The following is a 114,806-nucleotide window of genomic DNA, read 5'->3' as shown; positions in this document are numbered from 1 at the left end:
CGTCAAACTGCTACAAGCGAGGCGCGACGACTACTATGCGATCGCGACCGCGAACTCGGGCACCACGCGCAATGATTCGGCGGTCGACATCGACGGTGGAATCTTCACGCTGTCGTACTACGCGAAACTCGGCGCGACGCTCGGCGACGTGCATGCGCTGCGCGACGGCAACGTCGCATCGTTGAGTAAAGACCAATCGTTCAGCGTGCAGCACGTACTCACACCGACACGCGGTGTCGCGCTCTTCATCAACGCGTTCAATTTCCCGTCGTGGGGCTTGTGGGAGAAAGCAGCGCCCGCCTTGCTATCCGGCGTGCCCGTCATCATCAAGCCCGCCACGGCGACGGCATGGCTCACGCAACGCATGGTTGCCGATGTGGTCGACTCAGGCATTCTGCCGCCCGGCGCGTTATCCGTCATCTGCGGCAGTTCTGCGGGTCTGCTCGATCAGATTCAGGCATTTGACGTGGTGTCGTTCACCGGCTCCGCGCAAACCGCCGCAACATTGCGCGCGCATCCGGCTTTCGTCGAACGCGGCGCGCGTCTGAATGTCGAAGCCGACAGTCTCAACAGCGCAATTCTCTGTGCCGATGCGACACCCGATACGCCCGCTTTTGAACTGTTCATCAAGGAGGTGGTGCGGGAAATGACCGTGAAGTCCGGTCAGAAATGCACGGCGATCCGGCGCGCATTCGTGCCGGAAGCATCGCTCGAAGCGGTGCTGGATGCACTCAAAGCCAAGCTCGCGAAAATAACCGTCGGCAATCCGCGCAACGAGGCCGTGCGGATGGGTTCGCTCGTGAACCGCGAGCAGTACGAGAACGTGCTGGCCGGCATCGCCGCGTTGCGCGAGGAAGCCGTGCTCGCGTACGACGGCTCGGCCGTACCGCTTATCGATGCGGACACAACGATTGCGGCTTGCGTTGCGCCGCATCTGTTCGTGAACAACGATCCCGATAGCGCAACGCTGCTGCACGACGTCGAAGTGTTTGGACCGGTGGCAACCGTGGCGCCGTATCGCGTCGCCGCTCCAGCAAACGGCACCCTTCCCGAAGCGCACGCAATCGCACTCGCGCGATGCGGCCAAGGCTCGCTCGTCGCGTCGATCTATTCGAACGACGACGCGCATCTCGGCAAGCTCGCACTGGAACTCGCCGATTCGCATGGACGTGTTCACGCGATCTCGCCTTCAGTCCAGCAGAGCCAAACCGGCCACGGCAACGTGATGCCGATGTCGCTGCATGGTGGACCAGGCCGCGCAGGTGGCGGAGAAGAACTCGGCGGCCTGCGTGCCCTGGGTTTCTATCACAGGCGCTCGGCCGTTCAGGCATCGAGCGCTGCAATCGACGCGTTGACGCAAACCACGCATTTGCCCGCAGCGTAGCGGCACGAGACAAGCATCGAGCGGATCATGAGCACATAACCGCCGGACCGCCCCCACCCGATGGAGGAGACATATGGAAGCCCTGCTGGAACCGGCTGCGAGTCAGCCCGCAGCGAAGGTCGAACCGCCGCCCGCGGTATTTAATTTCGCGGCCTACCTGTTTCGACTGAATGAATCGCGCGCGGCCAAGACCGCTTATATCGACGACACCGGCACCACCACTTACGGCGAACTCGAAGATCGGGCCCGGCGCTTCGCGAGCGCATTGCGCACACTCGGCGTTCATCCGGAAGAACGCGTGCTGCTGGTGATGCACGACACTGTGGAACTGCCGATTGCCTTTCTCGGTGCGCTCTATGCGGGCGTCGTGCCGGTCGTCGCGAACACGCTGCTCACCGCTGCCGACTACGTGTACATGCTGACGCACAGCCACGCGCGCGCGGTGATCGCCTCGGGCGCATTGCTACCGAATGTCACTCAGGCGATGGATACTGCCGAACACGACGGATGCCAGTTGATCGTCTCGCAGCCACTCGAAAGCGACGAAAGCGAGCCTTTAACCGCGCCGCGACTCAACGATCTGATCAACGTGGCCACACCGGCTATCAAAGCATGCACGACCGGTTGCGACGATATCGCGTTCTGGCTGTATTCGTCGGGTTCGACCGGCAAACCGAAAGGCACGGTCCACACACACGCGAATCTGTACTGGACTGCCGAGTTGTACGCGAAGCCGATTCTCGGCATCGTCGAAAGCGATGTGGTTTTCTCGGCGGCCAAATTGTTCTTTGCGTATGGTCTGGGTAATGGTCTGACGTTCCCACTTTCGGTGGGCGCCACGGCCGTATTGATGGCCGAGCGTCCCACCGCCGACGCCATTTTCACGCGCCTCGTGCGGCATCGCCCAACCATTTTCTACGGCGTGCCGACGCTCTACGCGGGCATGCTCGTCTCGCCCAACCTGCCACCACGCGCCGACGTCGCAATGCGCATATGCACGTCGGCGGGCGAAGCGCTGCCGCGCGAAATTGGCGAGCGCTTTACAGCGCACTTCGGCTGCGAGATTCTTGACGGTATCGGCTCGACCGAGATGCTGCATATCTTCCTGTCGAATCGCGCGGGCGAGGTCGAATACGGCACCACGGGGCGCCCCGTACGCGGCTATGAAGTCGAGCTGCGTGACGAAGCCGGTCATGCGGTGCCCGACGACGAAGTCGGTGATCTGTATATCAAAGGACCGAGCGCGGCGCTCATGTACTGGAGCAATCGCGAGAAATCGCGCGCGACGTTCCTCGGCGAGTGGATCCGCAGCGGAGACAAATATCGCCGTCTCACGAACGGCTGCTACGTGTATGCGGGCCGCAGCGACGACATGCTGAAAGTGAGCGGTCAGTACGTCTCGCCCGTCGAAGTGGAAATGGTCCTGGTGCAGCACGAAGCGGTGCTGGAAGCCGCGGTGGTTGGCATCGATCACGGCGGCCTCGTCAAGACCCGCGCGTTCGTGGTGTTGAAGCGTGAATTCGCGCCGTCTGAGATACTCGCGGATGAGCTGAAGGCTTTCGTCAAGGATCGGCTCGCGCCGCATAAGTATCCGCGCGACATCCTGTTCGTCGACGATTTGCCGAAAACCGCTACCGGCAAGATTCAACGCTTCAAACTGCGCGAACAGTCATAAGGTGAGCCATGCAGAACCCCGTAAACACGGCCTTTGTTAGCGACTTCGCGGAACTGCCCGCCACGACATCGCATGGGCAGTTGCGCATCGAATATCGTTGGCTGAATGAAGTGGCGGGCAATGCACCGATCGCCGTATTCCTGCATGAAGGACTCGGATCGATTGCGATGTGGCGCGATTGGCCACAAGCCTTGTGCGAACGTCTCGGCATGCGTGGCCTCGTCTATTCGCGGCCCGGTTATGGACTGTCCACACCGCGTGCGCACGACGTCAAATGGCCGGTCGATTTCATGACAGCACAAGCGCGCGATATCCTTCCCGCTCTGTTCGACGCACTCGATATCGGCATGCAGGAGCGCAAGCGCATGTGGGTTATCGGCCATAGCGACGGCGGCTCGATCACGCTGCTCTACGCAGCAATGCATCCAGATGAATTGGCCGGCGCGGTCGCAATCGCACCACATGTATTCGTCGAAGATATCTCGGTGGAAAGCATCGCGCAGACCAAGCAGCTCTATGAGACCACGGATCTGCGCAGCAAACTCAGCCGCTATCATGCCGACGTCGATTCCGCGTTCTATGGCTGGAACGATATCTGGTTAAATCCGGCGTTCAGGGAATGGCGCATCGTCGATGAACTGGCCACCATCAAGCAACCTCTGCTTGCACTGCAAGGCCACGACGACAACTACGGCACCATGGCTCAGATCGATGCTATCGGCGAGCACGTGCCGCATGCGCAATTGGTCAAACTCGACGCGTGTGGGCACTCGCCGCATCGCGATGCGCCGGATGCGTTGAACGAGGCGATTGCTGCGTTCATCTCTCGGCAGCGTTGAACGTCGTCAAGGCCACCCTCTCCCACTTACGCGCCCAGGTTATCGCGCCTTCCATAGCCGGCAGATCGCAGCAATAGTCGCGCGAATGGACGCGCAATGCAAAATCGCGGCGCGTCCTCAAGACACGCCGCGACAAAGCCTCCCCGCTCAAATCACGATCGAAAGCCCCAACGTCAACACCAGCGCCGTCACCGAAATAATCGTTTCGCAGACGGTCCACGTTTTGAAGGTTTGCGGCACGGTCATGCCGAAGTACTCCTTCACCAGCCAGAAGCCTCCGTCGTTCACGTGCGACAGGATCAGCGAACCCGCACCGGTGGCCAGCACCAGCAACTCGGGCCGCACACCACCCACCGTGCCCGCCGCCGCTGCAGCGATCGGCGCGATGATGCCGGCCGCCGTCGCCATCGCTACCGTCGCCGAACCGGTTGCCACGCGAATCAACGCCGCCACCAGCCACGCGAGAATCAACAGAGGCACATGCGCGCCCGTCGCGACATCGACGATCGCCTTCGACGCGCCGCTATCGATCAGAATGCGCCCGAAGCCCGCGCCCGCTCCCACCACCAGCGTGATACTCGCAGTCGGTGCAAGACACTCGTTGGTGAACTTGAGGATCTGCTCGCGGTTAAAGCCACGCGACTTGCCGAACGTGCAGAAGCTCAACAGCACGGCCAGCAACAAAGCCATGTCCGGATGGCCAATCAGGCGCAGCGCGTTATTCAGCGACGTTTTGGCCGGCACGATCACATCGGCCCAACTGCCGACCAGCATCAACAGCACCGGCAAGAGCACCGTCAGCAACGTGATGCCGAAGCCCGGCAATTCCTGATGCGAGCGCTGCGCATCCTGTTCAATGAATTGCTGCGCCATCGGATTGAAACCGTCGAGCACGACAAAGCGCGCGATCAGCTTGGAGAACAGCGGACCAGCAACGGCCGCAGTAGGAATGCCGACAATCAACGCGTAGAAAATCGTATGACCGATATCCGCGTTATACGCAGTGACTGCGAGCAACGCAGCCGGGTGTGGCGGAATCAGACCGTGCACGACAGACAAACCCGCCACCATCGGAATGCCGACACGAATCATCGACGTACCGGTCCGCTGAGCGACGTTGAACGCGATCGGAATCAGCAGCACGAAACCGACTTCAAAAAACACCGGCAAGCCGACGAGGAACGCGATGCACATCATCGCCCAATGCACGTTCTTCGGCCCGAACAGGTCGATCAGCGTACGCGCGATACGTTCCGCACCGCCCGACTCGGCCATCATCTTGCCGAGCATCGTACCGAGGCCGACCACGATGGCAATGTGGCCGAGCGTGCCGCCCACGCCGGTTTCGAACGACTTGAGAATCGACGTCGCCGGCATGCCGACGGCGAGCGCCAACGCCACCGACACCATCATCAACGTGATAAACGGATTCATCTTGAAGCGCGCGATCAACACGACCAGCGCGATGATGGCGATCAATGCATAGACGAGTAACAGACTTCCTTGAACGGTCGCCATAGGTGCTCCTGAAGGGAAAGATCCGCGCCGCGGTTTCCGTTGAGCGGAATGTTGTATGAGCAGCGGCGCGGGCGGCGTACTTAGAACTTGTGGCGGATGCCGGCGACGGTCACGAACTGGCCGTTGTTGCTCGACGGATTCGAAATGCCTTCGACCCATGCGTGCGAACCGGATGCATGCTGGTAGATACCGTTCAGGTAGAGGTCGGTGGTCTTCGACAGGAAGTACTCGCCGCCCAGGCTCAACTGGTTGTAGTGAGCACTGGTGGCCGTGGTGCCGCTGGTGTTCTGCGTCGTGTAGATGTAGCCGAGCGCGAGCAGCGTAGCCGGCGTAAGTTGATACTTCACGCTGGCTTCATAGTTGGCAAAGCGCAGGCTGCCGCCGCTGAACAACTGGAATTGCGAGTTCGTGTACAGCAGCAGGACGGTTGCCGGGCCGAACACGTACGAACCGCCTGCGCCCCACACCTGGTTGCGCTTCACGCCGCTGATGATCGACGAGCTGGTGCTGTAGTAGTTGTCAGACGGCGCCGCGCCAGTGGTGTTGGTAGCCGGCTGATTGACCAGCGAATAGGCCGCGTCAAGGTGCAGCGGACCGTTCACGTAATCCGCGCCGACGCTCCATGCGCGATTGTTGGCGAACGCGCCCGCGGTGTTCGAGAACGCGTACATCGCATTTGCGGTGAGCCCTGCATACGTCGGCGTGGTGTACTTGACCGCGTTGTCGGTGCGGTACGTGTTGTTGATATCGTCGTTGTCGTAGATCGCGTTGCCGTACTGGCTCATTGCGCCGACGCCATTGATCTGCATGTTCGACAGATAGTCCTGCACGCTGTTGTACTGACGGCCGAGCGTGATCGTGCCCGCCTTGTTGTTTGAAAGCGCAACCCATGCGCTGCGGCCGAACATGCGGCCGCCCTGACCGGATGCACCACTCTCCAGGCTGAAGCCGTTTTCGAGCTTGAACAGGACCTTGTTGCCGCCGCCCAGATCTTCGCTGCCGAGCAGGCCCCAGCGCGAACCCTGCACATTGCCTTGCGTCGCCTGATACGCCTTCTCACCCTTCTGGTTATTGGTGAAGGTAAAGCCGGCATCGGCGATGCCGTATAGCGTCACGCTGCTTTGCGCGTGGGCGGCCTGCGCGGCGAGTCCGGCGGCCGCGAACGCGATGGCCGTACGAAGAATCTGCTTGTGCTTCATGGTTTCCTCAAGTCGAAAGAGAGACAAACGCCGGTTACACGGTTATGTTCCGGCGATATAAGTAGTACTAAGCGGGCAAGTCAAAGCGGCACCGGAACGGAGTCCGGTGCTAGGGTCAAACAACGGTCATCGATGAATCGATATGAACCGGGAGAGAATCAATCAGGCCAATTCCGGCGCGCGGCAATGCGGCGCGCGTCGCGCTGGTAGAACGGCGTTACGACGGGTTCGGGCGACTGTCGCGCGCGCTCGAGTTCGGCCGTGAGCCGTGCCAGTACGATCTGTTCTTCGCCCGGATGCAGATTGCACGGGTCGAGGAAAAAGAAATGCAGTTCCGCTTCATGATCGCGCACGATCACCGGCGCTTCGCCTTCGGGCGGCCGCGCGAGCGCATCGGCGAGATCCCACGCAGTGATGCGAGCCTGCCTGGGATCGATATGCAGTTTCAGACGGTCAAGCGGATTGCCGGTCGGGTCGGCGTCGATCTCCGCCCATACGCCGTCGCAACGATTCAAGGTTTCGCGCCACAGCGTGAGGTGGCCGCGTTCACGGGCGCGAACCGCGACATGGTCGCGCTGCTGCCATTGTTCGAACGCGGCGATCGCGCCAACAATGCCTTCCTTGCCGACTTTCATGCCGCGGCCAATGCCGCCATTCTGGAAATACGCGGCACGTACCAGCGCTTTCTTACCCGCGACAATGCCGGCGGTCAGCCCGCCGAGAAATTTGTGCGCCGAGTAGAGCACGAGATCGGCGCCGGCTGCGATAAAGCGTTTGAGGTCATATTCGGAAGCCGCATCGACGATCACCGGCACGCCCTTCGCATGCGCGACCGCAATGAATTCTTCGAGCGGGATCATGCCGAATTGCACCGTATGATGCGAAACCACGTAAAGCGCCGCGGCGGTGCGTTCGGTGATGGCAGTATTCAGTTGGTAGCCGTGCGCTTCGGTCGCCGCGCCCACGGGCACGACGCGCGCACCGGACAACCGGATCGCCTGGTCCACCGGGGCGCCATAATTGACGAGGTGGCCGGTTTGAATCACGACTTCGTTGCGCTGCATGGCGCTCGTGTCGGGTAGCCGTTCGATCAGGCCGTGGTCGTCGCCCGTCATGGTGGCGGCGATGGAAAGCGTGATCGCCGCCGAGCACGACGCGGTGATATACCCGGTTTCGCTGCCGCACGCTTGGGCAATCGCCGCCGAAGCGCGGCGTTGCAGATCGTCGATCTCGACGAATTGCGGCAGCACTTGCGCCACCGCGTCGATCACCGGTGCGCTAACACTGGACGCGCCCAGACTCGTCATCGTGCCCGAAGCATTGATGACAGGGCGTAAGCCAAAGCGAGAGCGAATGTCCATGAAGCGCCTCCAACCTCGTATTTCTTAATTATGGAATATATGTTGTAATTGCGGATCAGTCTAGCATACAATCACCCTGCGTCAACTGGACAAAAACATCCCACGTCAGAGGAGCACGATGGCTCGCACGTCCCGACCTTCCGCGTCCGAAGCAGTACCCGCCGCGGCATCTGCCGGCGCCGAAACCCAGGCAAAAAGTCGGGAGGAAGGCGCCGCGCCACGCACACGCACCAGCGCGATCGATCGCGCTGTGCAGATTCTCGACGCGCTCCAGCAAGCGAACCGTCCCGCCACCGCGTATGAAGTCGCGCGCATGGTCGGCGCGCCGCTGTCCACCGTGTATTCGATCATCAACGATCTGGTCGAAAAGAACCTGTTGGCGCGGCGTATGGATGGCACGATCTGGCTCGGCTCGCGTCTGTATGGATACGGTTTGACGTACGCGAGCTCGCTCGACTACCTCGCGGTCGCTCATGAAGAAATGCAGCGGCTCTCGGCGGAAGTCGAAGAGACCGTGCAGGTCTGCGGACTCGAAGACGGCATGATGGTCGTGCAGCAAATGGCTGAAGGCCCCGGGCACTTTCGTGTGACCTCGCGAGTCGGCAGCCGCGTGCCGCTCAACTGGACCGCGTCCGGCCGTTTGCTCGTCGGGCACCTGCCGGATGCCGAACGGGTCGCGTTCTTCGCGCAGCACGCGCAAAGCTCGCCGACCGGTCGCGCGGAAACTCGGCCGCAAGTGCTCGCGCAGATCGCCCGCGAAGCGTTGGAGGCGCGGCTGTCGATTCAGATCGGCGAATCGGATGCGTCCGTGGCGTGCCTCGCGGCGCCCGTGCTCGATAACACCGGCGCGTGCGTCTTCACGATTTCGATCGTGATGCCCGAGGCGAAAGCCGTGCTCGGCACCGAGCGTTTCGCCCAAGCCGTACAGGCGGTGGCCGCCCGTATCGAAGCGCGCCTCGGCTGGCGGCATCGCGACCAGGAGCCGGCGGCGTGACGCCGCCTTAAGTCCAAAGCCCAGAGCACATTGTCCGAAGCACGAAACCTGAAGTCCCCCCGGCGCGCGCAACGCTGACTCCTTAAAGACCGCTCACCATCACTTCCCCATCGATGAACTGCTACGACCGGCTGCACACGCGCGGCCTCAAGCTCCCGAAAGTGCCGACGCCGATCGGCAATTTCATGCACTGCACACGCGAGGGGAATCTGCTGTTTCTGTCCGGCCAGGGTCCGCTCGACGAAACCGGCTCGCTGATGACCGGCAAGGTCGGCGCCACCGTCAGCGCGGACGAAGCGTACTGGCACGCGCAAATGGTCGGCCTGAATCTGCTCGCCGTACTGCATAACGAACTGGGCGATTTGCGGCGCGTGAAGCGCGTCGTCAAGCTGCTGGGTATGGTCAACGCGGCGCCGGATTTTACTGAGCACCCGCGCGTGATCAACGGCTGCTCGGATCTGTTGGTCGATGTATTCGGCGATGCCGGTCGGCATTCGCGCTCGGCGGTCGGTGTGGGTTCCCTGCCGGGCAATATTACCGTCGAGATCGAGGCCATCGTCGCGATCCAGGATTGACGGCCGCCCAATTCTCAACAAATACCCAAATTTCCACATCTTCACAAAAGTTACACAGGTAAGCGACTATTCTTGCGCATCGCTCACCTGGGCACATGGATGCCCTGGCGCATCTTCCCCGTGCCGGAGACATTGCCATGTCTGTTGTGTCGAAGCCGTCCATTGCCTTCTATCGCAAACGTTTGGCGAGCGCACTGGCCGCCGTGTCGCTCTGCATGCTGCTCGGCGCTTGCGGCAACGACGATGACAAAACCCCCGACACGCGCGCGGTTAGTTCTACCGCAAGTGCCGCCGGCGACAGCAACACCGCCGCGGTTCTGTCGGCGAATCCGTCCTCCGTTGCACCCGCGCCCGCCGCAGTCACGATTCAAACCCCTGCACTACCTGCATCAAGCGCCGACCCGGCATTGTCTGCCGCCGCGTCGACGCCGCTCGCCACACCTGTCATTCACACCGTCGACTGAGTTTCGCGCGTCACGCTTCGCGCGGGCGAGGCTCGCGTGTTGCGTGCATCGTTCCTTCACCGAAGATCGAAAGCCAATACCATGACCTCAAAAAATCGCCGTGATTTTCTACGCTCCGCCGCGCATGCAGCCGGTTCCGCCACCGCGTTGAGCATGCTGCCGCTGGGCATTCGCAACGCACTCGCCATTCCCGCCAACAACAAGACCGGCACGATCCGCGACGTCGAACACATCGTCGTGCTGATGCAGGAAAACCGCTCGTTCGACCACTACTTCGGCACGCTCAAGGGCGTACGCGGTTTCGGCGACACGCGCGCGATCAACCTGCCCAACGGCAAGCCGGTCTGGTACCAGCCGCTCGCCGCGGATGTCGGCTATGTGTTGCCGTTCCGCCCCACCGCGCCGAACCTCGGCCTGCAATTCCTGCAAGACCTCGCGCATGACTGGACCAGCACGCACGCGGCATGGAACGGCGGCCGCTACGATCAATGGGTGCCGTCCAAGGGCACCACGACGATGGCCTACCTCACGCGCGACGACATTCCGTTTCACTATCAACTCGCCGACGCCTTCACGATCTGCGACGCGTACCACTGCTCGCTGATGGGCCCGACCGACCCGAACCGTTACTACATGTGGAGCGGCTGGGTCGGCAACGACGGCAACGGCGGCGGCCCGGTGATCGACAACTCGGAGCTCGGCTACGGCTGGTCCACCTATCCGGAAGTGCTGCAGAACGCCGGCATCACCTGGAAGATCTATCAGGACATCGGTACAGGACTCAACGCAAGCGGCTCGTGGGGCTGGACGCAGAACGCGTACATCGGCAACTACGGCGACAACTCGCTGCTCTACTTCAACCAGTACCGCAACGCGCAGCCGGGCAACCCGCTGTACGACAACGCCCGCACGGGCACGAACGCGGCCAACGGCGACGGCTACTTCGACATCCTCAAGCGCGACGTGCAGAACAATGCCCTGCCGCAGGTCTCGTGGATCGTCGCGCCGGAAGCGTATTCCGAGCACCCGAACTGGCCGTCGAACTACGGTGCGTGGTACATCGATCAGGTCTTGCAGATTCTCACGTCCAATCCCGAGGTGTGGAGCAAGACCGTGCTGCTGATCAATTACGACGAGAACGATGGCTTCTTCGATCACATGGCGCCGCCGTTCGCGCCGGCGTCGAGCGCAAACGGTTTGTCGACCGTCGACACCAGCAATGAAAACTATCCGGGCAATGGCAAAACGCCGGCGGGTCCGTACGGACTCGGCCCGCGGGTGCCGATGCTGGTGGTTTCGCCGTGGTCGAAAGGCGGCTATGTGTGCTCGGAACTGTTCGACCATACGTCAGTGATCCGCTTTATCGAAAAGCGCTTCGGCCAGCAGCACAATCTCGGCGAATCGAACATTACGCCGTGGCGCCGCGCGGTGTGCGGCGATCTGATGTCGGCGTTCAACTTCAGCACCCCGAACGACGCATTCCCGACGCTGCCAAGCACGAGCGGCTACGTGCCGCCCGATCAGAATCGGCATCCGGACTATGTGCCGCTGCCGCCGCTCCTGCAGGCCGTACCGAAGCAGGAACCCGGCGCACGCCCGGCTCGCGCGCTGCCGTACGAACTGTTCGTGCGCGTCCACGGTGAAGGCTCGGCGAACAAGCTGACGATGCGTTTCGTCAATTCGGGCCGCACGGGCGCCGTGTTTCTCGTCTATGCCGCGAATGGTCTCGCTGCGCCGCTTACGTATACGGTTGAAGCCGGCAAGCGGCTGCAGGATCAGTTGCCGTTGAATGTCGACGGCACCTACGATTACACGGTCTACGGCCCGAACGGTTTCCTGCGCCGCTTCGCGGGCAAGCCGGTCGCGAGAAGCTGGTGGAACGGCTCCGACATCGCGCGGCCGGAAGTCGCCGAAGGCTATGACGTCGCCAACGGCAACCTGCAATTGCGGCTGGAAAACGTGGGCAGCGCGCACTGCCAGTTCACTATCGTCAATGCCTATGACGCGAACAACGTGGTCAAGCATTCGGTGCGCGGCGGGGATACCGAACAGCTGTATCTCGATCTGCGCAACGCCTATGGCTGGTACGACCTGGCGATTACCGTCGACACGGACCCGTCGTTCGCGCGACGCTTCGCCGGACACGTGGAAACCGGCAAGAGCAGCATGAGCGATCCGGCACTGGGGAGCTGAGTTTCAATTCAGTCCGTACCAAAAGAAGCGGCCGCTGCGATAAAAAAGCAGCGGCCGTTTTTTCATGCATTCGCGTCAAGGCGCATAAGCCATAGGCTCAAGCTGCCACAGCCGCCCTCACCGACGCACGCTCGTGCACCTTCTCACGAATCGCCTGCACGACAAACTCCGCATCTCGCGCGACGCCTGAGAAGCGTCCCGAACCCCATGTATGCAGCCACGGCAGGCCGACAAAATACAAACCGTCGATGGGTGTGATGCCGCGGGTATGTGCCGGATAACCACGCCCATTGAAAACCGGCGCGTCGAGCCAGCTAAAGTCCGGCGTGAAGCCGATGCACCAGACAATTGCAGAAATGCCGCTAGTGTGAAGATCGAGCGTCGTACGTTCATCGGCCGGCCGCCAGACGGGTTCGTAGACCTCACCCGCTGGCGCGTCGATGCCATGCTTGTCAATGAAGCGGTCGATGCTCGCGTTGATCCGGTTATACGTATCGTCCGCGGCGTCGAGATTGGCGGCAAGTGTCGGCTCAAAATGGAATTGTCCGTCGCGCAGATCGTCGAGCCTACCGTACAGCTCCATGCCTTCGGCGGCGAACTTGCGCAGGTCGATGTCGCGGCCGCCATCGCGCCCGGTCACATAGTGATTGGTGTTGTCGCGCACGCCTTCGCGCAACGGATGCTTTTCGACCGGCATGTCGTAGTACTGCATGTCGGCGAGCCAATCGACCACGTCGCGCCCCCGGTAGAAACGCGCACAGCGTGGCGCCTCGCCGACCGCGAGGACCACCCTGCGCCCGGCCAGATGCAAGTCCTCCGCGATCTGAGCGCCTGATTGCCCCGTGCCGACCACCATGATCGCGCCTTCGGGCAAGGCCTGGGGATTCCGATACGCCGACGATTGCAATTGCACGATGCTTGCGGGCAAACGCTCGGCAAGACGCGGCACGATCGGCGTGTGATACCCCCCAGAGGCGACCACCACCTGATCCGCGGTCAAATCGCCTTGCGTGGTCGCAATCGTATAGACGCCATCGTCGCGCTGCTTCACGCGTTTGACTTCCGTATGCTCGATCACCGGCGCATCGACATGCGCGATGAAACCGTCGAGATAATCGATGATCTCGCCCTTCCTCATGAACCCGTGCGGGTCGTCGCCAAGGTACGGGTAGCCGGGCAATGCGCACTGCCAGTTCGGCGTCACGAGGCAGAACGCGTCCCAGCGTTGCTGGCGCCACGTATGCGTCACCGTGTTCTTTTCCACAACCAGATGGTCGATGCCCGCCTGCTTTAGGTAATAGCTGACCGACAGACCCGCCTGCCCGCCGCCGACGACGAGCACACTGTAATGCCCGTCAGCACGTGCGTGATGTGCTGGATTCGACATGATGCTTCCTCTGCAAAATAAGCGCCTAGCTGAATTCGATAACCTTGACGGTCGCCTCTGGGTGATCGCGAAAGCGCTCGGCGTCGCGTTCGATCTGCGCGAGCTGATCCATGGCCGCGGAGCAGGCAAAGCCGTACTTCTTGCGCACGCGCTCCGACGCAATATCTAGCGCCTGCCGCGAACGTTCCACGAAATCGTCCAGCGCATACGCCTCGCCAGGTTTGAAAAAATCGCCAATGACGAGCGACGGCGAATAACAGTTCGCTTCATCGCCATCAGGCCATTGAATCCGAAAGTGCATGACAGGCATCGCAAATCCTCAATCGATCAATGAATGGCCAACGCGCGGGTTGCAAGCAATTGGCTGTATACGTCGACGTGACGCCGCGCGGGTTGACCGAATGCGTCAGCAACGCGATACGCAGCGTGTTCATCGCGGACCGTCCTTCGCCACCATGAACGGTTCGCGATCGAAATCCCACAACACCGCAGCCTCATCGTGCTGACGCAATACCACTTCGGACGTCGCATCGACCGAACCGATCACGGCGCATGCGAGCGAACGCGAATCGAACTGGGCCTGCACTGCGTCCACCTGCTCTTCCCGAACCGATAGCAGATAACCGAAGCTCGGAAATGCGGTGACCCAACGCTCCAACGAAACGCCAGCAGGCTTCGGAATACGATCGAGATCGATCCGTGCCCCCACCCGCGAGCACTCGAGCAACATCAGCGCCGTGCCGAGTGTGCCGGCCATGCTGATGTCTTTCGCCGCGTCGCACAGGCCAGTTTCCGCTAACTGCGCAAGCAGTTCGAGATCTGCTCTCAAACGGTCAGGCGGCGCATCCACCGAGGCATTCCAGAACGGATACGGTTCCTCGAAGCGGCCGCGCAAATCGACGGCCATCATCAACCGGTCACCGGGTTTCGCATTGAAACTCGACAGCAGCGCTTTCGCGCGCCCCACAATCGACACTGCCAGTTGCGCCGCATCACTGCGCGTATTCGTATGACCGCCTACGATCGGCACGCCATAAGCGACGGAAGCCGCCGCCATGCCTGCGAGCACGTCCTCTGCCGCGCCGATTCCTCGACTCCATAACGCATCGACCACCGCCAGCGGCCGTCCACCCATCGCGCAGATATCGCTGACGTTGACCATCACGCTGCTGTAGCCGGCGAACCATGGCATCGCGCTCACGAAATCGCTGACCATGCCTTCGATTGCGAACAGCAGGTAGCCATCGCCATCGGCAATGGCCGCGCAGTCGTCGCCAAGCGCGACGGCCTGCGCGAGATCGCGCGTGCCGCCAGGCAGACGCCGTGCGAGCGAGCCGACCACATCGACGATATCCGTCTTGTGCCGAAATCCGCGACTCTCGCGCAAGCTCGCAACGAGATCGGCCACGCTCATGCCGCGCTCCGTGCAGAAGCCAGGCCGTGCGGTTGCGTGTGAGTTACGAAGCCGCCATACGGCGTCACACACGGCGGATACCAGTCCAGTTGGGACTGCATCAGATGATGCGGTCGCCCCAACAACATTTCTTCGGCGAGCACATCCCAATGCATCGCGCGGAAAAGCGGCACGTTCTGGCTCTGCACATGCGCGAGGAAAGTCTCGCAGCCGAGCGCATGGGCGCTGCTCACCGCGAGACGAATTAGCGTCGCGCCGATCTTGCCGTGGCGGCGAAATGCGGCATGCACGGCCAGGCGCGAACCGAACCACACGTTGCCCTCGTCGCGATGAATCCGCACCGTACCGACCACCTGCTCCGGCATGCCGGCCACACAGCTCACTGCAACGAGTTGCTGCGCGTGGCTGTCGATATCGTCTCGATCGTCTCCGACGAAAATGCCCTGCTCGATGCAAAACACCGCGCGCCGCAGCCTGTACGCTCCGTCGGCCTCCCAATCGAGCGTCGTCCACTTGATGCGGAATTCGCTCGGCGCATAGGGCGCAAACCCCACTTCGCCATCCAGCGCTTCGCCTGCAATCGCTTCGCCGAACATGATCACTCCTCGTACGATGACAGCGACGAACACGCGCCGCATTTGCCACAACCCGCCTTGATATCGATGGAGCGCATCGCGGCAGCATTCAGCATTGCACCGAGCGGTTGCAGAACCGACTTCATGAATTCAGGCGTGGGCGCCGGATGATCTTCGAGCGGCGTACCGCTGATGGGCACGAAGGGCACGACGAACGGATAGACGCCGAGTTCGATCAATTCGCGCGACGTCGCCAGAATCGCCTCCGCACTATCGCCGAGACCGGCGAGTATGTACGTACTCACCTGGCCGCGCCCAAACACGGCAACCGCCGCTTTGAAGGCCGCCATGTAGCGCGCCAGCGGCACACTCGCTTTGCCCGGCATGATGCGTTCCCGCAATGCAGGCGTCACCACTTCGAGATGCATGCCGAGCGTATCGATGCCGCTCGCTTTCATGCGCGCGAACCAGTGGTCGTCGTCGGGCGGCTCGCATTGCGCCTGGATCGGCAGATCGACCGCCGCTTTGATGGCGAATGCGCTTTCGCACAGAATCTGCGCGCCGCGATCGGATGTGGGCGGCGTGCCGGTGGTCAGCACCATATGCTTGACGCCGTCGAGCAACACGGCTGCGCGCGCCACTTCGGCCAATTGCTCCGGCGTTTTGCGCGCAATCGTGCGGCCTGCCGCGAGCGACTGCCCAATCGCGCAGAACTTGCAACTCTTGCGACGGCTCTCGTAGCGGATGCAGGTTTGCAGCACCGTCGTGGCCAGCACGTCCGCACTGTGCAACGCGGCAATGTGCGAGTAAGGCACACCGTCGAGCGTCTGCATGCCGTAAAAGCGCGGTGCTTTGGGAAAGCTGATATTGGCAATCGGAATCGTGCCGCGCAGCAACGCGCTCGATCCATTTGCATTCGGCGTCTGCGCGACGAACGGCGAGTGCCATGCGGTGCTCGTATGCACCGGCACCATGATCGTCACGCCGTCGACCGTGACCGCCTTGTGGTCCGAGGGCCCCGCGCCGCCACGCCGGCTCGCGGCGCCCGCATCCGGAGACACGAGCCGCAAGCCGGCCGACTGCAATTCAGTCATCAATTGCCGGCTCGCTGCCGACAGTGTCTCGCTGGAGTTCATCGCACCATCCCTCGTTTGAATTAAAGCCGGTGCTCGAAGCACTGGACCAGGCCGGCATCGGCGCGACGGTTTCCGCCGGCCGCCGGTTGATCGCAAGACTGAGCAATTCAGGCCGCGCGTAGTGGCCGACCGAATCCATCATGCGTTTGCGCTTGGTGATCAGGCTCATGTCGAGACCGGCAATCACCATGCCCTCGCCCTCACGCAGCGGTTGGGCCAGATGCTGTCCTTCAGGCGACACGATTGCGGTATTGCAGCCGCCGCGCAGCGCCTTCTGCAAATTCGTATCGGACGTAACGGACGCAATCTGCGCTTCGCTCAGCCAGCCCGTTGCATTGACCACGAAACAGCCCGACTCCAGCGCGTGATGCCGGATCGTCACCTCGATCTGCTCGGCGAAGACCGGCCCCACCAGCGAGCCGGGAAACTGGCTGCAATGAATCTCTTCGTGCTGCGTCATCAATGCATAGCGCGCGAGCGGGTTGTAATGCTCCCAGCAGGCGAGCGCACCGACGCGCGCCACCGCCGTTTGCGCGACTTTCAAACCGGCCGCGTCGCCCTGCCCCCAGATCATCCGTTCATGAAACGTCGGCGTGATCTTGCGGCGCTTGAGCAGCAGTTGGCCGTCCACGTCGAAGATCAACTGCGTGTTGTAGAGGCTGCCGTGATCGCGCTCGTTGACGCCGAGCACCACCACCATCCGATGCAAACGCGCCCGTTCGGCCACCGCTTGCGTCACCGGGCCCGGCACGATCACGGCTTCCTCATAGAGCTTCATGTGATCGGCGCCGGAAGCAACCGGCGGACGCACGAAAGAAAAGTATGGGTAGTACGGCACGAAGGTCTCTGGGAACACGATCAGCTGCACGCCTTCACGCGCCGCTTTCTCAATGGCCTCGCATACCTTCTCGAGGGTGCCGCCGCTGCGTTCGAAGTCCGGTGAGATCTGGACTGCGGCCGCACGCACGATGCGTTTGTCGGACATAGTGGTCACCCGCCTCTCGTCAAACCGTCCACGTGTGGATGATCAGCGCGTTGTCCTTGCGATGAAGCAGCTGGATATCAAGCACGTCGAGCGGACTGATCGGGCGAATGCCTTCGATCAGCGATGCCTCGCCGTGCCCGTACAAGGCTTGCAAGGCGAAGCGGCAGGCGTACACCTTGCCGCCCTCTTCCATGAACTTCATCAGTTGCTTGTTGAAATTCAGATGGCCGGGGAACGCTTCGTCGCCGAGCGTTGGAAAGCCGCGTTGCAGACCGAGCGTGACACCTGGTCCATAAAGCAGTACCGACGTTTCGAAGCCTTTGCGTTGCAAACGCGTGGCCTGCAACATATTGACGAAGCCGATCGAACCTTCGAACGCGACCGTGTGAAAAGTGACGAGCGCCTTCTCGCCAGGTTCGGCCTTCACGTCTTCAAAGACTTTCTCTTCGTAGTCGACAAGGTAGTCACCTTTCTGATGCAACGGTTTGTTGACGGCTGGCATGACACTCTCCGATCAGGTTTGCTAATTAAAAGATGGCGCGTTCAATGTGTGCGCGCTTCTCTTAACGCAACGGCCGTGCCATTGATCGGCTACGCAAATGCGATCAATCAGCAATCAATTCGGCCTCGATTCGACATGCGACGCGAAAATTTCTTTGGCGCGAAGGTTGCATACAGCCGAGGCGTCGCGAGCAACCGCCCTCAACCCCGCGATATCGCACCAGCCGGGTGCGGTTTGCCGATAAGGACGTGTCGGCGTGGTGCACTCATTCACCACGGACGATCAATCCGATCATTGATCGCATTCAAATCCGATCAATGCTCACCACCTCCATCCGAAGCCCAACGCAATGAGCAGCCCGACACATCACTGGATCAAACGCCTCGCCGACATCCGCAAGCCGGCCTACCTCGCGATTCCCGATCTGATCGAAGAAGATCTCGCCACCGGCCGCCTGCGTCCGCGCGACCGCTTGCCGGGACTGCGCGATCTGGCCGAAGCACTCGCGCTGAACTACACGACGGTGGCACGCGCGTATGCGGAAGCGCGCAAACGCGGCCTGCTCGATTCGCGCGCCGGTCAGCGGCACCTTCGTGCGCGGCCGCACAGCGACCTTGCCGCTGACCGGCGGCAGCAGCATCGAGATGTCGATGAACACGCCACCCGAGCCGCCCGACTACGCTGCTCGTCTGCGCGATTCGGCGGCCCGCCTGATGAGCGACAGCGATCCCTATCAGTTGCTGCGTTATCAAGACTTCGGCGGCTCCGCCGCCGACAAGGACGCGGGCGCCGAATGGCTGAAGCGGCGCGTACCGAATTGCGCCGCGCAGAACGTGCTGGTGTGCCCCGGCATCCATAGCGCGCTGGTGGCGCTCGTCTCGCAGTTGGCGCGGCCCGGCGGCACGATCTGTCTCGACGCGCTGGCTTACCCCGGCATCAAGGCGATTGCCGCGCAACTCGGCGTGCGTCTGCAAGCCCTGCCGCGCGACGACGAAGGCCCGCTCGCCCACGCATTCGAAGCGCTCTGCAAGACCGACAAGCCGAGCGCGTTCTATTGCAATCCGACGCTGCAAAACCCGAGCACGCTGACGCTCACGCACAAACGGCGCGAGGCGCTCGCCGACGTCGCGTTGCGCTACAGCGTCCCGATCATCGAAGACGATGCGTACGCGATGTTGCCGCAAAGTGCGCCCGATGCGCTCGCGAGCCTCGCGCCCGAACTGACTTACTACGTGACGGGTTTATCGAAGAGCCTCGGTGCGGGTCTGCGGGTCGCGCATCTGCACGCGCCGACTGCCAGACAAACACAACGTCTCGCCGGCGCATTGCGCGCGACGACGGTGATGGCGAGTCCGTTCACGGTCACGCTTGCGACACAATGGATCGTCGACGGCACCGCGCTCGATATGCTCAACGCAATCCGCAATGAATCACGCGCACGCCAGGCGATTGCATCGCGCATGCTCGAAGCGTGGCCTTACGAAGCGCATCCGGACGGCTTTCATCTGTGGTTGCCGGTGCCGGTGGAAAGCGGCTGGAGTACTTCCGAACTCGCATTGCAACTGCGCAACCAGGGCATCGCCGCGGTTGCGGGGGCGGCGTTTTCCACCGACGGCAATCCGCCGAACGCAATGCGCGTGTGCCTCGGTGGCTCAAAGACGCGCGACGAATGCGAAGAGGCGCTGCGCATCGTGGGCGAGACGCTCGATCACCCACATCATCTGCATTCTCCGGTGATGTGAAATCATCCGCCTGCATCGGTACATAGCGTCACATAGCGTCATACCCACCATTATCGTCATACGAATACGGCGCCCCGCAACCATTGCCAAGGCGCTGTTTCGGCATCCATTGAAAACCCCGCATCGCGCGAGAAAGTGTGTAGCATCGCGGCGCGCCGCCACAAGCGGCGTTGCCGGCCGCCGTCAGAAACTGAAAGCATTACCCGCTCAAGTCCCCACTGCCCAGGCCGTATACCGCGTATGAGGCCCCCGCCTCACCGACAACGGTTCACTGCTTACTCCGAAAGACTCCCGACATGTTCTCCTCCATTCGCGCGCGCATCGTCGCCCTGTGCGTCGCCATCGTTGTGGTCGCGCTCGCTGCTAACGCTGTTCTCAACTATGTCGTCGCCAACTCGTATAACGCCGATGCAATCGAAAGCAGTTTGAACGCTGTCGAAAGCGGTCGTGCAGACGGTATCGAAGACTGGATCGCCTCCAATAGTCAGATGATCAACTCGCTGCAGGACGCCGTGCTACAACCCGATCCGTCCGCCGCGTTGAAGCAGATCGCCGCGGCCGGCAAGTTCACCAACGTGTACGTCGGCTACGCGGACAAGACGGCGAAGTTCTCCGATCCGACCGGCATCCCGCCTGACTACGATCCGACCGGCCGCCCCTGGTACAAGCAGGCCGCCGCAGCCGGCAAACCGGTGGTGACGCCGCCGTATGTGGACGTGGGCACGGGCAAGCTGGTGGTCGCATTCGCCGCGCCCGTGGTGCGCGATGGCGCGGTGAAAGGCGTGGTGTCCGGCGACGTCGCGATGGACAGTGTGATTGCCAACGTCAAGGCGATTCATCCGACACCCGCGAGCTTCGGCATGTTGATCGACGCGAGCGGCCATATCGTCGCGCACCCGGACGCCAAGCTAACCTTGAAGCCGGCGTCGGACCTCGCACCTGCTCTCATCGGCGACAAGCTCGCCGCGCTCTTCAGCACCGAGCACCCTGTCGAAGTCGACGTAAACGGCAGCACGAAGCTGCTGCGCGCCGAGGCCATTCCCGGCACCGACTGGTACGCGGTCGTCGCGCTCGACAAATCGGAAGCGACCGCGGGCATGCGATCGCTGTTGACCGCCTCGGTCATCGCCTTGATCGTGATTGCCGCTATTGCCGCCGCAATCGTGGCCGCGGTCACCGCCGTGTCGTTCCAGCGTCTCTCGAAAGTACGCGACGCGATGGACGCGATCGGCTCGGGCGAAGGCGATCTGACACAACGTCTGCCGGCCGCCGGCAACGACGAAGTCGCGCAGATCGCGCGCTCGTTCAATACCTTCATCGACAAACTCAGCCACGTGATGCGCCAGATTCGCGACGCCAGCGAATCGGTGCGCGTGGCCGCGAATGAAATCGCCGCGGGTAACGTCGATCTGTCGGGCCGCACCGAATCCGCTGCGGCCAGCCTGCAACAGACCGCTGCGTCGATGGAAGAAATCACCTCGACGGTCACGCAGTCGGCCAGCGCCGCGAAGCAGGCCGACGATACCGCCGTGTCCGCATCGCAGGTCGCTTCGCGTGGCGGCGTGGTGATCTCCGACGTGATTACGACGATGGGCGAGATCGAACAGGCGTCGGTGAAGATCTCCGACATCATCGGCGTGATCGACGGCATTGCGTTCCAGACCAACATCCTCGCGTTGAACGCGGCGGTTGAAGCGGCGCGTGCCGGCGAACAGGGCCGCGGTTTCGCGGTGGTGGCCGGCGAGGTGCGCAGCCTCGCGCAACGCAGCGCGCAGGCCGCGAAGGAAATCAAGGCGCTGATCGAAGCGACCGTGGCGAGCGTGACCTCCGGCTCGGGCCAGGTCCGCCAGGCCGGTGAGACGATGACGGAGATCGTCAACAACGTCGCCAACGTGACAACCATCATTTCCGAAATCACCCAGGCAGCCAACGAGCAAACGCGCGGGATTCAGGAAGTCAACCGCGCGGTCAGCCAACTGGATGAAATGGTTCAGCAGAACGCCGCACTGGTCGAGGAATCCACGGCGGCGGCCGCCGCGTTGCAAAGCCAGGCCGTGAGTCTTGCCACTGCCGTCACGCAATTCAAGCTGGACTAAGGTACGCCAAAGGAAATCGCAGTGACGTTCTATAGAAATCTGAAGATCGCTGTTAAGTTGGCGCTGCTCGGCGCGGTGCTGCTTGCCGCGACGATGGTGGTGGGTCTGGAAGGCTGGCACGCACTGTCGAATACCCATGCGTTGCAAATCCAGTCCGCGCAAACGCTCAGCCAGTATGCGCAAGCTGCCGACACGGCACGCGTCGCGCAGGTCGAATTCAAGAAGCAGGTTCAGGAATGGAAAGACCTGCTGCTGCGCGGGGCTGATCCGGCTGCGTTCGCCAAGTACCGTGACGCCTTCAGCAAAGAAAGCGGCACGACGCACTCTGCCTTGCTGCGACTGAAGGATCAACTGAGTGCATTGGGCGCTAACGTCGACGGTGTCGACAAGGCGCTCGCCACGCACGCCTCGCTGCAGGACAGCTACCTCGGCGCGCTCAGCCACTATGACGCGGCCGATCCGAATACGGCACACGTTGTCGACGGTTTGGTCAAAGGTATCGACCGCGCGCCGACCGCCGCTATCGACGGTATTGTCGCCGCGGTGATGCAGCAGGCGCAAGACTCCAACGTGCGCACGGGCGATGCCGCAGAACGCGCGTACACGCTCGCCTGCGTGCTGCTTCTATCGGTCGTGATCTGCTCGCTGGGCGTGGGCACGTTCGCAATCTGGTTCCTGAGCCATAGCATCACAGTGCCGGTCAGGCAATCGGTCGGTGTCGCGCAAGCGGTTGCGGCAGGCGATCTGCGCGCCGACGTCGCCGTGGTGAGCCGCGACGAAACCGGCCAGTTGCTGGTCGCGCTCAACGAAATGAATCAGCGCTTGCGGCATATCGTCAGCGAGATTCGTGAAGGCGCGAACACGATTTCGTCAGCGACGCAGGAGATCGCCGCGGGCAACCTCGATCTGTCGGCACGCACCGAACAACAGGCCGCGTCGCTCGAAGAAACCGCCGCCTCGATGCAGCATTTCACCGACTCGGTTCAGCGCAACGCCAGCAACGCACGCGAGGCCACCACGCTCGCGCAAACCGCGGCGCAAGCGGCACGCGACGGCGGCGTCGTGATGACCGATGCGGTGCGCACAATGGGCCAGATCGACGCGGCGTCCAAGCGTATCGTCGATATCATCGCGGTGGTCGAAGCGATTGCCGCGCAGACCAATATTCTGGCGCTCAACGCGGCTGTTGAAGCGGCGCGTGCCGGCACGCAAGGGCGCGGCTTCGCGGTGGTCGCGAGCGAAGTGCGCAGTCTGGCTCAACGCTCGGCCGATGCCGCGCATGAGATCAAGGCGCTGATTCACGAGTCGGTCGCCACGATCGACGCCGGCACGCAGTTGATCAACCATGCAAGCAATACGATGGACGGCGTGGTGCAAAGCGCGGGCAGCGTGACGCGCATCGTCGAGGCGATCGCGACGGCCAGCGTCGATCAGGCAGCGGGCATTGCGGAAGTGAACGATGCGGTCACGCAGATGGATCAGGTGACGCAGAGCAACGCGGCTTTGGTCGAGCAGGCGGCTGCGGCTGCCGATGCGGTGCAGAGCAAGGCATCGGGTTTGGTGCAAAGTGTGAGTTTCTTTCGGATCGGTGCGGCGGCGTCTTAAGAGCCGAAATCGAGGCCGCCGATCAATACCACCGGCTCGGCCTGGGTGTGCGAGAGAAAATCCAGTTCGCGTACGTGGCGCCAGGCTTGGAGCTTGCGCGGCAATGCAGCCAGATAGCTGGTGAAGCGCGCTGGGCCTTCTGTGCCCATTAGACGTTCGATTTCGTCGCTGTCCCAGGTGAGGAACAGATTCAAGGGGTATGGGTAGTGGCCCAGGCCTTCGAGCGGTGCTGCGTGGATCCGTACGCGGGTGGGGTGGCCGTGGCCGCCGTAAGGCAGTACTTCGGTGTGGACAGTGGTGGCGAAGCATGCGGCGATTGCCTCGGCGATGCGGGGCGCAAACTGGTCATCGAAACGGGCGGCACTCTCTGGGCTCATCTATGTCTCCGACGTTTTTCGCAACGAGCGAAGCATCGTAGCATGCGGGACTGGCCGCGTTCGCTGATGAGGCGGGGTGTGTGTATACCGTTCGGCAGGATTCTGTGCATCTTGCGCGAGTTGCGAATCCTTGATCTGGATTTCTTGGCCTTTCCTTGAATTCTTATTGGTTTATTAGCGTCGCCCCTGTGCGGGGCAGGCACTTACTTTCTTTGCCGCCGCAAAGAAAGTAAGCAAAGAAAGCGGCTTCCCACCGCTAATTCTTAAGCGGGTCCCCCGCGCAGTTGCGGTAGTGGTACATCTGGAATCCGTGCCCTCGCACATTCGACGTTAGTGACAAAGGATTCATCAGCTCCCACTCCGCACTGCGTGCGTCGCGGATGGGTTTGCCACGGAAACCAGCGGGGTGGGTCAGCACGGTGGGCACGGGCGGTCGCCGTCACCGGCATAGTCGGCACGAGCGAATGCAAGGCGTGCGTGCTCACCCCGCGCGTTTGTTTCGTTGCGCGCGATTTGCGCGCCAGCGAATCAAGAAGCTGATCAGTACGGCGAAGCCCGCGGTGGCCGCGTAGCCGGCGAGGCGAATGGCTTCCTCGCCCGGAAGACGCGAGACCAACACAATGACAATGGCGATTGCAAGCAGAGCGAGAAATGCGATTGTCCATTTCATTTCCGTCTCCCCTGAAGTTTGATGTGCTACCAGGCGCACGGCTATCTCGCCGTTTTGTTAAGCATACCCGTGAGTGAGGCAACGGTGCTGGTGCTGCTTTCTTCTGCACGCCAACGCGGTGAGTCCATCCTTGCTCCGTTCCCCTGCCGCGCACAGACCATCAGCGCGCCGAAGAAAAATTGCTTCATTGCAGCTCAAGCTGCGACCCCTCTTCCACTTCCGCGCGCCTGTTCCAGAATGAACTCGATAAAACTCGCCGCCGCCCGCGTGTGATGGCGATTCGGCATATAGAGCATGTACATATTCGTACCGAAGATGCTTAAGCGCCATTCATCGAGCGCCGTCACCACATCCCCACGACGTAGGTCGTCCTGCACCACGTAATCGGGCACCAGACCGACGCCCAGGCCGGCCAGCACCGCCTGGCGCAAGAACAGAAAGTTCTCGGAAATAATCGTCGGCTCCAGCAGCACTTCGTGGCGCTCGTCGCGCAGATAAGCCGCCAAGCGCAACTGCCTGCCGACCACCGCCGACGTAATCAACGGTGCCGTGCGCAGATCATCGAGCCGCACTGGCATACCACGGTTTTCGGCAAACTCCGGCGAAGCGCAGGCAACGTATCGCACCGGCCCCATGTCGCGCGCGACGAGATTCTGCGGCGGTTCGGACATCACCCGCACCGCAATGTCGACCTCGTCGCGCATCAGATCCTCAACGCGATTCTCGAACATCACATCCAGCACGATGCCCGGGTAAAGACGCTTGAACGCGATCAGCCAATCTGACATCACCAGCTGCCCGTAGCCGCTCGGCACACTCAATCTCACCCGCCCCTGCAAGCTCTGCCCAAGCGTGGTGACCGACTCGCGCGCGGCCAGCAGCGCGTTCTGGATCGTGCGGCCATGCTCGTATAACTGCAGACCGATTTCGGTCGGCTCGACCCGGCGCGTGGTGCGCCTCACCAGTTGCAGCCCGATCGAGCGCTCCAGCTGGTTCAAGTGGTAACTCACGTTCGCACGGCTCATTTTCAGCCGGCGCGCGGCTTCGCTCAGGTTGCCCGCATCAAGGATATCAACCAGCAGGGTCAGCGAATTGACGTCCATAACATGGCCTTTGTCAAAATAATTTTGACAGTCTGTCAATGGACTATGCAATTGTCAATAAACCTTGACCAACCGACAATCGGAGAATTCGCCAGACCCGATGTGCCTTGATCTGCCCCGATTTGGCCCGGTAACAAACAGTCAGGAGACGACACGATGACCCTCACCCCTTCCGCCGACGTTGTCATGCGCGAATTGCGCGGCAAAGTCCTGCTAGTCACGATCGACCACGCGCCAGTCAACGCCTTGTCCGCCGACGTGCGGCGCGGCCTGCTCGCCGCCATTGAAGCCGCGGATGCCGACAAGGCCGTCGAAGCGGTGCTGATCGTAGGCGCGGGGCGAAACTTCATCGCGGGTGCGGACATTCGCGAGTTCGGCAAGCCGCCGGTGCCGCCGTCGCTGCCGGACGTGTGTGACCGCATCGAGGCGTGTGCGAAGCCGGTGGTGGCGGCCATTCACGGCGCCGCGCTCGGTGGCGGTCTGGAAGTGGCCCTCGCGGCGCACTACCGGCTCGCGGTGGATGGCGCGAAGCTCGGTTTGCCCGAAGTGCAACTCGGCCTGCTGCCGGGCGCAGGCGGCACGCAGCGTACGCCGCGCCTGATCGGCGCGCAGGCCGCCCTCGACCTGATCCTGAGCGGCCGCCACGCCGGCGCGAAAGAAGCGCTCGCGCTCGGCCTCATCGACCGGCTCGGCAGCAGCGACGATATCCTCGCTGAAGGACTCGCCTATGTGCACGAACTGCTGGCCGCTCACGCGCCCGTGCGGCGCGCTCGCGATGCCGCAGCGCTGAGCGACCGCGCCGCGAGCCTCGCCGCCGTCGCCGCGGCTCGCGCGGAAACGGCGAAGAAATCGCGCGGTCTGTTCTCCCCGCTCAAAATCGTCGATGCCGTAGAAGCCGCCGTAGAACAGCCTTTTGAAGACGGCCTGCGGCTCGAACGCAAACTGTTCCTGGAATGCATCGACAGCCCGCAGCGTGCCGGGTTGATTCACGCGTTCTTTGCCGAACGCGAAGTGCTCAAAGCGCCCGAAACACGCAGTGCAAAACCACGCGCGCTGAACAAGATCGGCGTGGTGGGCGGCGGCACGATGGGCGCGGGTATCGCCGTCGCGGTGCTCGATGCAGGCTTGCCGGTGACGATGATCGAACGCGACGACGCGTCGCTCGCACGCGGCCGCGCGCACATCGAAAAAGTCTACGACGGCCTGATCGCCAAAGGCCGCATGAGTGCGCAGAAGAAAGCCGACGTGATGACGCGCTGGCATGGCAGCACCTCGTACGACGCACTCGCCGACGCCGATCTGGTGATCGAAGCCGTATTTGAAGACCTGTCGGTGAAAAAGGCCGTGTTCGCCGAACTCGATCGTGTCTGCAAAGCCGGCGCGGTGCTGGCCACCAACACGTCGTATCTCGACATCGACGCGATTGCGGCCAGCATTTCACGCCCCGCGGACGTGATCGGCCTGCACTTCTTCTCCCCCGCCAACATCATGAAGCTGCTGGAAGTGGTGGTGCCGAAGCAGGTCAGCGCGGACGTGGTCGCCACTGCGTTCGAACTCGCGAAGAAGCTGCGCAAAACGCCGGTGCGTGCCGGCGTGTGCGACGGTTTCATCGGCAATCGCGTGCTGGCGGTGTATCGCAGCGCGGCGGACGCGATGATGGAAGACGGCGCGTCGCCCTATCAGATCGATGCGGCAGTGCGTGCGTTCGGCTTCCCGATGGGTCCATTCCAGGTGGTCGATCTGGCGGGCGGCGACATTGGCTGGGCGACGCGCAAGCGGCGCGCCGCCACGCGAAACCCCGAAGCACGCTACGTGCAGATCGCCGACCGTCTTTGCGAACGCGGCTGGTTCGGCCAGAAGACCGGCTGTGGTTTTTATCTGTACCCCGAAGGTTCGCGCACCGGCACGCCGGACCCCAAGGTCGAGGCCATCATCGAAGCCGAGCGTGAACGCGCCGGTGTCACGCCACGCACTTTCACCGACGAAGAAATCATGCGCCGCTACATGGCCGCGATGATCAACGAAGGCGCCAACGTCGTGCATGAAGGCATCGCACTTCGGCCGCTCGATGTCGACGTGACCTTCCTCTATGGCTACGGCTTTCCGCGTTATCGCGGCGGTCCGATGAAATACGCCGATACGGTGGGCCTCGCCACGGTTCTCGCGGACATCCGCGAGTTCGCCAAAGAAGACCCGCTGTTCTGGCAAGCGTCGCCGCTGCTGGTCGAACTGGTTGAGCGCGGTGCCGATTTCGCGAGCCTCAATCAGTCAGCTTGAGACGGCACGTCATTTGGAGCATTCTCGGCCGATGGCGGCCTGATCGCCCGTCGGTCCACCGGTTCGCTGACCCATTGAATATCGAGGAAAGAACCCGCTATGGATCTGAACTTCACACCTGAAGAAGAGGCTTTTCGCACCGAGGTGCAGCGTTTTTTGCGCGACAAGCTCCCGCAGCGTCTCGCCGACAAAGTACACGGCGGCCGCCGCCTCACGCGCGACGACATGGCCGAGTGGCACGCGATTCTCAACGCGCAAGGCTGGCTCGCCAATCATTGGCCGACTGAGTACGGCGGCCCGGGCTGGAACGCTGTGCAGAAATTTATCTTCGAGAATGAATGCGCATTGGCGGGCGCACCGCGTGTCGTGCCGTTCGGCGTCAACATGCTCGGCCCGGTGCTAATCAAATACGGCAACGAGGCGCAAAAACACCACTGGTTACCGCGCATTCTCGATGGCTCGGACTGGTGGTGCCAAGGCTACTCGGAACCGGGCGCGGGCTCGGACCTCGCCTCGGTCAAGACCACCGCGGTACGCGGCAGCGACGCGCAAGGCGAGCACTACATCGTCAACGGCCAGAAGACGTGGACCACGCTCGGCCACTACGCGAACATGATCTTCTGCCTCGTGCGCAGCGCCACCGACGTGCGCAAGCAGGAAGGCATCAGCTTCCTGCTGATCGACATGAATACGCCAGGCGTCGAAGTGCGCCCGATCATCACGCTCGATGGCGAGCACGAAGTCAACGAAGTGTTTTTCACGGACGTACGCGTGCCCGTCGAGAACATCGTGGGCGAAGAGAACAAGGGCTGGACCTACGCCAAATACCTGCTCACGTATGAACGCACCAATATCGCGGGCGTCGGCTTCTCGGTGGCCGCGTTTAATCGGCTGCGCAAGATCGCCGCGAAACAGCAGCGCAACGGCCGGCCACTGGCGGATGATCCTTCGTTTGCCGCACGCATGGCGCGCGTCGAGATCGATCTGGAGAACATGAAGACCACCAACCTGCGCGTGATCGCGGCGGTGGCCGGCGGCGGCGTGCCGGGCGCAGAGAGTTCGATGCTGAAGATTCGCGGCACTGAGATCCGCCAGGAAATCTCCTCGCTCACACGCCGCGCGATGGGGCCGTATGCGCAGCCGTTCGTCGAGGAAGCCTTGTACGATGGTTTCGAAGGCACACCAGTCGGCCCCGACGAAGCGGCGAGCGCCGCCTCGCTTTACTTCAACAACCGCAAGCTGTCGATCTTCGGCGGCTCCAACGAAATCCAGAAGAACATCATTTCCAAAATGATCCTGGGACTGTAAGGGGCACACGCCATGAATTTTCAGCATACCGAAGACCGCCGCATGCTGGCGGATACGCTCAACCGTTTTGTCACTGAGCAATACGGCTTCGAAACGCGCGACCGGATTGCACGCTCGGCGGAAGGCTTCAGCGCCGACCTTTGGAATCGATTCGCAGAACTCGGCATTATCGGCGCGTTGTTCGACGAAACGGAGGGTGGCTTTGGCGGCGGCGGCTTCGATATCGCGGTCGTCTTCGAGAGTCTGGGTCGCGGGCTCGTGGTCGAGCCGTTTCTCGATACGCTAGTCGTCGGCCAGGCGATCACGCGTGGCGGCAATGAAACGCAAAAGGCTGCGCTTGCCGATTTGATCGACGGATCCCGGATCGTTGCGCTCGCGCACGGCGAGCCGGAAGGCCACTACGAACTATCACGCGTGACGACTCGCGCAGAACGCAACGGCGGCGAGTGGAAGCTGAATGGCGCGAAAGCGGTCGTTCAGCAAGGCGAGAACGCTTCGCTCTTTCTCGTCTCCGCGCGCACGGACGGTGCCGACGATGAAGAAGCCGGCATCACGCTCTTTCTCGTGCCTCGCGACGCCGCGGGTGTCAGCGTGCGCGGCTATCGCAAGATCGACGGCGGCCGCGCGGCCGAGGTCTCATTCGACAACGTCACACTGGCCGACGACGCATTGCTCGGCACGGCCGGCGAAGGTTTTGCGACGCTCGAATACGCGATCAGTTGCGGCGTGCTTGCCTTGTGCTCCGAAGCGGTCGGCGCGATGGACGTCGCGAAAGACTACACGCTTGAATACTTGCGCACACGCAAGCAGTTCGGCGTGCCGATCGGCAGCTTCCAGGCATTGCAACATCGGATGGCAGACCTGCTGCTTGAGATCGAGCAGGCGCGATCGGCGGTGATCAACGCGGCTGCCGCGCTTGGGGCTGAGCGCACCGTGCGGGAACGGGCGGTTTCGGCGGCGAAATACAGTATTGGCAGGATTGGGGCACTAGTCGCCGAGGAATGTATTCAGTTGCATGGCGGTATCGGCATGACGTGGGAGTTGCCGCTGGCTCACTATGCGAAGCGGCTCGTGATGATCGACCATCAACTGGGGGATGAGGATCATCACCTCGAGCGGTATATCGCGCTCGGCAGAGGTTGAAACCTGGTTTCCAGCCTTTCTCCGAATCAGCGCCGCTATGGCGGTTTGCCAGCGGCGCTGCCCTCGCCCGTTTCAACATCCGGTTCGGCGGCTCTGGGCGAAGAAGACGATCACCTCGGCGTGTTCAAGACAGTCTTCCGTCCTTCTTCCTTGACGTCACATCTCGTGGGTGCGCAGCCAGTCGGCGTACTCCGCAATCGCGCGCTCCATGGAATATCTCGGCGCATAGCCAAGTTCGTGGCCGATGCGCGAAATGTCCATGTAGAAGTTGCCCATGCTCACCTCGCGGCCCGGACCGACCTCCGACGGCTGCGCCGCGGGTCGCAGCCGGATCTCGAAGCCGGGAATCGCCTTCTCCACGGCGCGCGCAATCTCCCCATAGCTCGTTGCACGTCCGCTCCCGAGGTTGTAGATATGGTGCTGCAATGTCGGCGCTCGAACAATGAGGCCCATGCCGTATGCGATATCTTTCACGTACGTCTGGTCGTAACCGTCGCTCTCCACAGGCACCCCGCCGCCCTTTGAAAAATCAGGCGTGGCTCCAGAAAGGCCCGCCTTGATGAGGCGACTGGGCAGGTTGAGGAACGTGCGATAGGCGGGTCCGAACATGCCGCTGCATCGCACGGTCACGATGTTCAGACCTTCCTGGCGCCGGTACAAATTGGCGACGACCTCGAGCGTCTTTTTGGCCCACGACTGCACGATGAAGTTGTCGTCGTCTTCCTGCAGGGGCACCGGCATGTCCTCCTTCAAAGGCATGCATTCGGGGCCAAGCCCCCAATAGGCATCCGACGAACTGGTGAGCACGACCCGCTCGACGCCGTTCAGCTTCGCTGCCTCGAGCAGGTTCAGCTCCGCAGTGACACGCGCTCGTACTTCAGCCGAAGGCGCCAGCAGCTTTGGCGCATATCCCGAAGTGTCGACGACGACCTTGGGTTTGTACTTCGCCACCACGCCCATCACCGCGTAGGGGTCCGTAAGATCGAGATACTCGACGAACGCCTGCTTGCGCTCAACGGCGTCCGCCATGAGCAGCGGTGCGTGTCGCCGCATGCCTGTGACGACCACACGCTCGCCGTTCTCGATAAGATCGAGGGCCGTGTGCTGTCCGAGCATACCGGTGCCGCCGAATACGATGATCATAGCTACCACTCTTCCTATAGATTGGGTTACCGCCGCGAGTCGAACGGCGACATGTCGACGAAAGGACGCGCTTCGAACTCCTGCGGGCGACGGTTCGAGCGCAGAAGACGCGACTTCATCGATAGAATCAACATGCGGGTCAAGCGGAGACGCCAAGAAGGCGGTCCATCAGCCGCGGGTTGCCGAGTAGTTCGCTACTCAACCCGCTGTGCACGACGCTGCCGTGATCGATCACGGCGCAGCGCTCCGAGTGGGCAAGTGCGAGGTCGAACTTCTGCTCGACCAGCACGATCGTCATATCGCTTTGGAGCTGCATACGATCGATGGCAGTGAGCATCTCCTGCACGATCAGAGGGGCGAGCCCTTCAACAGGCTCGTCGAGCAGGAGCAGTGACGGGTTGGTCATCAGGGCCCGTCCGAGCGCGAGCATTTGCTGTTCGCCGCCGGAAAGCTGGTTGCCGTAGTTGCGTCGACGCTCCTCGAGCCGGGGAAACAGGCTGTAGACGCGCTCAGTGTCCCACGTACCCTCGCGGTGCACGACGGTCAGGTTTTCCTCGACGGTCAGCGATGAAAAAATCTCTCGCTGCTGCGGCACCCAAGCGATGCCGTGGCGATTGCGCAGATGCGCAGGCAGGCCGTCGATGCGCTTGCCATCGAACCAGATCTCGCCCGCATGGTGTGTCGTGAGGCCGATAATCGATTCGATCAGCGTGGTCTTGCCGACGCCGTTGCGGCCGATCACGACCAGCGTTTCCCCACGGTGCACCGAGAGGTCCAGGTCGTGCAGCACGCGGGCGGGCCCATAACCTGCGCACAGCCCGCGCAACTCAAGTAGCGCCCGCTTCGATGCCGCGGGCTCGTACCTCTCCATGCCGGGCGCGCTCGCATTCGCACTCGCGCTGGCGCCTGTCGCGGCATCGGGCGAGACGGTCATATCCTTAGCTTCCAAGGTAAGCTTTCCTCACGCGTTCATCCGCACGCACTTCGTCGGGCGTTCCCTGAGCGATCATGTCGCCACCTGCGAACACCGAAACGCGATCGGCATAACGAAACACAAGGTGCATGTCGTGCTCGATGAAGAGGACCGTCGTCTCGCCCGCCAGGTTCGACAACTGGTCGAAGAGTGCCACGCCCTGAGCAGTGGACAAACCGGCGGCCGGTTCGTCGAGCAACAGCACGCGCGGCCGCATGGCGAAGGCGAGCACAACCTCGAGCACGCGCTGCTCACCGTACGACAGCGTCTGAGTAGGGGTGAGCGCGGCGTCAAGCAGGCCGAAGCGATTGAGTAGCGCAGACGCTTCATCGATCTGGCTCGTCATGCGGCTGACAGGACGCCACGATGGGCGCGCGAGTCCTTGGCGTTGACACAGCGCCAGCACCACGGACTCCAAAGGGTTCAGTGCGGGGAACAGTGTATTGATCTGAAACGTACGCACGAGACCGTACCGCACGCGCTGATGCGGCGTGGTATCCGTTACGTCGCGGCCGTCGAGCAGTAGATGCCCCGCCGTTGGCTTGAGCAAGCCTGTCACCAGGTTCACGAAAGTGCTCTTACCCGCGCCGTTCGGCCCGATGATCGCGTGGCGCTCGCCGCGCCGCATCGAAAAATTCAGCCGGTCGAAGATTTTCAGCCCGCCGAACGCCATCTTCAGGTCTCTCGTCTGCAGCACAATATCGGCGCTCATGCCCGCCTCCCTCGCAATTGCTCCACACGGCCGACAAGCGTGGGAAGCACGCCCTTGCGGAACGTCGCTACGATCAGCACCAGCAACAGCCCGATCCAGAAGTACCAGTAGATCGGGTTGAACGCCGATAGCAGGTCGCGCAGCAAGATGAACACCGTCGCACCGATGAAGCCGCCGTACAGGATGCCGGTACCGCCTATCACAAGCATCACCAGCACGTCGGCCGAACGCGTAAACGCCAACGCTTCGGGCGACACGAACTGGCCGGCCTGGGTTAGCAGCGCACCCGCAATCCCAGCTAGCATGGCCGACAGGCCGAATACGACGGTGACGTCGTGCTCGATCGGCGTGCCCAACATGATCATCCGGCGCGGGTTCTCTCGCGCGCCGAGCAGGGACAGTCCGAAGGATGATTTCACGAGGGCGCGTACCCCCAGGAAGCACAGCAGCACAACGAAGAATATGTACAGGTAGGCGGTGCGGCCGATCATGTCGAAGCGGAACAGGCCGAGTACGGGGGCGATCTCGATGCCTTGCAACCCGTCATCCCCGCCGGTGAGGCCCGTGGAGCGATCCACGAAGTCGAACAGGATCATGTTGAGGCCGAGCGTGACCATCAGCAGGCCGACGCCATGCAACTTGCGCACGATGCGACCGGTCACGAGCCCCGTAAGCCCCGCTGTCAAGCCCGCTATCAACAAGCCACTGATCGGCTCGGTCCAGCCGTGCTGGCCGAGAAGGCCGGCCGTATACGCGCCGATCCCGAAGAAGGCCGCGTGACCGAGCGACGGGATGCCCCGGTAGCCGAGCAGCAGATCCAGCGAGAGCGCAAATAGGCCCCAGGCCAGGATCTGCGACAGCAGCACCAGGTTGCAGCCCGGAATAAAGAAAAGGCCGAGCCAGGCGGCCCAGAATACGAGTTCCCAACGGCTCACGCGGGAGCGCGACCGGAAGTAGCCAGCGATGTCAGGACGAGTCATGTTAGACCTTCTTGCCGAGCAGGCCCTGCGGTCGCCACAACATGACGAGCACCGTCAGGACATAGATGGACAGGCCGGCGGCCTCGGGCAGGTAGTACTTGCCCACGACGTCGGCCACGCCGATAAGCACCGCTGCGAGCAGCGTGCCGAAGATGTTGCCCGTGCCGCCAACCGAGACGACGATCAGCACGTAGACCAGATAGCGCAGCGGGAAGTTGGGATCCAGGCTCAGCAGGTTCGCCGATAACGCGCCGCCGAGGCCAGCCAACCCGCCACCCAACGCAAAGGTCAACGAGAAGACCGCCCCAGTGTTCATTCCGCAACCGGATGCGGCGCGGCGGTTGTCGACGCATGCCCGCACCTTGGCGCCGAACCGTGTGCTCTCGATCCCCAGCACCATTGCCATCGCGATGAGCACGCCCGCGACAATCAGGAAGATGCGGTAGCGCTCGAGGTCGAGCCCGAACACGTGCGCTTGCCCACTGAGCCAGGCCGGCACCGAGACCGGCCGGAATGATGGCCCCCAGATGAAGGCCACCGACGAGATCGACATAAAGACCAGGCCGAGCGTCAGTAGTACCTGGGTTAGATCGTCGGCCTCGTAGAAGTGGCGCAACACCAGCCACTCCAGAACCGCGGAAAACGCTCCGACGGCAACGAATGCGAGTGGCAGGCTCGCCAGGAATGGAATGCCCAGCACATTCATCGCGCTGACCATCACGTAGCCGCCGAGCATCGAGAAGCTGACCTGAGCCAGATTCATGAACTGCATCATCCCCATCGTGACGGACAGGCCGACGGCCATGACGAACAGCAGTGCACCGTAAGATAGCCCGTTGAACAGCAGGGTCACAATAGTCGTCATAGCTGCTCTCGAGTTTGGAGTGGTCGTTGTCTCATCGCTACCGATCACTTCGCCGATACGTCCTTGAAGGTCTCGATTTCGACGTTCTGCAACGCCCCGTCGCGCTTATCGACACGGCGGATATACACGTTCTGCGTGACGTCGCCGGAGACCCTGTCGATGGCGAGAGGTCCGCGCGGACTCTCGATCGAGCGGCCCTTCACGAAGGCCATGAATTTGTCGGCGTCGAACGGGGCATTCTTCTGCGCGGCCATGCCGTCGTAAATCAGCCTCATGGCGTCCCACACGGCGACGCTTCCAGTTGTGACGCGCGGCGTCTTGCCAAACTCGGCTACGTAATCGGTCACGAACTGCTTGTTGGGTGCGGAGTCGTGCGCCGTGGAATAGACCCCTGCGGTCACGAGGCCGACGCTTGCATCACCCGCCGCATCGATGACGCTCTCGTCGCTCATGTCTCCCGTCCCGAGCAACTTGATGTTGCGGCTCTTGAGGCCGGAGTCGGCGTAGGCCTTGAGGAACTGCGGCACCAATTCGCCGATCGGGAAGAAAGCGAACACAGCGTCGGGTTGCGCATCCTTGATGCGCTGCATGTAGCTGGAGAATTCCGGGCTGCGCAGCGGCACGCGCGCCGTGCCGGCAACCCGTCCGCCGAGATCGGTGAACGTCCTGGTGAAGGTAGTCTCCGTGTCGTGGCCCGGTGCAAAGTCCGCGACCACGATAAACGGGTTCTTCACGCCGTTCTCATGTGCCCACTGCGCTATCGGCCGCACGGACTGCGGGATAGAGAAGAAGGTCCGCACGTAGTACGGCGAGCGCGCGACGATACCCTGCGTCGCGGCGCCGGTAATGAACGTCGGAACCTTACCTTCCGTGACAAGCGGCGCGACCGCCAGCACGTTCGGGGTGAAGTCCGGCCCAATGAGGACGTTGATCTTGTCGCGCACGATGAGTTCCTGCACAAGGCGCTTGACCACTTCCGGGTTCGGGCCGGTCGTGTCGCGCTTGACGAACTCGATCTTCTTTCCGCCGGCCGTCGTGCCGTTCTTCTGCTGGAACAGCTTGATGACGTTGTCCGCGACCTGCCCCGTCATCCCGGATGCGCCCGAGTAGGTGAAAAGCAGGCCAATCTTGACGGTCTCTTGCGCTCGGGCCGGGCTCATGAAGGCGAGGCCCGAGGCGGCCGCACAGGCGAGCATGGCGAGCGCGAAACGAAAGCTGCGACGCATGGATGTCTCCGTTGGAGCAAGAAAGAGAGGCAATCTGATTAGAGGTCGAGCTTCGGCTGACCATTTAGAACTGGTGGCGAATACCCACCATCGCACCCGATTGATTCACCCCGGGCAATGGCGAGGAGGCGGGTGGGATCACGCCGCCGTCAATCGTGAACGCTGCATTGCGCTGGTTGAACACACGCCCTGCGGTGACGTATACAGAAGTGCGCTTGGACAATAAGTACGTCGCGCGCGCTGCGAACAGGGAGGCTCCCGCGGAACTCCCGCCGTTCACCGATATATGTCCGAACTGGGCGTCAAGGGCGATTTGTGGCAGGACGAAATAGGTCCCGCCAAGCCACCAGTAGTTGCTGACCGCGTCGAAAAGGGTCGGCGTCTGCGCCCCGTGATTGATTCGGTGGAGAAATCCCGCACCGATAGTCGAGGTACCAAACTTCACGTAGCCGTCGATGACGGCACGTGTATCAGTTTGCGAGCTACGCGGCAGGGGCGAGCCGACGCCGCCACCACCGTAGTTGCGGTCGAAGGCCGTCGCGATGCCCCATGTCGCCGCTTCATATTTCACCATGGCAGATATCGACTTGCAGGCCCGCCAGTCCGTCGGCGACTGCCCGGCACATCCTCCGGCCTCCGCGGGATCCACCCCGTCACGCCCCAACGAATACGTTGCACCCACGGTCAGCCCCGACGACGTGAAGGAGTAGGCGACGGCGTTGTCGAGTCGCGGTTGAGCCAGGTACGGGTCCAGATCACCGGCGGCATAGACATTCGGCCCCATCGTGTCACCCGGCAAGGCCCAATAGATCTGAGAGTATTGCCGGCCCAGGGATAACGTCCCCCACCGCCCTGCAAGCCCGACATAGGCCTGCCTGCCGAATAAACGACCACCCTGATTCAGCGCGCCCGTTGACGGGGCGAAGCCCGACTCCAATACAAAAATCGCGCTAAGACCACCACCCAGATCCTCCTTGCCACGGATACCCCACCTTGAGGGTATCGATCCCGTGAGCGACGGCACACGCACCACGCTGGACTTTTGACGACCGACGTTTGTCACGTACTCAACGCCGGTATCGATAATCCCATACAAGGTGACAGAGCTCTGTGCCTGGGATACTCCCGGCGCACATACCGCAAGAAACGCGAGTCCTCCCCCAATCATCCGACGCCACGAAAAGCCACCCCCCGTCCGACTCAACTGTGAACCCATCATCTGTCTCCGTTTGGTTATGTGCTTCCGTGGAAGATAATTTTTGATCATCTTCCATGTCAAACTATTTGCTGTCGGGAGTTACCCGAACCCGGCGCTTCACAGGTTCGTGATCGTCATATCCGGCAAACCTTTCGGCCGAAAATTCGCCGCCTTTTTTTGAAATTTTCATATGTATAGGCGTTTGCCCTATCTCGACATTCACCACGCAATTAAATATCTTCCTAGGAAGATCAGATAGACCAGCGTGATCAACTGAGCAGGAGTGCGTTGACAAATGAAAGATTTGGAAGAGCAACAGACAATTGACGGCCGCGGTACCGCGCCATCGCCGAGCCCAGCAGTAGCGTCATCAATGGTCGAGTCAACGCAACATGCGAGGGGGAAGGATCGTGTAATCCCTGGCTTCGCCTGGCACGACGACTATGCACTTGGCCATCAGACGATGGACGAAACCCACCATGAGTTTGTCGCATGTGTACACGCGCTTCTGACTACGGACGACAACAATCTTGAGAACGCGCTCGAAGCGTTTGCCGAACATGCGCACCGCCATTTTGACGACGAAGACGCCTCGATGCGCGAGACAGCCTATGGTTCAGCGGGTTGCCATATCGACGAGCATGCGGCCGTGCTCCGGTCGCTCGACGAAGTACGCGTCATGCTGGCTGATGGACGAACCGAGGTTGTCCGCTCTTTTGCCAGAGCGCTGATGGACTGGTTTCCGGAGCATGTGCGCGTGATGGACCAAGGTTTGGCGCGCTGGCTAGTGCAACGCCAGTTGGGCGCCTCGCCAGTAGTCATCCGGCGTCGACTTCACATCGCCGCGTGACACGCAATCCTCTTTATGCCTACATCCCCATGGAAGATAAATCGATCCCAATGAACACCTTGCTGCAAGTCAAAGTCTCCGCCAAGATTTGGCTGGCGGACGACATTGCCGGCTACGAGCTCTCGCCGTTGTCGGATGGTGAACTGCCCGCCTTCGAAGCAGGTTCGCACATCGACCTGCACGTGCCTCAGGGTCCCGTGCGTCAGTACTCCTTGTATGACTTGCCGGGCGAATACCCGTGCTACCGGATCGGCGTGCTGCGTGACCCTCAATCACGCGGCGGCTCGGTGAAACTTCTCGAGGACGTGCATGCGGGAGACACGCTCACGATCAGCGCCCCGCGCAACCACTTTACCCTGCACAACGGTCAAAAAGACCGTTCGATTCTGTTCGCGGGCGGCATCGGCATCACGCCAATCCTCTGCATGGCACAGCAACTGGCGCGCGAGCACCGCACATTCGAGATGCACTATTGCGGGCGCACGTTGTCGCGCATGGCTTTCGTCGACCGCCTGCAACAAGCGCAATTTGACGACGAGTCGCGCGTGCACGTGCACGTCGACGACGGCGCCCCTGGCCAGCAACTCGATGCCCGCTCCGCGATCGGTTCGCCATCACCCGACAAGCATCTGTACGTGTGTGGACCCACCGGCTTCATGGACCACATCCTGCAGACTGCGCGCGAACTCGGTTGGGACGAGGGGCACCTGCACCGCGAATATTTCGCGGCAGCGTCAGTCGATTCTTCGGATGACGAACGGTTCGAAATCGAGATCGGCAGCAGTGGCCGGGTCATCGAGGTTCACGCGGATCAAAGTGCCGCGCACGCTTTGCTCGACGCCGGGTTCAACCTGCCGCTGTCCTGCGAGCAGGGTGTCTGTGGCACCTGCATGACGAAGGTGCTGGCCGGCGTACCCGACCATCGAGACCTTTATCTGACGGACGAAGAGCGGGCACGTAACGACAGCTTCATGCCGTGCTGCTCGCGCGCGAAAACTTCCCGGCTGGTGCTCGATCTCTGAGCCGGCCGGTCACCCACTGCCAAACATCGTAGCGAGGGATCAACATGTTGACCAAGCAAGATAACGAACTAATGTGCCGTACTGGCACAGGTACGGCCATGGGCGATGCAATGCGCCGTTTCTGGTTGCCCGTGATCCAGTCGTCGGACATGCCGCAGGCGAATGGCGAACCGCAGACAATTGACCTGCTGGGTGAGCGGTTTGTCGTGTGGCGCGACCAGCAGGGTCGGCCCGGTCTCTATGCAGAGGGTTGCCTGCACCGGGGTGCTTCAATGCAATTGGCCCGCGCGGAGGGCGATGGGCTGCGCTGCATCTATCACGGCTGGAAGTTTGCGGTGGATGGGACTGTCCTCGAGACCCCAAACGTCGAGGACCCGAAATTCAAGGAGCGCATCAAGGGTCGAACCTACCCAGTGCAGGAGGTGGGTGGCATCGTCTGGGGTTATCTGGGTCCAAAGGGTAAAGAGCCGCCCTTCCCGCACTGGGCCTTTATGGACCAGCCAGACTCGAACCGTATCAATGCCTGCGCAGTTGTCAACGCCAATTTTGTTCAGGTGATCGAAGGTCTTGTCGATTCATCGCATTTGACCGTCCTTCATAGTTCCGCACTGGCCAGGACTAACGACTCCAATCTCGACTATGCGAAGAAGACTTCGCACATGCAGTTCGACGCGGCCCCCAAGATCGAAGCAGACGAGACGGACTTCGGCTTCCACTATGTGGCCATCCGCCAAACCGGCGACAAGCGTATCGCTCGAGTAACGTCGTTCATCGCTCCCTGCTTCATCGCTAACGCGAACGGGGATGTCTGGCTTGCGATCGTGCCGGTGAGCGACGAGCGCTGCAACCTGTATCACGTGTGGTGGGATGCCGAAAAGCTCGTTGGCGAAGAGCCGTTGCGCAGTGAGCAACTCACGTTCGTGGGCCTGGATGAGCCGACGCTGCGCAAGTACGGGATGACGGCCGACACCTGTGACTCTTCGGCGGCAATGTCCGTTGCCAATGGCTACCGCCAGGACCGCGGGCAGCAGCGGAACGGTCATTTCACCGGTTTTGACGGCATCACGCAGGAAGACGCCGCATGCAGCGTGTCGAGCGGCGCGATTCGCGACCGATCGCAGGAGATGCTATCCACTGCCGACCTCGCGATCAGTCGTCTTCAGCGCTGCTTGCTGGCATATGCCCGGGCGGCTCGTGACCAGCAGGAGATAGCCGCGCTGCGAGCGGACGCCGGCAGCGCCATTGGCGTGTCGGGTGAGATCGGCATCGACGAGGACTGGCGCACCCTGGTTCCGCACCATCGGATCGTGTCGACCCATGCTGCACGTGCAGAGCGCAGCCAATAACGAAAGTCAGGAAAGGAGCTTTATATGTTGAGCCACGAAGACAACGAGATTCTCTGCCGTGTGGGTCCGGGTACGCCGGGGGGCACCTTGATGCGACGTTTCTGGCACCCAGTGTGCACCTCAGCCCAGTTGCCGCATCCGGACTGCCCGCCACTCCGTGTCCGTCTGCTCGGCGAGAACTATGTCGCATTCCGGGACACCGAGGGCAAGGTAGGCTTTCTGGAAGAGCTGTGCATGCATCGCGGCGCGTCGCTCGCACTTGGACGGGTCGAAGAAGGCGGCATCCGGTGCCTCTATCACGGCTGGAAATTCAGCGTTTCCGGTGCCGTATTGGAAACGCCGAACCACGCCGATCCGAAGTACGCGACACGAATGAAGGCACCGGCCTTTCCAGCGCGCGAGGAAGGCGGCATCGTCTGGGCTTACGTCGGCCCGCTCGAGTTGCTTCCGGCGTTTTCGCGCTACGCCTTCATGGACTCTGCACCGAACAATCGCGTCGTGCTGCGCATCAACGTCGCCTGCAACTATCTGCAGTTGGTCGAAGGCGGAGAGGATAGTTCTCATGTCGGCGTACTGCACACCAACATGGCGCGCCCCGGCTGGAAAGACGACGAATTCACACCCAACCCTGACGTAGTCAATCCCGCTGCGCTTGCATCCAATGACCTGGAACCGGCTCTGAAAATCGAAGATACGGCCTTCGGTTTCCACTATGTCGCTCTGCGCAAGACCGAGGACCCGAGAGTCCGCAACGCACGCGTGGTCCCATTTATCGTCCCGTACGGCCGCATCATCCCTGCCCCGGCGTTTCAGTTCACCGTCCTCGAGGTCCCCGAAGATGACACGCACACAAGCACCTACATCGTCGTCCACGGCGACGCCCCGGTGACTGAAGATAAGATCATCGAGTTGCTCGGGTTGAACGACCCCAAGTACTATGACCGCAAGAATTGCACGTTCACGGCCAGCTGGATGGACACGTTCGGCCAGAACCGCGAGCTGATGAAGGAAAACTGGACCGGATTGCGCGGCGTCGAGGTGGAGGACGCAACGATCGGGCTGTCTCAGGGCCCCCTTTACGATCGATCGCGCGAGCACCTGGTGCCCGCCGACCAGGCTGTCGTGCGCGTGCGCCGTGTGCTCCTGGATTCGATCAAGCGCGTGATGGAGAACCGGCAACCGCCAGCGCTCGGCCTTGACCTCCGGGGCGTGAGCGCCTGCGACCGGCAACTCGAAGACGGTACAGCCTGGCAAGACCTGCTGCCAGCACATCGCCAGGCAGTGACAGCCTGAGGAGGCTACTCCCGTGACCCACAACACCCATAACGATGTTCCGGACTACTTGTCCTTGTTACGACTCGACGGCCGCGGTTTTGTGGTGCTTGGCGCTGGCCAGGGCATCGGCGAGCAAACCGTTCACGCACTCGCGCAGGCGGGTGCTCGCGTGCTCTGCGTCGACCGCGACGAGGCGCTCGCCCGGAACATTGCAGACGCCGTGGCCGGGATACCGTGCGTGGCGGACGCAACATCTCGCGACGACATGCAGCGCGTGTTCGACACCGCGCGCCAGCACTTCGGCCGCATCCATGGCGTCGTCGACATCATCGGTGTTGCGGGAGTCAAGCCGCTAGCTGCCGTCGACGATGCGTCGTGGGACCAGCAATTCGATATTGTCGTGCGCCATGCTTACCTCGCGATTCAGATTGGCGGCGAAATGATGAAGGCCGATGGTGGCGGCACCTTTGCGTTTGTCGGCTCGCTCGCCGGCGATCGCGCTGTGCCGAACGAGGTTGCCTACGCGGCCTCGAAGGCGGCATTGCATCACCTCGTGCGCTGCGCGGGTGCCGAGTATGCCCCCCACAAAGTGCGCATCAATGCGGTATCTCCGGGGTTCGTCCGCACGCCGCGACTGAATCAGCGCCTGGACGAAGCGACGTGGACGAAAGTCGGTCACGCGATTCCGATTGGACGGGCCGCCACGCCGGCAGAAATCGCCGGCCACCTGTTATTCCTTGCCTCCGACCTGAGCGCCCATATGGCGGGTGAAATCATCACTGTCGATGGCGGCCTCAGCGTCCTTGCCGCCATTCCCCCCATTACGTTCGCTCCCTCAACGACCCCGACTCCCTGAAATCGACGATGTCTTCTTCCGCTCAAGACCACATCCACCCGTCGCTTCGAGCTATCGCTGCAAATGCCGCAACGAAACCGAGCATGGCAGAGGTGAGCCCCGAGGAGGCGCGCGCAGGCATCTCCGCACGCACTGCCGCACGGGCGCCGGCCCCCCGTATCGACAAGGTTTTCGATCTCGTCATTCCGGGTCTCGACGCCGGAATCCCCGTACGCATCTGCCGTCCGAAAGGCGCCATAGGGGTCACGATGGCCTTTCACGGCGGGGGATGGCTGATGGGTAGTCGCGACAGCTTCGACGCGGTATGCCGACAATTTCGCACGTATGCACTGGATCACGGTGTGACGCCCACAACCTGGAAGCTCTCGCCGTTCCTCGCCGGCCAGATAGCCGACACCTTGCGCAACGCGGTGCAAGCGGTATAGCGACGCTCCTGATCTTTGACGCGTCGTCGGAAATTCTACGTACAATTGTGCACGGCCGTATTGAGCCGGTCCCACTACAATTGGCCGGGAGTGAACATACTTCCAGGGAAGTCATCGAGATGAGCATCGCCGCCGCAAAGCGACCCGCGTCTACCCGAACCCGCAAGAATGCGGTAGTGGAGCAGTCAGTGCCCGCCAGGAAATCGAATCTTCCTGGTAGCAGCCTCATTGAGTTCATCACGCTGCAGTGGCAACGTGAACACAGCGAACTCGATCTCTCCAACTTCCTTCTCGCGATCTATTTCATGCGACTCGGCACGCTCGTAGAACAGGCGTTCGACAAAATGTGCCAGAGCCTATGGGGTATTAGCGGGTCGGACATGCGTGTGCTGCTGGCACTACGCCGCAGCGGTCACCCATACGCAAAGCGCCCGACAGACTTGTATCGAGCGCTACTCGTTACCTCGGGCGCAATTACCAAAAAGATCGACCGTCTCGCGAGCCTCGGCATGGTGGAACGTCAGCCTGACCCAAGTCACGGCGGCGGATTCATCGTCCATCTGACCAAGAAAGGCCTGGACATCGTTGATAAGGCGATAGTCAAGCTTGCGAAAGAGTCGTCGATCGCGCCTGCGATTGCACACTTTTCAGACGCGGAACGAGCTGCTGGCAATGAGTTTTGTCTGCGGACACTGGCATTGATGGAGGAATTGGTACTACCGAGCCTTGAAGGGCCTGACGATACTTCGTCGAAGTCTCGAGCCAAAGGCAGCCAGCGCTCACGAGCCAACCACGGATAATCGCACTCGTCTCTGCACACTGACAATCACCTGTACACGGTGTGCCAGCGGGGCAAAATCCGCCCCAAAACGAAAAAGGCCTTACAAGCATTGCTTGTAAGGCCTTGATTTCTTTGGTCGGGGCGAGAGGATTTGAACCTCCGACCACCTGCACCCCATAAAGGTATTCCATCGTCCCATCGCATCTCGAAGCATCCTGCTCATTGCCCCAAAAACCCCTCCACGTAAGGCTATAATGGTATTGCGCATCCGGTCTCATACCTAATTCATCCTGTTGTAACTCCGATTTTTGTCGGGGTCAACGTCGGGGTCAAAGAACATGGCGAAGCTTACCGTCAAGCAGTTGCAGGCGCTCAAACCAGCGGACATCGGCAAGGTGCTTCGTGACGGAGACGGGCTATGGGGCAAGGTGCGCAAAGCCGGTGACGGCGTGAGCGCGAGTTTTTGGTATCAATACCGCGTGGGCACCAAACGGCGCGAAATTGCATGCGGTACGTGGCCCGCCACGCCGCTAACGGAAATTCGAGAAGCGCGCAACAAGGCCCGCGACCTTGTTCGCCAGGGTCTCGACCCAATCGAGCAGCGCGAAGCTGACAAGCGCGAACGTGAAGCCGCAGAAGCCACGCGCAAGGCTGAGCAAGCAAAACAAGACGCTCGACTGACGGTACGCGCGCTATTCGCACAGTGGGCAGTGTCCGACCTCGGGGGGCGCAAGGACGGCGGCAAGGAAACCATACGCGGACTCGAAAAGGACGTGCTGCCCGCCATCGGCGAGCGCTATGCCGACGACATCAGGCGCGCTGACTTGATGAAAATCCTCGACGCCGTGAAAGCGCGTGGTGCGCCGAGACTGGCGAATCGACTGCTGGCCGAACTACGGCAAATGCTCGGTTACGCGCTCGTGCGCGAGATCGTCGCCGTTGACCCCACGAGCGGCATCGAGAAAAAGCATGTCGGGGGTCCAAATGAAGAACGGGAACGTACACTGTCCGATAAGGAACTGCGTGCCCTCCCCGCTGCGCTCAAAGCCGCCGATCTACTCGATAGCACGCAGCACGCCGTCATGGCGCTACTGGCAACCAATGCGCGAGTCGGCGAACTCATCAAAGCCCGTAAAGCCGATATCGACCTGAGCGCCGCGACGTGGCGCATCCCGGCCTCGAACGCGAAGAACGACGACACACACGTGATCCACCTGTCGCCTTTCGCGCTGATGAATATGCGGGCATTGATGGAACTATCAAGCAACAAGGTATGGCTCATGCCTTCATCGAAGGGAGACAACCATATCGACGTGAAGTCCATCACGAAACAGATCAGCGACCGACAACTGCGGTTTTATGACCGCGCCGCGCATTCGAAACGTACGACCCAGCACGCGAACGCACTCGTGCTCGGCGATGAGAAGTGGACCCCGCACGACCTACGGCGTACGGCGGCAACCCTTATGCAAGCAGTTGGCGTGCAGCCCGCCGTAATCGAAGCCTGCCTGAACCACCGCGAGCAGAACCGGATGGCGCGGGTGTATCAGCGGCATGACTACGGCCCGGAAAAGCGCGAGGCATGGGCGCGGCTTGGCGAGAGGTTGAGCGCATTGACGACCGACAACGTCATTGTGCTGCCGATGTCCGCATCTGCTAGTTGACCCTGCGGTTGCATCCTGCGCGAAGATATTTTATAGTGATCTCACATGTTGGCTCGCTGACATGTCTCACCGATAGTTTGGTCACGACGCCCGTGTTTCTCTTGGTCATCCTCGCCGGATGCAAGAAGGCGGTTCGGTCCGGACCGTTAGCGCATACGGAACCTTCGGCCCTCGCTAGATGTGCGTTTGGCAAACGCGAAGGTTCCGGCGCTGCTCACCCTATTGCGAGTTATCGCCGGTTGAATTAACCGACCGGCGCGGCCTTTGCGCGCGCCTCATGTAGAGGATGCGTGATGACTGTCACCTTCTCCAAATCCACCGCCACCTCGGCATCTGTCGCAGTTGCGACTACTTCCAAGTTGAAGAAGCGCGTCAACGGCCACCAGAAACCGAAAACGCCACCTTCGCTCGACATTCCTGATGCACGAATTCGCGTCGCGCATTTCCTTATGCTGTTGGGTGAACTGAGCGCGAGTGCGTTCTACGCTCGACTACGTATTGGCCGCGTGCCCAAGCCTTGTGGGTACGATCCACGCCCGTATTGGCGTGCCGAAATCGTACGCGAGTTCTTGCAAATCAAGTAGTCCGCTGCAACCGAATTGCAACGTTCAATTGGATGCAGTCCCTTGCTCAAGACTTAGTCAAGAAGGAACCCGGCCCGCGTCCCTGCTCTGGCTCGCACGACGGCCTCAGTCGTCCGGCGCGGCTCCGAGGTTTAATGAACCAAGGTGGGTTAAAGAAATCATGCTATATCAAGAGCTTATCAAGGAATTCCAAGTATCAGAAGACGTATTCGTCGGCATTGATAAGGTCGTGCTTTCACCGAAATGTGCTGACTGCAAACAAGGCTTCGCTATGATGCTCGGTGTCCGGGACAGCCTGAAAGCCATAGAGGGCCCAGATCTGCGCATAAAGCATCATCAGAAAAGCAGCGGCGCGATCTGGGTGGCTCGTTTGCGCAACGCAGACAAGAAGCGCATTCTGACTCTGGTGGTTGGCGTATATGGCGGCCACCCCTATGTTCATCTGGTGTTTAACCCGAGCAAACTGAACGCGGATGACTGGTTTTGGGTTGAACTATGCGTGTTCTCTTGTTTTGATCAATCACTCAATTGGCTCTTTCAAAACGCTATCGTTAAAAAGATTGAACTGTATATTGACCTCATCGGCGTCGACATCCACGGCGTCATACCGGTCACGTCGCGAAAGATCTTCCGTAAAAACTACGCGGGCAAGACTTCTGTGACGATCTATCTCGGAACGCGGACCAACAGGTTTTCGCTCGCCGTGTACGACAAGCGGCAACACCTCCTCGATACAACTAAGACAACGATCCCTCACGCCCTGACGCGCGTGGAGGCACGCTTGATCCTCGAGTCGATGACTCTGCGAGATTTAGCGGAGGGCAAGTTGAAAGACCCGCTGACCGGATCCGTGTTCATTCTCTCGCCTAAGGCGCTGGAGGATTTCTGCCTCGTCTACAAGGGAAAAGGACTGTACGAGCAAATCGAGCAAGAAGGCACGCTGGCCGGGTTCAACCTTCCCGCCCGAAAGCATATGGTTGAGGCTTTGCCATCGCGTTGCATCTCGCAATGGAAGTCACACGATGCCTGGCCGATTTTGCTGAAAATGTTCAGGCATTTTTTTCCGGACTTGGGCGGACTGCCGTATAACTTCTAACCCGGCATCCCGTGAGCGACACTGAACGCGCGCTTATGCGCGGTCTCCTACCGAACGCACCTCGACTGTCCCGGCAGCGTTGCACTTGATTGCAAAAGCGCGGTTACGCGACACTGCAGAGTTGCAAGCGTCATTACCGTCACCTGGCTTGTTCAGAGGCTTTTCATCCGGTAGGGTGAAGTGACCCGCAATCAACAAATGGCCAGCCGTGTTAGTAAGCGAACCGATCAGTACGCAACGGTCGGAAGGCAACGATGAGGAACCGGCGAAGCTTTGCAATCAAGTGCACAACTCCGAAATGGTGATACCAGATGACGACGGCGAAGCAGGCGGCAGCCAACCAGCAAAACGCTCAGAAGAGCACTGGACCGTTGACACCCCAAGGCAAAACTAATGCGAGTAGCAATGCCCTGAAGCATGGAGTTCTGAGCGCGCGGCTGTTTCTCGATGACGAAAACCCGGAAGAGTTCCAGCTTCTGCTCGATGGATTGCAGGCGTCGTTGCGACCGAGCGGTAGCCTTGAACTCGTGCTCGTCGAGCGCATCGCTGTAACGATGTGGCGACAGCAACGTCTGATCCGCGCGGAAACGGCCGGTATTGAACTCGCCCGTCGTCTAGATGCGAAAAGCAATCGCCGTCAAATCGAGAACGCCATGGGCATTGTGTATCCCAAGCAGATCGAAGACGGCGATCTTGAGCCACCGCCTGACGACGACGGGCTCGACGCTGAATATCTCGAATACTGCGAAATGATAGTCCGCGAATACCACCACCTCGACCGGAAGGTACTTGAGGCCAATGACATCACGCATTTCGAGCAAGTGGCCCCTACAATGTATGCGGCGTTGCGCGAGGAAGCCGACGAGGCCAACGTCAGCGTGACAGAGTATGTGCAGACCCTCAAACGGGACCTGCTGGGCTGGGTCAACAAGACAGTCGATTCCTGCTGCTTCGAGATGGAGCACGTGCGTCGACGCACTGCTATCGCCGAGGTGGCAGACTTCGTGCGCTCCCGCCAGTCGGCGCCGATCAATCATGAGCTACTCTGCAAGTACCAGACTGCGTTGGACGGTGAACTGTACCGAGCAATTCGGGCGCTGCGGGATGCACAGGAATGGCGCCTCAAGACGCTCGACGACAGCGGCGCGATCGCGACATAGAGTGACGTGTCGGATGGAAATGGGTTCGTTTTGGAAGGCTGGCGATCGGCAACGAGGGCACGCGACGCCCTGCGGTCTTTGCAATCAAAGTGCACGACTACAAGGCTGGCGCAAGGCCGCCCGTACCGCACCAGATTTCAAGTCAATTTCTCGTGATCACTTAAGACTGGCGATCGGCCTTTTCGCCTGAGAAGGCTCCTTCGCGTACCATATGAGTATTCGCGCGCATGTTGCCTCGACGTTTTCCGGCCGACGTGTGGCTGGGTTTGCGGGTATGTTTTGCCCTTGGGCGCAAGGACAATACATCCAGCACGGCTAACAGTGACAGCGCCACAATGCCCAGAAAAATCACCGTGCCGACGACGTTTAGCAAGTTCATCTGCCGTTCCCTCAAATGGCAACACGACCTGTGTCTGCCTGATTCGCATCCGGCCGATGGCCCATCAGCACGGCGAAGCCCAGGCATCTGGCCACCAGATAGAGCACTATCTTGGCACCGCGGTTAGCTTCCACGCGCTGGGACGCAATTGGGTCATAGCTCATGTCATTCCCCAGTGTGTGCAATTGATTGCCAAGTCGTGCTCAGTAATAGCGGCACCACTCGCGACCCCAGCGGTCGTACCAGCAGTACTGGCGCGACTCCTGTGCTGCAGCGGCGGCGCCCAGTACAGCGAGGCCGGTGCCCAGCACGGCTGCGCCGAACGCATTCGCTTTCTGTGCGTTATTGGCCGACTCAGCTTGGGCGGCGTTCGCCGACGTGTAATAAACGTTCAATTCCGCGTTGCAGTTGTCGCCCCACGTGTCCGGGTGCGCCCGTCTGCACTGCTCGAAGGTTTCCCTGTCCTGCTGCGCTTGTTGTTGCATTTGCGTACTACACCCCGCGAGCAGTCCAGCCAGTAATCCAACGGCTACAGATCGTTTCATCACGTCCCCCAATTTTGTTTTCATGGCGGCGTTTTGTTGTCTGTGCACCAACCGCCTACGGATCATGGTTCGCGCGGCACGAGCGGGTTCGTTGCGCTTATGGTCGAACGCGACGATAGAAACGGATTGCTGAGCCGCCTGGACGGCGGTCGGAGTGTGTGTCTGGACAAGTCTTCCCCGGTTCGCGTATCGTTTCTCTGCTACCCGTGCTGCTGTTTTGAATTTGCTCGGAGCGGCAACTTAACGGTCTGCGCGGTGCCTGCGCAAATGGCGCGCCTCGCAATCAGATGCACGTCCTCACAGGATCCGGCTCTCATCTGGCGATTCTGCTGCTCCGCGCAGCGCTGCTCCGTCCGGCGCCGTGAACCGTGTCTCCGGGGCGTCGTCCTTGCAAGCTCGAAGCATTGCTGCGACCAGCACACCGAGACACGCGCCAAAGGATCCCCCAACTACAAAGCCAAGTAAGAATTCCATCGTTTCCCCCGTTGCAATTGATTGCAGGATAGAAACCAACCGTTCATTCGCTGCCGGCGAGGCGCGCGCGCTCGAAATAACGCACCCTGCACAGCACTATCCTGATACCCCGAGCGCACCACATCATCCTCGCCAATGTCGACCGCGATCACGCCGCGCTGATAGCGCTCGCGGTTGCAGCCTTTCAATCGTCACGCGTGACGCGAAGGACTAAGTGGCAAGGATCATGTTGAGGACGCGGCACGTATGTTCGTTTCCCGTCCTGCCGGAAATGCGAATGACGCGTTGCCGACCTGGTGACGCGCTCATCCAGAGCGTCATCGAACGGGTTTGTTGCGTCTGTGGTCGAACGCGGCGATAAGAAACGGATTGCTGAGTCGCCATGACGGCGGTCGGCGTGTATGGACATGGTTTCCCCCGGTTCGCGTATTGCCTGTTTACTGCTTGTGCTGCTGGATTGGATTTGCTCGATGCAGTGTCTTGATGGTCTGTAACATGCCGACGCAAATAACAGGCCACCCCTGACTTCCCAAGGCGAGCATTTGAGGCAGGGGCGGGGGCGGTTTTTCCAAAGCGCCATGTCGGCACAAACGGTTTCAATCCTGTAACGCTCCTGAGCGAAAGCGGCGTACCAAACCGGTCGACTTCGACGCTCTGGCAGTCCCGGCTTTTGTTGCTGCGGGCGGGTGAGAGCGGTGTTCATCCGCATCAAGGACGCGAGCGCCGAAAACGTCGCAAAAATGAGAACAAGGTGCGCTGCCGCGAGCGCTGATTTCCCGATGTGGCTCTGGCGATTGCAATCAATTGCAAGGGCGCGGGTATTCGCGAGATGGACGCCGCGTTGCGGATTTGCTATATGTGAATGGGTCGATGTGGCCGCAACAGAAAGAACACGCACGGGGAAACGATGAACTACGACATCATCGGCGACATTCACGGGCAGGCTGAAAAGCTGCGCGCGCTGTTGCAGCGACTCGGCTACCGGGAGCAGTCCGGCCAAAGCGGGGCGATGTCGACTCGCAGTTTGCGGTGGCGGAGGCGTATCGCACCGGCAAAGGCGTCGACGAAGACTTGGACCAAGCGCTGTACTGGTATCACGCTGCGGCTAAGCAGGGATCATTCCCCTCTGCCCTCCCGACGTTCCTGCAATCAGGTGCAACGCTGCATGCTCGAACACCCATTCGCCAGCCCCGCCGACACCGCTCGCATAGACGAGCTGGCCCGTGTCGTTCGCAAGTGCGGTGATCGCGTCGAGTTGATCTCCCGGCAGGGCAATTCGTTTGCCGCGTCCTTCCCCGACATTATCGCGCCCATCGAACGGGTGCCCGGTGACTTCGTCTGATGCTCGCCAAACGACTCGATGCACCATATCAAAGAGGTCGGTCGCGCGATTGGTTGAAGATTAAGTATTCTGGATACGGCAGAAAGGCAGCGTTGGGGATTGGGGTTCGTTGGGGGCGGCAATAATGCAAAAATTTGGTGCTTCTACCAATCCGCAGACTCAGGTGGCTCATCTTTATGTGCTTCGCCGAACATAAAGAAGTTTTTACTTGAGCGACGATAGACTGCCGTTTGACCCATCGGCAGCGCACATTCGGGGCTGGCGCACACTCTGCGGGGCGCTTCTAGAGTCGCACGGGATCGTTCCGCACAATAAACCCAAATCTCGGTCGTGCACGAAGTGAATACCAACTTGAACGAGGTGACCAAATGAAGATTCAATCTGTCCTAGTGCTCGCGATTGGCGTCTTACTGTCGGGCTGCGCGACTAAGCATTACGGAAGAGAGGGTGAATTGACTCAATATGAGAAATCCACAATGAACTGCAGGGAAATCGCTCTTGAGTCAGCGAAAGTGGACGGATTTGTCCGGCATGTCGACGATGAGAGTCAGTTCAACGGACGCTCAATTCTCTCTTTCCTGGGTGATTTCGGTATCGGTAACGTCCTCGAAAAAGATGCCGCACTGGATAGCGCTCAGACGCGGCAAACAGAACTTTGGGCTATAAGTACACAACGTGGATGTGGCATCAGGACGACCACTAGTTCAACTGAATAAAAAAAGACCCCGCCTGAGCGCTAGCCGTTCCGTTAAGGAGTTGCTAAGGCCAAGTCGGTGGCTCATTGATAGCCCCTCCGGCTTCCGGCTGCAAGGGGGGCTTTGTTCATGGTCCGCCGTGTTCCCCGCGGCCGGTCGGAGGCGCGGCGGGGGCGCCCGATACGAAGTACAGGATATCTTTTTCCGCGACCGGACCACAGGCAGGGGGCGCCAGAAGATCAACATCGAACTGTTCTACGCGATCGTGGACGCCTTGGTGGACTATGACTGTCAGGTCAGGCTAGTGCCGAAACCTCTCACCATTATCTTGAAGTGCGCCGACATCTGGCATATGCACAGATCTGCACGGGGCGCCCAGCCTTCAACGGCGTTTGCATCAGAACTCTGCACTTGAGTGCAACGGGGCTAGCAGGACGGTTTGCAATGACGCAAACGAGCGGAGGCGGAGCGAGAGCGCATCCCAAGTAACCTACGAAGCCGGTGTTCGTCCTAATAGGTAAGCACGCGTGCTCCTGTTATCTTATAAGTGAAGCCATAAAGCAAAGTTTAATACTCACCGGCTATGGGCTACGCCATCATCGGCGATGTACACGGTCAATCGAATAAGTTACAACGCCCGTCCTGTTTGTGGAGCGGCGAGTCGGTGTTGCCGCCAGCAAATTTAAGTCGTCGCAGTAACGGAGGTCTCATGTCGGCCAAATTTAACGACAAGATCAGGAAGGCGAAGCACGGTGATGCGCAAGCGCAATTTCAGGTTGCTGAAGCATATCGCGCAGGCAATGGCGTCGCTGAAGATTTCACCCAAGCGTTGTACTGGTATCGCGCTGCGGCTGAGCAGGGCAACATTAGCGCACAGAACAACCTCGGGACGATGCTTCAGAGGGGCATCGGTACCGAGAAAAATCCCAAGATGGCCACTTACTGGTATCGGCAAGCCGCCGAGCAGGGGGAAATGGTTGCCCAGTTCAACCTGGCCATGCGCTACGCGCGTGGGGACGGCGTTGAGCAGAACGATACCGACGCGGCGCATTGGTTTGCCAGATCAGCGGAGCAAGGCTACGTCGAAGCAATCGGCGAACTAGGGACGATGTATCGCTTTGGTCGAGGGGTACCGAAGGACATCGTTGCAGCGGCTCGCTATCACACGGAAGCGGCCATGGCCGGCGATGTTACGTCGATCGGCAACTTGTTGGGCTATCAGTCTGAAATTGAAGACGCTGCCGTTAAAGGGAGCGCCGTTGCTGCGCTGTGCCTCGCCAAGATGTATGCGAAAGGCGTTCCCGTCGAGAAAGACTTGACGAAGGCCCGGATCTGGCTCAGAACAGCTAGAAGAAGCCTTCGATCCGATGACCTCATTGATAACTGGGATCAAGTGGCACTGATGGAACGCGCGATGACGACTTTATGTCCCACCGACGAGCCGCTAAACAGCGACACTCAGGCCAATGCGTCAAGCCCACGCGATGTCGTCCTCGACCCACGCAAATTCGAAGACGACATTCTCGTCGAGAGCGAAGAGTGGACCGATGACGATGTCTTTGAAAACATTTATGACTTCGGGCTCGCGCTCGAATCTGACCACCCCGACTATCAGAAATGGTGTGATTGGCTCGCGAAAAACCACCCTGACGGCAAGGGGTGATCGACCGACGGGCCTGCGGCGAGGCGTGCAATCAATTGCAGATTCCGGCGGCTCAACGGAACGCGATTACCAGAAACGTTATCCGCAGTACTCGACGCTACGAAAGTGGGCTCAAGATCAGACCGGCCAAAGCCGAGGCACAGCAACGTGAGCGAGGGCCAGCAACAAAGAGCCGCCGGTTTTGCACACGATTGCAAACGTAGTCTAACGAAGGGCGTCAATACTGGTGAAGCAACTTTAACGCAGCTAGCCTGTTGTGAGCCGGAGGCTCTCGCACTCGGAGCAGTTCAGAACACAAAAGGCGGCAAATGACCCCTAAGGCGGCATTGCTACATTGACTTGTAGCAGCAGCAACCCTCCTTTTTGCGGACGCCGAATGGACAAGATATTGGCAACTGAGGAATTAGAAAGGCCGGCAGAAACGACTGAGACCACGCCACCAAGCCGACCCGCCCGGAACCGTGGAAAGGCCCGCATCCTGCCCCCTTCCGTCAAAGAGCCCGACTATGTGCCGCCCGACTTCAGCGGCAGTCGGCGAACCCGGATCGGCTCGAGCTTCATCGAGCAGTTCGTCGCGGGGCACGATGCGAGCGACGTACTGCGCGAGCTCGTTCAGAACGAATATGATGGCGGCGGCGAGACGCTGACGCTCACCTTTGGGAGCCGCTCGCTTGAGGTAGCCGGCACGGGCCGAAACATCGACCGCAACGGATGGGAACGGCTCTCGGTGATCGTCGGCACCGGCAATGTGATGGGCAGCCGGCAAGCAGAGATGGTGGCGCCGAAAGAAAACGGCATTGGTTCGAAGAATTTTGGCCTGCGTTCGCTCTTTCGCTTTGGCGATGAAATCCACGTGCGTTCTGGCGGGCAGGTCGCGCTGCTCGATCTTCAGACCCAGGAAACGGGACGCGAGCGGGACCCGGCCTGGCTGGGTGAAAAGGGTGTTCGCGTCCACGTGCCTTATCGGCAGGAATCGACTGAGAGGCTAGAGGCCTTCACCCTCGAACGCGAGGAGCATGCCATCGAATTGATGGCGGCGAGAATGCCGGACACACTGGTCAAGCTGGCGCTCAGCGGCAAGAAGCGCGGCCTGCGCGAGGTCAACATTCGCTCGATCCGTACTGGCCGGATGCTGCGCTGGAGGCAGGACGCGAAGCCCAAACGCTGCCGTGCCGCCGGCGTCAGTATGGTGGTGCGGATCGGGAGGCTCATCGACGGTAATGGCAGGGGCGTGCCGTTCCAAGAGGAGGAATTCTCGCGATCGATCGAGATCCCGGCCGAGCATGCAGGACGTCCTTTTCCGGCGTATTACAAGCTCCCTGGCGGCAGGTTGAAGATAGCGGTCTCCGTCCCGATCGCGCGCCAGCGGATCGATCTCGGCCAGCATGGTCACTTCTACTATCCACTGAAGGCGCGGTCGTCGCTCACCGGTTGCGCCGTTGGCGTCAGTGCGCCGTTCGAACTCAATACCGATCGCAGCGGGATCACCGACCTCGTCTGGAACGACTGGCTCATTGATCAGGCCGTCGAGCTGACGATCGATCTGCTCAAGGCCGACTGGTTCGGCCGGTATGGTGCGGACGCCTTCAAGGCCCTGGTTGGCAACGGCACCGCCAGTCCGGATCGTTTTTTCAGCAAAATCGCCGAACGGCTTGCAAAGGACACTTGCTGGCCTACGAGAGAAAAGGCCAAGCTCGCCCGTGCGAGCGAGATCGTGCTCCCCGTGGAAGCGGAGTATTCGGGGTTCCTCGGCGCTGAGCGCTATCTCGATCCAGCGCTTGCCGGCGACAAAGCGTTGTGCGATCTGGTCGCGCGTTGCGGCGCCAAGCGATTCACTATTTCGTCGTTGGTCCGGCTGCGATGCGCGGGCAAGGACGCGGATAATCTCGAGACCAAGGTCGGCGACGACGCCAATTTCTACTTCACGAACTACAGCGGCACCCTCGCCGGGATCGACATCCAGAAGCGCCAAGCCGCAGCGTTGTCGGCCTATCCGCGGCAATTGACTAAGCAGCATAGGGCTGATCTCGGAAATACGACGTCGACTCTGAGCGCATCCGGCGAGCTCATGCCCGCGGTCCAGCTCATGGTCGTTGGTCCCGATCTCTGGGTCGACTGCCCCGAGCCGGAGGCTAACAGGCTCCATCCGGAGCTCGTTCCCTACAGATCGATTTCAAGCCATTGCCGGACATTCAACGAGGAACAGTGGCTGATCGATGCTGCTCAGCGCGCCGCCACGGCCGCTCCCGATGATCGGGAACGCGAAACCCTCTACCGAAAGCTCCTGACTCGCGAGGCGCCGATCAGCCGGCCCGCTCTATCAGCGCTACGCAACAATCCAGTGGTCAGGAACCAGCGTGGCCAGTGGGTCGCCCCGGCCGCCATGGTGCATCTCAAGAAACCCCTCGCCCGCCTGCTTGACCATGCGATCGACGCTCCGTCGAAGGAGATGCTGAACGCGCCCGGTTTGATGGCACGCTTGCGGATCCGCGACTCGCTGAACGGCTCGGATCTCGTCCGCTACGCCCGCGCCCTGGCCGAGCGACCAGAGATGGCGGAGCGGTTTGCAAAACTGCTCACTGAGAATCCCAAGTTGCTGCACCCCGCGATCGTCGAGGAACTACGGGCGATCCCCTGCCTTAAAGCGCGGTCGGGCCAGCTTGTTGCCCCGGCCACGCTGCATCTCGATACAGCAACCAATCGGTTGTGCATTGGGGACAATGACCGGATTGTCGGCGGGACCAACGATCTCCTCTACCGTAAGCTGAAACTCAAGGTCGCGCCCGATTCCGAGACCCTCCTCGATCTCATCAAGTGCCGTCGGGCAGAGGGCCGCGCGCCTAATCGGCCAGATCTGCTCTATCCCACGCTCGTGGAGGCGATCAGGAGCGAGCGTCGCGCCAAGTCCGAGATTGCCAAGATGCCGATCTGCTGGGTGGAAGACGGCTACTATGCGCCCTCGGAGATCCTCGTCGGACCTCGGACGGCGGCACCGTTAGCCGAGGTGATCCCGCTTTACCTTTATTCCGATGAAGTCGGCCGCGCCTATCAGGACCTTGGCGCGCCGGCTCAATCGAACGATGGCCATTGGGCGCTCTTCTTCCGGCACGTGGGGACTGATTGGGCCAAGGACACGCCACTCGACACCCGTCGCCGGCACATTCTCCTCGAGGCCTACAGCGCGCGCGCAAGGTTTGGGCTGCCGCAGAAGCTCGAGGATGTTCGCTGCTTACTCGACGATCGATCGCGGCTCTTCACGCTTGGCGAATTGCGTGCCGGAAAGCTCGTCGAGCCCGACTTTCAGGCGCTCGAAAAGGCGCTTCGCAACGCCAATAGTGAGATTGGGGTTATCGAACGGTCGGAGCAGGCTCGCACATTTTTCGTAGGTCTCCGCATCCGCCCACTGTCTGCGATCGCAGGCACGAGTGAGCCGGTGCTCGGTCTCTTGGATCGACCGCCATTCTGGTACAAGCCCAAGCATAGCGAGCGGGTGCTCGCCATGCTGCGCCGGTCACTTTTTGCGCGTGCGCTGTATGAGGTCGCCTACCGGAACCGGCATGGCCATCCCGGCTTCGAGCCTTCGGAGCCGGCAAGGATCGAAGCGCGCCTTGCCGCCGTCCGCGAAATTGCCTTCTTCCAAAGTATGGAGCGGCGATACAGCGTGGGTGGCGCGGTCGTTCTCGTGCCCGCAGAGGTCGCCGTCAGCGGAGAACGGATCGGCGTCATTCCGCCGAAGACCAAGAACAGCTTCCTACTGCTGCTTGCTGAAGCGCTTGCTGAGATCGCGGGAGCGACCAGCGTTGCGACGATGCGCAGCATCGCCAACGCCTTCCTTCCGCTTCTCCTCTGCGGCACCCATGAAGAGCTCACGGAATATCTCGATCGGATGGGCATTCCTCATGGTCGCCGATGTGCGGCCGACGAAGAAGACGGCATCGATCTCGACAACGATGACGATAGTGACGATGACCCTGAGGAACTTGCGTTGCGCCAAGTCTTCGACAATCTCGACACGGACGGCTCGACGAACGCGGAGGCGGTCGGCCCCGTCGCTCCGGCGGCGCCGCTCTCAATCAATCCACCGCCACAGCCGCCGCCTGCGCCAGCGACTCGGCCTTTCGAACTGCCAAATCTCGATGATGTCTCGCTGACCGTTGCATCGAACAAGGGCACAGAGATCGAGCCACGCGGCCCGTCGGGCCGCGGCGGGGGCGGATCGTCCAGTGCCTGGCTTCCACCGACCCCCGCCGAAATCGAGCGCGCTAGCCTCTTGGGTCGGCGCGGCGAAGAGCTAGTCTATCGTATGGAGCTACAGAAGGTGCGCGATATGGGCCATGTCGAGCCCGAACGCTACGTCATTTGGACATCACGTGACGAACTAGGTGCCGACCACGACATCCGCTCGATCGACGCGCATGGGCGACCGCGTTGGATCGAAGTAAAGTCGACTACGGGCGTCGATGGCCGGTTTGACTGGCCGCGCAAGGAGTTCGAGAAGGCGTTACGCGAGCGCGATCGCTACGAATTGTGGCGCGTCTATCGCGTCGCCGACACCGCACCAGTCGCAAAGTGCTTCCCCAATCCGGCGCGCATGCTTGGCACGCGCCAGATTACCCTCGAGCTCGGCATGTTACGCGCCAACATCGAGAAGCTAGACTGAGGCTCTCAAGATGAGATACGAATAGGCGTTTCGGTAGCCTCCGGGTTCCGACTGGAATCGGGTAGCTGGCTCCCTAAAATACACATCACGGGCTAAGCCTAGTCCGACTTCTGCTCGCTTTCTCTACCGTGGTGCCAGTCCCACCAATCTTAGCCAACGACTGCTACGAGGTTCACTCCCGCCGCTCACGCAGCTTCTATTGTGTTGCATCGACCGGTTGAATCCGCAGCCGAATTCGGCCGAAGATCGATGCAGAGGCGCGGCGCCTCAGTTCGCGAGACGCCTGCGGAATTTCAGGTGGTCCATGACAGATCCCCCTGCTCCATTGAGTTAAGCACGACTGCGGGGCGAGGGGTTTTTAGTACAGGGGTACTGAAAATGAAAGGCTAATTTTAGTACTCTTTGATGGACCCATCGGTCCGATGGGTGCGTAATCGGTCGTTTTGGGACACACGCCCGACGCCGAGCCTTATCGGCACGAACTAACGGGTGCGTCATGACGAAAAAGAGGAACAAAAACGACGCCCAGTGCCTGCAAGAAGCCGCGGAGCACCTATTCCATTAATTTGTCGGCTATGTCCTTATGCGCATCCTGCCTGAGGACGCCGGGGACGCGGCGCGCAGGCTGTACGAAAAGGCATGGAGTGACCCAACGGCCAACGCCGACCTATGCGCGGAAGAATTCGAAGAGCGTTTGCGTGCCTTGTTGCGCGCTCATCTGAGCGGCAAAACCATCAAGGCGTAACTCGTGCAATCAATTGCAAGTGCCAACCATGAGCCGAGTCTTTGCGTACTGCCGCGTCAGCACGACCGGCCAACACCCAGAAAACCAGATCCGCGAGATCAAAGCCGCAGGCTTCGAACTGACAGTCAAGCGCACGATCACCGCGCACATTAGCGGCAGCGTGCCCGCCAAAGAGCGGCCAGGCTTTCAAAAGCTATTGGACCGCATTGAAGACGGTGACGTACCCTCGAATGCTTGGCACGGGAAACTCCGCTGTTAGCAATTCATTGAGCCGCACGGGCCGAAGCGTGAATTTTGGGTAGGAAGCTGCTGTATCGAGAACACCGGCCGAGGGCCGGTTTGTGCAATTGATTGCAAGGCTTTCGCCCCGCCGGCTCCGGCGCGCGAAGATCGGTGGCGTTTGCAATCAAGTGCACGGAATCCGCCTTTGTAACGTCGGCCGCTGTTGCCGGTCGGACACGGACACGCGACGTCTCCGACGAGACCTTTGCCTTGCCAATTGTTGAGCAGCCCGGACCGTCGTGAATGGGGGAGCGCCAAACGGCCAGGGTCATGAAGGGCCGATTTCGGAATTTCGCCGAGACCGTTCTTCGACCCAAAGCGGAAGTTGCATGCTTAGGACAGCAGACGTTCAGCAACGTTTGGATTCATCGACCTGTGCTGCTTTCCGCACAGGTCCAGTGGAATGACGAGTAAGCAATCACAGTACAACGAAGTGCTGAACCTTGTCTTTTGACCCCGCGAAATGGTCGACCTTTCCGATTTTTAGCTTCGTGGATGCGCCATTTGTTATGGTATCGACAAGTGACTTCTCATGGGCCGCGAAGTAACCGTGAAATCGCCTCATATCCCTCCCAAAAATCTTCGCGAGAGGAACCTCGTCGCCAGAGGTAAAGCTAGAGAGGCTTTTCTCCAAAAGCGTTGTGAACTGTTCGAAGGTTCGGACAATTGTTTCAAGTCGCCTATCAGCCTCTCCATCAAGAATGTAGATATTCACAAGGAGATGGTCGATTATTCGGAGGGCTATCAGCAGATTTCTGGCGTCTGCCTTTTTAATTTCGTGAGCTGAGTCATTGCCAAGGAAGCGGATAGCATGCAAACGCTCGGAGTCTTTCTGGGAAATCAATCCGCCCCTGGCGAGGGCATCAATTCGTTTGTCCAACGTCCTGCCGGTGATGCCGCGGTCATTGCAGATCGCTTCAATTGTGGCGCGCAGGCCAATGCCAGCAAGAATATTTGAATTGTCCTTGATCGCTTTAATCGACTGGGTGTAAATCTCGCGAACAGTATCGGGCAAGTCCCAAACATCTTCTAGTTCACGATGCCCCTTGAGAATACTTGGAAAGCAAGTAATATCTTCCGGGACATCCCACTCGTTGTCGTCGATGGGATATGCGCTCTCGTAATCACGAACAACCCTCCGAAAGCTGACGGCATGGCAACCGCAGCATTGGACAATCTGATAAATCGTATCCATTCGGTATTCGTATTCTGATTCAACATGGTATTGAACAACCGAGTGCCACGTGTCCCTATCGCATGAGGCGCATGAATGATAGACCTGCTTCTTCTTTTCCTCGGTGACAGTCATAAAGAGATACCCTTTCGATTACTAGCAATTATTTAACCGACCCCACCGGTCAGCATATTGATAATCTGAAAACACGCCGATTTGCAGTAACCATCTGACTCATCGTGGAGTGGTCACGGAGGCAGGTTGCCCGCATACGCAATGATAGTACGGGCCGAGGAGTATAAAGCAGCTGACAGCAAGAACGCTTTGACGAATGGCTGCTATGGAGGCGAAACCTAAAAGTCCGGTTCTGGCCGGCTTTTGCCTGACGTAGGCTTCAGTAGTCGGCCTGCGCGACGTTTGCAATTGATTGCACAGGCTCCAGGGTCCCCGGCCTGGCGCCCTCGACGGATCGAGGGCTTTGCAATCAAGTGCACGGGAACGATGCCTCCTCGCCTCCCCGGATTGCGGCGGAGCGTTGGCTCATGGAGGAACAAGCCAGTGAAGCCGCTTCCGAAGTTCTGAAGAATACTGCCCGCTGTGTTTCAGTTCTGAGACGATCGCTAAATGTTGTGCAATCAATTGCAAACGCGCGGCCATACGGTGGATTCTCGTGAGACCTGCAACGTCTGTGTGTTCGACGGAACGAATAGACCAGTACGCTTCTGTTATCTTTAACTGGGTAGCCACGCAGTAAGAATTTTAAAAACGGGCGGGCCATGGACTACGACATCATCGGGGGCGTGCACGGTCATGCGGACAAGCTGACTGCACTGCTGACGGAGCTTGGCTACTGTAGGCGGATGGGCACGTGGCGTCACCCACGTCGGACGGCGGTCTGCGTCGGCGACTTCATCGACCGCGGCCCGCACCAACTCGACACGATCGATATCGTCCGCCCCATGGTTGATGCTGGCAGCGCGCTGGCGGTGATGGGGAACCACGAATTCAATGCAATCGCGTGGTACCTACGAGATCCCGACCAGGACGACGAATACCTGCGTCCCAGACAGGGCAAGGTGGGCGAAGAAAACCGCAACCAGCATGCGGCGTTCCTCGCCGAGAGTCGAGCACAAGCCCGCCCTTCATGGCGAGATTATCGACTGGCTTCTCTCACTACCGCTGTGGCTCGAATTGCCCGAACTGCAGTTGATTCACGCCTGCTGGCATCCGAGCTATGTCGCGGCGCTTGAAGCCTGCTTGAGGCCAAGGCACTTGCTGGACGACGCAATGATGGTCAAAGTCAGTCGCAAGAGTACGATTGAATACCGCGTGATCGAGACGCTCTTGAAGGGCGTGGAGGTCCGGCTTCCCTCGGGCTGTTCGTTCGTCGACAAGTCGGGCATTACGCGTCACGAGGCGCGCACGCGCTGGTGGGACGGCGCGGCAACAACCTATCGGCAGGCAGCGCTCGTACCCCCTGAGACGAAAGCCCAACTCCCCAATACCGAGATACCGGAGGATGCGAGGATCGGCTATACCGAAGACAAACCGGTATTCGTTGGTCACTACTGGATGACCGGTAGCCCCGACATACAGTCCCCTACGGTCGCGTGCGTCGACTACAGCGCCGGTAAGGATGGTCCGCTTGTGGCCTATCGTTGGAGCGGCGAGTCGGTGTTGTCCTCACACAATTTTGTTTTGTCCCAGTAGTCGAGGTGTCTATGTCGCCGAAACTTGAAGTGGAGATCAGCAAGGCAAAAAAGGGGGATCCCAAGGCACAGTTCGCTGTCGCTGAAGCGTATCGCACCGGCAAAGGCGTCGATGAAGACTTTGCCGAAGCTCTGTACTGGTATCGCGCTGCGGCTGAGCAGGGCAACATTAGCGCCCAAAACAACCTCGGCACGATGTTTCAGAGAGGAATCGGCACCGAGAAAAATTCCAAAATGGCGGCCTACTGGTATCGGCAATCCGCCTCGGAAGGGCCGAAGCGAAATACCGCGACCGCGTGCATTCGTAGACAATGCTAAAGCGTCGAAACGGCGATCCAAATGCAAGCAAAACTTGACCCTCATGTCATCGGCAATGTCGGACTGTATTACTGCTGCTACCGACTATCGTTGCTTGGCTGGAACGTGATGCCAACAACGCGCAACGCACGTGGCGTTGACATCATTGCGTACAACGCTTCCGGATCGACGTTCATCAGGGTTCAGCTTAAGGCCCTGAGTAAGCGAAGCGCCGTTCCGCTCGGATCATCGCTCAACAAAATAGCAGGGGATTTCTGGGTCATCGTTAATAACGTCGTCACGGAGCCAAGCGCATTTGTCCTTTTGCCATCGGAAGTAAAGCAGCGTGCTGGTTGCAACGAGAAAGACGGACAGGTTTCGTACTGGCTGGACCCGCCCCGCTACGATCAGGAGGCGTTTCGAGACGCATGGCACCGCATTGGCTCGGGGCAAGCCTGAGGACGAAGCGGTACGCCACCCCGATGTTTGCCGAACAAGCAGCCAAGCAATTGCGTCGCGGATTCTGCAATTGATTGCAAGAGGTATGAGACGGGCGCGCGTTAGGTTACTGCTTGGCTACCGCGGGCCGCTCATCTCGCGGATAATTCTGGCAATTCTCGCTCTGGCTCACCGTTGGCGATGCTCTGCATAGAAGGATGGAAGCACGTGGGGACGGCAATGAGCTGCGAGCGCAACAAACCTGGATTGGTTGAGGCTTCATGTGTTGAATTGGGCGTATTTTCCTCGGGCCGACAAGCCGGCGGCGTTAGCCATCGCGGTCGTGCAGGCATTTGAGGCCAAGTATTCCTTGATATCGTCGGCGATGCATACGCTGTCAAGTAATGCAGTACTTGCACAGGTAGGGCCCTCGCTTGCGGAGCTTGGATTTGCCGTCGAAGTAGGAAAGAGGCGCGCCGAAAAAATCCGAGTCCCTGTTCTCTATGGGAACAACGGTAAGGTTGCGAAGGCTTTTGAAGCTGACGCGCACCATATCGACGGTCGATTCGTGGTGGAGGTGGAAGCAGGACGAGCAGTCATAAACAACCAATTTCTCAAGGACTTGTTTCAGGCATGCATGATGGACGAGGTCGACTACTTGGCAATCGCGGTGCGAAACATCTACGAGTCGGCCGGCAGCAAGAATCCCGACTTCGATCGCGTAGTTACTTTTTTTGAAACGCTCTATGCGAGCAACAGAATGAGGCTTCCACTTAAGGGAATATTGGTCATCGGCTACTGAGCTATCGTGTAGCAGCGCACGGGCGTAAAATGAGCGCCTAGAGCGCGTAGCAGAGCAGCGCGCAGGGGAGCGCACCATGACCGGCAGAACATTCAGCCACGTGTACCACCGACCGTCCACGCCAGACCCCGCGTCCGACCCCGAGAAGGTGGCGATCACCGTGGCTGTTCAGCAGGCGTTGCAGGCCATCCACGCGGCCCACCGCACGATCCAGCAGATCAGGCCATCAGATGAGCACGTGCGGGCACTACAGGCGCTGCGGGAGGCCCAAAAGCCGTTGGAGCACATCCTGGGCAGCCTGCAGCAGCACCACCCGCACCCTGGCAGCTAGTTGTGCGCACCGAGGCCATCGGGGAACTCGGAACGATGTACCGGTTTGGGCGAGGGGTACCGCAGGACATCGCGGCGGCTGCCTGCTATCACACAACAGCAGCCCGGAATGGAGACGTCATGTCGATTGGTAACTTGCTCGGTTATCACGGAGAGATTGAAAGCGCAGCCTTGAATGGTAACGCCGTTGCGGCGCTGTGCCTAGCCGAGATGTACGGAACGGGGTGCCCGTCGAGAAGGATTTGGCGAAGGCCCGCGTATGGTTAGAGAGAGCGCAAGCTAGTTCTGAATTCGATGACGACTATATGCGGTACCAGTTGACATTGGTGGAACGGGAGTTGGGGCTAACTTCTGAAGTGAGCAAGAAATTCGACAAGTATGGACTGGACCCGGACAAGTTCGACAACGACTTTCCGCACCGCCCTGAACCGGACGATCCGTCCGAAGACTTCGAGGACATTTACGAATCGGGGGTGGCGGTGCCACCGCACTCCGCGTACTACGACCAGTGGGTCGAGTGGCTAAAAAAGAATCATCCCGCTGGCGGCGGGGTATGAGGGTAGTCCAAGCGGGTTCGCTTGCTGCACTCGCCGTGTCAATGATTCTGGGGATCGCGAGTTGTACCGAGAACATCGATACGCCGCCGATCGTATCGGCAACCGGGTATCGAAATGGGCGGCCTGTCCCGCTGGAGCAGAAGCAGATTCTCGCTCTGTCGCGCTGGATCGACGCGCATCGTACGGGTTGGAAAGCGTTGATGGAAACGCCTCCTCTACCATCCGTCGGCGTCGAGGTGAATTATGCGGATGGCCGGGACGGTTCATTCGAGGTTTGGCTAAACCCGCGAGGCGGCGACGGGGTTGTCTATCACTACATTTATGATCACGCTCCGGGGGCGAAGGTTGTGGCTCCCGTAAAGCAACACTTGTCTGCACAGGACGTACGAGCGTTTCGCGCGATTGCGAACGAGGAGGCGCCAGCCACGCGTTAATTTCCGAAGCGATTTAGCGCGAACGCCATGCGATGTCCGTGCCACATTTGCACGAAGCACATCGCCGTTCGCCTTTGGCAATTGATTGCACGGACTGCACGGACCTCTTTCGCTATTGGCGTACCCACTGTCAAAGTTGAGACAGTCAAAGTTGAGACGGAAATTGCAGGGCCGTGTACCGAAACGAGAGCAACCATGACAACCGAAGATCGCGCAGGAAGTGAAGCCGGGCAAAAACCGGCCCCCTCGGACGGAGACCACTCGCCGGTGGATCCCGCAGTGGAGGCTTTTGCAATACTTTGGCGTGCCGCATCAAGACGCGTTAGAAAGTCGGGTAAGCCGGCAGCTTCGCCTTCAGCGTCGGATGGCGCGAATAACGTCCTAAGGTTGCCCACGGCAAGCGTAAATACGGTAGCGGACTCGCGCTCGAACCAGACGCCCGCGACTATCAGCGATGGTGTGCCTGGCTCTTGAGGAGCCCTCCTGGTGACATGGTGACGTGATCGCCCACGGAGCGCGGCGGGAACGGCCATTCTGCAATCAATTGCAGAAAAAAGTCGGATGAAAGGCAAAGGCGGACGACCAGGAGATCAGAACGAGACAAGCTCGTCTCGCCAGGAAAAACGACCTAACGGCACCCGCTGATCAGGAGCCTCGACATGCAAGATTCCTTCCACAGAACACCTTCGGACGCGATCAAGCGCAGCCGGTTTCGTGGTTGCCTGCTCGGTGGCGCAGTCGGTGATGCGCTCGGCGCTCCAGTCGAATTTATGAACCTCGCTGACATCCGGCGGAGTTTCGGCCCCGGTGGCATTTGCGACTATGCGGTGGCTCACGGGCGGGTTGGCGCCATCACCGACGACACACAGATGACGCTATTTACGGCCGAAGGGCTGCTGCGCGCCCATGTACGTGCTGCCCTGCATGGTGACGGCCCCATGTTCGGGAAGGCCACCGCACAGGCCTACTTGCGATGGCTTCGCACTCAGGGCGTCAAACCGAAAATCGCTGAACCTTCCGGCGAGTCAGGCTGGCTTCTCGAGCAGCGTGAGCTGTTCAGCCGCCGCGCTCCCGGCAACACCTGCCTCGCTGCGCTTCGAGCACTGACCAGTTACGCCGATCGGGCGTGCAACGCCAGCAAAGGCTGCGGCGGCGTGATGCGCGTGGCGCCCGTCGGCATGTTCGTCGCAAACTGGATCAATGATGCAGAAGACCAGGATGACCGGATCGGTCAGGCGTTCGCCGTCGCCACGGATATCGCGGCGATCACGCACGGCCACCCCACGGGGCAGCTCACCGCGGGGGCTTTCGCAGTGGTCATCGCGTTGTTGCTTGTGGGCTTGCCGCTGCCCGATGCGATCGACCGCGCTAAGACCGAACTTCGAAAGCATGACCGGTACGAGGAAACGCTCGCTGCCATCGAAAACGCGGAGCAGCGCGCCGCCGACCGCCCTGGCCAAACCCATGTTCTGCAGGAACTCGGCGAAGGGTGGGTGGCTGAGGAGGCGCTCGCCATCAGCCTGTACTGCGCCCTGTCGGCACCTGACTTCGAGTCAGGCGTTGTGTTGGCGGTCAATCACGGTGGCGACAGCGACTCAACGGGGGCGATCACGGGGAATATGCTTGGAGCCATGATGGGGGTCGATGTGATCCCGGAACGGTGGCGCGTGACGCTCGAGCTCGCCGATGCGATCGGTGCGATGGCCGACGACCTCGCTACGGTTCGAGAATGGCGCATCAATCATTCCCGCGGCTCGGCGGAACGCGATTTCTACCATGAACGCTATCCGCCGTGCTCGACAACGAGGGAGCCAAATGCAACTACAGATAAAACTTGACCCCCAGGTCACGGGAAACGTTGGGCTGTACTACTGCTGCTACCGGCTGTCGTTGCTTGGCTGGAACGTGATGCCAACGGCGCGCAACGCCCGCGGCGTCGATATCATCGCGTATAACGCCTCCGGATCGAAGTTTATCGGGGTTCAGGTTAAGGCCCTGAGTAAACGGAACGCAGTCCCGCTCGGAACAACGCTCGACAAAATAGCAGGGGATTTCTGGATCATCGTTAATAACGTCGTTACCGATCCCAATGCATTTGTCCTTTTGCCCTCCGAGGTAAAGAAGCATGCCGGATGTAACAAGAAAGACGGCAAAGTTTCATACTGGTTGGACCCGCCCCGCTATGATCAGGAGCCTTTTCGAGACGCATGGCATCGGATTGGCTCGGGGCATGCCTAATGAGGAAACGGTGCGCCACGCTGAAGTTTGCCGAACAAGCAGCCAAGCAATTGCGCCTCGGATTCTGCAATTGATTGCAAGAGACATCAGACGGACTTACCCGCCAATGGGTTTTCGGATGCTTGGTGTGGCGGGGATGCTGCTGGACAACGTGGCAAGCTTTGCTTCTGCTATGTCGACCACTGGACGGCATTGCCGCAGTACTCCGCTCATTCAGGCGCACATTTCATGATGTCCGGCGCACAGAAGTTCGGCGTGCCAGTGGCATCATTATCGTTAAGCAGTGACGTTTTGCGGGGCGGCGGAGGGAACCGCACACGCACTTGCTGGATTGATGCAGCGTACCGGAACCGCGAATATCACGGAAGTAACAGAGTGGGCATGGGCAGCCCTTTTGACAGCAGCTAATCGCCCCAGCAGCCAAGGCCGCCTAGCAAGGCCTTCCCGGGTTTCGGCCCCGCTGCTCGATATAATTGCACTCATGACCTACAGGTGCGCAATGAAAGCAGAGCAGACCTTTGTCCCCAAGAGCGACCTCAATTACCGCGCATGGCTTGCAGCTAATCCGGGCGGCTTCGTTCTTAACCGTTACAGCAGTGAAAATTCTTCGTCGTACCTGGTCCTGCATCGGGCGTCGTGCGATTACGTTACCAAGCTGAAGGGCACCGCCACCGAAGGCGGTCATACCGAGCATAACTACCTGAAGGTCTGCTCACCTGAGATTGCGCCGCTCGCGGCCTACGCGAGCGAGCATTCGACGAAACACGGCAAGCCGGGCCAGTCGTTCACGAAGCTCTGCACGCGCTGCAATCCGGCTGGCGACGACCAATAGAGCGCCCATTGGCGGCAACGTTTTGACGAGCCGCTCGAACTCGATCTCCGCACCAGCGCCCGAGTTCGGGCCTAGCCATCCCCTCCGCTTGGCCAGCCTCCCACACCCGTTTTGCTTCTTCGGCAACCGCATTCACTTCGTATTCGGTTAGGTCCGAAAAGCGTGCAGTTCGGAACCCGCGCGCACCAGCCAGCAAGTCGACCGCAATCAGCAACAGCATCCCGACAACAGCCGGGTCGGCGGGACGGCAGTATTCGAGTTCCGTCATGCGCTCATGCCCGCCGTGACGCGCGATCATGCTTGTGATGCCCGTATGAGCGTTTCGAAGCTTCCAAGGATCGTCGTCGCGGCGGCGCGCGCCGGTTCGGACTTTGTCATCACGGACCTCTTTTGTCGGAAGGTATCCACACAGGCCGTTAACCGACACCAAACGGGGCGAATGGCCGAAACGCATTGAGTTTCAGCTATGTGTCCCTGTCGAGCAAGCGACGCTTCCTGGTCGCGTACTGCCCAAGGCCTCGGACGCATGTCGACCCAGAGTGTGTGGAAACTCCATTTTTGCTGCTAAGCGGGCGATTGCCGGTCAGGTCGATCGAGTTTGATAAGGCGGGTTTGCACTAACCGAACATCGCGAGCACAACAAAGCCCCTCAGGGCTTTAGCTTCTAACCATCTTCATGGCCTTCATCGTACCTGCAACGCCAAGTATGTTCATGACCCGCTTCAGGTTGTAGGCCAACACCTGAAGGCTCATCTCTGTACTCACTCGCCCGAGCGTCCTGGTCAGGAAGTGTGCAGGACCCATCCAGTGCTTGAGCGTACCGAAGACATGCTCGACAGTACTTCGGCGGATGGTCATTGCATCGGGCTTCCGGTCGAGACGGCGCTGCATCGCTTCCAGTGTGTTCTCGTGCTCCCATCGTCGGATGCGACGATAGTCGCTGGGTGAACATCGTTCCTTGAGATGGCAACGCGGGCAGGCGCTGGGCCAGTAAACCCGCAGGTTCATGTCATGCTCGACGGTCGTGAATCGAAGGATGGCTCGCTCGCCAGCAGGGCATCGATACACATCGCTTTTTGCCACGTAGACAAAGTCGGCCTTGGTGAACAGACCTTTCTTCCGCGATGCGGAGGTGAGCGGCTTGGGAACGTACGCGCTGATGTCGTTCAGATCGCATGCCCGTATCTCCGGGCCGCTGAAGTAACCCCGATCAGCAACAACCTTCAGCTTCGGCTTGCCCATCGCGTCCTTCGCAGCCAGCGCCATTCTGCTGAGTTGGCCGTGATCGTTTCCAACGTTAGTTACCTCGTGCTCAACGATCAGGTGATGCTTCGTGTCTACGGCGGCCTGAACGTTGTAGCCCACTATGCCGGAGCCTCTTCCGCTTGTTGCCATGGAGCGTGCGTCGGGATCCGTCATCGACAGCTGTTTGTCCGGTTGTTTTTCTAACTGCTTCCTGATCTGTGCGAGCTCACGCATCTGCTGGCGCAAGCGGGCGATCTTCTCGTACAGGCGAACGGTCTTCACATCGAAACCTGTTGGACTGGTCCGGTCTGCGGTCTCAATCAGGTCAAGATAGCGCTGCACGCTTTCCTCGATCTGCTGCTGACGCTTGTCGATCTTGCTCGCCGTGTAGTTCCTGTCGCGGCTGTTTGACGCCTTGAACTTGCTACCGTCGATGGCCACCATGTCACTGGATAGCAGCTTCAGCCCGCGACACAGTTCGACGAAACGCCGGCATACGTTGCGAATGGCTGCGCCGCTGTCACGGCGAAAGTCGGCGATCGTCTTGAAGTCCGGAGCGAGACGTCCCGTTAGCCACATCAGCTCGACGTTGCGCTGACATTCACGCTCGAGACGCCGGCTCGAAGGAATCCGGTTCAGGTAGCCGTAGATATAGATCTTGAGCATCACGCCTGGGTGATAGGACGGGCGGCCCGTGATCGCTGGCGTGGTACCGTTGAAACCAAGATCCGCAAGGTCCAACTCGTCGACGAAGGCGTCTATGACCCTGACCGGGTTGTCCTGTCCGATGTAGTCATCGATACATTCGGGAAGTAGTGCGACCTGCTTGCGGTCATCGCCTTCAACGAATCGCTTCATGAGTCACCCAGGCTCAGTGCGTTGATTCAGTTTAGGCGATCAATGCGTTTTCACACACTCTGGACCCTTTACGGACGGCCGACGCGCTTTTGCTGTAGCGGCCGGTTCCGTGGCATTTAAGCCGTTGGCTGGCCTGTGGTCGCTTATGGAACGCTTTTCGGCTGCGCTCAAAAGACGGAGAGCTTAACCAACATCGCGATTGATTCGGCCGACGAATTGCCGTTCAGATATTCGTCCTTCACGCGGTTGTAGAGCTGCATCTTGCGCGCATAAGGCAGCTTCTCCACATCGACACCCACCTCGCGGATCAAGATCATCCGAACGTCGTGCCAGAGCGAGTTCACCTTCATCATGTTGCCCGCAACGTGCGCCAAGTCTCTGAACAGTCCCATCCCGTTTCTCCTCGTCGGTGAATGGCTACTTAGTCGGCGGCTTCCGCCTTACGGCTGAATAGCTAGATACCCTTCTGTATAAAAACACGTCATCGTTCACCGACCTTTTTCGAAGCGACAAGCCATCGCTATCAAGGCCAATAAAGTTCGTTGCATGCTATTGCGATTTGCTGTGCTCCAAAGTTGCTACGCACATCTTTGGCATAGCGCATTAGGCAGTCCGGAGCATGGGGAACGGAGAAGAGCCCCCCAACCTTGTCTTTTGGGGCTATAGGAGGGGCGTTGGGAAATTCGCGCCAGCACGCCTGCGCGACTGAGGCTGCGATGGGATCGTTCTGAGCACCGGGCATCTTGTCCAAGATACATTCAAAATAGTTTGATGGTCCGAGCAAACCGGCGATGGCCTGAGAGAACTGGGCACCAAGTATTAGCGCAAGAAGCACGGACAAGGTAGCATGCCCCGTTCGTTTCATAGTTACCCTCATGTTCGTATCCTGATCCTCAAGCCTAGGCGGCAGCATCGGCGCTGGTATTCCGGTCAGCGGTCGACGATTTTGCGCACGAGCCGACCCTCCTTAACCCATTGCCCCAGGCTCATCGGCTCTGCCAGGATGGTCACGGTGAGCCCATGCTTGCGCTTGAAGTGCCCCGCATTAACCTCCACATCCCGCGCGTCCATCGAGTGGAACATGGGATTGCGGATGGGCATCCACGGTTCGTCTTTCCAGAAAATGCCTATCTCCTTAATCGCGATGGAGAGCATGTTGAGTTGCGCCACCCTGTCGAGCGCATCAAACTCGTCCGCCAGTTGATCATCGTCCATTCTCTGGAACGACATACCTCGGCGCATCACCTTCTGCAGGGACTGAAGCACTTGCTGGCGCTTGTCAGCGCTGCCCAAGGTCTTCAGGACAAGTTCCGCCAAATGGGCGTTTTGGGCGACCGAGTGACCCTCGCCGCCTGTCATCATGTTCTTTAGAAAAGACATTGCAACCCCCGATTGTTCCGTTGAGATAGTTTGATTCTTTTGATTACTTCCCAATCGTGACGCGAAGGCAGGATATCAAGCCTCGCGCCGATTCTATGTGGCCTGTGCCGCAGACGGGGCAATCGCGTAAGTGACCTGCCAGTGACTGGTGGACGCACGAGTGTTCATCGTCTGTTCAGAGCCGACGTTCGAATGTCTGCGATCCGAGTCCGGTCATCGACAGCAATTGGCCGTGTGCTGCCCCAACTCGGCAACGAATGAGGGCGACTCTGAGCACTCGATAGCTCGCTTTTCCGTCGCGCGCTGTTTCGCGCGCGCGTACAGAGCAAATGCAGTTCCTGATAATTCAGGAAACCATCATCCAGTAAAACGCTTATGGCCGATATTGCCTCAACTATCTGCACCGCGCTGCAGTCGCGGCTGGTACGGCAAGCGCGTCATCCTAGCTTTGCCCCCAGATTACGAAGATGTTCGAAATGTGCGGTCTCGAACGGAGCATTGGCCAGCTTGAGTATGTAGTTAGCGCGACGTGACTGCAGTAATGCGATGCGGTGGCGCTTCTGCACGTTGACCCACGTTTGCGGCTTAGGAGGCAGCTTGGCGACCGCGCAATGCATTCTGCCTTTGGGGAAGTATTCTGCATGATGGCAGAGGCGGAAAAATGAAGCGTGTTGCCATCGTCTACGCGCTCGCGGGCTAATTTGCATAAGCGGTAACTTAGCACTTCGCAGTAGGGCGAACGTTAGTGTCGAATGTTAAATCCGGTTCTACGGAGTGCCGCGGATTGTAGTCAATCGAAAAAGTGTACGGGGTGTCAGATGCTCGACGGCGCTGTGAGCGCTGGCGACGAAAAAAAAATAGAGACGAAGGGAACAACATCATGGCCGAGAAATTCGTCGCCATAGACTTTGAAACCGCAAACGCCAGTCTTGCCAGCATTTGTCAGGTAGGGGCGGTTACGTTTGAGGATGGGAGAGTCGTTGACAGGTGGGGATCGTTAATCAATCCGCAGGACGACTTCGACTGGGTTAATGTCGATATTCACGGGATCGACGCAACTACGGTCAAAGACGCGCCCACATTCCAACAAATCTACGCTGCGATGGTGGATCGCCTGCGAGATCAGGTCGTGGTTAGTCATACTTCATTTGACCGAACTGCGCTGTTCCAGGCCATCGCAAAGCACAACCTCACTGGTGTTTCCTGCCGATGGCTTGATTCGGCTCGCGTTGTCCGCCGCGCATGGTCGCAATGGTCGCGCTCGGGGTATGGGCTAACTAATGTGTGCGGTGCCTTGGGGATACGCTTCACGGCCCACGATGCCGTCGAGGACGCGCGAGCCGCAGGGGAAGTTCTTCTCCAAGCAATTAACACAACAGGCATTGGACTTGACGCCTGGATGACTCTTGTTCAGAAACCAATCAATTTCAATTCCCGAAAACCAATCGGTTCCACCTTCTCAAATCAAATTGCGATTGAGGGTAATCCCGACGGTGCGCTTGTTGGGGAAGAAATTGTATTCACAGGTACGCTAGCATTGGCGCGGTGCGAGGCCGCAGTGCTTGCCGCCAAGGCTGGGTGCCAAGTTGCTACGAGCGTAAGAAGGACAACAACACTTCTCGTCGTTGGTGACCTTGATATTCGGCAACTAGCCGGACACGAGAAAAGTATCAAACAGAGAAAAGCAGAAGAACTAATAGCAAAAGGGCATCCGATTCGAATCCTGACGGAAACTGACTTCCTTCGTATCGTCGATCTCGCGCATTAATCAACATACCCTTCGATCGGAGTTCTCATCATCATGCTGGCTGACCCTCCTGACGTACCTACTGTTCGATGCTTGTTGGAGAACAGAGACCTGAAAATCGTCCTGGATTCTCCGAATAATGACTATCGCATCGAATACTCCACGAAATCCTTCAAAGATCACCTTACCGGTCAGTCACGACAAACCCGGACTTATCGACTCCTCGATCTCGTAAAGGGCGGAATCATCTCTGAGCCGTGGGATGCGTACGATCTCGACAAGCAAGCGATGCTGGTAGCAGATCTGATCAGGTTCAGCCGGTACCGCCTGACGAACGTATTCTGCGGTTGGGAGATCACATGTCCAGTATGTGGGCACATCATGCACGGCAAGATCTGGAAATCTCCCCCCAGAAAGTGTACGGCTCAAAGTCCGCGAAGGTGCCGTGCTCCAATCGATGAAAAAAGCATTACCGAAGTTAAGTTCAGAGTAGTTGCGCAGGAGTTCCTGGGCATCGGTGAACTGGACGACACCCCAAAACAGATGCAACTCGTTGACGTGAGTTCACATCGCGTGGACCGACAAGGTTAGATGCGGCATGGCGCAACTTGGTGAATAGGACGGAGCCTTCCTCGCGGAACTGCCGACCTCCTAGGCTGGTGAGGGCAAAGCGTATCCGATACCGTCCTCGACGCATACGAGGAGGAAGCGGAGTAGTCTCCTAGGTCGCCGCCGCTGCCGCAACGTTGCCGACCGGCACTCCGTCGGCGAGTAACTTTGGCGCTGATGTGGTCCCACAGAGGCACGCTTCCGAAGTGCCGCGGCGAACGCCTTGCGCGCCAATCAGCGTCCCGTTCCCGTCCTTTGCGATTGCAGTAATGAACGGCGGCGAACCGACGAACTCCTGTCCGCCGACGTGGGGCGAATGCCCGATGTCGGAAGTCAAACAGTCGATTGACCGTCCCCTCGGTCGTGAACACGGACGTCGGCAATTGGCCGATCGATGTCTCATGCAAACGGCATGGGCTTCACGAATCTCACACGGTCGCGGTCGGCGGCACACGACCCCGAGCCGCCGTTCGACCCAGCGCGCCTCCGATGGCTGCGTCCGAGATACAACGGCCATTCAGTCGGTCAAATTGACTATCGTGGTCGGCGGAAGCAGCCGTTCGGCATACTTAGTCCGCTTACGGGATATTCAATGGAACCCAAGGCGATTTCGTTTCTTCAAGTTTTCGCGAGCCGGATCTCAATTGGCAAGCGTTCGAACTCGAAACCGCCGGATTGAATCGAAACGGTCCAGACCCCTTCGCGGTCAATTGGAAAATTGATGAGAAGGCCAAACGTGGGGCGTGAAACTGCACGCGAGTTACCGCTAAAGACGGTGAACGTTTGCTCCGAAACCACCCTACCATCAGAACCAAATATTGTCGCCGCGAACTTGAACATCGTATTTGCTGCAGCGTTGCCTATCGATAGCGTCCCGAATAGCGGAAAGGTCCACTCGTTAGGTAGAAAGCGTTTTCACTGTTCGGCGCAGTGACGAGGGGTACACGCTCTTCGATACTCAATCCGAACTCGGAAATGCCTTGATACTTGAGCGGGTTGTTCGTCATCAGCTTCATCTTTGTCACCCCCAGATCTAGAAGGATCTGAGCACCGACGGCGTAGTCCCGCGTATCTACTTGCAGACCAAGTTTCAGATTCGCCTGAACGGTATCGAGGCCCTCGTCTTGCAAGGCATAGGCTCGCAGTTTCTCGGTCAACCCGATGCCGCGCCCTTCGTGTCCCTTGAGGTAGACGACGACACCGCGGCCCTCCGCTGCGATTTGCTCCGTCGCCAGGTCAAGTTGTGCCCGACAATCGCATCGGATCGACCCGAAGACTTCTCCGGTCAGACATTCCGAATGAACACGCACGAGAGGAGCCTCGCGGCCCGCCAAGTCGCCCATGACAAGTGCTGCATGTTCTTCCCCCGAAATGGTTTCTCTGTACCCGTATACCGTAAACACGCCATATCGGGTGGGCAAACGCGCCGTCGACATGCGCTCGACGATGCGCTCCCGTCTGCGACGATACGCAATGAGATCCTTGATCGTGATAATGGGCAGCGAGTGCATGTGCGCGAACTCCATCAATTGCGGCAACCGCGCCATGGTTCCATCGTCGTTGACGATCTCGGCCAGCAAGCCGCCCGGTGCTATCCCCGCGAGTCGCGTGAGGTCAACCCCCGCTTCTGTATGTCCCGCACGTCGCAATACGCCTCCCCGAGCTGCCCGCAACGGAAAAATGTGCCCCGGCCGACTAAAATCGCCGGCGATGGCCTTTTCGTCGACGAGCGCCCTGACAGTGATGGCCCGGTCGGCCGCTGAAATTCCGGTCGTTGTGCCAATGCGGTAGTCCGTGCTCACCGTGAATGCGGTACTCATTGAATCGCTATTGCTCGCCACCATCAACGGAAGCGAAAGCGCGTCCAAACGTTCTCCCGGCAGCGACACGCAAAGCACTCCGCTCGTGTAACGCACCATGAAGGCAAGGTCCGCCTCTGTGGCAGCCTGCGCGGCCATAATCAGATCGCCTTCGTTCTCACGGTTTTCGTCATCCACGACAACGACCATCCGGCCCGCCGCGATTGCGGCAATTGCAGTTTCGATTGAATCCGTCTTCACTTCCTTTTCTCCTCCATACCCGAACTTGTACGCGCACCGCGCTCTCGATGAGGTGGCGCGCCGATTGCCGTCCCGATGCCGATAAAGAACGCTGGCGACTGCGCCTTTGCGGCCTTGTTGTTCCGACGCACGTCTATACGCTGTTCTCATGCAACTCGCGGCGCAGCATGGCTACCACGATCGTCAACCCACCGATAGGCATGAGCACCAATCCGAGCGATATGTGCTGAAGCACGGGAGACCTGCTGCACGGGATGCGATAGCTAATGACGCCGGCAATCATCGTTGGGCCTCACATCCTGGGCTGTTCGACGAACCGGTTCTGCCCTCCGCTTCGGTCAGTTCCGGGCGCGTGGCAACGATTGGGGCCGTGATCAGTACCGCCTCAGCAAAGCGACGCAACGCCTGCAACGAGCCGTACACGCTCCGGTATTCCTGCGTGCCAATACGGCCATCAAGCGTGACCTGCATCCCCGACGCAATGGCTATTTTCAGAATGTCCATCGGGCACCTCCTCCTAAATGTGGGCAGCCTCGGCAAATCGCGTCGAGCTCTCAAGCTGCGCCCCGCGGTGGCGTGGCATCGATTCCGGTCGCCAGGCCACAATGCCTGCTGTTGTCCTTTAAAGCCCGCTTAATCCAAAGTGAGCGTCGGTCTCTTGGGCGCGGGAGGAAAGACGCTCCACGAGCCATCTTCGTGGCGGAAAAAGAAGATTTTTAACGCGCCGCCCGTCCGCGTTGCCTCGAAGCAGACATAGCGGCATGAAGACGACTCTGCGCACGGGGATCGCGTAAGCCGATAGGCGCTTCCCGCCGCGAGAACAAACCATTTGTCGATGAGCCAACGCAACGACTGTCCGCCCGCACTCATTTCTGCCTCCTGATGCCCATTCTCGGGATCGCTCGCTGGCCTGTCCTCGTCGTCGACCGAGCCCTGTACCTACGACACATACGTCAATGTGTCGCTTGACTAAATATTAGTGGTTGCTCGACTAATACGCAATCAAAGATTGCCGGGGGGAAACCCGCCGTCAAGTGTGCTAATTCGGCATCTCATGTAGGCATCTGGTTACATAGCGGGTTTGGGTGACTACTATTTGTGAGTCATCTGACTTATACTTTCGGCAGTGCGGCCGTAGGCCGAAATCCACCAGAAGCGATCCCGCATCAATGAGCTGCGATGAAAGATCTGAAATTAACATCTGACGAAATCCGAGGGGCTCATCCCGCTCCTGAGCCCAAACGTCGCGGCAATCGCACCACTCGCGTCCCCGAAATTCTGGAGGTGGCGATCAGCGTATTTGCCACAGAAGGCTACGTCGGCTTCACGCAACGCCGCATTGCGAACGACGCAGGGATTCGACTGAGAACGCTTCAGCATTACTTCGGCACGCGTGAGGAGCTATTGAGAAGCGCCATCCAGGAACTGGCTCGCCGCTACATCGCTGAGTACCGGGAGTTGGCAAAAGACAATGCTCGATCGCCTGACGAGCGCCTCGAGCGCCTCGTCGATCAGGTATTCGATCTGCTAACAGGCCCCGAGCGATACGCGGGTGCCTTCGCGCTTCATTGCTGGAGCCTGGCCGAGCATGAGCCTTTCGTGAACGAGTTGATGGCCAAGAACCAAAGCGAACTCATCGACATGTTTTCGGGCCTTATTGCAAAGCTCAACCCGTCGCTTCCATCCGGTGAATGTACGTTGCGCGCAGAGCTCATCGTCTCGCACCTGCATGGCCTTGTCGTCTTCATCCGCCGGCGCGGCGACAATGAGACCGATTGGGATGCCTTAAGAGTCGCTACAAAGGCAGTTTGGAAAGCGTTGAGCAGAGCCCCTCAGTAAGAGCGGATACATGCGCGGTGTTGCGGCGGACTGGCGGGACCGCCCAAAGGATTGCCGCCAACGCGATGTGGTGACACGAGCGGCCCTGGAAACGAACTGTTTACAGCGGGCCGATCATGCCGGGAAACGATTGTGCATCGGGCAGTTTGCGCGCGCCGCCTCTTCTGCTTGTTGTCTTATACAACTCGGCAGCCGCCATATTGAACCCCTGCTCTGAAAATATCGCAGCCAGTTTCTCGGCAACCTTTTGCATCGTGAGCAGATACTTGTGAATCCCGGCCTTACGGGTAAAAAGGTCGCCCGGGATGATCAGACCAAGAGACGCATAGACGTTGTTGCTGTCTTTAACAGGAACGCCCAGAGCCCACAGGTTGTGCTGCATGCGCTCTCCATATCCTCGATCGTTGACCGCGTATCCTTGAGCGCGGATCTTTGCCAGGAGAGCCTTCAGCTTGGACGGCTCACGAGCGAGTTCAGTGTCCGTGCCAGGTATTTCCGCAAGCGACGCGATGATTCGATCCTGTTCGGCATCGTTGCAATACGCCAGATATGCCCGGCCAAGACACGTCATTAGCATCGGCGCACGGAACCCGCTGGGACGATTGAGCTGCAGGACACCATCCTCGTTACTGGAATGGATCGTGATCATTGAGTCGCCATCATGAATTGTCAGGACCGAAGGCCAGCCGACGGCACGATGGAACTGAGAGTGGACGGGACCCGCGGACTCGGCTATTCGTTGGGGAAGATTGAAGCCGCAGCTCAACTGCATGGTTCGAGCGCTGGGAAAGTAGACCGACTCCTTCGAGTCCTTGACAACGTAGCCAGCGTGAATCAGCGTTTCGAGCATCCGTATGACCGTTGCTTTGTCCAGGCCCGTTTGAGCGCGAACCTCTGCAACCTTGGCTCGTTGCAGTCTGTTCACAACTGTCAGGACCGCCAACCCCCGTTCGAGAGCGATCACTGGATTGAAAGAAGTCACTATTTACTCCGAGTCGGATCAGATCAGCACACCGGGTAACTCAAGTCCACCCGATTTTACATCCTACGTTCGCTGGGCTTTGATCCGGTCTTGCCGTACCGAACCGGTGAAGCAAACTCGAGCGACGAACGACGACGATTGTCGTTATAAAACGCTTTGACGTATCCGAACAAGTGGTGTTGACCCGGTTTAGCGGACACCGACATCAAAGCTCGGCGACGAGCTCCGGTACCAACGTGAACAGATCCCCGACAAGTCCATAGTCGGCCACGCTGAAAATCGGTGCTTCAGGATCCTTATTGATCGCGACGATTACCTTCGAGTCCTTCATCCCCGCGAGGTGCTGAATCGCCCCCGAGATCCCGACTGCCACATACAGCTGCGGTGCCACGATCTTGCCCGTCTGGCCCACCTGATAGTCGTTCGGCACAAAGCCCGCATCCACCGCTGCGCGCGAGGCACCGAGCGCCGCGCCGAGCTTGTCCGCCAAGGGCTCGAGCACGAGCGCGAAGTTCTCGCCGCTGCCGAGGCCCCGACCGCCCGACACGATCGTTTGCGCGCCCCTGAGCTCGGGACGATCAAGCTTCGTTACTTCCCGGCTCACGAACTGCGAGACGCCACGGTCGGCCGCCACTTCGATCTTCTCGATCGCTGCACTGTCGCCCTCTGCCAACACCGCATCGAAGGCCGTCGCCCGGACCGTCATCACTCTGATCGCATCGCTCGACTGCACCGTCGCGATCGCATTGCCTGCGTAGATCGGGCGCTCGAACGTGTCCGCGGAAACCACCGCGGTGATGTCACTGATCTGCGCCACGTCGAGCTTCGCCGCGATGCGCGGCGCGATGTTTTTGCCGTAGGCAGTAGCAGGCACGAGAATGTGCGAATAGTTCTTCGACATGTTCAGCACTGTCGCCTCGACGTTTTCTGCCAGGCCCGCTGCGAGTTGCGGCGCGTCGGCCAGCAGGACCTTCGAAACACCTGCAATCTTCGCCGCGGCATCCGCTGCGGCTTGCGCGTTGTGACCCGCCACCAGCACGTGAATATCGCCACCAATCTTTTGCGCGGCTGCAATCGTATTCAGCGTCGCGGCCTTGATCGACGCGTTGTCGTGTTCTGCAATTACCAGATTCGTCATTTCATCCGTCTCCTTACAGCACCTTGGCTTCGGTCTTCAGCTTTTCGACCAGCGTCTTCACATCCGGCACCATCACACCGGCGGAGCGCTTCGGCGGCTCGACAACCTTCAGCGTCTTCAGGCGCGGCGTCACATCAACGCCGAGATCTTCCGGCTTGATGACTTCCAGCGGCTTCTTCTTCGCCTTCATGATGTTCGGCAACGTCACGTAGCGCGGCTCGTTCAGGCGCAGGTCGGTCGTGACGACTGCGGGCAAGGTCAGCGACAGCGTTTCGGCGCCGCCGTCCACTTCGCGCGAAACGGTAGCTTTACCGTCTGCTACTACAACCTTCGATGCAAACGTGGCTTGCGGCAGGTTAGCCAGCGCAGCCAGCATCTGGCCGGTCTGGTTCGAATCGTCGTCGATGGCCTGCTTGCCGAGGATGATCAGCTGCGGCTGTTCCTTGTCGACCAGCGCCTTCAGCAGCTTGGCCACGGCCAGCGGCTGCAGCTCTTCGCCCGACTCGATCAGGATCGCGCGGTCCGCGCCAATTGCCAGCGCCGTGCGCAGCGTTTCCTGCGATTGCGTCACGCCCGCCGACACGGCGATCACTTCAGTCGCCACGCCCGCTTCCCTCAGACGAACTGCTTCTTCAACCGCGATTTCGTCGAACGGATTCATCGACATCTTCACGTTCGCGATGTCGACGCCCGTGCCGTCCGATTTGACTCGAACTTTCACGTTGTAATCGACCACTCTCTTGACTGGCACCAGGATTTTCATGCACACGCTCCAAAGTTACGAATACGTCAACCCAACGAACATTATAGCGACTGCCCTTTCGCGGCAGCGCGTGTCGCGGGCGCTCTAGCAGGAGGATATCGCTCCTCAGCGGCGTGACGGCAATAACGAACGATCGTTCTATTTTAATCTCGAAAAAACCCGGGTGACAACCCCGGGTTAAGACTTACGACTCTAATTTTGCATTGCCGTCTTGTCTTGCTATGCCAACAGTCGGGGAAAACGGTCGAAAAACCGGCCGTCAGATCACCAGGCGGTGATCACCGCCCCGCCGAACTTGCTCTCGACGAACTGCTTCACTTCCGGCGAATGATACGCCGCGACCAGCTTCGCAACCCACGGCTTGTTTTTGTCAGCTTCGCGGATTGCGATGATGTTCACGTACGGCCCCTTCGGGTCTTCGATCGCGATGGTGTCCTGCTTGGGCTTCAGCCCCGCTTCCATCGCAAAGTTCGTATTGATCGCGGCGGCGTCCACGTCGCTCAGCGAACGCGGGATTTGCGCGGCGTCGAGTTCGACGACCTTCAGCTTCTTCGGGTTGTCGACGATATCGAGCGGCGTCGCCTTCAGACCCGCGTCCGCGCGCAGCTTCAACAGACCCTGCTTCTGCAGCAACAGGAGTGCCCGGCCACCATTGGTCGGATCGTTCGGCACCGCGATCTTCGCGCCCGGCTGCAATTCCGCCAGCGTCTTCACTTTCTTCGAGTAGATGCCCATCGGGTACGTAACCGTGTCGGCGATGCGGATCAGCTTGTAGCCGCGGTCCTTCACCTGTGCCTGCAAGTACGGGTCATGCTGGTAGCTGTTCGCGTCCAGGTCGCCGCCGGCGAGCGCCGCGTTCGGCTGCACGTAGTCGGAGAACTCGACGATCTTGATGTTCAGACCGTTCTTTGCCGCGACCGTCTTCACGACTTCCATGATCTGCGCGTGCGGGCCGCCGGTAACGCCGACCTTGATCGTGTCTTCAGCGTGAGCCACGGTGGCGGCAGCGAACAGCGAAGCGGCGCCGAGCGTGGCGGCCAGCTTGAGAATGAAACGACGTTGCATGATGGACCTTTTCCGAATCTATCGATTCTGTTTGGCGGGTTCCGATGACCCTTGTTTACCGCTTGTTTACTTATGGCTCAACCGACGCACGAGCCAATCCCCGAACGACTGCACCAGTTGCACGAAGACGATCAGGATCACCACGACCGTCACCATCACTTCCGGCAGGAAACGCTGATACCCGTAACGAATGCCCAGATCGCCGAGCCCGCCGCCACCGATCGCGCCGGCCATCGCCGAATAGCCGACCAGCGACACGAAGGTAATCGTCAATCCGGCGACTACGCCTGGCAGCGACTCCGGCAACAGCACCTTGAAGACGATCTGACTGGTGGTCGCGCCCATGGCCTGCGCCGCTTCGATCAGACCGCGATCGACTTCACGCAGCGCGGTTTCGACCAGACGCGCGATAAACGGCGCCGCGGCGATCGTCAGCGGCACCACGGCCGCAGCCGTGCCGATCGACGAACCCACCACGAGGCGCGTGAACGGAATCACCGCGACCAGCAAAATGATGAACGGCGTCGAGCGCACCGCGTTGACGATCACGCCCATCACGCGATTCACCGCGATGTTCTGCAGCACGCCCTGACGGTCCGTCAGATACAGCAGCACGCCGAGCGGCAAACCGACCGCTGCGCCGACCAGTCCGGAGATGCCCACCATCACGAGCGTTTCCCAGAACGACTGGACGAACATATCGAACATTTCACTCAACATACGACAGCTCCTCGACCACCACACCCTGTTCGCGCAGATACGTCAGCGCCTCTGCCACCTTCGCCGGTTCGCCGCCCGCGAGTACCGCAAGCGAGCCGAACGCCTGCCCCTGGATCTCGTCGATCTGGCCATGCAGGATGTTGAAGTCGAGTTCGTAGCGGCGAATCGTTTCCGACAGGATCGGCTGATCGACACCCGAGCCGGTGAACGCGAGGCGCAGCAAATGGCCGCTACCGGTCTTCAGGCGTTCGGCCACGCGCGCCTTCATCGCGGGCGGCAGTTCCTGCGCGATCACGTCGCCGATCAGCGCGCGCGTGACTTCATGATGCGGTTGCAGGAACACATCGATGACCTTGCCCTCTTCGACCACACGGCCCGCATCCAGCACCGCGACGCGGTCGCAGACCTGCTTGATCACGTCCATCTGATGCGTGATCAGCACGATCGTCAGGTTCAGTTCGCGATTGATACGCTTGAGCAGGTCGAGGATCGCGCGTGTGGTTTCAGGATCGAGCGCCGAAGTCGCTTCGTCGGAGAGCAGCACCTTCGGCTTGCTCGCCAATGCACGCGCTATGCCGACGCGCTGCTTCTGTCCGCCGCTGATCTGCGCCGGATAACGATCCTTCTGCGCCGACAGGCCGACCAGTTCGAGCAGCGGCAGCACGTTCGCCTCGATCTCGTCGCGCTTCATGCCGGCGAGTTCGAGCGGCAACGCCACGTTCTCGTACACAGTGCGCGACGACAGCAGATTGAAGTGCTGGAAGATCATGCCGATTTCGCGACGCGCCTCGCGCAATTGCGCGGCGGGCAGCGTCGTCAGATCGCGGCCGTTGACGATGATGTTGCCTTCGCTCGGGCGCGTCAGCAGGTTGAGGGTGCGCACGAGCGTGCTCTTGCCCGCGCCGCTGCGGCCGATGATGCCGAACACCTCACCCGCCGGAATCGACAGATTGACGTTGTGCAGCGCCTCGACCCAGCCCCGGGGTCCGGCGAACCGCTGAGAGATATTGCGTATTTCGATCATGGAAAAACGAAACGGCGGAGTTTGCCAACGAGCGTTGTGCGCTCCCGACAAGCGGCCGCCGTTGCTTTTATTGGGATTTGAGCCCGCAATTCTACCGCAGCGTCGTCATTCCCTTTAATAATCAATTACGATCTTTTCATAACCACAAGGCATTAGAGGCGTGCCCGGCGCGAGATGCTCGCGCGTGCGCGCCCGCTGCGACTATGATCGGGCGAATCAGAATTCGAACACGTTCAGGATAAACGGCAGCCATGGAAACAACTCGACCCGGCAATGTGCGTCCCGCAGCGGCCGCCCCTGCGAACGCCCGGAAAGCCGGTGAAGCGTTGCGCTCGACGGTCACGACGAACGACGGCACCGAACTGCCGTTGTATCGCTGGCCCGCTACGACGCAACTGCGCGGCACGGTCGCGCTGGTGCACGGGCTCGCGGAGCACGCGGGGCGTTACGCGGCGCTGGCGGATCGGCTGAACTCGGCAGGCATTGAACTCGTCGCCATCGATTTGCGCGGACATGGGCATGCGCCGGGCAAACGCGTGTGGGTGAAGCGCTTTGACGACTATCTGCTCGACGCTCAGGCCTTGCTCCATGAAGCGGCGACCAGTTGCGCACCACTATTTCTGATGGGCCATAGCATGGGCGGCGCGGTCGCGGCGCTCTATGCGATCGAACGGCTCGAGGCGAGCGGGCGTCGGCTGAGCGGTCTGATCCTGTCGAGCCCCGCGCTCGCGCCGGGCCGCGATGTGCCGCGCTGGATGCTCAAGGTGAGCCAGGTGATCAGCCGCATCTGGCCGACCTTCCCGGCGATGAAAATCGACGCGGCTTTGCTGTCGCGGCTTCAGCCCGTGGTGAACGCCAATCGCAACGATCCACTGGTTCATCACGGCGCGATTCCGGCGCGTACGGGCGCGGAGTTGTTGCTGGCGATGGTGCGCATCGAACGCGGCCGTGCGGGCTTGCGCGTGCCGCTGTTGGTGTATCACGGCACCGCCGACAAACTGACCGAACCCGAAGGCAGCCGCGATTTCGGCGCGCATGCGGGTTCGCCCGACAAAACGCTCACGATGCACGAAGACAGCTATCACGAGACGATGAACGATCTCGACCGGGATCGGGTGATCGGCGCGTTGATCGACTGGATCGAGAAACGCTTGCCCAAAGCCTGAGCGCCGGACAGCATGTACTAGTTCCGGCTTCCGCACGCCTGAGTACAGAAGCCGGCCCGCAGCCAGGAACGGCCCGGCTAGCGCTTCCAGTCGGGTGGTCGTTTGTCGATAAACGCCTGCACGCCTTCGAGCGCGGAGTCGTCCATCATGTTGCAAGCCATGGTCTGGCCGGCCAGCTGATACGCCGCTTCGATGCCCATTTCGAGCTGGCGATAGAAAAGGCCTTTGCCGGCGCTCACCGCTTCGACGGGTTTCGCGCAGATGCTTTTCGCGAGCCGCGCGACCTCTGCGTCGAGCGCATCTGCCGGAACCACGCGATTCACGAGGCCTTGCTGTTTCGCCTGCACGGCGTCGATGAAATCGCCGGTGAGCAGCATTTCGAGCGCCGCCTTACGCGACAGATTGCGCGACAGCGGCACCGAAGGCGTCGCGCAGAAAAGACCCAGGTTGACACCCGAGACGGCAAAGCGCGCGGTATCGGCAGCGACTGCCAGATCGCACATCGCGACCAGTTGACAGCCGGCCGCCGTGGCGATGCCGTGCACTCGCGCGATCACCGGTTGCGGCAAGCGCTGGATCGTCAACATCAGTTTCGTGCAGCGCGCGAACAGGGCATGGTAGTAAGCCAGCGACGGCGCCGCGCGCATTTCCTTCAGATCGTGCCCCGCGCAGAAAGCACGGCCGGCGCCGGCGATCACCACCACCCGCGCGTTGGACTCCGCCAGCGCCGTCAGCGTCGACTGCAATTCGTCGAGCAGGGCTTCGGAGAGCGCGTTGAAGGCATCGGGCCGGTTCATTGTCAATCGGACGACGCCCGGCACGCCGTACGCGTCGTGTTCGATTTCGACCAGCGAAGCACTACGCACCTCGGCATTCATGGCTCGCTCCTCGTTGAATTCATACGGTTCGCGACGTTCGCGCGGAGCTTGTGGCGTGGCAGCTCAGATTCCGGCCAGCGAGCGCACGTGCGCGACCACGCTACGCCCAAGCGCCGACAAGTTGTACCCGCCTTCAAGACAACTGACGATCCGCCCACGCGCATAGCGCTTCGCGATCTCGCGCACCTGATCGGTGATCCAAGCGTAGTCGTCTTCGACGAGACCCATGTTGCCGAGATCGTCTTCGCGATGCGCGTCGAATCCGGCCGAGATGAAGATCATTTCCGGCTTGAAATCATGCAGGCGCGGCAGCCACAGCATGTCCACCGCCTCGCGTACCGCCATGCCTTTCGAGCGCGCCGGCATCGGCACGTTGCACATGTTGGGCGCCTGATTGTCGGCGCCGGTGAACGGATAGAACGGATGCTGGAAGATGCTGCACATCAGCACGCGCGAATCGCCCGAAAAGGCTGCTTCGGTGCCGTTACCGTGATGGACGTCGAAGTCGACGATCGCCACGCGCTGCATGCCGTGCACCTCGAGCGCATGACGCGCGGCGATCGCCACGTTGTTGAAAAAACAGAAACCCATCGCGCGTGCCGGCTCCGCATGGTGACCAGGCGGGCGCACGCTGCAGAAAGCGTTGTCATAGCGGCCTTCGATCACGGCGTCGGTCGCGGCCACCGCGGCGCCGGCTGCGCGCAACGCGGCCTGCAAGGTGTGCGGGTTCATCGACGTGTCGGGATCGATTTCGGCGAGACCCTCCGCAGGCGAACGGCTGCGGATGTAATCGACGTGGGCTTGCGTATGCACGCGCAACAACGCGGCTTCATCGGCGAGCGGCGGCGATTCGCGCTCGATCAGCGAGTCGATGCGGCTCGCGATCAATTGATCTTCGATTGCCTGCAGGCGAGCCGGGCATTCGGGATGCCATTGCCCCATATCGTGCAGCAAACAATCGGCGTGGGAATAAAAGGCTGTTGCCATGATTCTCGTCTGCGGCGCGGCGCTTTCAAAGCGCGCGCGGCGTGTCTCCGTCCATGGGCGCGCACACTGGGCGCACCAACATTTGCCAAGTTACCACACCATGCGACTGTGACGCGCTGGGCACAGATTTGCAGAAGGCGTCGGGTATACTGCCCCGATCCGTTTTCCCCTGTCTCTTTCGCACTGCGCCCCTAGCTCACTATGACCGTCAAGCTTGCTCTGTCTGCACGAAACCGGCTACGCATGAAAACCGTAGCCGCCGCACTGTCCGTCGCATCGTGCATGTTCATGGCAACCAGTCCGGCGATGGCGCAAAGCGCCGCGAAAAAGCCGCCGCTGCTGCTCGCGCAAAGCCAACCGCAACCAGCAACGCCGCAAGGGCAAACCTTCGAAGAAGAGATCATTCCGCAGCGCTACGCGAACAATCCGAACGTAGACGCGTTCATCAGCGACATGTCCGCGCGCTATGACTTCGACGAAGCCGCATTGCACGCCCTCTTCGCGCGCGTGAGCTATTCGGCCACGGCGGTCAAGCTCGTCACGCCGTCGCCCTCGCCGACGATCAAGAACTGGCGCGTGTATCAGTCGCGCTTTCTCGACCAGGTGCGCATCAACGCAGGCGTGCGTTTCTGGCGCGCCAACCAGGCCACGCTGCAGCGCGCCTATGAAGAGTTCGGCGTGCCGCCGGAAGTGATCGTCGGCATCATTGGCGTGGAGACGATCTACGGGCGCTTCATGGGCAACTTCCGCGTGCTCGACGCGCTGACCACGCTCAGCTTCGACTATCCGAATACTGCCAATCGCGCGGATCGCCAGGCGACCTTCCGCAAGAATCTCGAAGACTATCTGGTGTGGACGCGCGATTCGCAAATCGATCCGACCACCGTGCTCGGCTCCTACACCGGCGCGATCGGGATTCCGCAGTTCCTGCCGAGCAGCATCGTGCAATACGCGGTGAGCTACGACGGCAACAAGCAGATCGATCTGCGCACGAGCGAGGCGGATGCGATCGGCAGCGTGGCGAATTATCTGCGCCAGAACGGCTGGGAAAACGGCCGGCCGGTGGTGTGGAAGCTCGGCATGGACGCCGGCAGCCTGGGCGTAGCGCAAGCGGCCGCCGACGGTAAGCCGGAGCCGCATTGGCCGCTGGACCAATTGCTCCGTGCCGGACTGCTGTTGAACGAGCCGGGCGTCGATATCGCGTCGGAAGCCGGCACGCCGGTGTTGGTAGTGGATCTGCCGTCGCCGGGGCGTGGTACCGAGTACATGCTGGGCTTGAAGAACTTCTACGTGTTGACGCGCTATAACCGCAGTTTCTTCTATGCACTCGCGGTTTATCAATTGGGCCAGCGGGTCAAAGCGCAGATGGAAGCGAGCGACGCGGCGAACGCCAGCGGCAATGCGGCGGCACCGGGCGCGGCTTCGCAATAAGTTGAGCGGCGGGTGTCAGGCACTCGGTTGTCAGATACTCACGACGTCACGAACGGGTAGCAAGCGACAAAAAAAGCGCCGGTCAGACCGGCGCTTTTTTATCGGCCAACTCAGTTTGAGGGCCGCTCAATGCGCCGAAGCGCAATCAAGCCGGGAACACACCCGTCGACAGATACCGGTCGCCCCGATCGCAGACGATAAACACGATCGTCGCATTCTCGACCTGGCGCGCGACGCGCAGCGCCACCTCACAGGCCCCGCCCGACGAGATGCCGGCGAAGATCCCTTCGACCGAGGCCATGCGCCGCGCCATCGCTTCGGCTGCGGCCTGGCTTACATTCTCGACGCGGTCCACGCGGCTACGATCGAAAATCTTCGGCAGATAGGCTTCCGGCCATTTGCGGATGCCCGGAATGCGTGAACCTTCTTCCGGCTGCGCGCCGATGATTTCGATCGCCTGATTCTGTTCCTTCAGATAGGTGGACACGCCCATGATCGTGCCGGTCGTGCCCATCGACGAAACGAAGTGCGTGATGCGCCCTTCGGTGTCGCGCCAGATTTCCGGACCGGTACCTTCGACGTGCGAGGCCGGGTTGTCCGGGTTCGCGAACTGGTCGAGGATGATGCCCTTGCCTTCGCGCTGCATCTGTTCAGCCAGATCGCGCGCGTATTCCATACCGCCCGTCACCGGCGTCAGCACGATCTGCGCGCCATAGGCGGCCATGCTCTGACGGCGCTCCACCGACAAATCTTCCGGCATGATCAGCACCATCTTGTAGCCGCGGATCGCCGCCGCCATCGCCAATGCGATGCCGGTGTTGCCGCTGGTCGATTCGATCAGCGTGTCGCCCGGCTTGATGCGCCCGCGCGCTTCCGCTTTCTTTATCATCGACAGCGCCGGGCGGTCCTTCACCGAACCCGCAGGATTGTTGCCCTCGAGCTTCGCAAGGATCACGTTATTGCGGCTGCGGATCTCGTCGTCGGGGAGCCGGACGAGTTGCACGAGCGGCGTATTGCCGATCGTGTCTTCAATCGTTTTGTAAGCCATATCGGTTCTGGAGCTGTCGATGCGCGGAGTCTTCAATCTATCGATTCTAAACCACCGTGCGCGCGGCTGCCGTGCGGCCCTTCTGCCCGCATGGATGCAGCGACGCCAGGCGGCTGGCGCAATAGCGCTCATCGGGCCCGCAAATACAGCGCAAAAATCCACGCAAAAAGCCCGCGGCTGAGAACCGCGGGAGCCAGTCATCTGCATGACAGCTGAAGGAGTGTTCTTACCCACTCCGACCATGAAGGGGAACAACGGTAACGGGCCGTGCGCGAGAGAGGTGACCCGCCTCGCGCGCACGGCCCGCGTCAGGCTATTTCTTCACCGCCACAGTGGCGTTGCTCTTTTGGGTAGTGGCCGAAGTCGCTGTGTTGGCGCCATTGCCCGCAGCGGCCGCGCCTTTGGTCTGTGCAGACGCCGCAGCCTGCGGGTTAGCAGCCGCGCCAGCCGGACCGACAGCGAGACCCTCCGCCTGCAGGCGCTCGACGGTATGCCCGCCCATGCCTTTGACGCGCTGCGAAAGCGGCCAGCATGGCCGCGGTAACCAGAATTTTTCGAAACATATGGAATCTCCCTCGTACAACCGGTTGGCGACCATCACCAACCGGGAGATTCCAGTTTAAAGAGGTATCCGAAAGATTTACACCTGGCCGAATAGCCAACGTACGTATCGATCGACACCTTCCTGCACGCTCAGGAACGGCGCGTCGTAGCCGGTAGCACGCAGCTTCGTCAGGTCGGCTTGCGTGAAGCACTGGTACTTGCCACGCAATGCATCGGGGAACGGAATGTATTCGATCAGCCCGCGTTGCACCTGATCCGCGAGCGACAACGGCGGCTCGTTGTTCAACGCACGCAGCGTGTTGACCACCGTGCTCGCGATGTCGTTGAACGGCTGCGCACGGCCACTGCCCAGGTTGAAGATGCCCGACTTGCCCGGATTGTCGAAGAAGAACAGGTTCACCTTGACCACGTCTTCGACCGAGACGAAATCGCGCGTCTGCTCGCCGGCGGCATAGCCGTTGTATTCGCCGAACAGCTTGACCTTGCCTTCCGCGCGGAACTGGTTGAAGTTGTGAAACGCCACCGACGCCATGCGCGCCTTGTGCGTCTCCCGCGGCCCGTACACGTTGAAATAACGGAAGCCGGCGATCTGGCTCTTCGCGGTGGGCAGAACACGGCGAATCACCTGGTCGAACAGGAACTTCGAATAGCCGTACACGTTCAGCGGCTGCTCGACTTCGCGCTCTTCGACGAAGCGGCTCGAGCCGCCATAAGTTGCCGCCGAGGACGCATACAGAAACTGGATGTTCTGCGCGAGACAGACATCGAGTACTTCACGGCTATAGCGGAAGTTGTTGTCCATCATGTAGCGGCCGTCGGTTTCCATCGTGTCCGAGCAGGCGCCTTCGTGGAAAATCGCACGCACTTTGCCGAAGTCGCCCCGCTTGAAGCGCTCGACGAATTCGGTCTTGTCGAGATAATCGTCGATCTCGCAGTCGACGAGATTCTTGAACTTGTCCGCGCGCGTGAGGTTATCAACTGCGATGATGCGTTGTTCACCGCGCTCATTGAGCGCCTTCACGAGATTGCTGCCGATAAAGCCGGCCGCGCCGGTGACGATGAGGGTCATGATGATCCTGCGGTAATGAGCTCAGTTGACGCCCCGCGGGTTCCTCTTTTGCGCCGCTGAAACTAAAGCGCGCAAAGCAAGGAATCCGGCGAGCCGCATCAATGAAAAAGTTCGTCGTAGTTGACGGTGGCGGTGCCGAGTTTGCCGACCACGATACCGGCCGCGCGATTCGCGAGCCCGACTGCCTCGACCAGTGTCAAACCCGCGCCGAGCATGGCGGCAAGCGTGGCGATCACGGTGTCGCCCGCGCCCGACACATCATACACTTCGCGCGCAACGGCCGACGCGTACAGGATGCCGTCGTCGGAGAAGAGCGTCATGCCCTCTTCCGAACGCGTCAGCAACAACGCCTTGAACTCGAGATCGGCGCGCAGTTTGGTCACGCGCGCGATCAGATCTTCTTCGGATTTCCACTGTCCGACCACCTCGCGCAACTCGGCGCGATTCGGCGTGATCAGCGTGGCGCCGCGATAGCGCTCCCAGTCGTCGCCCTTGGGATCGACCAGCACCGGTTTGCCCGCCGCATGCGCCTTTGCGATCATCTGCGTGACGTGCGTGAGACCGCCCTTCGCGTAGTCGGACATCAGGATCACATCGTGCGACGGCAGCAGGTCGTCGAAACGCGCAAGTCCCGCGAGCAGCACTTCGTGCGCCGGCGAGTTTTCAAAGTCGACGCGCAGCAACTGCTGCTGACGCGACAGCACGCGCAGTTTGATCGTGGTGAGCAAATCCGGATCGCGTTCCAAATGCGGCGCCACACCGCTTTCGCCGAGTAGTTGCACGATGCGCTCGCCGGGCTCGTCATGACCGACCACGCACAGCAAACCCGCTTGCGCGCCGAGCGCAACCGCATTGCGCGCGACGTTCGCCGCACCGCCGAGGCGGTCTTCCTGGCGATGGACATGCACGACCGGCACCGGCGCTTCCGGCGAAATACGGTTCACGTCGCCGAACCAGTAGCGGTCGAGCATCACGTCGCCGACCACCAGCACGCGCGCCGCACCGAGGCGTTCGCGCGACACCACGGTAAGTGCCGCCGCGGGTACGGACTGAGCGGCCTCAGGCATTGCTGGAGACATTGGCCGGAAATTCAGAGGGCTGGGCATAAGGTCGTCCGATCGAGTGATAGTCGATGCCGAGTTCGGTCATCGCGTCCGGCTCGTATAGATTGCGGCCGTCGAAAATCAGCGGCGACTTCAGCACTGATTTCAGATGCACGAAATCCGGGCTCTTGAACTCCTTCCATTCGGTGACGACCACCAGCGCGTCGGCGCCAGTGAGCGTTTCGTCCTGGGTGCTCGTGAACGTGAGACGCGCCTGCTGCTCCGGCGCATCGTGCAGATCGATGGCGAACACGCGGCGCGCTTCGGCCACTGCCACCGGATCGTACGCACGAACCTGAGCGCCACGCGCCAGCAATTCAGCGATCACGCGACGGCTCGGCGCCTCGCGCATGTCGTCGGTATTCGGCTTGAATGCGAGGCCCCACACGGCGAACGTGCGGCCGCTCAGGTCTTCACCCAGCTTGGCCGTGATCTTCTGCACCAGCACGTCTTTCTGCTTGTAGTTCACTTCCTCGACCGCTTCGAGGATGCGCAGATTGTGGCCGCTTTCGCTGGCGGTACGGATCAGCGCCTGCACGTCCTTCGGGAAGCACGAGCCGCCGTAGCCGCAGCCGGCATACAGGAAGTGATAGCCGATGCGCGGGTCCGAGCCGATGCCGCGACGCACCGCTTCGATATCCGCGCCGACCCGGTCCGCCAGATTCGACATCTCGTTCATGAACGAGATGCGCGTGGCGAGCATCGCATTGGCTGCGTATTTCGTGAATTCAGCCGAGCGCACATCCATGTGCAGCGTGCGTTCGTGATTACGGTTGAACGGCGCGTACAAACGCTTCATCAGTTCGCGCGCGCGCAGCCCGGCTTCGTCTTCGTCGACGCCGACCACGATGCGATCGGGGCGCATGAAGTCGTCCACCGCCGCGCCCTCCTTCAGAAACTCAGGGTTCGACACCACCGAGAAGCGGTGCTGTTCGCTATTAGCGAGCCCGCGTTTGACCAACTCCTCTTCGACCACCGCGCGCACGCGTTGCGCAGTGCCGACCGGCACCGTTGATTTGTCGACGATCACCTTGAAGCCGTTCATCGTGCGGCCGATGTTGCGCGCCGCTTCGAGCACGTATTGCAGGTCGGCCGAGCCGTCTTCGTCGGGCGGCGTGCCGACGGCGATGAACTGCACCTCGCCGTGCGCCACGCTCGCTTCGATATCCGTCGAAAACGTGATGCGGCGCGCCGCGCGCGTGCGGGCGATGATCTCCAGCAACCCCGGCTCGTGGATCGGCACGCCGCCATTGTTGAGGATTTCGATCTTGCGCGGATCGACGTCGAGACAGAAGACGTCATGGCCGATTTCGGCGAGGCACGCGCCGGTGACGAGGCCAACATAACCCGTGCCGATAATGGTGATTTTCATACGCTTTCCGGTAGAGGGTTCCGGTGAGGGTTTCTCATAGTGTAGTGAACAGGGCCGTTCTGATCCCGCCCGGCCTGGTCCGCCTGACGGGCCGCCGTCGTTGCCGCGCAGCTATATGATTGCATTCGCGATCAGTTCGACGCTGTGATCGGTTCGACGCGACGCGGCGCATAGGTTTCCCAACCACTGCAACCTGGGCACTGCCAGTAGAACAGCCGCGCCCTGAAACCACAATTCTGGCACGTATACCGTGGCAGATTTTTGGTGCGCTGGCGAATCAGCGTACGCATCAGTTCGAGCTCGCTGCGCCGCGGCTCTTCCGCGACGGCTTCCTGGGCTTCCAGAAGACGCGTCATGCCCGCCAGATTCGGCGACTTCTGCATCTGCGAGCGCGCCAACGCATGCGCGGCGTCGGGCCCGCGTACCGCCGCAATGTGCTGATAGGTCACGTCGAGCAGATCGTTCGACGGGTAGCTGTCTACCCACGTGATGAGCAGATCGGCGCCATCCTGCGGACGGCCGAGCGCCTCATAGGCCTTCATCAACTTTTCCGCGACGAGCGGCAGATAGGCGGGATTCTGTTCCTCGACGCGCCGCCATTGGACGATCGCCGCCTCTTGCGAACCGGCCGTCGCATCGACGTCGCCGAACAGGATCGTGGCGCGCACGTTGGTCGGGTTCGCCTTCAACGCAAAACCTAGCTGACGGCGTGCCTCATCTGCATTTTTCTGCTGGAGCGCTTCCTGGGCGAGCTCGCAATGGAACTGCGCGATTTCCTTGTCGAGCGACTCGGCGCCCATAGTTTCCAGGTGACGCGCGGTGTCGATCGACTTAACCCAGTCTTTCTCGATCTGGTAGATGGTTAGCAGCGCACGCTGCGCACCCAGCGCGTAATTGCCGGTTTCGAGCGACCGGAAGGTTTCTTCGGCGCGATCGAGCAAACCGGCCTTCAGGAAGTCCTGGCCCAGTTCGTACAGCGCGTGATCGCGCTCGGTGACGGGCAGATCGGTGCGGCTCAACAGGTTCTGGTGCACGCGGATCGCGCGGTCGGTCTCGCCGCGGCGGCGGAACAGATTCCCCAGCGCAAAGTGCAACTCGATCGTTTCCGGGTCGAGCTTGACGACTTCAATAAACGCGTCGATCGCCTGGTCAGGCTGCTCATTGAGCAGGAAATTCAGGCCGCGGAAGTATGAACGCGGCAGGTTGGCGCTTTCGGACAGCAGCGTCTTGAGGTCGTAGCGTGCGGCCATCCAGCCGAACGCAAAAGCGACGGGGATGACAAGCAGCCACCAGAAGTCTAGATCCATGCGATTAATGCAAATATGCGGGACAGCGGAAACGGAAAGCCGCGCTACAGGAGCGCGGCAGAAGACAACTTAGATCAGCGGCGGCATGGGCGGTTGTTCGACCACGACCGGTGCTTCGCGCGCCACACGCAACTCGCGCTTGAGCCGGCCATTCTCCATGCGCAGGCGCACCATGGCCGGCATCGACGACACCAGCCCGGCCAGCAGCCCCACCACGAAGAACGCGAGGCCGATCAGAATCAAAGGCGCCGACCACGCGTAGCCAGCGAGGAAATTCAGCGTAGCGGGTTGTGTATTGGAGAGCGCGAGCACCAGCAGGAGCACGAACACCAGCACACGGATCAGCCAGACGATAAATTTCATGAATAGGTCTCTTGACGGCAGTTGCGGGGTGACGCCGGCTTGATGACGCGTCGCGCCACGGTGTTGCCCGCGCCGAAGTGACCCGTATTGTAATGGATGCCCTCGCGGCTGGGCAGGAACTGGCTGATAGAGGACTTACGACAACGATGAGCGAAAAGTACGGACGAAAAACCGACGAAAAAAAAGCGCCCGAAGGCGCTTTTCTGGTCTTTTGCCGTCTGGCTTTGGCCGCTGACTCTACCAATGCCACGCTGCGAACCGCACAGCGAAGCATTTACAGGTCGTCGTCATCCGGCTCATCGGCCTTCAGCGGCTCGCCCGAACGTCGATCTACCCGCTCGCGCAACTCCTTGCCCGGCTTGAAGTGCGGTACGTACTTCTCAGGTACCAGCACCTTCTCGCCCGACTTCGGATTACGCCCGACGCGGGAGGGACGACGATTAAGGCCGAAGCTGCCGAAGCCACGAATCTCGATGCGATGACCGTTGGCAAGTGCCTCCGACATCGCATCAAGCATCGTCTTCACCGCGAAATCCGCATCTTTAAGAACAAGCTGCGGAAATCGCGTAGCCAGCTGGGCGACCAATTCCGATTTGGTCATACTGCAGCAGACCTCTCAAGAAAACTCAAGGCTTACTGGTTCTGGCCGTCGAGCTTAGCCTTCAACAGCGCGCCGAGGTTCGTCGTGCCGGTCGCAGCCGAGCTCGAATCCGACGAAGCCAGGCCGCGGATCGCTTCCTGTTGCTCAGCCGAATCCTTGGCCTTGATCGACAGGTTGATGCCACGCGACTTGCGATCGATGTTGATGATCATCGCGTTGACCTTGTCGCCTTCCTTCAGCACGTTGCGAGCATCTTCCACGCGGTCTTGTGCGATTTCCGAAGCACGCAGGTAGCCTTCGACTTCCGCCGACAGCTGAACCACTGCACCCTTCGCGTCCACCGTCTTGACCACGCCGTCGACGATCGAACCCTTGTCGTTCATTGCAACGAAGTTGCTGAACGGGTCGCCTTCGAGCTGCTTGATACCCAGCGAAATACGTTCCTTCTCGACGTCGATGCCGAGAACGATCGCTTCCACTTCGTCGCCCTTCTTGTACTTGCGAACCGCTTCTTCGCCCGTTTCGCTCCACGACAGGTCCGACAGGTGAACCAGACCGTCGATGCCGCCCGGCAGACCGATGAAGACGCCGAAGTCGGTGATCGACTTGATTGCGCCTTGCAGCTTGTCGCCCTTCTTGAAGTTGCGGCTGAAGTCGTCCCACGGGTTCGGCTTGCATTGCTTCATGCCGAGGCTGATACGGCGGCGGTCTTCGTCGATTTCGAGAACCATGACTTCGACTTCGTCGCCCAGCTGAACAACCTTCGACGGTGCAACGTTCTTGTTCGTCCAGTCCATTTCCGACACGTGAACCAGGCCTTCGATGCCCGATTCCACTTCGACGAATGAGCCGTAGTCGGTGATGTTGGTGACCTTACCGAACAGGCGCGTGCCCGACGGGTAACGGCGCGAGATGCCTTCCCACGGATCGTCGCCCAGTTGCTTGATACCCAGCGAAACGCGGTTCTTCTCTTGATCGAACTTGAGGATCTTCGCGGTGACTTCCTGGCCAACCGACAGAACTTCGCTCGGGTGACGCACACGACGCCATGCGATGTCGGTGATGTGCAGCAGGCCGTCGATACCGCCGAGGTCCACGAACGCGCCGTAATCGGTGATGTTCTTCACCACGCCTTCCACGATCGCGCCTTCCTTCAGCGTTTCGAGCAGCTTTGCGCGCTCTTCGCCTTGGGTCGCTTCGATCACGGCACGGCGCGACAGCACGACGTTGTTACGCTTGCGGTCGAGCTTGATGACGCGGAATTCGAGGGTCTTGCCTTCGTACGGGGTCGTGTCCTTAACCGGACGCGTGTCAACCAGCGAACCCGGCAGGAACGCGCGGATGCCGTTGACCATGACGGTCATGCCGCCCTTGACCTTACCCGTGATCGTGCCGGTCACGAGTTCGTTGTTGTCGAGAGCCTTTTCCAGCGACAGCCACGAAGCCAGACGCTTCGCCTTGTCGCGCGACAGGATCGTGTCGCCATAGCCGTTTTCCAGCGCGTCGATCGCGACGGAAACGAAGTCGCCCGCCTGCACTTCCACTTCGCCCGCGTCGTTCAGGAACTCTTCGAGCGGGATGTAGGCTTCGGACTTGAGACCAGCGTTGACGACCACGAAGTTGTGGTCAACACGCACGACTTCGGCGGAGATCACTTCGCCGGCGCGCATGTCTTGCTTGGTCAGCGACTCTTCGAACAGAGCCGCAAAAGATTCGGTATTCGGGTTGGAAGTTTGCAGGTCGGACATAAAAATCAAAATTTGCATGGTTCTCGCGGTGCCCGGCTGGCCGGATGGTCAGCAATAACGGCTGTGTGCGAATGCCACGCGGGGTTAAGGGGTTAAAACACGCTCCACGACCATCGCGGAGCACCTACTGACAAAGCTACTTCTACTGCGCCCGCTGCTCAGACGCTATCCAGACAACTACCCAGACATCAAGCATGCGGGACCAATGCGTCATACCACTGCACCACCTGCTCGACCGCCTCGTCGATGGACAACGCGGAGGTATCAAGCAGCTTTGCATCCGCTGCGGGCTTGAGCGGCGCGGCCGCGCGCTGACTGTCACGCTCGTCGCGCTCACGCAAATCCCGGAGCAAGTCATCTATATTAGCAGAAAATCCTTTTTGGATCAATTGCTTATACCGGCGCGCCGCGCGGGCCTCAACGCTGGCGGTCATGAACACCTTCAACACGGCGTCCTGGAAGATCACCGTGCCCATATCGCGGCCGTCGGCGACCAGGCCCGGTTCCTTACGGAAAGCCCGCTGACGGGCCACCAACGCGGTTCTCACGGGCGCGTGCACGGCAATCGCTGAGGCGCGGCAGCCGACTTCCTCGGCACGAATGTCGGCGGATACGTCGGCGCCGTCGAGCTGCGCCAGCCCCTCGCGAAAGGTGATGTGCAGATCGTCGATCAGTTGTACAAGCGCGTCGACGTCATCCACCACAATGTTGTAGCGCATGCTGGCGAGCGCGGCGAGCCGGTACAGCGCGCCGCTATCCAGCAAATGGAAGCCGAGGCTTGCGGCAACCAGCGTGGCCACGGTGCCTTTGCCGGAGGCGCTGGGGCCGTCGATCGTAATGACGGGCGTTTGGTGAAAGGGACGGATCGGTTTCATCGAAAAAGTCGCACGTCAGTCGATTCAGGAGCGAATCAGGGTTGAGCGAGCGCGGTGAAGCGCTCGAAATAATCAGGGAACGTCTTGCCGACGCACTTCGGGTCGTTGATCCGGATCGGCACGCCGCCCAGGCTCACGAGCGAGAAGCACATCGCCATGCGGTGATCGTCGTAAGTGTCGATCGAGGCGTTCGGAGTCAGTTTTTCAGGCGGCGTGACGACGAGGAAATCCTCGCCTTCCTGCACCTTCGCACCGACCTTGCGCAGCTCGGTGGCCATGGCGGCGATCCGGTCGGTTTCCTTCACACGCCAGCTCGCGATGTTGCGCAGCGTGGTCGTGCCGTCCGCGAACAGCGCGGCGACGGCGATCGTCATCGCGGCATCGGGAATCAGGTTGAAGTCCATGTCGATCGGATCGAGCTTGCCGTTGTCGTTGCCGACGCCGCGCACTTCGATCCAGTCGTCGCCCATCTGCAGGTTCGCACCCATCTTGATGAGTGCATCGGCAAAACCGACGTCGCCCTGGATGCTGGACCGGCCTACGCCTTCCACCCGCAACGGCCCGCCCCCGAGCGCGCCGGCTGCGAGGAAATACGACGCCGACGACGCGTCGCCTTCCACCATGATCGTGCCCGGCGATTGATAGCGCTGCCCCGCCGGCACGACGAACTGGTGCCAGCCGTTACGCTCGACCTTGATGCCGAAGCGCTCCATCAGCTTGATCGTGATCTCGATGTACGGCTTCGAGATCAGCTCGCCGTCCACCTGCACGGTGCTCACGCCGCTTTCCGTGCGCAACAGCGGCAACGTCATCAGCAGCGAAGTCAGGAACTGGCTCGACACATCGCCGCGCACGCGGATCGGTGCGTCGGCGGTGATTTGCGCCGGGCGAATCCGCAGCGGCGGATAGCCTTCATTCTCTTCGTAGTCGATCTTCGCGCCGATCTGCCGCAAGCCGTCGACCAGATCACCGATCGGCCGCTCGTGCATGCGGGGCACGCCGTGAATACGATAGTCGCCACCATTCACCGCCAGTGCCGCGGTCAGCGGACGCACGGCCGTGCCGGCGTTGCCGAGAAACAGATCGGCCGTGCGCGCCGTGAACGCGCCACGCGTGCCGGTCACGACACAGGTGTCGCCTTCCCGCTTCAGACGCACGCCGAGCTTTTCGAGCGCGTCGAGCATCACGCGGGTGTCGTCGGAGTCGAGCAGGTTCGTGATCGTCGTTTCGCCTTCGGCGAGCGCCGCGAGCAGCAGCACCCGATTCGAAATGCTTTTCGAACCGGGCAAACGAACCGTGCCGGACGCACGAGAAAATGGTCCGAGATCGAGGAATTCCATGATTGAGTCCAGTTCCGGTTATTTCGAGGCGTCGCCGAGGGTGGTCCCGGCAGTGCGCTGTTCCTGCCATTCGCTGCGCGCGACGCGCGAGCGCGCGAACACGGCTTCAAGCGCGGCGCCGTCGGCGGCTTCGATCGCCGCGCGCAGGCGTGCGAGCACCGCCGTGTACGCATCGAGTTCGTCGAGCAGCGCTGCGCGATTCGCCACGCACACGTCACGCCACATTTCCGGGCTCGACGCAGCGATGCGTGTGAAGTCGCGGAAACCGCCGGCGGCGAATGAGAATTTCAGCGCGGCGTCGGGCGAGTTGAGAATCTGCTCGACCAGCGCGAAAGACAAAACGTGCGGCAAATGGCTGACCGATGCGAGCACGCGGTCATGTTGCTCGGGCGTCATGTCCCGCACGCAAGCGCCCGTAGCGCGCCACATCGCGGCAACGCGCTCGACCGCTTCCGGCGCGTTTTCCCGCAGCGGGCACAACACGACATTGCGATTCACGTACAGATCGGGCAACGCCGCATCCGGGCCGCTCGCCTCACGGCCGGCAATCGGATGTCCCGGCACGAACTGGCCGATGCGCGCGCCGAGCGCCGCGCGCGCGGACGCAACCACGTCGGACTTGGTGCTGCCGGCATCGGTGACGATCGTGCTTGCGTCAAGAAACGGCGCAATGCGTTCGAGCAGCGGTTGTGTCTGCGCGACGGGCGCGGCAAGCAACACGATATCCGCGCCGGACAACGCAGCACGCAACGCGGCGTCGTCGTTCAATGCCGCGGATTCGTCGATCACACCCAACTCCAGCGCGCGCGCCGTCGACGCGGACGAACGCCCGACACCGATCACCGTGCGAGCGCCTGCCGCCTCACCCCGCTCGCGCAACGCGCGAGCGAGCGATCCGCCGATCAGGCCGACACCGAAAATCACCAGTTTGTTAAAAGAGAACGCGGCCACGTCGGTCACAGAAAAAGCGCGCCTTTCGTAAAGTGAGGCGCGCGGGTCAAGGTCAACCGCTTACGCGGTAGCGAGCGTCTTTTCGAGCGCCACGAGGAACGCCTCGTTTTCTTCCGGCAGGCCGATCGTGATGCGCAGCCATTGCGGCAAACCGTAGTTGCCAACCGGGCGAACGATCACGCCCTGCTTCAGCAACTCGAGGTTGACGCGGTTGCCCGCTGCATCATCGTTGCCGACGCGCACTAACACGAAGTTGCCGTCCGACGGCACGTACTCCAGGCCGAGTTTATCGAACGCTTCCGTCAGGAGGCGATAGCCTTGCGCATTCAAGGCCGCGCTCTTTTCCAGAAACGCCTTGTCGTTCAGCGCTGCGATCGCCGCGGCTTGCGCCAGCGTGTTCACGTTGAACGGCTGACGCAGGCGGTTCAGCAGATCGGTCAACTCAGGCTGCGCAATGGCGAAGCCGACACGCAAGCCCGCGAGACCAAACGCCTTCGAGAACGTGCGCGACACCAGCAGATTCGGATAACGGCGCACCCACGCGATCGAGTCGTAGCGCTTTTCTTCCGGCAGATACTCCGTGTACGCCTCGTCGAGCACGACGACCACGTGACGCGGCACCTTGCCGAGAAACGCTTCGAGCTTCGCGCCTTCGATGAACGTGCCGGTCGGGTTGTTCGGGTTCGCGACGAAGATCAGACGGGTGTCGTCAGTGATCGCGGCGAGCATCGCGTCGAGGTCGTGGCCGTACTTGACTGCAGGTACGACGATCGCACGCGCACCCACGCCTTGCGTGGCGAGCGCGTAGACCGCGAACGAGTATTGCGCGTAGACGATCGACTGGCCCCTCTCGACGAACGCATGCGCGGCAATTTCGAGAATGTCGTTGCTGCCGTTGCCGAGCGTGACCCAGTCGGCCGGCACGCCGTAGCGCTCACTCAGCGCTGCCTTCAGTTCGAATGCATTCGCGTCCGGATAGCGGCCGAGTTCGCTGGCCGCTTGCGCCATGGCGCGTTGCGCCGATTCCGGCATGCCGAGGGGATTTTCGTTCGACGCGAGCTTCACGATGGTCGCTTCGTCGAGGCCAAACTCGCGGGCCACTTCCGAAATCGGCTTGCCGGCGATGTAAGGCGCGATCGCGCGCACATATGAAGGACCGAAGGACGTTGTCATGAAAATCTCCGAACGACTAATTAGTAGTAAGTGAACCTGCGACAGGCGCGCCCAGGCGACGTGCGCGCGCCTGGGCCGACATCAACGAGCACGCGGATACGAGCCGAGTATCTTCAGGAACGCGGCCTTCTGACCGAGTTCGGTGAGTGCGGCGGCAACCGCCGGCTCATCGCGATGGCCTTCGACGTCGATGTAGAAGTAGTACTCCCACGTGCCGACGCGCGCCGGGCGCGACTCGAAACGGGTCATGGATACACTATGGCGGGCCAACGGCTCGAGCAATTTGAACAGGGCGCCCGGCTCGTTCGCCACTGAAGTGATCAACGACGTCTGATCGCGCCCGCTGACGCCGGTGCGCTCCTTGCCGATCATCACGAAACGCGTGCGGTTGTGCGGATCGTCCTGGATGAGGGCGTACGCGACCTGCAGACCGTAATGCGTTGCGGCGCGATCGCCGGCGATCGCGGCGACCGTTGGATCGTCCGCCGCCATGCGCGCGGCTTCGGCATTGCTCGACACAGCCTGACGCTCGAGGTGCGGCGCGTTGGTCGCGAGCCAGCCCTGGCACTGCGCGAGCGCCTGCGCATGCGCGCATACGCGTGTCACGCCGGTGAGGCCGCCGCTCAGCGTCAACAGATTGTGGTGGATCGGCAAGGCCAGTTCGCCGCCGATCGTGAGCTGGGTTTGCAGCAGCAGATCGAGCGTGCGCGACACCGCGCCTTCGGTCGAATTCTCGACCGGCACAACGCCAAATTCGGCTGCGCCGGCTTCGACCGAGCGAAATACTTCGTCGATCGACGGGCACGGCAGACCTTCGATCGACTGACCGAAGTACTCGTGCATTGCCTGTTCGCTATAAGTACCGACCGGGCCTAGATACGCGGCCTTAATGCTCTTTTCGAGCGCGCGGCTCGCGGCCATGATCTCGCGCCAGATCGCGCTGATATGCTCGCTGGCCAGCGGGCCATCGCTCATATCCTGCAGGCGCGCAATCACCTGCTGCTCGCGCTCGGGGCGGAACACCGGCGCGTTGAAATGCTTCTTCACCTCGCCCACTTCGAGCGCCACCGCGGCGCGCTGATTGAGAAGCGCGATCAACTGCGCGTCGAGCGCGTCGATGCGTTCGCGAAGGGGCTTGAGTCGGGTATTGAGTTCGTCGTCCATGCGTGAAAACGGCCCTGCCGGGTAACTGCTGGAAAGGATACGCGTGCCTGAATGTCTGACAGATTCAGGCGCTGCGCTGTTCGAATTCCTTCATGTATTCGACAAGCGCTTTGACGCCTTCGAGCGGGACGGCGTTATAAATCGACGCCCGCATGCCGCCGACGGACTTGTGGCCCTTTAGCTGCACCATTCCCCGCGCTTTCGCGCCGGCCAGGAAATCTTCGTTGCGCGACTCGTCGGCGAGGAAAAACGGTACGTTCATCCGCGAGCGCGAGCCACGCTCGACCTTGTTCAGATAGAAGCTGCTCGAATCGATCGCGTCGTACAACAGCTTCGATTTTTCGAGATTACGCGCTTCCATCATGGCAAGGCCACCCTGCTTCTTCAACCACTTGAACACCAGCCCCGCGATGTAAATCGCGTACGTGGGCGGCGTGTTGTACATCGAATTGTTCTCGGCGACGGTTCTCCACTCGAACGCCGACGGGCAGATCGCTTGCGCGCGGTCCAGCATGTCTTCGCGCACGATCACGACCGTGACACCCGCCATGCCGATGTTCTTCTGCGCGCCACCGAACAGCACGCCGTATTTGGCGATGTCCATCGGGCGCGACAGGATGTGCGACGAGGCGTCCGCCACCAGCGGAATATCGCCGAGGTCGGGAATCTCGAACGTCTCGACGCCGTGAATCGTCTCGTTGGTGCACAGATGCACGTACGCCGGATCGTCCGACAGTTGCCATTCCGAGCGTGCCGGCGCGCGCGTGAAGCCTTCGGCCGTCTGACCGCTCGCCGCCAGATGCACCGTGCCGTACTTTTGCGCTTCCTTGAACGACTTCTGCGACCACGAACCCGTCACGACAAAATCCGCGCGCGCTTTCGCGCCCATCAGATTCATCGGTACGATCGCGTTTTCGCCCAGGCCGCCGCCTTGCAGGAACAGGATGCGATGGCTGGCGGGCACCTCGAGCAACTCGCGCAGATCGACGAGCGCTTCCTCATGGATCGACATGAATTCTTTGCCGCGATGGCTCATTTCCATCACGCTCATGCCACTGCCCTGCCAATCGAGCATCTCGTCGGCTGCTTGACGCAGCACTGCTTCGGGCATGGCCGCTGGGCCGGCGGAGAAATTAAAGACGCGCATCGTGAGATCCTGGAAGCTGGCGCAAAAAACGAACAGATCGCGCAAAAATCGGCGAAGCTGGCAGCCGCGAAGGCAGCCGCTGCATCGGCAGCCGCTGCAAAGTTAGCGCCGCGAACTCGACAACGCGAGTTTAACGACGCGTGCTTGACAACTCGTATTTGGCAACGCGCATTTGGCAACATTTTCGCGCCAAAAAAGAAAATGGCCGTCTGCGCGTGTGCGCAAACGGCCATTATCGCATTGTCACCGCCAACCCGCCAAACCCGGCACGCCGCTCAGCACGCCGTATAGCTTGCCTGGCGGCGGCTGGCGCGATGTCAGCGCAGCCTTTCGACCTTTGGGCTTAATTAGCTGGCTTATTTAGCCAACTTATTTAGCCGATTTACTTAGCCGGCTTGACCGAAGCGACTTCCTTGTCAGCCTGGTCGCGCGTTGCCTTGATCGATTGCGGCATGTACTTTTGCATCAAGCCATTCACGACGTCGCGGCCAACCTGGTCTTGCACCTGGATGAACTTGCGGCCGGTCGGGCTCTTGTAGAACGCGGTCAGATCCTTGATTTCCGACGTGCTGTAGTACTTCGCGTAAGCGTCGTACTGAGCTTGCATTGCGTCCTGACGGAAGCTGTCCGTTGCGAATACCTGGCCTGCGCCGTCAACCAGCTTCGGCACGGCGTTCTTTTGCAGCGCCGGGACGGAAGCCTGCTTCTGCTTGTCCGTCATCGTCTTGTTTTCGCTCAGGGCGTCCGACAGGATAGCCGGAACCAGCTGCTTGGCTTGCATCTGTGCGCTGTTGCCGATTGCGCCAACGAGCTTCTGTGCGTCGATTGCGTCCAGCAGGTCCTTGATTGCAGCCTGCTTGGCCGGATCAACCGGTGCAGCGGCAGCAGCCGGAGCCGCCGGAGCCGAGCTCTGCAGAGCTTGAGCCATAGCGAAGGTCGGCACGAGAGCAGCCAGCAACATCAGTTGTTTGAATCGTTTTTGCATCATTACTCCCTAAGAGAAATTAACTTGAACTGCGAGCTGCGCGGGATGCGTATCGGCCCGACACGCCATTGTTCCCTGCGCAGCTTTCAACCAATAACTGAGACTGAAAGCTGCCGATGCAGATCAGGCCGCACCACCGTCTTCACTGCCGTTGTCGCCTTCGGCAGGACCTTCGGTGTCGCCTTCCACATCTGGATCCGTTTCCGCCTCAGCAACCTGTTGCAGACCTGAAAGCTTGGTCCCGTCGTCAAGGCTGATGAGTGTAACACCTTGGGTTGCGCGCCCCATTTCCCGAATTTCCGATACGCGGGTGCGAATCAGCACGCCCGTATTGGTGATCAGCATGATCTGCGCTTCCTGATCCACCAGCGTGGCGGCAACGACCTTGCCGTTACGCTCCGACGTCTGGATCGCGATCATCCCCTTCGTACCGCGCCCGTGACGAGTGTACTCGGTGATCGGCGTGCGCTTGCCATAGCCGTTTTCGGTTGCAGTCAGTACCGACTGCTGCTCGTCGCCGGCCACCAGCAACGCGATCACGCTCTGGCCGTCTTCGAGTTGCATGCCGCGCACACCACGTGCTTCACGGCCCATCGGACGAACGTCGTTCTCGTCGAAACGCACTGCCTTGCCGGAATCCGAGAACAGCATCACGTCATGCTGGCCGTCCGTGATGGCGGCGCCGATCAGGTAGTCGCCGTCATCCAGACCGACCGCAATAATACCCTTGCGCAACACGCGGCTGAAGGCTTCCAACGGCGTCTTTTTTACAGTTCCTAACGCGGTGCCCATAAAGACGAATTTGTCAGCCGAGAATTCCTTTACCGGCAAGACAACCGTAATCTTCTCGCCATCCTGAAGCGGGAAGATATTTACGATCGGACGGCCGCGTGAGTTCCGCGAACCTTGCGGCACTTCGTAGACCTTCACGCTGTAGACGCGACCACGATTCGAGAAGCACAGAATGTGATCGTGCGTGTTCGCGATGAACAGCGTGTCGATCCAGTCGTCTTCTTTCATCGCCGTGGCCTGTTTGCCGCGACCACCCCGCTTCTGCGCACTATATTCGGACAACGGCTGCGATTTCACATAACCGGCATGCGACATGGTCACGACCATCTCTTGCGGCGTGATCAGGTCTTCGGTGTTCAGCTCGGTTGCGTTCAGCTCGATCTTCGAGCGGCGCGCGTCGCCGAATTCGGCTTTGATCGACGTGAGTTCGCCGACGATGATCGCAGTAATGCGTTCCGGGCGAGCCAGAATGTCCAGCAGGTCGGCGATTTGCGCCATCACTTCGCGGTACTCGCCGATGATCTTGTCCTGCTCCAGACCGGTCAGGCGTTGCAGACGCATCTGCAAGATTTCCTGAGCCTGGGTGTCGGACAAGCGGTAGAGGCCGTCGGACTGCATGCCGAAGGACGGGTTCAAACCCTCCGGACGATAAGCCTCACGGCCACCGGCAGACGCATTTTCCGTCTCGGCGCGCGACAGCATTTCGCGCACCAGCGACGAATCCCACGGACGCGCCATCAATTCCTGCTTGGCGATCGGCGGCGTCGGTGCGGCCTTGATGATTGCGATGAACTCGTCGATGTTGGCGAGCGCGACTGCCAGACCTTCGAGTACATGACCGCGTTCGCGCGCCTTGCGCAGTTCGTATACAGTGCGCCGCGTCAGCACTTCCCGGCGATGCGACAGGAAGCACGACAGCATTTCCTTCAGGTTCAGCAGCTTCGGCTGGCCGTCGACCAGCGCGACCATGTTCATGCCGAAGGTGTCCTGAAGCTGGGTCGCCTTATACAGATTGTTGAGAACGACTTCCGGCACTTCGCCGCGCTTGAGCTCGATCACGACGCGCATGCCGCTCTTGTCGGATTCGTCGCGGATGTCGGAGATGCCTTCGAGCTTCTTCTCGTTGACCAGCTCGGCGATACGCTCCAGAAGTGAGCGCTTGTTCACCTGGTACGGCAATTCGTCGACGATGATCGACATGCGCTGACCGCGGTCGATTTCCTCGAAGTGCGTGAGCGCGCGCATCACCACGCGGCCGCGGCCGGTGCGGTAACCATCGCGCACGCCGGCCACGCCGTAGATGATGCCGGCGGTCGGGAAATCAGGCGCCGGAATGATCTCGATCAGTTCGTCGATCGTGGCTTCCGGGTTTTTCAGCAGGTGCTGACATGCGTCGACAACCTCATTGAGATTGTGCGGCGGGATATTGGTCGCCATGCCGACCGCAATACCGGACGAGCCATTGATCAGCAGATTGGGAATACGCGCCGGCAGGATGGCCGGTTCGTTTTCGCTGCCGTCGTAGTTCGGCGTGAAATCGACCGTTTCCTTGTCGATGTCGGCCAGCAGCTCGTGGCCGATCTTTGCCATGCGGATCTCGGTGTACCGCATCGCCGCGGCGTTGTCGCCGTCGACCGAACCGAAGTTGCCCTGACCGTCCACCAGCATGTAGCGCAGCGAGAAATTCTGCGCCATCCGGACAATTGTGTCGTAGACAGCCGTGTCGCCGTGCGGGTGATATTTACCGATGACGTCGCCGACAATACGCGCCGACTTCTTGTAGGCCCGGTTCCAGTCGTTGTTCAGTTCGTGCATCGCGTACAGCACGCGCCGGTGCACCGGCTTCAGGCCATCGCGAACATCGGGAAGCGCACGCCCCACGATCACGCTCATCGCGTAATCGAGATACGAACGGCGCATTTCCTCCTCTAGGGAGATTGGCAGAGTCTCTTTGGCGAATTGATCCATTATCCGTATCTTTTACGTGCCAAGGCGACGGCGTTAACGTCACTTAACCGCGCCTTCGCGTAAGCATTGCAGGCGCAACGCATCACGCGATTCTAACATGCCGCGCATCCGTCCCCGGCGGGGGTACGTATACCTATTAGCAGGCGAGCGGGAACGGCGCCTGGACGCTCCATTATCGAGACGAGGCAGGCTCGATTTGTGCATGGGCCAATCCGCCGCTCAGCCATGACTGGCGGTGCGTACAGCGGATTGCTTCTGTTGCGCATGCACCACAATTGGAGGGCGATTTGATTGGGGGCAGATTTTTTTATCGTCGGAAGGGAACGATATGGCAAAATGCCAACGCACAAAGAGTTAGACACTGCTCGAAGTCTACACAGCACGTTTTTTGTTCTACACCGATGTTATACTTCGAGCAATGTATGACTTGTCTTCGTCAACAGGCTCGCAGTAAACCTGCGGTAATCTCAATTTCGAGAGGAGAAATATGAATAAACTTTCAAAGCTCGCGTTCATTGCAGCTACCGCAGTTATGGCTGCATCCGCCATGGCGCAATCGGTGCCGGCGTCGCGACAAGCTACGAACGACAACTGGGTGAATGGTACCGGCGAATACGTGTGGATGAACGGCACGAACGAGCTTTGCTGGCGCGATGCATTCTGGACGCCGGCAACGGCCAACGCTAAGTGCGATGGCGCCCTGGTTGCCCAGGCTCCGACCCCGCCGGCTCCGGTTGCACCTCCTGCACCGGCTATTACGAGCCAAAAGATTACGTATCAAGCTGACGCTCTGTTCGACTTCGACAAGGCCATCCTGAAGCCGGCTGGCAAGGAAAAGCTGGACGATCTGGCATCGAAGGTCGGCTCGCTGAACCTGGAAGTCATCGTTGCAACGGGTTACACGGACCGTATCGGTTCGGACAAGTACAACGACCGCCTGTCGCTGCGCCGTGCTCAAGCTGTGAAGTCGTACCTCGTGAGCAAGGGCATCGAATCCAACCGTATCTATACGGAAGGCAAGGGCAAGCGCAACCCGGTCACGACCGGTTGCAACCAGAAGAACCACAAGCAACTCGTCGCTTGCCTCGCACCGGATCGTCGCGTGGAAGTCGAAGTTGTCGGTACTTCGAAGCAGTAAGCTACAAATTACCGCAGTATCAAAGCCCCGCTTCGGCGGGGCTTTTTTTATGCCGCTGCTGCAGGGCGCCGCTCGCCTTCTCCTCCGAGTACGCGCCCGATCTGCCGGAACAAGACGCGCCAGCCGCCGCGCGGCATTTTGCCGCCCCGTCGCTCGGCCTATATACTCAGGGTTTATCCTCGAGCGCCCGCTCAACGCTCTCATCGAGGCAGCTTCCGCTATGACCAACGCCGATCCCCACGAACTGCAGAAATTTAGCGACCTCGCGCATCGTTGGTGGGACCCGAATGCCGAATTCAAACCGCTGCATGAACTCAATCCGATTCGCCTAAGCTGGATCGACACGCACGCGCATCTCCCCGGTAAAACCGTGTTGGATATCGGCTGCGGCGGAGGCATTCTGTCGGAGTCGATGGCGGGATTGGGGGCGCACGTGAAGGGAATCGACCTGTCGAGCCAGGCGCTCGGCGTGGCGGATCTTCACAGCCTTGAAAGCGGTGTAACCGTTAGTTACGAAGAAATCGCCGCTGAAGCACTGGCCGCACGCGAACCGGGCACTTACGACGTCGTCACCTGCATGGAAATGCTCGAGCACGTGCCCGAACCGGCTGCCATCGTCGAGGCATGCAAGACGCTGGTGAAACCGGGCGGCTGGGTGTTCTTCTCCACGCTGAACCGCAATGTGAAGTCGTATCTGTTCGCGGTAATCGGCGCCGAATATATCGCGCGGATGCTGCCCAAGGGTACGCACGACTACGCGCGCTTCATCCGTCCGTCGGAATTGGCGAGCTTCGTGCGCGCCGCCGGCCTGCGCACTGTCGACATCAAAGGTATCGTTTATAACCCGCTCAGCAAGCAGTTCACGCTGTCCGCCGACACGAGCGTGAACTACATGCTCGCCTGCCGCCGCGACGTCTGATCCGTCCCCGACCTGCCGGACTCAATCCAATCAATGAGCGATCCCACGCCCCTGCCCCAACGCGAAGACAATGACGACGCACTCGGTCTTTGCCTGGCTGTGCTGTTCGACCTCGACGGCACACTGGCCGACACCGCGCCCGATCTCGCGGCCGCCGTCAACAAAATGCGCCATGACCGCAGCCTCAAGATGGTGCCGCTCGAAGACCTGCGGCCGCTCGCGTCGGCGGGCGCACGCGGCCTGATCGGCGGGGCCTTCGGCATCGGCCCTGAGAATCGCGAGTTCGCATCGATGCGCGAGGAGTTTCTCGCCAACTATGAAGCGGACTTGTGCATCGAGACCACACTGTTTCCCGGCATCCCCGAATTGCTCGACGATCTCGACGCACGGGGCGTGCGCTGGGGCATCGTGACGAACAAGGTGGCAAGGCTCACAGAGCCGCTGATCGCTCAACTCGGCCTCGAAGAACGCGCGGGCTGCGTGGTGAGCGGCGACACGACCCCGCATTCGAAGCCGCACCCCGCGCCCCTGTTGCACGCCGCGCGCGAGCTGGATGTGGTGCCGGAACACATCGTCTACGTCGGCGACGACCTGCGCGATGTGCAAGCGGGCTTCGCGGCCGGCATGAAGACCATCGCGGCCGCCTACGGTTACTGCGGCAACGACATTCCGCCGACGCAATGGCACGCGCAGCATGTCGTGCAGTCGCCCGCTGAATTGCAGAAGCTGCTGCGCGATATCGGCTGAGCGCCGCACATACGTCGAGCACGGCAGACACAGCGCGCGCAACGCAGCGTCTTGCCGCTTCGCCGCGACAGTGCAGCAGCGCGCCTGGACGGCAAGACAACAAGGCAATCATCCAGGACGTGGCCGTCAAACTATTGTAAAATATGCGTTGGCCCAGATGGTCTTGGGCAACGAACCGCGGGGGCGACCTGGTTTCGACAGGGGTTGCGAAGCGGCTAGGGCATACCGAGGACCCGTCACCTCGTTAATCAATGGGAAAAACGTAACTGCAAACGACGAAACGTTCGCACTGGCAGCCTAAGGGCCGCCGTCCTCTGCCTAGTTCACTGACGGGCTAGAGTCGCAAGACCGGTAGCAATACCGACAGAGGTCATATACGTCAGTTAAGCCTTGTCGGCGTCACGACGCCAAGGTCGAAAATTTAGTGAATCGCCGTCACGCAGCGTGTTCGTCCGCGTCGTGGTGGTTAAATCAAATGACAGAACTAAGTATGTAGAACTAGTCGTAGAGTGCTTCTGGACGCGGGTTCGATTCCCGCCGCCTCCACCAGAACACCGTTTGAAGCTGCATCATCAAAACCCGTAAGCGGCCTGCTGCTTGCGGGTTTTTTGTTGACTATCTATAAAACAGAAGGCCCGCTCATCGAGCGGGCCTTTTTGCTGGCGGGTATCAAAGCCGCGCGAGGCCAAGGGAATAAACGCATCCGTTCAATCGTTTATTCCCCACGCGCGCCCGCACGCCGCGTTCCGCGCGAGACCAACACCAAAATCAGGAGCCGACATCATGCGCAAGACTCTCTTATGCCTCTCCACGCTGACTCTCCTCGCACTGCAACAGACCGCCTTTGCCGAAGCCCCGAAGATCGTCGACGGCCGCTTCGTCACCGCGGACGGCATGACGCTCTATACCTTCGACAAAGACACCACGCCCGGCGTGAGCGCCTGCACCGGCGGCTGCATGAGCTACTGGCCTGCTGCGATAGCGAGCTCGTCGGACAAGCCGTCAGGCGACTGGACGCTAATCCCTTCCGCGGACGGCAAACAGCAATGGGCTTATAAAGGCCATCCGCTATATCGCTACGCGGCCGACAAGCAGGCGGGGGACATGAAGGGGGACGGCTTCAAGGACATGTGGCACATGGCAAAGCCATAACCGATAGCCGCTGAACGACGGGGCCAGAGCCGCGAGGCTTGATAAAATGCCTCAAACGAAAAACGCCGGCAGCATGCCGGCGTTTCGAACGAACACAAAAGCGGAATACAAAACCAGAAGACGAAAACGCTGACTCGCGCGCTTATTCGTCTTTAGGACACTGCAAATTACACCCGTTCGGATCGCCGTTATCGCCGCGCTTGCGCATGGAAGACTTTTTGTTGGACTGGTATTTGTCCGAGGGCGCCGACGCTGCAAACGGCATCTGCGGATGTTCGGCAAGACGGAACTGATCTTGCAAGATACCGCCCGGGACACCCGGCGAATTCTGTGCGAAGGCAACCGAAACGGTGGCGAGAAGCACACCGGCCGTTGCTGCCGCAGCACATGCGTGAAGAAGAACTTTCATATCGATTCAGCGCGGCACAGCGCGCGGTTAAGGCGTAAGCGGAAGGTTAGAGATTATCCCAAACAAACGCCCCACGCAGCGGCGACGGCACCAATTTGTTTACAGTCGCTTACACCGTAGTTGGACCAAGCCCCACATCGAGATCGAGCAGCTTGCCGCAGTCGCGCGGATCGTAACCTTCGAGTTGTTCGACACCGTGCCGAAACGCGGCGCCGCGCAGCAGGCCGATCACCGTTGCAAGCGGCATGCGTTCCAGCCGGGCGCGGTCGCAAGCGAAGTAATAGTCTTCGTCGACGATCGGAATGAAGTCGAGCCCGAAGTGATGCGCCGCCGGCTCGACGCCGAAACCCACATCCGCCATACCGCTTGCCACGAACGCCGCGATCGCCGAATGCGTGAGTTCCGCCGACGCATAACCGTTGACGCGGTCCGGATCGACCCCGACTTTTCGTAGCGCAAGATCCAGCAGCATGCGCGTGCCGGAACCGGGCTGACGATTGACGAAGCGAATGTCGTCGCGCGCAAGGTCGCTCAGGCCGCCGATTCCCTTTGGATTACCCTTGCCGAGAAAGAGGCCCTGCTTGCGCCTCGTCAGATGCACGAGCACATGACGCTGCGGATCGAGCCAGCGCCGATAGGTATCGGCACATGCCGCGCGAAATTCGCCTAGCGGTAAGTGGAAACCAGCCAGATCGCATTCGCCACGGGCGAGCGCGCTAACCGCGTCCGCGCTGTCGCGGTATTTGATATCGACCGGCAGATCGTTCGCGACCAGTGCCGTCACCAGCGCCGCCACGGCGTAACCGTGTGACGCGTGGATCCGCACGTCGTCGGCGGGTGGCGCGAGCCAGCGGTTCAGGTCGCTGGCGACTTCACTCGCGAGCGCCTGCATGTTGCCGTCGAGCCGTTCGCCGCACAGACGCTGCGCGCGCAACACGGCCTGCCCGAGCTCGGACAGCACCGAGCCGCGCCCACGCTCCTTCGCGATCAGCGGGCCACCCAAACGCTCCTCGATGCTGCGCAACAAACCCCACGCATGACGGTAGGACAAACCCTTAAGCGTCGCTGCCTGCGCGATGCTGCCGGATTCGTCCACCAGCGTGAGCAGCGGTACCACGTCCGACAGGCTTGCCTCGCGGCCATCCGGACCCTTCACAACCAGCTGCGCCTGGCACTCGATCCTGATCATATATGCTCAACTATTTCCTATTGCACGAGGCGTTTCAGCCGCCTATTGTTCCGCTATCCCATACCGAATAAACGAAGCATAAGTGCACGCATTATGAATCGCAAGTGCATATATGACTTTGGAGGAGCCCCACTTGGACGATTCCATCGCCGTCGCGCCGGAGCAGCTCGTGCAGCGTCACGCACAGCCGGGCATGTCGCTGCTAGCGGTACTGCACGCCATTCAGGACGAACTCGGCTACGTGCCGCCCGACACGGTCGCGCCTCTCGCGCGTGCCATGAACCTGTCGCGCGCGGAAGTGCACGGTGTCATCACCTACTACCACCACTTCCGCACGCAGCCCGCGGCGCCCGTCACCGTGCAACTGTGCCGCGCTGAAGCTTGCCGCAGCATGGGCACCGAGGCGCTCGCGCAGCATATCGAGGCGCATACCGGCTGCCGTTTTGATGCGGAGCATCGGGATGGTGCGACGGTCGAGCTGGAATCGGTCTACTGCCTCGGCCAATGCGCGCTGTCGCCGGCACTGATGCTCAACGGCACGCTGCACGCGAAAGTCACGCCGAAAAAGTTCGACGCGCTCTTCGCCGCCGCCAACAAATGCGTGGAGGTCACGGCATGACGCGCATTTACGTTCCCTGCGATTCGTCGGCGCTCGCGCTCGGCGCCGACGCTCTGGCTCAAGCGATCGAATCCGAAGCCGCCCGCCGCGGTGTTGAAATCGAACTGGTTCGCAACGGTTCGCGCGGGCTGTTGTGGCTCGAACCGCTCATCGAAGTGGCCACGCCTGAAGGGCGCATCGGCTATGCGAATGTTGAAGAAACTGACGTCGGCTCGCTGTTCGACGCCGGTTTCATCGAAGGCGGCGATCACGCCCGCCGTGTCGGCGTGGTCGACGAGATCCCGTATCTGAAGAAGCAGCAGCGCCTGACCTTCGCGCGCATCGGCATCACCGATCCGCTTTCCGTCGACGACTACGTCGCCCACGGCGGCCTCGAAGGTCTCAAGCAAGCCTTGAAAACCGACGGCGACGCCGCCTGTGAAGCGCTGATCGAATCCGGCCTGCGCGGCCGCGGCGGCGCGGCGTTCCCGGCCGGCATCAAATGGCGCACGGTACGCGGCGCCAAAGCGGCGCAGAAATACATCGTCTGCAATGCGGACGAAGGTGACTCCGGCACCTTCTCCGACCGCCTGGTGATGGAAAGCGACCCGTACATGCTGATCGAAGGGATGATCATCGCGGGCGTCGTGACCGGCGCGACGGTCGGCTATATCTATGTGCGCAGCGAATATCCGCACTCGATCGCGACGCTCGAAGCCGCGATCGCCAAAGCGCGCGCCGCCGGCTGGCTCGGCGACAGCGTGCTCGGCTCGGCGGCGCATCGCTTCGAACTGTTCGTGGCGAAGGGGGCGGGCGCCTATGTCTGCGGCGAGGAAACCGCGCTGCTCGAATCGCTCGAAGGCAAACGCGGCATCGTGCGCGCGAAGCCGCCCGTGCCGGCGCTAGTCGGCCTCTACG

At 60.5% G+C, this 114,806-nt stretch carries 104 protein-coding genes, 1 other RNA gene and 3 pseudogenes (1 of these 108 running past the window's edge); 53 read left to right on the top strand and 55 right to left on the bottom strand.

The annotated features are described in order from the left end of the window. The 3 genes from GNZ13_RS42255 to GNZ13_RS42245 all read left to right on the top strand — a co-directional run. Positions 1-1,384: the 3' portion of a 3,4-dehydroadipyl-CoA semialdehyde dehydrogenase gene (locus GNZ13_RS42255; RefSeq protein WP_172163007.1), read on the top strand. It extends 215 nt beyond the left edge of the window; the window shows 1,384 of its 1,599 coding nt (coding positions 216-1,599); the start codon falls outside the window, past its left edge; its stop codon occupies positions 1,382-1,384. Positions 1,385-1,457: 73 nt separating this feature from the next. Next, the gene (locus tag GNZ13_RS42250; RefSeq protein WP_172163004.1) at positions 1,458-3,059 is read left to right on the top strand and encodes a benzoate-CoA ligase family protein; all 1,602 of its coding nucleotides are present in this window, start codon (positions 1,458-1,460) and stop codon (positions 3,057-3,059) included. Positions 3,060-3,067: 8 nt separating this feature from the next. Then, positions 3,068-3,898: an alpha/beta fold hydrolase gene (locus GNZ13_RS42245; protein ID WP_172163001.1), complete on the top strand. Its 831-nt coding sequence runs from the start codon at positions 3,068-3,070 to the stop codon at positions 3,896-3,898. A gap of 147 nt (positions 3,899-4,045) precedes the next feature. On the opposite strand, the gene GNZ13_RS42240 is transcribed toward GNZ13_RS42245, so the two are convergent. The 3 genes from GNZ13_RS42240 to GNZ13_RS42230 form a co-directional block, all read right to left on the bottom strand. Continuing rightward, entirely contained in the window at positions 4,046-5,416 is a 1,371-nt protein-coding gene (locus GNZ13_RS42240) for a GntT/GntP/DsdX family permease (RefSeq protein ID WP_172162998.1), read from the bottom strand. Between the two features lie 80 nt (positions 5,417-5,496). Then, entirely contained in the window at positions 5,497-6,615 is a 1,119-nt protein-coding gene (locus tag GNZ13_RS42235; RefSeq protein WP_172162995.1) for a porin, read from the bottom strand. Positions 6,616-6,773: 158 nt separating this feature from the next. Continuing rightward, positions 6,774-7,976: an aminotransferase class V-fold PLP-dependent enzyme gene (locus tag GNZ13_RS42230; protein ID WP_172162992.1), complete on the bottom strand. Its 1,203-nt coding sequence runs from the start codon at positions 7,974-7,976 to the stop codon at positions 6,774-6,776. Positions 7,977-8,094: 118 nt separating this feature from the next. Between GNZ13_RS42230 and GNZ13_RS42225 the strand changes: the two genes are divergently transcribed. The 4 genes from GNZ13_RS42225 to GNZ13_RS42210 all read left to right on the top strand — a co-directional run bounded on the left by GNZ13_RS42225 (position 8,095) and on the right by GNZ13_RS42210 (position 12,202). Then, positions 8,095-8,970 carry an IclR family transcriptional regulator gene (locus GNZ13_RS42225; RefSeq protein ID WP_172162989.1) on the top strand — a complete coding sequence of 292 codons (876 nt, stop codon included), beginning with the start codon at positions 8,095-8,097 and terminating at the stop codon, positions 8,968-8,970. A 113-nt stretch (positions 8,971-9,083) separates the two neighbouring features. Continuing rightward, the gene (locus tag GNZ13_RS42220; protein WP_172162986.1) at positions 9,084-9,545 is read left to right on the top strand and encodes a RidA family protein; all 462 of its coding nucleotides are present in this window, start codon (positions 9,084-9,086) and stop codon (positions 9,543-9,545) included. A gap of 137 nt (positions 9,546-9,682) precedes the next feature. Then, on the top strand, positions 9,683-10,009 hold the full coding sequence (locus tag GNZ13_RS42215; protein ID WP_172162983.1) for a hypothetical protein: 327 nt from the start codon (positions 9,683-9,685) through the stop codon (positions 10,007-10,009). 81 nt (positions 10,010-10,090) lie between these two features. After that, the gene (locus tag GNZ13_RS42210; protein ID WP_172162980.1) at positions 10,091-12,202 is read left to right on the top strand and encodes a phosphocholine-specific phospholipase C; all 2,112 of its coding nucleotides are present in this window, start codon (positions 10,091-10,093) and stop codon (positions 12,200-12,202) included. Positions 12,203-12,299: 97 nt separating this feature from the next. Here GNZ13_RS42210 and GNZ13_RS42205 read toward each other — a convergent pair whose 3' ends face one another. From GNZ13_RS42205 to GNZ13_RS42175, 7 genes are all read right to left on the bottom strand, one after another. Further along, a complete protein-coding gene (locus GNZ13_RS42205; RefSeq protein ID WP_172162977.1) occupies positions 12,300-13,589 on the bottom strand; it encodes an MSMEG_0569 family flavin-dependent oxidoreductase in 1,290 nt (429 codons plus the stop codon). 25 nt (positions 13,590-13,614) lie between these two features. Continuing rightward, complete coding sequence (locus tag GNZ13_RS42200) at positions 13,615-13,899, bottom strand: MSMEG_0570 family nitrogen starvation response protein (protein ID WP_172162974.1); 285 nt, start codon at positions 13,897-13,899, stop codon at positions 13,615-13,617. A gap of 120 nt (positions 13,900-14,019) precedes the next feature. After that, positions 14,020-15,003 (bottom strand): sll0787 family AIR synthase-like protein, encoded by a 984-nt coding sequence (locus tag GNZ13_RS42195; protein ID WP_172162971.1) that lies wholly within the window; start codon positions 15,001-15,003, stop codon positions 14,020-14,022. Then, entirely contained in the window at positions 15,000-15,599 is a 600-nt protein-coding gene (locus GNZ13_RS42190; RefSeq protein ID WP_172162968.1) for an MSMEG_0567/Sll0786 family nitrogen starvation N-acetyltransferase, read from the bottom strand. The genes GNZ13_RS42195 and GNZ13_RS42190 overlap by 4 nt, the downstream gene beginning before the upstream one ends. A gap of 2 nt (positions 15,600-15,601) precedes the next feature. Beyond that, positions 15,602-16,672: an MSMEG_0568 family radical SAM protein gene (locus GNZ13_RS42185; protein ID WP_172163201.1), complete on the bottom strand. Its 1,071-nt coding sequence runs from the start codon at positions 16,670-16,672 to the stop codon at positions 15,602-15,604. After that, positions 16,665-17,699, bottom strand: a complete 1,035-nt coding sequence (locus GNZ13_RS42180; protein WP_172162965.1) for a Nit6803 family nitrilase — start codon at positions 17,697-17,699, stop codon at positions 16,665-16,667. The genes GNZ13_RS42185 and GNZ13_RS42180 overlap by 8 nt, the downstream gene beginning before the upstream one ends. A gap of 19 nt (positions 17,700-17,718) precedes the next feature. Next, positions 17,719-18,201 (bottom strand): MSMEG_0572/Sll0783 family nitrogen starvation response protein, encoded by a 483-nt coding sequence (locus GNZ13_RS42175; RefSeq protein ID WP_172162962.1) that lies wholly within the window; start codon positions 18,199-18,201, stop codon positions 17,719-17,721. 349 nt (positions 18,202-18,550) lie between these two features. On the opposite strand from GNZ13_RS42175, the pseudogene GNZ13_RS42170 reads away from it, so the two are divergent. The 3 genes and pseudogenes from GNZ13_RS42170 (at position 18,551) to GNZ13_RS42160 (ending at position 23,644) form a co-directional block, all read left to right on the top strand. Continuing rightward, positions 18,551-19,943 (top strand): annotated as a pseudogene (locus tag GNZ13_RS42170) (aminotransferase-like domain-containing protein). Positions 19,944-20,239: 296 nt separating this feature from the next. Further along, positions 20,240-22,039: a methyl-accepting chemotaxis protein gene (locus GNZ13_RS42165; RefSeq protein WP_172162956.1), complete on the top strand. Its 1,800-nt coding sequence runs from the start codon at positions 20,240-20,242 to the stop codon at positions 22,037-22,039. A 21-nt stretch (positions 22,040-22,060) separates the two neighbouring features. After that, a complete protein-coding gene (locus GNZ13_RS42160) occupies positions 22,061-23,644 on the top strand; it encodes a methyl-accepting chemotaxis protein (protein WP_172162953.1) in 1,584 nt (527 codons plus the stop codon). On the opposite strand, the gene GNZ13_RS42155 is transcribed toward GNZ13_RS42160, so the two are convergent. The 3 genes from GNZ13_RS42155 to GNZ13_RS42145 all read right to left on the bottom strand — a co-directional run bounded on the left by GNZ13_RS42155 (position 23,641) and on the right by GNZ13_RS42145 (position 25,794). Further along, a complete protein-coding gene (locus GNZ13_RS42155; RefSeq protein ID WP_172162950.1) occupies positions 23,641-24,021 on the bottom strand; it encodes a DUF5594 family protein in 381 nt (126 codons plus the stop codon). The two genes, GNZ13_RS42160 and GNZ13_RS42155, sit on opposite strands and share 4 nt — an antisense overlap. 481 nt (positions 24,022-24,502) lie before the next feature. Continuing rightward, the gene (locus GNZ13_RS42150; RefSeq protein ID WP_172162947.1) at positions 24,503-24,691 is read right to left on the bottom strand and encodes a hypothetical protein; all 189 of its coding nucleotides are present in this window, start codon (positions 24,689-24,691) and stop codon (positions 24,503-24,505) included. A 194-nt stretch (positions 24,692-24,885) separates the two neighbouring features. Further along, positions 24,886-25,794 (bottom strand): LysR family transcriptional regulator, encoded by a 909-nt coding sequence (locus GNZ13_RS42145; protein WP_172162944.1) that lies wholly within the window; start codon positions 25,792-25,794, stop codon positions 24,886-24,888. A gap of 156 nt (positions 25,795-25,950) precedes the next feature. On the opposite strand from GNZ13_RS42145, the gene GNZ13_RS42140 reads away from it, so the two are divergent. The 3 genes from GNZ13_RS42140 (at position 25,951) to GNZ13_RS42130 (ending at position 30,522) form a co-directional block, all read left to right on the top strand. Beyond that, on the top strand, positions 25,951-28,071 hold the full coding sequence (locus GNZ13_RS42140) for a 3-hydroxyacyl-CoA dehydrogenase NAD-binding domain-containing protein (protein ID WP_172162941.1): 2,121 nt from the start codon (positions 25,951-25,953) through the stop codon (positions 28,069-28,071). Between the two features lie 99 nt (positions 28,072-28,170). Beyond that, entirely contained in the window at positions 28,171-29,379 is a 1,209-nt protein-coding gene (locus GNZ13_RS42135) for an acyl-CoA dehydrogenase family protein (RefSeq protein ID WP_172162938.1), read from the top strand. 12 nt (positions 29,380-29,391) lie between these two features. Next, positions 29,392-30,522, top strand: a complete 1,131-nt coding sequence (locus GNZ13_RS42130; RefSeq protein ID WP_172162935.1) for an acyl-CoA dehydrogenase family protein — start codon at positions 29,392-29,394, stop codon at positions 30,520-30,522. A 156-nt stretch (positions 30,523-30,678) separates the two neighbouring features. Here GNZ13_RS42130 and GNZ13_RS42125 read toward each other — a convergent pair whose 3' ends face one another. From GNZ13_RS42125 to GNZ13_RS42095, 7 genes are all read right to left on the bottom strand, one after another. Further along, positions 30,679-31,665 carry an NAD-dependent epimerase/dehydratase family protein gene (locus tag GNZ13_RS42125; RefSeq protein ID WP_172162932.1) on the bottom strand — a complete coding sequence of 329 codons (987 nt, stop codon included), beginning with the start codon at positions 31,663-31,665 and terminating at the stop codon, positions 30,679-30,681. A 139-nt stretch (positions 31,666-31,804) separates the two neighbouring features. Continuing rightward, a complete protein-coding gene (locus GNZ13_RS42120) occupies positions 31,805-32,536 on the bottom strand; it encodes an ABC transporter ATP-binding protein (RefSeq protein WP_172163198.1) in 732 nt (243 codons plus the stop codon). A gap of 67 nt (positions 32,537-32,603) precedes the next feature. Then, entirely contained in the window at positions 32,604-33,350 is a 747-nt protein-coding gene (locus GNZ13_RS42115) for an ABC transporter ATP-binding protein (protein WP_172162929.1), read from the bottom strand. Further along, on the bottom strand, positions 33,347-34,330 hold the full coding sequence (locus GNZ13_RS42110; RefSeq protein ID WP_172162926.1) for a branched-chain amino acid ABC transporter permease: 984 nt from the start codon (positions 34,328-34,330) through the stop codon (positions 33,347-33,349). The genes GNZ13_RS42115 and GNZ13_RS42110 overlap by 4 nt, the downstream gene beginning before the upstream one ends. Before the next feature lies 1 nt (position 34,331). Next, complete coding sequence (locus GNZ13_RS42105) at positions 34,332-35,195, bottom strand: branched-chain amino acid ABC transporter permease (RefSeq protein ID WP_172162923.1); 864 nt, start codon at positions 35,193-35,195, stop codon at positions 34,332-34,334. Between the two features lie 44 nt (positions 35,196-35,239). Continuing rightward, complete coding sequence (locus GNZ13_RS42100; protein WP_172162920.1) at positions 35,240-36,421, bottom strand: ABC transporter substrate-binding protein; 1,182 nt, start codon at positions 36,419-36,421, stop codon at positions 35,240-35,242. 64 nt (positions 36,422-36,485) lie between these two features. Further along, positions 36,486-37,589, bottom strand: a complete 1,104-nt coding sequence (locus GNZ13_RS42095) for a porin (RefSeq protein WP_236001929.1) — start codon at positions 37,587-37,589, stop codon at positions 36,486-36,488. A 325-nt stretch (positions 37,590-37,914) separates the two neighbouring features. Here GNZ13_RS42095 and GNZ13_RS42090 point away from each other — a divergent pair, with 325 nt between their 5' ends. From GNZ13_RS42090 to GNZ13_RS42040, 11 genes are all read left to right on the top strand, one after another. Then, entirely contained in the window at positions 37,915-38,469 is a 555-nt protein-coding gene (locus tag GNZ13_RS42090; RefSeq protein ID WP_236001920.1) for a bacteriohemerythrin, read from the top strand. Positions 38,470-38,519: 50 nt separating this feature from the next. After that, complete coding sequence (locus GNZ13_RS42085) at positions 38,520-39,491, top strand: PDR/VanB family oxidoreductase (RefSeq protein WP_216674781.1); 972 nt, start codon at positions 38,520-38,522, stop codon at positions 39,489-39,491. 44 nt (positions 39,492-39,535) lie between these two features. After that, positions 39,536-40,837 (top strand): Rieske 2Fe-2S domain-containing protein, encoded by a 1,302-nt coding sequence (locus GNZ13_RS42080; protein ID WP_172162914.1) that lies wholly within the window; start codon positions 39,536-39,538, stop codon positions 40,835-40,837. Between the two features lie 24 nt (positions 40,838-40,861). Then, entirely contained in the window at positions 40,862-42,130 is a 1,269-nt protein-coding gene (locus GNZ13_RS42075) for a Rieske 2Fe-2S domain-containing protein (protein WP_172162911.1), read from the top strand. A gap of 13 nt (positions 42,131-42,143) precedes the next feature. Then, positions 42,144-42,968 carry an SDR family NAD(P)-dependent oxidoreductase gene (locus tag GNZ13_RS42070; protein ID WP_172162908.1) on the top strand — a complete coding sequence of 275 codons (825 nt, stop codon included), beginning with the start codon at positions 42,144-42,146 and terminating at the stop codon, positions 42,966-42,968. An 83-nt stretch (positions 42,969-43,051) separates the two neighbouring features. Then, a complete protein-coding gene (locus GNZ13_RS42065) occupies positions 43,052-43,393 on the top strand; it encodes an alpha/beta hydrolase family protein (RefSeq protein WP_216674780.1) in 342 nt (113 codons plus the stop codon). Between the two features lie 119 nt (positions 43,394-43,512). Further along, a complete protein-coding gene (locus GNZ13_RS42060) occupies positions 43,513-44,193 on the top strand; it encodes a MarR family winged helix-turn-helix transcriptional regulator (RefSeq protein ID WP_172162905.1) in 681 nt (226 codons plus the stop codon). Positions 44,194-44,512: 319 nt separating this feature from the next. Then, the gene (locus GNZ13_RS42055) at positions 44,513-45,838 is read left to right on the top strand and encodes a tyrosine-type recombinase/integrase (RefSeq protein WP_172162902.1); all 1,326 of its coding nucleotides are present in this window, start codon (positions 44,513-44,515) and stop codon (positions 45,836-45,838) included. 293 nt (positions 45,839-46,131) lie between these two features. After that, positions 46,132-46,422, top strand: a complete 291-nt coding sequence (locus tag GNZ13_RS42050; RefSeq protein ID WP_172162899.1) for a hypothetical protein — start codon at positions 46,132-46,134, stop codon at positions 46,420-46,422. A 160-nt stretch (positions 46,423-46,582) separates the two neighbouring features. Further along, positions 46,583-47,518: a hypothetical protein gene (locus GNZ13_RS42045; RefSeq protein WP_172162896.1), complete on the top strand. Its 936-nt coding sequence runs from the start codon at positions 46,583-46,585 to the stop codon at positions 47,516-47,518. A gap of 311 nt (positions 47,519-47,829) precedes the next feature. Beyond that, complete coding sequence (locus GNZ13_RS42040; protein ID WP_172162894.1) at positions 47,830-48,678, top strand: hypothetical protein; 849 nt, start codon at positions 47,830-47,832, stop codon at positions 48,676-48,678. A gap of 160 nt (positions 48,679-48,838) precedes the next feature. Here GNZ13_RS42040 and GNZ13_RS42035 read toward each other — a convergent pair whose 3' ends face one another. Then, complete coding sequence (locus GNZ13_RS42035) at positions 48,839-49,057, bottom strand: hypothetical protein (protein WP_172162891.1); 219 nt, start codon at positions 49,055-49,057, stop codon at positions 48,839-48,841. A gap of 203 nt (positions 49,058-49,260) precedes the next feature. Further along, entirely contained in the window at positions 49,261-49,602 is a 342-nt protein-coding gene (locus GNZ13_RS42030) for a hypothetical protein (RefSeq protein WP_172162888.1), read from the bottom strand. A gap of 1,381 nt (positions 49,603-50,983) precedes the next feature. Here GNZ13_RS42030 and GNZ13_RS54695 point away from each other — a divergent pair. From GNZ13_RS54695 to GNZ13_RS42000, 6 genes are all read left to right on the top strand, one after another. After that, positions 50,984-51,418 (top strand): hypothetical protein, encoded by a 435-nt coding sequence (locus GNZ13_RS54695; protein WP_328807205.1) that lies wholly within the window; start codon positions 50,984-50,986, stop codon positions 51,416-51,418. A 368-nt stretch (positions 51,419-51,786) separates the two neighbouring features. Next, a complete protein-coding gene (locus GNZ13_RS42020) occupies positions 51,787-52,134 on the top strand; it encodes a hypothetical protein (RefSeq protein WP_172162882.1) in 348 nt (115 codons plus the stop codon). Positions 52,135-52,822: 688 nt separating this feature from the next. Then, on the top strand, positions 52,823-53,776 hold the full coding sequence (locus GNZ13_RS42015) for a tetratricopeptide repeat protein (RefSeq protein WP_172162879.1): 954 nt from the start codon (positions 52,823-52,825) through the stop codon (positions 53,774-53,776). Between the two features lie 376 nt (positions 53,777-54,152). Continuing rightward, positions 54,153-58,436, top strand: coding sequence for a DUF3883 domain-containing protein (locus GNZ13_RS42010; RefSeq protein WP_172162876.1), 4,284 nt, complete (start codon positions 54,153-54,155; stop codon positions 58,434-58,436). Positions 58,437-59,019: 583 nt separating this feature from the next. Further along, entirely contained in the window at positions 59,020-59,181 is a 162-nt protein-coding gene (locus GNZ13_RS42005) for a hypothetical protein (RefSeq protein ID WP_172162873.1), read from the top strand. 28 nt (positions 59,182-59,209) lie between these two features. After that, entirely contained in the window at positions 59,210-59,440 is a 231-nt protein-coding gene (locus tag GNZ13_RS42000; RefSeq protein ID WP_172162870.1) for a recombinase family protein, read from the top strand. Positions 59,441-59,881: 441 nt separating this feature from the next. Here GNZ13_RS42000 and GNZ13_RS41995 read toward each other — a convergent pair whose 3' ends face one another. Next, positions 59,882-60,658, bottom strand: a complete 777-nt coding sequence (locus GNZ13_RS41995) for a DUF4145 domain-containing protein (RefSeq protein WP_172162867.1) — start codon at positions 60,656-60,658, stop codon at positions 59,882-59,884. Positions 60,659-61,413: 755 nt separating this feature from the next. On the opposite strand from GNZ13_RS41995, the gene GNZ13_RS53090 reads away from it, so the two are divergent. The 11 genes from GNZ13_RS53090 (at position 61,414) to GNZ13_RS41945 (ending at position 68,274) form a co-directional block, all read left to right on the top strand. After that, positions 61,414-61,887: a metallophosphoesterase gene (locus GNZ13_RS53090; RefSeq protein WP_236001915.1), complete on the top strand. Its 474-nt coding sequence runs from the start codon at positions 61,414-61,416 to the stop codon at positions 61,885-61,887. Positions 61,888-61,924: 37 nt separating this feature from the next. Beyond that, positions 61,925-62,347 carry a metallophosphoesterase family protein gene (locus GNZ13_RS53085; protein ID WP_236001913.1) on the top strand — a complete coding sequence of 141 codons (423 nt, stop codon included), beginning with the start codon at positions 61,925-61,927 and terminating at the stop codon, positions 62,345-62,347. An 11-nt stretch (positions 62,348-62,358) separates the two neighbouring features. Further along, on the top strand, positions 62,359-62,664 hold the full coding sequence (locus GNZ13_RS41985; RefSeq protein WP_172162864.1) for a tetratricopeptide repeat protein: 306 nt from the start codon (positions 62,359-62,361) through the stop codon (positions 62,662-62,664). A 21-nt stretch (positions 62,665-62,685) separates the two neighbouring features. Then, positions 62,686-63,102: a hypothetical protein gene (locus GNZ13_RS41980; protein ID WP_172162861.1), complete on the top strand. Its 417-nt coding sequence runs from the start codon at positions 62,686-62,688 to the stop codon at positions 63,100-63,102. Positions 63,103-63,364: 262 nt separating this feature from the next. Next, positions 63,365-63,883 (top strand): hypothetical protein, encoded by a 519-nt coding sequence (locus GNZ13_RS41975; RefSeq protein WP_172162858.1) that lies wholly within the window; start codon positions 63,365-63,367, stop codon positions 63,881-63,883. A gap of 76 nt (positions 63,884-63,959) precedes the next feature. Continuing rightward, positions 63,960-64,214: a hypothetical protein gene (locus GNZ13_RS41970; protein ID WP_172162855.1), complete on the top strand. Its 255-nt coding sequence runs from the start codon at positions 63,960-63,962 to the stop codon at positions 64,212-64,214. A gap of 337 nt (positions 64,215-64,551) precedes the next feature. Next, on the top strand, positions 64,552-64,770 hold the full coding sequence (locus GNZ13_RS41965; RefSeq protein WP_172162852.1) for a hypothetical protein: 219 nt from the start codon (positions 64,552-64,554) through the stop codon (positions 64,768-64,770). Then, positions 64,767-65,204 (top strand): hypothetical protein, encoded by a 438-nt coding sequence (locus GNZ13_RS41960; protein ID WP_172162849.1) that lies wholly within the window; start codon positions 64,767-64,769, stop codon positions 65,202-65,204. Before GNZ13_RS41965 ends, GNZ13_RS41960 begins: the two co-directional genes overlap by 4 nt. Positions 65,205-65,863: 659 nt before the next feature. Further along, complete coding sequence (locus GNZ13_RS41955; protein ID WP_172162846.1) at positions 65,864-67,042, top strand: ADP-ribosylglycohydrolase family protein; 1,179 nt, start codon at positions 65,864-65,866, stop codon at positions 67,040-67,042. Continuing rightward, on the top strand, positions 67,020-67,442 hold the full coding sequence (locus tag GNZ13_RS41950) for a hypothetical protein (RefSeq protein ID WP_216674779.1): 423 nt from the start codon (positions 67,020-67,022) through the stop codon (positions 67,440-67,442). Before GNZ13_RS41955 ends, GNZ13_RS41950 begins: the two co-directional genes overlap by 23 nt. Before the next feature lie 499 nt (positions 67,443-67,941). Beyond that, complete coding sequence (locus tag GNZ13_RS41945) at positions 67,942-68,274, top strand: hypothetical protein (protein ID WP_172162843.1); 333 nt, start codon at positions 67,942-67,944, stop codon at positions 68,272-68,274. Between the two features lie 657 nt (positions 68,275-68,931). Here GNZ13_RS41945 and GNZ13_RS41940 read toward each other — a convergent pair. The 3 genes from GNZ13_RS41940 to GNZ13_RS41930 all read right to left on the bottom strand — a co-directional run bounded on the left by GNZ13_RS41940 (position 68,932) and on the right by GNZ13_RS41930 (position 71,757). Further along, positions 68,932-70,377: an IS1182 family transposase gene (locus tag GNZ13_RS41940; RefSeq protein WP_172162840.1), complete on the bottom strand. Its 1,446-nt coding sequence runs from the start codon at positions 70,375-70,377 to the stop codon at positions 68,932-68,934. 167 nt (positions 70,378-70,544) lie between these two features. Beyond that, complete coding sequence (locus tag GNZ13_RS41935) at positions 70,545-70,769, bottom strand: hypothetical protein (RefSeq protein WP_172162837.1); 225 nt, start codon at positions 70,767-70,769, stop codon at positions 70,545-70,547. Between the two features lie 538 nt (positions 70,770-71,307). Next, positions 71,308-71,757, bottom strand: coding sequence for a hypothetical protein (locus GNZ13_RS41930; protein WP_172162834.1), 450 nt, complete (start codon positions 71,755-71,757; stop codon positions 71,308-71,310). 880 nt (positions 71,758-72,637) lie between these two features. Between GNZ13_RS41930 and GNZ13_RS41925 the strand changes: the two genes are divergently transcribed. Then, positions 72,638-73,525: an exonuclease domain-containing protein gene (locus GNZ13_RS41925; protein WP_172162831.1), complete on the top strand. Its 888-nt coding sequence runs from the start codon at positions 72,638-72,640 to the stop codon at positions 73,523-73,525. 1,448 nt (positions 73,526-74,973) lie between these two features. On the opposite strand, the gene GNZ13_RS41920 is transcribed toward GNZ13_RS41925, so the two are convergent. Both GNZ13_RS41920 and GNZ13_RS41915 read right to left on the bottom strand, forming a co-directional pair. Then, complete coding sequence (locus tag GNZ13_RS41920; protein ID WP_407945618.1) at positions 74,974-76,173, bottom strand: bifunctional 3,4-dihydroxy-2-butanone-4-phosphate synthase/GTP cyclohydrolase II; 1,200 nt, start codon at positions 76,171-76,173, stop codon at positions 74,974-74,976. A 279-nt stretch (positions 76,174-76,452) separates the two neighbouring features. Further along, positions 76,453-76,677, bottom strand: a complete 225-nt coding sequence (locus GNZ13_RS41915; protein WP_172162713.1) for a hypothetical protein — start codon at positions 76,675-76,677, stop codon at positions 76,453-76,455. A 675-nt stretch (positions 76,678-77,352) separates the two neighbouring features. On the opposite strand from GNZ13_RS41915, the gene GNZ13_RS41910 reads away from it, so the two are divergent. Further along, the gene (locus GNZ13_RS41910) at positions 77,353-78,012 is read left to right on the top strand and encodes a TetR/AcrR family transcriptional regulator (RefSeq protein ID WP_172162825.1); all 660 of its coding nucleotides are present in this window, start codon (positions 77,353-77,355) and stop codon (positions 78,010-78,012) included. Positions 78,013-78,112: 100 nt separating this feature from the next. Here GNZ13_RS41910 and GNZ13_RS54000 read toward each other — a convergent pair whose 3' ends face one another. The 6 genes from GNZ13_RS54000 to GNZ13_RS41880 all read right to left on the bottom strand — a co-directional run bounded on the left by GNZ13_RS54000 (position 78,113) and on the right by GNZ13_RS41880 (position 83,704). Continuing rightward, complete coding sequence (locus GNZ13_RS54000) at positions 78,113-78,994, bottom strand: IclR family transcriptional regulator domain-containing protein (protein WP_172162822.1); 882 nt, start codon at positions 78,992-78,994, stop codon at positions 78,113-78,115. Positions 78,995-79,199: 205 nt separating this feature from the next. Further along, positions 79,200-80,132, bottom strand: a complete 933-nt coding sequence (locus tag GNZ13_RS41900) for an electron transfer flavoprotein subunit alpha/FixB family protein (RefSeq protein ID WP_172176243.1) — start codon at positions 80,130-80,132, stop codon at positions 79,200-79,202. Positions 80,133-80,145: 13 nt separating this feature from the next. Further along, complete coding sequence (locus GNZ13_RS41895) at positions 80,146-80,895, bottom strand: electron transfer flavoprotein subunit beta/FixA family protein (protein ID WP_172176241.1); 750 nt, start codon at positions 80,893-80,895, stop codon at positions 80,146-80,148. A 264-nt stretch (positions 80,896-81,159) separates the two neighbouring features. Continuing rightward, positions 81,160-81,960, bottom strand: a complete 801-nt coding sequence (locus tag GNZ13_RS41890) for a MetQ/NlpA family ABC transporter substrate-binding protein (RefSeq protein ID WP_172176239.1) — start codon at positions 81,958-81,960, stop codon at positions 81,160-81,162. Between the two features lie 66 nt (positions 81,961-82,026). Further along, positions 82,027-82,680 (bottom strand): methionine ABC transporter permease, encoded by a 654-nt coding sequence (locus GNZ13_RS41885; RefSeq protein WP_054037200.1) that lies wholly within the window; start codon positions 82,678-82,680, stop codon positions 82,027-82,029. Further along, positions 82,670-83,704, bottom strand: a complete 1,035-nt coding sequence (locus GNZ13_RS41880; RefSeq protein WP_172176237.1) for a methionine ABC transporter ATP-binding protein — start codon at positions 83,702-83,704, stop codon at positions 82,670-82,672. The genes GNZ13_RS41885 and GNZ13_RS41880 overlap by 11 nt, the downstream gene beginning before the upstream one ends. A gap of 251 nt (positions 83,705-83,955) precedes the next feature. Between GNZ13_RS41880 and GNZ13_RS41875 the strand changes: the two genes are divergently transcribed. Then, complete coding sequence (locus GNZ13_RS41875; protein WP_172176235.1) at positions 83,956-84,870, top strand: alpha/beta hydrolase; 915 nt, start codon at positions 83,956-83,958, stop codon at positions 84,868-84,870. A 77-nt stretch (positions 84,871-84,947) separates the two neighbouring features. On the opposite strand, the gene GNZ13_RS41870 is transcribed toward GNZ13_RS41875, so the two are convergent. Both GNZ13_RS41870 and GNZ13_RS41865 read right to left on the bottom strand, forming a co-directional pair. Further along, on the bottom strand, positions 84,948-85,748 hold the full coding sequence (locus GNZ13_RS41870; protein WP_172176233.1) for an enoyl-CoA hydratase: 801 nt from the start codon (positions 85,746-85,748) through the stop codon (positions 84,948-84,950). 63 nt (positions 85,749-85,811) lie between these two features. Then, positions 85,812-86,735, bottom strand: coding sequence for a histone deacetylase family protein (locus GNZ13_RS41865; protein WP_172176231.1), 924 nt, complete (start codon positions 86,733-86,735; stop codon positions 85,812-85,814). 243 nt (positions 86,736-86,978) lie between these two features. Here GNZ13_RS41865 and mltB point away from each other — a divergent pair, with 243 nt between their 5' ends. Beyond that, positions 86,979-88,166 carry a lytic murein transglycosylase B gene (mltB, locus tag GNZ13_RS41860; RefSeq protein WP_236002420.1) on the top strand — a complete coding sequence of 396 codons (1,188 nt, stop codon included), beginning with the start codon at positions 86,979-86,981 and terminating at the stop codon, positions 88,164-88,166. 145 nt (positions 88,167-88,311) lie between these two features. Here mltB and cysM read toward each other — a convergent pair whose 3' ends face one another. The 15 genes and pseudogenes from cysM to serC form a co-directional block, all read right to left on the bottom strand. Further along, complete coding sequence (cysM, locus tag GNZ13_RS41855; protein ID WP_154566313.1) at positions 88,312-89,214, bottom strand: cysteine synthase CysM; 903 nt, start codon at positions 89,212-89,214, stop codon at positions 88,312-88,314. Positions 89,215-89,527: 313 nt separating this feature from the next. Next, a pseudogene (locus GNZ13_RS41850) lies at positions 89,528-89,737 on the bottom strand (helix-hairpin-helix domain-containing protein); the annotation flags it as partial. Positions 89,738-89,854: 117 nt separating this feature from the next. Continuing rightward, on the bottom strand, positions 89,855-90,847 hold the full coding sequence (gene rfaD, locus GNZ13_RS41845) for an ADP-glyceromanno-heptose 6-epimerase (RefSeq protein WP_172176227.1): 993 nt from the start codon (positions 90,845-90,847) through the stop codon (positions 89,855-89,857). A 98-nt stretch (positions 90,848-90,945) separates the two neighbouring features. Next, positions 90,946-91,953: a D-glycero-beta-D-manno-heptose-7-phosphate kinase gene (rfaE1, locus tag GNZ13_RS41840; protein WP_216675235.1), complete on the bottom strand. Its 1,008-nt coding sequence runs from the start codon at positions 91,951-91,953 to the stop codon at positions 90,946-90,948. Continuing rightward, positions 91,907-93,322: a UDP-glucose dehydrogenase family protein gene (locus GNZ13_RS41835; RefSeq protein WP_172176225.1), complete on the bottom strand. Its 1,416-nt coding sequence runs from the start codon at positions 93,320-93,322 to the stop codon at positions 91,907-91,909. Before GNZ13_RS41835 ends, rfaE1 begins: the two co-directional genes overlap by 47 nt. A 131-nt stretch (positions 93,323-93,453) precedes the next feature. After that, on the bottom strand, positions 93,454-94,629 hold the full coding sequence (gene lapB, locus GNZ13_RS41830) for a lipopolysaccharide assembly protein LapB (protein ID WP_172176223.1): 1,176 nt from the start codon (positions 94,627-94,629) through the stop codon (positions 93,454-93,456). A 69-nt stretch (positions 94,630-94,698) separates the two neighbouring features. Further along, positions 94,699-94,992 (bottom strand): LapA family protein, encoded by a 294-nt coding sequence (locus GNZ13_RS41825; RefSeq protein WP_074282569.1) that lies wholly within the window; start codon positions 94,990-94,992, stop codon positions 94,699-94,701. Positions 94,993-95,266: 274 nt separating this feature from the next. After that, complete coding sequence (locus tag GNZ13_RS41820; RefSeq protein ID WP_028200079.1) at positions 95,267-95,593, bottom strand: integration host factor subunit beta; 327 nt, start codon at positions 95,591-95,593, stop codon at positions 95,267-95,269. Between the two features lie 32 nt (positions 95,594-95,625). Beyond that, a complete protein-coding gene (gene rpsA, locus GNZ13_RS41815) occupies positions 95,626-97,359 on the bottom strand; it encodes a 30S ribosomal protein S1 (protein WP_172176221.1) in 1,734 nt (577 codons plus the stop codon). Positions 97,360-97,529: 170 nt separating this feature from the next. Continuing rightward, positions 97,530-98,216 carry a (d)CMP kinase gene (cmk, locus tag GNZ13_RS41810; protein WP_172176218.1) on the bottom strand — a complete coding sequence of 229 codons (687 nt, stop codon included), beginning with the start codon at positions 98,214-98,216 and terminating at the stop codon, positions 97,530-97,532. Positions 98,217-98,251: 35 nt separating this feature from the next. Further along, positions 98,252-99,556, bottom strand: coding sequence for a 3-phosphoshikimate 1-carboxyvinyltransferase (gene aroA / locus GNZ13_RS41805; RefSeq protein WP_172176216.1), 1,305 nt, complete (start codon positions 99,554-99,556; stop codon positions 98,252-98,254). Between the two features lie 18 nt (positions 99,557-99,574). Next, the gene (locus tag GNZ13_RS41800) at positions 99,575-100,516 is read right to left on the bottom strand and encodes a prephenate dehydrogenase (RefSeq protein ID WP_172176214.1); all 942 of its coding nucleotides are present in this window, start codon (positions 100,514-100,516) and stop codon (positions 99,575-99,577) included. 51 nt (positions 100,517-100,567) lie between these two features. Further along, a complete protein-coding gene (gene hisC / locus GNZ13_RS41795; protein WP_172176212.1) occupies positions 100,568-101,680 on the bottom strand; it encodes a histidinol-phosphate transaminase in 1,113 nt (370 codons plus the stop codon). Between the two features lie 81 nt (positions 101,681-101,761). After that, on the bottom strand, positions 101,762-102,844 hold the full coding sequence (pheA, locus tag GNZ13_RS41790) for a prephenate dehydratase (RefSeq protein WP_172176210.1): 1,083 nt from the start codon (positions 102,842-102,844) through the stop codon (positions 101,762-101,764). A gap of 64 nt (positions 102,845-102,908) precedes the next feature. Further along, positions 102,909-103,955, bottom strand: a complete 1,047-nt coding sequence (gene serC / locus GNZ13_RS41785) for a 3-phosphoserine/phosphohydroxythreonine transaminase (protein WP_236002423.1) — start codon at positions 103,953-103,955, stop codon at positions 102,909-102,911. Between serC and GNZ13_RS53080 the strand changes: the two genes are divergently transcribed. Continuing rightward, positions 103,845-104,282 (top strand): hypothetical protein, encoded by a 438-nt coding sequence (locus GNZ13_RS53080; RefSeq protein WP_236002424.1) that lies wholly within the window; start codon positions 103,845-103,847, stop codon positions 104,280-104,282. The genes serC and GNZ13_RS53080 overlap by 111 nt on opposite strands. A 91-nt stretch (positions 104,283-104,373) precedes the next feature. On the opposite strand, the gene GNZ13_RS41780 is transcribed toward GNZ13_RS53080, so the two are convergent. Together GNZ13_RS41780 and gyrA are read right to left on the bottom strand one after the other, a co-directional pair. Further along, entirely contained in the window at positions 104,374-104,976 is a 603-nt protein-coding gene (locus tag GNZ13_RS41780) for a DUF2059 domain-containing protein (protein WP_172176206.1), read from the bottom strand. 123 nt (positions 104,977-105,099) lie between these two features. Then, positions 105,100-107,736 carry a DNA gyrase subunit A gene (gene gyrA, locus GNZ13_RS41775; RefSeq protein ID WP_172176204.1) on the bottom strand — a complete coding sequence of 879 codons (2,637 nt, stop codon included), beginning with the start codon at positions 107,734-107,736 and terminating at the stop codon, positions 105,100-105,102. A gap of 487 nt (positions 107,737-108,223) precedes the next feature. Between gyrA and ompA the strand changes: the two genes are divergently transcribed. The 5 genes from ompA (at position 108,224) to GNZ13_RS41750 (ending at position 111,692) form a co-directional block, all read left to right on the top strand. Further along, positions 108,224-108,874, top strand: a complete 651-nt coding sequence (gene ompA, locus GNZ13_RS41770) for an outer membrane protein OmpA (RefSeq protein ID WP_097390093.1) — start codon at positions 108,224-108,226, stop codon at positions 108,872-108,874. Positions 108,875-109,094: 220 nt separating this feature from the next. Then, positions 109,095-109,793, top strand: a complete 699-nt coding sequence (gene ubiG, locus GNZ13_RS41765) for a bifunctional 2-polyprenyl-6-hydroxyphenol methylase/3-demethylubiquinol 3-O-methyltransferase UbiG (RefSeq protein ID WP_172176202.1) — start codon at positions 109,095-109,097, stop codon at positions 109,791-109,793. 33 nt (positions 109,794-109,826) lie between these two features. Next, positions 109,827-110,540, top strand: a complete 714-nt coding sequence (locus GNZ13_RS41760) for an HAD family hydrolase (protein ID WP_172176200.1) — start codon at positions 109,827-109,829, stop codon at positions 110,538-110,540. A gap of 179 nt (positions 110,541-110,719) precedes the next feature. Then, positions 110,720-111,089, top strand: a transfer-messenger RNA (tmRNA) gene (gene ssrA, locus GNZ13_RS41755). A 234-nt stretch (positions 111,090-111,323) separates the two neighbouring features. Next, on the top strand, positions 111,324-111,692 hold the full coding sequence (locus tag GNZ13_RS41750) for a COG4315 family predicted lipoprotein (protein ID WP_172176198.1): 369 nt from the start codon (positions 111,324-111,326) through the stop codon (positions 111,690-111,692). Positions 111,693-111,834: 142 nt separating this feature from the next. Here GNZ13_RS41750 and GNZ13_RS41745 read toward each other — a convergent pair whose 3' ends face one another. Both GNZ13_RS41745 and GNZ13_RS41740 read right to left on the bottom strand, forming a co-directional pair. After that, entirely contained in the window at positions 111,835-112,101 is a 267-nt protein-coding gene (locus tag GNZ13_RS41745; RefSeq protein WP_172176196.1) for a hypothetical protein, read from the bottom strand. 109 nt (positions 112,102-112,210) lie between these two features. Next, positions 112,211-113,290: a substrate-binding domain-containing protein gene (locus GNZ13_RS41740; RefSeq protein ID WP_172176194.1), complete on the bottom strand. Its 1,080-nt coding sequence runs from the start codon at positions 113,288-113,290 to the stop codon at positions 112,211-112,213. Positions 113,291-113,423: 133 nt separating this feature from the next. On the opposite strand from GNZ13_RS41740, the gene GNZ13_RS41735 reads away from it, so the two are divergent. Both GNZ13_RS41735 and GNZ13_RS41730 read left to right on the top strand, forming a co-directional pair. Then, positions 113,424-113,909, top strand: coding sequence for an NAD(P)H-dependent oxidoreductase subunit E (locus tag GNZ13_RS41735; protein WP_172176192.1), 486 nt, complete (start codon positions 113,424-113,426; stop codon positions 113,907-113,909). After that, positions 113,906-114,806: pseudogene (locus GNZ13_RS41730) on the top strand (formate dehydrogenase); the annotation flags it as partial. The gene GNZ13_RS41735 and the pseudogene GNZ13_RS41730, both read left to right, overlap by 4 nt.

It is taken from the genome of Paraburkholderia elongata (genome assembly GCF_013177735.1).
In the GTDB taxonomy this organism is placed as follows: Bacteria; Pseudomonadota; Gammaproteobacteria; order Burkholderiales; family Burkholderiaceae; genus Paraburkholderia; species Paraburkholderia elongata.
This window is presented reverse-complemented; position numbering and strand designations above follow the sequence as displayed.

What these genes read in the sequence shown, in the direction of transcription:
- GNZ13_RS42120 (WP_172163198.1), bottom strand. Translation starts at nt 32,536, where the DNA reads ATGGAGAGGTACGAGCCCGCGGCATCGAAGCGGGCGCTACTTGAGTTG.
- GNZ13_RS42115 (WP_172162929.1), bottom strand. Translation starts at nt 33,350, where the DNA reads ATGAGCGCCGATATTGTGCTGCAGACGAGAGACCTGAAGATGGCGTTC.
- GNZ13_RS42000 (WP_172162870.1), top strand. Translation starts at nt 59,210, where the DNA reads ATGAGCCGAGTCTTTGCGTACTGCCGCGTCAGCACGACCGGCCAACAC.
- GNZ13_RS41960 (WP_172162849.1), top strand. Translation starts at nt 64,767, where the DNA reads ATGAGGGTAGTCCAAGCGGGTTCGCTTGCTGCACTCGCCGTGTCAATG.
- pheA (WP_172176210.1), bottom strand. Translation starts at nt 102,844, where the DNA reads ATGGACGACGAACTCAATACCCGACTCAAGCCCCTTCGCGAACGCATC.
- GNZ13_RS42250 (WP_172163004.1), top strand. Translation starts at nt 1,458, where the DNA reads ATGGAAGCCCTGCTGGAACCGGCTGCGAGTCAGCCCGCAGCGAAGGTC.
- GNZ13_RS42175 (WP_172162962.1), bottom strand. Translation starts at nt 18,201, where the DNA reads ATGCCAGCCGTCAACAAACCGTTGCATCAGAAAGGTGACTACCTTGTC.
- GNZ13_RS42125 (WP_172162932.1), bottom strand. Translation starts at nt 31,665, where the DNA reads ATGATCATCGTATTCGGCGGCACCGGTATGCTCGGACAGCACACGGCC.
- GNZ13_RS41835 (WP_172176225.1), bottom strand. Translation starts at nt 93,322, where the DNA reads ATGAAAATCACCATTATCGGCACGGGTTATGTTGGCCTCGTCACCGGC.
- GNZ13_RS53090 (WP_236001915.1), top strand. Translation starts at nt 61,414, where the DNA reads ATGGACTACGACATCATCGGGGGCGTGCACGGTCATGCGGACAAGCTG.
- GNZ13_RS42205 (WP_172162977.1), bottom strand. Translation starts at nt 13,589, where the DNA reads ATGTCGAATCCAGCACATCACGCACGTGCTGACGGGCATTACAGTGTG.
- GNZ13_RS42050 (WP_172162899.1), top strand. Translation starts at nt 46,132, where the DNA reads ATGACTGTCACCTTCTCCAAATCCACCGCCACCTCGGCATCTGTCGCA.
- serC (WP_236002423.1), bottom strand. Translation starts at nt 103,955, where the DNA reads ATGCCCGAAGCAGTGCTGCGTCAAGCAGCCGACGAGATGCTCGATTGG.
- lapB (WP_172176223.1), bottom strand. Translation starts at nt 94,629, where the DNA reads ATGGATCTAGACTTCTGGTGGCTGCTTGTCATCCCCGTCGCTTTTGCG.
- GNZ13_RS42245 (WP_172163001.1), top strand. Translation starts at nt 3,068, where the DNA reads ATGCAGAACCCCGTAAACACGGCCTTTGTTAGCGACTTCGCGGAACTG.
- GNZ13_RS41930 (WP_172162834.1), bottom strand. Translation starts at nt 71,757, where the DNA reads ATGTCTTTTCTAAAGAACATGATGACAGGCGGCGAGGGTCACTCGGTC.
- GNZ13_RS41865 (WP_172176231.1), bottom strand. Translation starts at nt 86,735, where the DNA reads ATGGCAACAGCCTTTTATTCCCACGCCGATTGTTTGCTGCACGATATG.
- GNZ13_RS42040 (WP_172162894.1), top strand. Translation starts at nt 47,830, where the DNA reads ATGACGACGGCGAAGCAGGCGGCAGCCAACCAGCAAAACGCTCAGAAG.
- GNZ13_RS42095 (WP_236001929.1), bottom strand. Translation starts at nt 37,589, where the DNA reads ATGATTGGGGGAGGACTCGCGTTTCTTGCGGTATGTGCGCCGGGAGTA.
- GNZ13_RS41870 (WP_172176233.1), bottom strand. Translation starts at nt 85,748, where the DNA reads ATGAATGCCGAGGTGCGTAGTGCTTCGCTGGTCGAAATCGAACACGAC.
- cysM (WP_154566313.1), bottom strand. Translation starts at nt 89,214, where the DNA reads ATGGCTTACAAAACGATTGAAGACACGATCGGCAATACGCCGCTCGTG.
- GNZ13_RS41780 (WP_172176206.1), bottom strand. Translation starts at nt 104,976, where the DNA reads ATGCAAAAACGATTCAAACAACTGATGTTGCTGGCTGCTCTCGTGCCG.
- rfaE1 (WP_216675235.1), bottom strand. Translation starts at nt 91,953, where the DNA reads ATGCCCAGCCCTCTGAATTTCCGGCCAATGTCTCCAGCAATGCCTGAG.
- GNZ13_RS42020 (WP_172162882.1), top strand. Translation starts at nt 51,787, where the DNA reads ATGAAGATTCAATCTGTCCTAGTGCTCGCGATTGGCGTCTTACTGTCG.
- ubiG (WP_172176202.1), top strand. Translation starts at nt 109,095, where the DNA reads ATGACCAACGCCGATCCCCACGAACTGCAGAAATTTAGCGACCTCGCG.
- GNZ13_RS42100 (WP_172162920.1), bottom strand. Translation starts at nt 36,421, where the DNA reads ATGCGTCGCAGCTTTCGTTTCGCGCTCGCCATGCTCGCCTGTGCGGCC.
- GNZ13_RS42235 (WP_172162995.1), bottom strand. Translation starts at nt 6,615, where the DNA reads ATGAAGCACAAGCAGATTCTTCGTACGGCCATCGCGTTCGCGGCCGCC.
- GNZ13_RS42030 (WP_172162888.1), bottom strand. Translation starts at nt 49,602, where the DNA reads ATGAAACGATCTGTAGCCGTTGGATTACTGGCTGGACTGCTCGCGGGG.
- GNZ13_RS41745 (WP_172176196.1), bottom strand. Translation starts at nt 112,101, where the DNA reads ATGAAAGTTCTTCTTCACGCATGTGCTGCGGCAGCAACGGCCGGTGTG.
- GNZ13_RS42240 (WP_172162998.1), bottom strand. Translation starts at nt 5,416, where the DNA reads ATGGCGACCGTTCAAGGAAGTCTGTTACTCGTCTATGCATTGATCGCC.
- GNZ13_RS42075 (WP_172162911.1), top strand. Translation starts at nt 40,862, where the DNA reads ATGTTGAGCCACGAAGACAACGAGATTCTCTGCCGTGTGGGTCCGGGT.
- GNZ13_RS41955 (WP_172162846.1), top strand. Translation starts at nt 65,864, where the DNA reads ATGCAAGATTCCTTCCACAGAACACCTTCGGACGCGATCAAGCGCAGC.
- GNZ13_RS41950 (WP_216674779.1), top strand. Translation starts at nt 67,020, where the DNA reads ATGCAACTACAGATAAAACTTGACCCCCAGGTCACGGGAAACGTTGGG.
- GNZ13_RS41740 (WP_172176194.1), bottom strand. Translation starts at nt 113,290, where the DNA reads ATGATCAGGATCGAGTGCCAGGCGCAGCTGGTTGTGAAGGGTCCGGAT.
- GNZ13_RS42215 (WP_172162983.1), top strand. Translation starts at nt 9,683, where the DNA reads ATGTCTGTTGTGTCGAAGCCGTCCATTGCCTTCTATCGCAAACGTTTG.
- GNZ13_RS41940 (WP_172162840.1), bottom strand. Translation starts at nt 70,377, where the DNA reads ATGAAGCGATTCGTTGAAGGCGATGACCGCAAGCAGGTCGCACTACTT.
- GNZ13_RS42035 (WP_172162891.1), bottom strand. Translation starts at nt 49,057, where the DNA reads ATGAACTTGCTAAACGTCGTCGGCACGGTGATTTTTCTGGGCATTGTG.
- GNZ13_RS41935 (WP_172162837.1), bottom strand. Translation starts at nt 70,769, where the DNA reads ATGGGACTGTTCAGAGACTTGGCGCACGTTGCGGGCAACATGATGAAG.
- GNZ13_RS41900 (WP_172176243.1), bottom strand. Translation starts at nt 80,132, where the DNA reads ATGACGAATCTGGTAATTGCAGAACACGACAACGCGTCGATCAAGGCC.
- GNZ13_RS42045 (WP_172162896.1), top strand. Translation starts at nt 46,583, where the DNA reads ATGCTATATCAAGAGCTTATCAAGGAATTCCAAGTATCAGAAGACGTA.
- GNZ13_RS42200 (WP_172162974.1), bottom strand. Translation starts at nt 13,899, where the DNA reads ATGCCTGTCATGCACTTTCGGATTCAATGGCCTGATGGCGATGAAGCG.
- ompA (WP_097390093.1), top strand. Translation starts at nt 108,224, where the DNA reads ATGAATAAACTTTCAAAGCTCGCGTTCATTGCAGCTACCGCAGTTATG.
- GNZ13_RS42140 (WP_172162941.1), top strand. Translation starts at nt 25,951, where the DNA reads ATGACCCTCACCCCTTCCGCCGACGTTGTCATGCGCGAATTGCGCGGC.
- GNZ13_RS42130 (WP_172162935.1), top strand. Translation starts at nt 29,392, where the DNA reads ATGAATTTTCAGCATACCGAAGACCGCCGCATGCTGGCGGATACGCTC.
- GNZ13_RS42090 (WP_236001920.1), top strand. Translation starts at nt 37,915, where the DNA reads ATGAAAGATTTGGAAGAGCAACAGACAATTGACGGCCGCGGTACCGCG.
- mltB (WP_236002420.1), top strand. Translation starts at nt 86,979, where the DNA reads ATGAAAACCGTAGCCGCCGCACTGTCCGTCGCATCGTGCATGTTCATG.
- GNZ13_RS42085 (WP_216674781.1), top strand. Translation starts at nt 38,520, where the DNA reads ATGAACACCTTGCTGCAAGTCAAAGTCTCCGCCAAGATTTGGCTGGCG.
- GNZ13_RS41885 (WP_054037200.1), bottom strand. Translation starts at nt 82,680, where the DNA reads ATGTTGAGTGAAATGTTCGATATGTTCGTCCAGTCGTTCTGGGAAACG.
- GNZ13_RS42210 (WP_172162980.1), top strand. Translation starts at nt 10,091, where the DNA reads ATGACCTCAAAAAATCGCCGTGATTTTCTACGCTCCGCCGCGCATGCA.
- hisC (WP_172176212.1), bottom strand. Translation starts at nt 101,680, where the DNA reads ATGACAACGTCCTTCGGTCCTTCATATGTGCGCGCGATCGCGCCTTAC.
- GNZ13_RS42185 (WP_172163201.1), bottom strand. Translation starts at nt 16,672, where the DNA reads ATGACTGAATTGCAGTCGGCCGGCTTGCGGCTCGTGTCTCCGGATGCG.
- GNZ13_RS41985 (WP_172162864.1), top strand. Translation starts at nt 62,359, where the DNA reads ATGTCGCCGAAACTTGAAGTGGAGATCAGCAAGGCAAAAAAGGGGGAT.
- GNZ13_RS41980 (WP_172162861.1), top strand. Translation starts at nt 62,686, where the DNA reads ATGCAAGCAAAACTTGACCCTCATGTCATCGGCAATGTCGGACTGTAT.
- GNZ13_RS41760 (WP_172176200.1), top strand. Translation starts at nt 109,827, where the DNA reads ATGAGCGATCCCACGCCCCTGCCCCAACGCGAAGACAATGACGACGCA.
- GNZ13_RS42220 (WP_172162986.1), top strand. Translation starts at nt 9,084, where the DNA reads ATGAACTGCTACGACCGGCTGCACACGCGCGGCCTCAAGCTCCCGAAA.
- GNZ13_RS42105 (WP_172162923.1), bottom strand. Translation starts at nt 35,195, where the DNA reads ATGACGACTATTGTGACCCTGCTGTTCAACGGGCTATCTTACGGTGCA.
- aroA (WP_172176216.1), bottom strand. Translation starts at nt 99,556, where the DNA reads ATGGAATTCCTCGATCTCGGACCATTTTCTCGTGCGTCCGGCACGGTT.
- GNZ13_RS42010 (WP_172162876.1), top strand. Translation starts at nt 54,153, where the DNA reads ATGGACAAGATATTGGCAACTGAGGAATTAGAAAGGCCGGCAGAAACG.
- rpsA (WP_172176221.1), bottom strand. Translation starts at nt 97,359, where the DNA reads ATGCAAATTTTGATTTTTATGTCCGACCTGCAAACTTCCAACCCGAAT.
- GNZ13_RS41750 (WP_172176198.1), top strand. Translation starts at nt 111,324, where the DNA reads ATGCGCAAGACTCTCTTATGCCTCTCCACGCTGACTCTCCTCGCACTG.
- GNZ13_RS42165 (WP_172162956.1), top strand. Translation starts at nt 20,240, where the DNA reads ATGTTCTCCTCCATTCGCGCGCGCATCGTCGCCCTGTGCGTCGCCATC.
- GNZ13_RS42110 (WP_172162926.1), bottom strand. Translation starts at nt 34,330, where the DNA reads ATGACTCGTCCTGACATCGCTGGCTACTTCCGGTCGCGCTCCCGCGTG.
- GNZ13_RS41945 (WP_172162843.1), top strand. Translation starts at nt 67,942, where the DNA reads ATGAAAGCAGAGCAGACCTTTGTCCCCAAGAGCGACCTCAATTACCGC.
- GNZ13_RS41925 (WP_172162831.1), top strand. Translation starts at nt 72,638, where the DNA reads ATGGCCGAGAAATTCGTCGCCATAGACTTTGAAACCGCAAACGCCAGT.
- gyrA (WP_172176204.1), bottom strand. Translation starts at nt 107,736, where the DNA reads ATGGATCAATTCGCCAAAGAGACTCTGCCAATCTCCCTAGAGGAGGAA.
- GNZ13_RS42230 (WP_172162992.1), bottom strand. Translation starts at nt 7,976, where the DNA reads ATGGACATTCGCTCTCGCTTTGGCTTACGCCCTGTCATCAATGCTTCG.
- GNZ13_RS41880 (WP_172176237.1), bottom strand. Translation starts at nt 83,704, where the DNA reads ATGATCGAAATACGCAATATCTCTCAGCGGTTCGCCGGACCCCGGGGC.
- GNZ13_RS41890 (WP_172176239.1), bottom strand. Translation starts at nt 81,960, where the DNA reads ATGCAACGTCGTTTCATTCTCAAGCTGGCCGCCACGCTCGGCGCCGCT.
- GNZ13_RS42180 (WP_172162965.1), bottom strand. Translation starts at nt 17,699, where the DNA reads ATGTCCGACAAACGCATCGTGCGTGCGGCCGCAGTCCAGATCTCACCG.
- GNZ13_RS41915 (WP_172162713.1), bottom strand. Translation starts at nt 76,677, where the DNA reads ATGGACATTCTGAAAATAGCCATTGCGTCGGGGATGCAGGTCACGCTT.
- GNZ13_RS42145 (WP_172162944.1), bottom strand. Translation starts at nt 25,794, where the DNA reads ATGGACGTCAATTCGCTGACCCTGCTGGTTGATATCCTTGATGCGGGC.
- GNZ13_RS41825 (WP_074282569.1), bottom strand. Translation starts at nt 94,992, where the DNA reads ATGAAATTTATCGTCTGGCTGATCCGTGTGCTGGTGTTCGTGCTCCTG.
- GNZ13_RS53085 (WP_236001913.1), top strand. Translation starts at nt 61,925, where the DNA reads ATGATGGTCAAAGTCAGTCGCAAGAGTACGATTGAATACCGCGTGATC.
- GNZ13_RS42080 (WP_172162914.1), top strand. Translation starts at nt 39,536, where the DNA reads ATGTTGACCAAGCAAGATAACGAACTAATGTGCCGTACTGGCACAGGT.
- GNZ13_RS42015 (WP_172162879.1), top strand. Translation starts at nt 52,823, where the DNA reads ATGTCGGCCAAATTTAACGACAAGATCAGGAAGGCGAAGCACGGTGAT.
- GNZ13_RS42005 (WP_172162873.1), top strand. Translation starts at nt 59,020, where the DNA reads ATGCGCATCCTGCCTGAGGACGCCGGGGACGCGGCGCGCAGGCTGTAC.
- GNZ13_RS42135 (WP_172162938.1), top strand. Translation starts at nt 28,171, where the DNA reads ATGGATCTGAACTTCACACCTGAAGAAGAGGCTTTTCGCACCGAGGTG.
- GNZ13_RS42195 (WP_172162971.1), bottom strand. Translation starts at nt 15,003, where the DNA reads ATGAGCGTGGCCGATCTCGTTGCGAGCTTGCGCGAGAGTCGCGGATTT.
- GNZ13_RS42065 (WP_216674780.1), top strand. Translation starts at nt 43,052, where the DNA reads ATGGCAGAGGTGAGCCCCGAGGAGGCGCGCGCAGGCATCTCCGCACGC.
- GNZ13_RS42060 (WP_172162905.1), top strand. Translation starts at nt 43,513, where the DNA reads ATGAGCATCGCCGCCGCAAAGCGACCCGCGTCTACCCGAACCCGCAAG.
- GNZ13_RS42225 (WP_172162989.1), top strand. Translation starts at nt 8,095, where the DNA reads ATGGCTCGCACGTCCCGACCTTCCGCGTCCGAAGCAGTACCCGCCGCG.
- GNZ13_RS42055 (WP_172162902.1), top strand. Translation starts at nt 44,513, where the DNA reads ATGGCGAAGCTTACCGTCAAGCAGTTGCAGGCGCTCAAACCAGCGGAC.
- GNZ13_RS41970 (WP_172162855.1), top strand. Translation starts at nt 63,960, where the DNA reads ATGACCGGCAGAACATTCAGCCACGTGTACCACCGACCGTCCACGCCA.
- cmk (WP_172176218.1), bottom strand. Translation starts at nt 98,216, where the DNA reads ATGAAACCGATCCGTCCCTTTCACCAAACGCCCGTCATTACGATCGAC.
- GNZ13_RS42155 (WP_172162950.1), bottom strand. Translation starts at nt 24,021, where the DNA reads ATGAGCCCAGAGAGTGCCGCCCGTTTCGATGACCAGTTTGCGCCCCGC.
- GNZ13_RS53080 (WP_236002424.1), top strand. Translation starts at nt 103,845, where the DNA reads ATGGATCGACATGAATTCTTTGCCGCGATGGCTCATTTCCATCACGCT.
- rfaD (WP_172176227.1), bottom strand. Translation starts at nt 90,847, where the DNA reads ATGACCCTCATCGTCACCGGCGCGGCCGGCTTTATCGGCAGCAATCTC.
- GNZ13_RS54695 (WP_328807205.1), top strand. Translation starts at nt 50,984, where the DNA reads ATGAACTACGACATCATCGGCGACATTCACGGGCAGGCTGAAAAGCTG.
- GNZ13_RS41875 (WP_172176235.1), top strand. Translation starts at nt 83,956, where the DNA reads ATGGAAACAACTCGACCCGGCAATGTGCGTCCCGCAGCGGCCGCCCCT.
- GNZ13_RS41910 (WP_172162825.1), top strand. Translation starts at nt 77,353, where the DNA reads ATGAAAGATCTGAAATTAACATCTGACGAAATCCGAGGGGCTCATCCC.
- GNZ13_RS41995 (WP_172162867.1), bottom strand. Translation starts at nt 60,658, where the DNA reads ATGGATACGATTTATCAGATTGTCCAATGCTGCGGTTGCCATGCCGTC.
- GNZ13_RS41895 (WP_172176241.1), bottom strand. Translation starts at nt 80,895, where the DNA reads ATGAAAATCCTGGTGCCAGTCAAGAGAGTGGTCGATTACAACGTGAAA.
- GNZ13_RS42150 (WP_172162947.1), bottom strand. Translation starts at nt 24,691, where the DNA reads ATGAAATGGACAATCGCATTTCTCGCTCTGCTTGCAATCGCCATTGTC.
- GNZ13_RS42190 (WP_172162968.1), bottom strand. Translation starts at nt 15,599, where the DNA reads ATGTTCGGCGAAGCGATTGCAGGCGAAGCGCTGGATGGCGAAGTGGGG.
- GNZ13_RS41820 (WP_028200079.1), bottom strand. Translation starts at nt 95,593, where the DNA reads ATGACCAAATCGGAATTGGTCGCCCAGCTGGCTACGCGATTTCCGCAG.